Here is a 113,750-nt window from a genome sequence, read left to right on the forward strand (position 1 = left end):
GCGACGCGCGGCACACGCAAAGCGTAATCCACGGAGTAACCGGCCGATCAACACCGAACAGCGGCCGTTCGATCAGCCGCGTCAGCAGCAGCAGGATCAGCCCACCGAAGACGACCACGATCATCAGCGGTGCCCGCAGGATCACCAGAAGCCATCCCAACAGGCCGACTTTGGGAGCGGAAGGCTCCGGTGGTGGCACCCAATCCCCCGTCATCCACGCCGTCCTTTCGTGTAAATGTCTCGCTGGCGCGTGTTCATCCGTTCGGTGTCCATCACCAGACAAACGTCAATCGTGTTGAACCCATGATCCACAAAGGCGCCCTCACCCACAAAACCGCCAAGGCGCAGGTAGGCCTTGATCAGTGCCGGAATGGCCAGCATGGCGGCCTTGCGATCGAGGCTGTCTTCACCGATCAGATCCATGGTCTGCATCTTGCGCGCCTTCACGCGCAATTCCGGTGGCGCGAGATGCCGATGATGCAGCAGTGAAAGCGGCTGGGCCAATGCCCCGGCATCGGTGCCGTGAAAACTGGCCACGCCAAACAGAACCTCGATCTTGTGCTCGGCCACGTAGTCCGCCAATCCCTGCCAGAGATGAAACATCGCCGGTCCGCCGCGATAGTCGGGATGCAAACAGGATCGTCCCAGTTCCAGCAAACGACGACCAGACTTTCGCAGCACGGACAGATCATATTCATCTTCGGAATAGAACTGCCCAGCAGCGCGGGCTTGATCATCGCGCAGCAGGCGGTAAACGCCGACAACCTCGTTTGGATCGTCCCGCGCCGGATCTGTGACGATCAAATGATCAAAGAAGGGATCAAATCGGTCGCGTTCCAGCCTGCGTTCATGATCGACCAGCGTACCGTCACCGCCCAACTCTTCGACAAAAACGCTGTATCGCAAGCGCTGCGCGGCTTCGACTTCAGCCTGAGAAGTGGCCAAACGGACGCAAAAGCCTGTTGTTTCGACGCTCATGCTGGTCCTGTGTCTCACCCCGTTTCTTGGCTCATCTTCTATGCAGTGGACGGCCAAAAGACAACTCGTCCGGCAAAAGCCGGGACAAAAAGCATATCGCAAACTAACAAATTAAGACTTCGTCAACCAAAGCTGCTCTATTGGTCAAATATCGGCATCAGGGCGATCCGTGTTCCGTCCAGCACGACCTTGCCTTCCTCGCGGAAATTGACGGTCACCTTGCCCCCGATGTTTGATTGCACTTGCCCGATACCCCATTCAGGTTTGTCGGGGTGCTGAACCAGCATTCCTGGCTCCAGTATTGCGTTCAGATCGTTCACTTTGACCTCCGAGGAGTGTTTCATGCCCGACCCCAACGCAAAGCTGGCTGCGCTTGTCGGCTCTCGCTTGTGCCATGATCTGATCAGCCCGGTGGGTGCCATTCAGAATGGCCTTGAACTGCTCAGCCTGTCTGGTGGCGCCAGTGGTGATATGGCGCCGGAAATGTCCCTTATTCAAGACAGTTGTGCCAGTGCGGCCGCCCGTATTCGGTTTTTCCGCATTGCCTTTGGTACAGCAGATAGCGATCAAATGCTGGGGGCCAAGGATATTGCCGCCAATCTTTCCGGTATTGCCAAGGGCGAACGCCTGCGGGCGGAATGGCTTGCCCCGGGGGATCACGCGCGCAGCGACGTGCAAATGGGCTTTTTGGGGTATCTTTGCTGCGAAACCGCCCTGCCGCAGGGTGGCAGGGTGGCTATTGATCGAAGCGCCAAGGGCTGGTTGATCCGGGCTGAGGGGCCCAAACTGGCCGTTGATCCTGACCTTTGGGGCGTATTGGCCGGACACGGCAGAACCGATCAGATCACCCCCGACAGAGTGCAGTTTGCATTGCTCTCAGTTCTGGCCGAAACGCGCGGTGTGCGTTTGCTGGTCAACTCGGATGAAACCGAATTGACCATCACCATCTGCTAGCCACGGACCGTGCCGTCGCCGGTGACCAGATATTTGAAGCTGGTCAGTTGTTCGGCCCCAACCGGGCCCCGCGCGTGCATTTTTCCCGTCGCAATCCCGATCTCGGCGCCCATTCCAAATTCGCCACCATCCGCAAACTGCGTGGAGGCATTGTGCATCAGGATGGCACTGTCGAGCCGCTGGAAGAACCGGGCAACGGCGTCCCCGTCTTCGGTCACGATGCAATCGGTATGGTTCGACCCATAAGTCCGGATGTGGTCGATGGCAGCATCCACATCGTCGACAACGCGCGCTGCGATGATCATATCAAGGTATTCGCGGCCCCAGTCTTCGGCGCTCGCTTCGGTGGTGCCTTCGATCGCCTTAAGCGTTTCATCCCCGCGCACCTCGACACCGGCTTCAAGCAGGGCGCGTACAAGGCCCTGACCAATGGTGTCGACCGCGTCGCGATGGATCAAAAGGCATTCGGCCGCACCGCAAATACCGGTCCGGCGGGTCTTGGCATTCATGACCACCTTGAGCGCTTTGACGGGATCGGCGGCGGCGTCGATATAAATATGAACAATGCCTTCGAGATGCGCAAAAACAGGCACGCGGGCTTCGCGCTGGACCAGTCCCACCAGACCTTTGCCGCCCCTTGGTACGATCACGTCGATGAAGTCGGTCATGGTCAGCATTTCGCTGACTGCCGCCCGGTCCCGTGTTGGAACCAATTGAATTGCATCCTCGGGCAATCCGGCCGCCTTCAGACCCTCAACAAGACAGGCGTGAATCGCGCCGGACGAATGGAAGCTTTCGGACCCACCACGCAAAATCACCGCATTGCCAGCCTTGAGACACAGTGCGCCCGCATCAGCCGTCACATTGGGACGAGATTCGTAGATGACGCCAATCACGCCAAGCGGCGTACGCACACGCTGAATGTGCAGACCGCTGGGGCGATCCCATTCGGTCATTACCGCTCCAACCGGATCGTCCTGCGCAGCAACGCTCCGCAGACCATCAACGATGCCCTGAATTCTGGCCTCATCCAGCATCAACCGATCCATCATCGCATCAGACAGGCCCTTGTTGCGACCAAACTCCAGATCCTTGGCATTGGCTTCCACAATCTCGGCGCGGCGCGCCCAAACGGCGTCAGCAGCAGCTTCAAGAGCCGTCTGCTTGGCCTCGGACGGAGCGAAAGCCAGCTCAGCCGCAGCGGCCTTGGCGCGGGTTCCGATTTGCTGCATCACAGCGGGAATATCTGTCAGATCTTTCATGGTCTGCCCCTTGTCCTGAGAGGTTGAACGCAAAGTGTAGTGATTGGATGAAGTCCGGTCCAGCAAGCGCGGTCGCTAGAGCGCCATGTCATCCCTATGGATCAGGACCGCGCGGCCCGGATAGCCCAAAAGCGCTTCGATTTCCGAGCTTTGATGACCCGCAATCAGCTTGGCTTCTTCGGCTGTATATCGCGCAAGCCCCTGCCCCAGCACCGCGCCTTCGGCGGATCGGATACTGACAGGATCACCGCGCCCAAAGGCACCCTCAACCGCAGCAAGGCCCGCGGGCAAAAGCGATTTCCCCTGCGCCAGAGCCCGTGCGGCCCCCGCATCAACAACCAAAGCGCCACGTGGTTTCATGGCCGCGATCCAGCGTTTGCGGGCCGCATGCGGGTCGATTTGCGGCGTAAAGACCGTAGCGCGCGCGCCATCTCCGATCGCCTGAAGCGGATGCAGAACCGAGCCTTCAGCAATGATCATAGCGCAACCGGATGCCGTGGCGGTTTTGGCCGCCATGACCTTGGTTTTCATCCCGCCCTTGCTTAGCCCGGAGCCGGCATCGCCGGCCATGGCTTCGATTGCAGGGGTAATCTCTTCAATCCTTGGCAAATGTTCGGCCGTCGGGTCATCTTGCGGATTGCCCGTATAAAGACCATCCACATCGGACAGCAAAACCAGAAGATCAGCGCCGATTGTCACCGCGACCTGCGCGGCCAGACGGTCGTTGTCGCCATAACGGATTTCATCCGTGGCAACCGTGTCGTTTTCATTCACGATGGGAACGACCCCAAGGCCAAGCAATGTTTCCAGCGTCGCTCGAGAATTGAGATACCGCCGACGATCCGCGCTGTCTTCGAGCGTGACCAAAACCTGCCCTGTGGTGATCCCATGCGGCGCAAGGGCCTCTTCATAGGCGCGCGCCAGTCGGATTTGCCCCACCGAGGCGGCCGCCTGCGATTGCTCGAGCGCTAGCGCGGACAATGGCAGCCCCAAAACCCCGCGCCCCAGCGCAATCGAACCGGACGAGACCAGCACCACATCGGCGCCGCCCTTTTTCAGTCGGGCTACATCCTCAGCCAGCGCATGCAGCCAATCGCGGCGCAGCGCGCCGGTTTCTTTGTCAACCAAAAGCGCTGAACCGATCTTTACGACGATCCGGTTCGCAGAGCTCAGGGCCGCCACGTTCCGTCCTCCTCGTCTTCATCGATGCCGCGCAGTTCGGCACTGTCGGCCTTGCGGCGTTCTTCGACAAAAGGACGCAAAGCCCGCAACACGTCGGTCACCCCTTCGCGCGATGCGCCCGACATCAACATGACGTCCTGAGCGCCCGCCGCGTGCAATTCATCACGCAGGAACGTGCGTTCTTCATCATCAAGCGCGTCAATCTTGTTCAGCACCGTGATGCGCGGTTTTTCCGCGAGACCCGCGCCATATGCTTCCAGTTCATCACAGATGGTCTGGTAGTCTTCGATCAAGCTGCCCGAAGTGCCATCGATCAGGTGCAGCAATACGGCGCAGCGCTCCACATGCCCAAGGAACAAATCACCAAGGCCGCGTCCCTCGTGCGCGCCTTCGATCAAACCGGGGATGTCGGCCACGACAAATTCGGTATTGTCCACGCCCACAACGCCCAGATTTGGATGCAGCGTGGTAAAGGGATAATCCGCAATCTTGGGACGCGCATTGGAAGTTGCAGCCAGAAAGGTGGATTTACCCGCATTCGGAAGCCCAACAAGACCCACGTCAGCAATCAGCTTCAGGCGCAGCCAGAGCGTACGTTCAACACCTTCCTGACCTGGGTTCGCGCGGCGCGGCGCCTGATTGGTCGAGGTTTTGAAGTGCAGGTTGCCCCATCCGCCGTTCCCGCCTTTGGCCAGACGAAAACGCTGCCCCAGCTCGGTCAGGTCAGCGACAACGGTTTCTTCGTCTTCATCCAGCACTTCGGTGCCGACAGGGACCCGCAGAACGATGTGTTCGCCGTCCTTGCCTGTCCGGTTCCGGCCCATGCCGCCCTGCCCGTTCTGGGCAAACCAATGCTGCTGATAACGAAAATCGATCAGCGTATTCAGACCATCCACGGCCTCGACCCAAACGTCGCCACCACGACCGCCATCGCCGCCATCCGGCCCGCCGTATTCAATGTATTTTTCACGTCGGAACGCGATACAGCCATTGCCCCCCGAACCAGAGCGGACATAGACCTTGCAGAGATCGAGGAATTTCATGGTGTTGGCTTTCGGCAGATGCGCTGCCCCGTGTATCGCGGGTGCGCGCTACGCTCAAGCACGAAGGCGTGCCGGGCGCAGCTGCCCCCGACACAAGAGATCAGCTGAGTTTTCTCAGATATGTCCAGGTCGGAACCTTCGCGCCGCGCGCGATGCTAAATGTCTCGGCGTCCCCGATGTAGTCGAAGCCGCAGTTTACCAATACACGCGCCGAGGCCGGGTTGTCCTGAAACACCGAGGCAAACATCGTCGCGTTCTGCATCGGGTTTGCCGAAACCAACGCTTCAACTGCCTGCGAGGCGAGGCCCGTGTTCCAGAATGCCGGGGCCACCCAATAGCTGACCTCGGATTGGTTGCGGTCCATCCGTTGAAGCGTAATCAGCCCCATCACTTCGGCGCCGCCGGATTTCGTGCCATCCATGGCCCAGACGTCTTCTTCGCGGGCATCGGCGGTCACACGTGTTGTAAAGGCTTCGGTCGCGCCGGGTGGCAAAGGATGCGGAATATGCGAACACATCCGCGCCACACGTTCATCACCCGTGTGCATTTCGATCAGGCCCATATCCGACAAACGAACCGGGCGCAGATCAAAGCGCTGCGTTTCAACCAAAGGCTGGTCTATCGTTGCATCAAGGCTCATCTGCACGCTCCTCATTGTGCATCTGACATTTAAGATCCGTCATCGGAACTTTGGCTTTTTGTGCCGCAGTTGTGACAACGGCGTGAAAGTTCTGATCACGAAAATAAAAAAGGGACCGGCTCTCGCCGATCCCTCTTTGTCTTACAAGACCTTAAGGTCGGCTTACTCAGCGGCCTCCGCCACTGGGAGAACCGAAATAAAGGTACGGCCTTTGAGGCCTTTGTGGAATTTCACCGCGCCCTGCTCGGTCGCAAAGATCGTGTGATCTTTGCCCATGCCTACGCCTTCACCCGGCCAAAACTTGGTGCCGCGCTGACGCACGATGATGTTGCCCGGAATAGCGGCCTGACCGCCATACAGCTTTACGCCAAGACGGCGACCAGCTGAGTCGCGACCGTTGCGGGAGGAACCGCCTGCTTTTTTGTGTGCCATGAGGTGTTACTCCTGTTCTGCGGCAAGCTTACCAGCCTGCTCGATCCAGTTGTCGCGTTCGATACGGCCTTTGAACGACAGCTTGTCATCCATGTAAGCAATCTCGTCCGCTTTCCAAGCTGCGATCTGGTCGAAGTGGAAAACGCCGTTTTCGTGCAGCAGACCTTCCAGCTTCGGGCCAACGCCCGAAATCAGCTTCAGATCGTCTGCCTTGCCGCCACGTGCTTCGGTCAGCAGGTTTGCAGGCTTGGTGCCTTCTGCGGCAGGCGCTTCGGCAGCAGCTTCGGCCTTCTTGGGCGCAGCAGCTTTCTTTTCGGCCTTGGGTGCGGCAGCTTTCTTGGCTGGCTTGGTCGCAGCAGCAGCGGCAACCGCCACAGCACCGACAGAGCCTGCACCGATGGCTGCTTTGACACCGGTCTTGTCACCACCCGACGCGAGGATCTCGGTGATCTTCACGAGGGTCAGCTTTTGACGGTGGCCCTTCGTACGCTGGCTGGAGTGCTTCCGGCGGCGCTTGACGAAGTTGATCAGCTTGTCGCCTTTGACCTGGTCAACGACTTCGGCCTGAACCGCAGCACCGTCTACCAGAGGCGCGCCCACGACGACCTTGTCACCGCCGAGCATCAGAATTTCATTGAATTGTACGGTTTCACCCGCATCGGCTGCCAGCTTTTCCACTCGCAGCGTATCGCCGGACTGGACTTTGTATTGCTTGCCGCCGGTTTTCATAACCGCAAACATTTGCGTCTTCCTTGTCTCCCGCGTTCTGTGGCCCCTGCTATGCAGGTATTTCTGGCTTCTGCCGCCTCGAACAGCGCGCCCCGATCAGGGCGAATTTCATACAAAACGAAAAGGCGGAGCCGAAGCCCCGTCCTTGCGTGGCGCGTATATGTCGTGCGGGGCCCAACAAGTCAACCTGTTTCGACCGCGCCCCGGCAATCCCGTTTGCTGGTCATCATAACACCGGGCCTTGGTGCTATGGACTCAGAACCGCATTCAGTGCCTTGGCCAGACCGGCACGATATGGATGTGCGCTGGTCGCGGCCAGATCATAGGGCGTTTGCCCGCCACCATACATATTTGCCGTTGCCCGTTTTCGGGCCCCAAAGCGCAACAGTAGCTTGGCCATGTCCACCGCGTTTTCCGGAACGCATTGGCGATGACTTTCCACGCCATTTGCACCGAGATAATGCAGCAGGGTCGCCCGGTGCCCGAAAACCGAGGTGGCCAAAGCCAGACCCGGTTGATCGGATAGCTGCCTTTCCAGATCTTCAATCCGCCCCGACAGAACGGCATCCAGCGCCTGTTCAAAATCAAGCGGCATTCCGACGTCCCCTAATGCGTCCACAGCGGCCCAATCATCGAATCCGTGTTCGCGCGCAATTGTCAGGCGGGCATCGCGCTGATCGAAAGCCCGCGCCATGAGTTCATCCCATGACTGCCCCGCAGCATCGGGCCACCAACTACCCACCTGCATACGAACCCGCGGATCTTTGGCCGCAAATCCAGCATGTAAGGTCTTAGCCTGCTGAGCCAATTGCGCTTTGATCGGCAAAGCGCGAAAGGTCCTGTCCGTCAGATAAGGATGAAGCGCGGCGCAGTCCTGAACCTCGGGGGCGCTATAGACCGAAACCATAAAACCCACCGACCAGAAAGGCCGCCTCTGTCGTTACAAATCTTGCGTTTTCATCTGCTGTGCTGCCGCCAGACCCAGGGCGTAGGAAAGTTCGTCATACATCCGGTTGTAGCCTGCGAACAGGGCACGGTTCAGAGCCTGCCCTGCGTCTGTGCCGGACAAGGCAACATAGTCCGAAAGCTCACCATCTTCGAGCGGACCGTAGGCCATCAGAAGAAAGGCAAACAGCCACTCGCGCGTGTCGTTGCGTGTGTTGTCTTCCTGATCCCAGACGTCGCGCAGGATATCGCTTTCTGTCATCTCGAAAGCGCCGCCATCCACCAGACCGCGGTAGAAATGGAAGGATGCGTTCAGGGCCCCTTCCACATTGGCTTCGATCAGGTCGTTGGCCTCTATGAACTGGTCGATTTGTTCGAGCCGTTTATCATCACTGCCTGCAAGGTTGCGATAGGCATCCCGCGCCGCCTCTTCTACACCGTCATCGACCATGGCGCGGCGCGCAGAGATTTCCAGATCGACCACACGCCGCCCTGCATCACCATCGAAATAGGACTTGAGTGCACCGACATCGGTGTCTCCCAATGACTCGGTAAAATGGCGGCGTACAACGGTCGCCATTTTGTCCACGTCGTAGATTTCGGAAATCAAAAGGGTCCACGCGGGATTGCTGCCGCCCGGGAACATGTCCTGTGCCATGTCCTCACCATAGGCCAGCCCCTCTTCGCGCATAATGTTCAGCATTTCCTGCATGCGCAAAACCCGCAGCAAATCATCTGCGGGCGCAGCCGAAACCGGCACAGCCATAATCAGCATCAGAGCAATAAGAGACAGCCGGGCCTTGAATGCATAAAGCATCAACATTCCTTTCGTTGTTGTCTCAAGCCTAGGGCGCGCCGGGGTGTTTTCCAAGGCCTGCCGATGCCACATGGCAAGGATCAGCACAAAACGCCTAAATTCTGTGTTGCAAGCCCGCCGCCCAAAGGCTAAACGCCCCACAGCCAGACCCCCGCGGAGAGGTGCCGGAGTGGTCGAACGGGGCGGTCTCGAAAACCGTTGTGGGTGCAAGCCCACCCAGGGTTCGAATCCCTGTCTCTCCGCCACTACGCTTTATCTCGAAATGTGATCTTGCGCGTTTGTACCGGATCCGGGGCGAGTGCTTGATTCAGAATGCCGGCATCAAGTGGTTTTTCGAGGAACGTTACATCGGACGGCAAAGCGGAATCCAAGATGCGCTTTCCGCTCATGAGGAATTTCTGGACGCTCGGCCCGTTCACTTCAGCGCAAGACAGCACGGCGAGCCCGTTGGGGCCGTCACCAAGATCAAAGTCGCTGAAAACCACGTCGAAATGCCGGTCTTTCAGAATGGCAAACGCCTGCTCGGGCCCGTCGCATTGCGCGACGGAAAACCCCTTTCTCTCCAACATGGCCACCGCAGCGCGCCTGTCGGCGGCATTGTCGTCTATCACCAGAACCGATCGCGGATCACTTTCGGGCGCACGAGATTTGCCCGTTGCCACCGGCAGCGCGATCTTGACCGATGTGCCCGCGCCGACCGCACTGTCGATCTCCATGCTGCCGCCGGTTTGATTGATGAAACCATAGACGATCGACAAGCCCAATCCAGTCCCGCCCTCTGCGCTGCGTGTCGTGTAAAACGGCTCGATCGCTTTTTGCTGGTGCTGTTCGGTCATCCCTGCACCGGTGTCCGCCACGCAAATGACCGCAGCCCCTGCCCCGTTGCGCGACAGCGTGATTGAAATCCGGCCTTTGGTGTCGATCGCGTTATTGGAATTCAGGACAAGGTTCAGAATGGCCGACTCCAATTGGCCGGGATCCACCAAGACTGTCAAAGGCTCCGGCGAATAGGCGACTTCCAGCGTGATACCGGGTTTCAGGCCGATCTCGACCAACTCGATCATACCCTCGACAAGACCGTTCAGATCGACAAGTTCTGGCACGAGCGGCTGGCGGCGGGCAAAGGCCAGCAAACGGTCGGTCAAAGACGCTCCAAACTCGACCGCGTTCTCGATTGCGACCACATTGGCCGAAACCGCATCACCCTGCCCCGCACTAAGCAAATGCGCGTGAGTACGGATGGTCGACAGGATGTTGCCGAAATCATGCGCAGTGTCACCCGCCAGCTTGCCCAGGGTTTCGATCCGGTCAATCTGCTCAAGACGGCTGGCGACTTTGCGGCTTTCGGTGACATCCGCAATCAGCCAAACCCGTCCGTCATCGGGCAAACGGCTTGCGCGCAGTTCCAGAATTTGCCCCTGCTCCGACATCATTTCCAGATGCCCCCGAAACATCGCGCTCAGTTTTGCGTCTTTGGATACGGGCGAAAACCGGCTGCTTTCCAACCAATCAGCGAAACTGCCGGTGATGCGTTCGGACGGCCCAAGATCAAGGATATTGGCAAACCCGGGGTTGGACGCCGTCAGGCGCCCGGAGGCATCGGTGATCGCGATCCCGACCGAAATATTGGCAAACACCTTTTCAAATAGCGCATTGCGCTGATCGAGTTGGCGGTTGGAGCGGTCGAGACGCAGAGCATTCGCGCGAAAACTGCGAAATGAGCGGAACAGATCCCCGATCTCATCATCTCCGCCCAATTTGCGTGGCAAGGCGCTGGTTCGATCGCCTTTGGCCAGCCGGACCATCGCTTCGGACACGCGCGCAATGTTGAAGGCAACATAGCGCGATACAAACATTGCGGCAGCCAAGGCGCATAGCAGCGCAAGAAGACCAATCCCGGTGACCGAAATTCTGGTCAGTTGAATGGTATTGGTGGATGCGGTGCGTTCGGCCGTCAGGAACTCTTCGGCATCGCGTGCAAATTCAGAGGCGATTTCGTTGACGCGGTTGGCATCACGGCGAATGCGGAAGAGCGCATTCTGGGCAGACAGGACAAATCCCAGTTCTTCGCGCCTGAGTTCGAATATTCCATCGTCGGCCCCAACCTGTCTTTGCAGCTCTGCCAGATAACTTTGCTGTGCTTCGGTCAATTCCGATGCCGCTGCAAGCACACCCTGACGCTGGAATTGCCGCTGCTCTTCGCCAACGCCGATCAGGTTGTCTGCATAGGCCGCATTCAGTGCGTCTGCATTCATGCTCTGCAGGGTCCACCATACCAGTCGTTCGGCATCACTGACCTCCGGATCGGCGATTTGGCTGGCGACCTGTTCACGAAGCGAGCTGAGCACAGCCACCCGTGCACGGATCTGCGACTGGACCGCATCCAGCGCCTGCGATGCGCCGACCAGATCCTCGATGCCTCTTTCCATTTCCTGCGTCACGGGAAAGATGACCTCATCCTGAGGCCCGGATGTCTCTTGACCCGGCCATTCCTGCCGAACGGTTTGCAAAATGGCGATCAGCTTGTTGCCTTCTTGCTCGATCAGGTAATTGGATCGCTGGTTCAGCAGATACGGCGCCGAGGTCGCAAGATCGGAAACACGTTTGGACAGATCGATTGCCTGAGCGACCTGTGTCAGAGATTGCCGGTGCAAGTCTTCCAGGTTTGACTCGACCCGCTGAAGCGCGACCCAAGTCAGCGCGCCTATGCCGATGATAGCGATCGACAGCACGGCAAGCGCGGCCCACAATCGCCCCCTGATGGAACGTGGCAAAAGCTTCACGGCAACGCGCCCGCTGGCTGCGCGGTAACAAAGATATACCCCTGACCGCGCCGGGTTTGCAGATGCACGGGCTTTGAAGGATTTTTTTCGATCTTGCGACGCAGACGCAAAATCAGAACATCCACGGTTCGATCCACATATCGGGTCAAATCGCTGCCCAGTTCAGACAGCAGATCAACCCGGGTGATGACCTCGTTGGGGCGTGCCAGAAAGTATTCCAGCAGTCGGTATTCCGCATTTGTCAGGGCAATCTCTTCACCCGATTGATCGTAAAGAACGCGATCTTTCTGATCGACGACAAAGCGGCCAAATTCAGCCCTGCCCTCTGCGTCAGGCACTGGAATGGATGCTTTGGCACCAGATCCGTAGCGGCGCAGAACCGCGCGAATACGCGCCAGCAATTCGCGCGGATTGAACGGTTTGAGCAGATAGTCATCCGCTCCGAGCTCCAGGCCAATGATCTTGTCGGTTTCATCACCCCGCCCGGTCAGCATCACAATGGGTGTGTCCTGTGACTGACGAATGCGTCTGGCCAACTCAAGACCGCTCTCATCGTTGAGCTGGAGATCGATCAGCACCAGATCCAACCGGGTTGTCTTTTGAAGCTCGGTGAACTCAGCAATGCTGGCGGCCGGAACACCATCGAACTGGTTCTCCGACAGCAAAGCCATCAGTGACTCGCGAATGCTCGCCTCGTCATCCACAATCCCGATCTTGGGGCGCGACACGATTTTCCTCCCATTTTTCACTGTGTAACATGAGATGTGCGCCAAACCGGCAAGCTTATTTGTTACGAATATTACAGTCAGGACAGCGGTTCGAAACACTGTTAACCCAACGATAGTCGAATTGTAGCTTTGTTCATTGGCCTTCCGTGTCGCCTTTGCGGCAGTCTGACTAGCGTGTTCACACATCGGGCGGAGGAGTCCCCGGTGACGGAATTCCAATGGGAGGAACACATGAAAAGACTAGGTATGATTTCAGTCACGACCTTGGCCCTGTCGGCCTCAGGCGTTTTGGCTGATGAACTGAGCGTTGTATGCAGTGCCGAACAGGATTGGTGCGATCTGATGGTTTCGGCCTTTGAGGCTGAGCATCCCGATACCGATGTTCTGATGGTGCGCAAATCAACTGGCGAAACCCTTGCGCAGGTTCGTGCAGAGGCCGGCAACCCCAAGATTGATGTCTGGTGGGGCGGCACAGGTGATCCGCATCTGATTGCAGCCGAAGAGGGTCTGACTCAGGCCTCTGGCGTCGATACATCCGAGCTTTTGGGCTGGGCCCAGAACATGGCAGACATTTCGAACGGCAAGGCCATCGGCATTTATGCCGGCGCGCTTGGCATCGCCTACAATGCGGACATCCTGTCAGAAAAGAGCATTGAGCCACCGCAATGCTGGGCCGATCTGGAAGACCCCCGGTTCGAAGGTGAAATTCAGGTCGCCAACCCGAACAGCTCGGGCACTGCTTACACGGAACTGGCCACCTTTGTGCAGCTCTTTGGCGAAGACGAAGCGATGGTCAAGCTGGCGGCAGTTGGCAAAAACGTCAATTCCTATACCAAGTCCGGCTCGGCACCGTCCAAGGCCGCCGCACGCGGTGAAACCGGTGTGTCCATTGGCTTTATGCACGACATGGTGAAACTGGCCGCACAGGGCTTCCCGCTCAAGATCGTCGCCCCATGCGAAGGCACAGGATACGAAGTTGGCGCTGTTTCTGTCATCGAAGGCGCGCGCAACCCGGAAGCGGCCAAAGCATGGGTAGCCTTTGCCCTGCGCGCTGACGTTCAATCGCGTGCCCCCGAGGTTGGATCATTTCAGGTTCCGTCCAACTCGAATGCAAAGGTTGCACCAGAATCGCCTGATCTGGCTTCGATCAAGCTGATCGACTATGATTTTGCGACCTATGGCTCGAGCGATACGCGCGGCCGTTTGCTGGCCCGTTGGGACGCAGAAGTGGGCGATCCCAACCCGCAAAAATAAAGCCAGTGTCGGCGGATCGCCATTCCGCGATCCATTCGATCCAGATGCCCCGCCGCCGCGGGGCATCGCCACAATTCTGCGGAAGATACGATGAAAAACACTGTCCTGATCTGGCTGGCCATAGGGCTTGCCGGTTTCGCTTTCCTGCCTTGGCACATGACCGATGACGGCCTTTTTGATCCGGTCTGGATAAACGACGGCAATGCATCCACCGGCCTTTTCTCGGCCCTGTCCGGGCAATGGTGGCTGGCCCCTGCTGGCTTGGCGCCGCTCATGGCCATCGCGGTACAATTGTTCGTTCAGGCCCCAGTTCGCAGGGCCCGGATCACCCTTGCAATCGCCATTGCAGGGCTTTTCCTGATAGCCCTTCAGGGGATGATCATCGTCCGGGCCGGGCCACGAATTCTGGAGTGGCTGTTCACCGGCGAGGCCGCATTGGCCGGGCAACCGGGCATGGGGGCTGGTGCGGGCCTGTGCGCACTCGCGCTGTTGTTCGTCGCCACGGTTTCAATTTCGCAATCCGGCAAGGGACAGGGCGACGCCTTTGTTGTCAGCACGATCGGATTGATCGTGGCGCTTGTGGGGATATTCGTATTCTTTCCGGTCATGCACATTCTGGTGCGCGCCTTCGAAGTCGACGACGGCTATTCCCTGACCGAATTCTTTCCGCGCTTTTTCAGCGCCGACATCTGGGGTCTGGGATGTTTGTTTGGGCCGCGCAGCTGCGGGGTCGCGATCAACTCGCTCTTTCTTGGTGTGATGACGGGCGCTGGAACGACCCTGCTGGGGCTTTCCTTTGCCTTGATCTTCACCCGTACGGATTTTCGCGCAAAAAAGCTGCTGCGCGTCCTGACCGTCTTGCCGATCATCACCCCGCCGTTCGTGATCGGCCTGGCACTGATCTTGCTGTTCGGCCGGGCCGGCACCGTCACAGAATTTGTGGCCGATCTCTTCGGTTGGGAAAAAACCCGTTGGGTCTATGGCTTCTGGGGCGTCTATTTTGCGCAGTTGCTGTCCTTCACACCAATTGCCTTTCTGGTCTTGATTGGCGTCGTGCAGGGCGTCAGCCCGTCAATGGAAGAAGCATCCCAAACGCTGGATGCAGACCGTTGGCAAACCTTTCGCTATGTATCACTGCCACTGATGCGGCCAGGATTGGCGAATGCATTTCTTCTGGGTTTCATCGAAAGCCTCGCAGACTTTGGCAATCCCTTGGTTCTGGGCAGCGGCTATTCGGTGCTGTCGACCGAAATCTTCTTTTCCATCGTCGGTGCGGTTGCCGATCCTGCCAAGGCTGCCATCCTTGCCATCGCCTTGCTGACGCTGACCCTGTCGGCCTTCATGGCGCAGCGGATCTGGCTTGGTAAAAAATCCTATGCCACCATCACCGGCAAGGCGGACAGCGGACAAAACGCCAGCCTGAACCCTGCCCTGCGAACGCTGTGCTATGCCACGGCTTTGCCATGGGCCGCGCTGACGCTGGTGGTCTATTCGATGATCATCTTTGGCAGTTTCGTGAAACTCTGGGGCTATGATCACAGCTTTACGCTGGCGCATTACATCCGCGCCTTTGGCGTTGACCTGTCGTCCGGGCGTCTGACGGGTGTGGCCTGGGACAGCTACTTCACAACGCTGACCATCGCTTCGATCGCGGCTCCGTTGACGGCTCTGGTCGGTCTATCGACCGCATATCTGCTGGTGCGGCAGAAATTCATCGGCAAAGACGCCTTTGAATTCTCGACAATGCTAAGCTTTGCGATCCCCGGCACAGTCATCGGTGTCAGCTACATCATGGCGTTCAACTTTCCGCCTATTGAGCTGACCGGCACATCAATCATCCTGATCATCGTGTTTGTTTTCCGAAACATGCCGGTCGGCGTGCGTGGCGGCATCGCCGCCATGAGCCAGCTGGACAAAAGCCTCGATGAAGCGTCAATCACATTGGGTGCGAACAGCTTTGCAACCGTGCGCCGGGTGATCCTGCCATTGATGGGGCCGGCAATCCTGGCGGCACTAACCTACAGCTTTGTCAGGGCAATCACCTCGGTCAGCGCTGTGATCTTTCTGGTCAGCGCCAAGCACAACATGGCCACCTCCTTTATCGTTGGCCGGGTCGAGAACGGCGAATTCGGTCTGGCCATCGCCTATTCAGCTGTGCTGATCGTCACGATGCTGGCTGCGATCCTTCTTCTTCAACTGATGGTCGGAACCCGCCGTTTGCGCCGCGCCGACCGTGTTCAACAGACGGCTTGAGCCGACTTCAAGCAAGGAAATCCAATGACACAAGTAGCAACAGGCTCGGTCCGCTTTGACGGCGTGGTCAAGAAATACGGCGAAGTGACCGCCCTCAAGAAACTCGATCTGGACATCGAACCGGGCAAGCTGGTTACCCTATTGGGGCCTAGCGGATGCGGAAAAACCACCACTTTGCGGCTGATTGCCGGGTTGGAAATGGCCACCGCTGGACAAATCCACATCGGCGGCGAGGACGTGACACATCTGACGGCCACCTACCGCAAGGTTTCAATGGTCTTTCAATCCTATGCGCTGTTCCCGCATATGACCGTTCAGGAAAACGTGGCCTATGGACTGACCGTCAAATCCACGCCAAAGGCCGAAGCCGCGGACAAGGCCAACGAGGGTCTGGAACTGGTTGGGCTTGCCGGATACGGCGACCGCCTGCCAAGCGAGCTGTCTGGCGGACAGCAGCAGCGGGTCGCCGTGGCCCGGGCCATCGTACTGGAACCCGAGGTGCTGTTGCTGGATGAGCCGCTGTCCAATCTCGATGCGAAGCTGCGCCGCCATGTGCGTGAGGAAATTCGCCAAATTCAGCAGCGATTGGGCCTGACCGCCGTTTACGTGACACATGATCAGGAAGAGGCCATGGCGGTCTCCGACGACATCATCGTCATGAACAATGCCGAAATCGCGCAAAAAGGCACGCCAGCCGATCTGTATGAGGCGCCTTCGTCCGCTTTCATCGCGGACTTCATCGGGGATGCCAATCTGGCCGATTGCGACGTGAAGTCGGTCAGCGACGGGATGGCCTTGGTTGCGATGAACGGTCAAACCTATTCTGTCCCGACCCGAAACAGCCTCAGCGGCGCCGCGCAGTTGGTTTTGCGGCCTCACAGTCTCGGGCTTGCGCCCCCGGATACGCCGGGCGTCAAAGGAACTGTTTCCTACGCCGCCTATTTGGGTAAAGAGATGCAATACACTGTCGATACCGAAATCGGGCCGCTGTTTGTTATCTCGCCCGTGCAGGCCAAGCCGTTCAGACAGGGCGACGCGGTCTGTGTCAAAATCGATCCCACCCAAGCGAGACTCGTTGCAAGCTGATCCATGAAATCCCTTTTTCATCACAATGGGCAATCCATCGAAGTCTCATCCAGCGGGTGGCGTCGGTTGATACGCGACCATGGCTTTGGGGCTGTGATCTTTGATTGCGACGGCACACTGGTCGAAAGCGCAGCGGCGCATGCTCAATGCATGCTGGCCGCCAGCGCCGAACAGGGGCAACACATGCAGCCGGATTGGTATCGTGCGCGCACGGGACTCGATCGCATCAGCCTGTTTCAGGCCTTCGCACAAAGCCTGACCCAACCCTTTGATGTGAATCGGGCCTGTGCGACCAGCATTGATGCCTATGCCGAATTCGTACATCTGGCCGAACCAATCGCCGAAACGATATCATTGCTGCTGGAACTCGGCGCCACCCTGCCAGTCGCTGTAGCCACGAACGCCGAGCAGGCCATAGCCGAGCGTTCGTTGGAAAAAATCGCGATCAAAGACAAGGTCAGCACCTTGGTCACCATTTCAGACGGGGTTGCACCGAAACCATCGCCCGAAATGTTCCTGCTGGCAGCACGGCGATTGGGAACCGCGCCACAAACCACGCTGGTGTTTGAGGACTCGCCCCAGGGGGTCAACGCGGCAAAGGCGGCTGGCATGTCGGTGTTCGAGGTTTTCTGAGACCCGCGCGGATCACCAAGCCAAATAAAAAACGGCGCGACCGGGTTGGACGCGCCGCTTTTCGCAGTGAATACAGAACTGAGCTTATTCAGCAGGCCAGCCGCCAATGGCGCGCACTTCGAGGAATTCTTCGAGACCCCAAGTGCCGCCTTCGCGGCCGTTGCCGGACTGCTTCATGCCGCCAAACGGCGCCCCTGCCCCACGCGCTTTGCCGTTGATGTCCACCATCCCGGTGCGCACCAAGCGAGCCACCCGCCGGGCCTTTTCGCCATCCGTGGTCTGAATGTAGTTGGTCAACCCGTAGTCAGTGTCATTGGCGATGGCCACGGCCTCTTCCTCGGTATCAAACGGCATCATCGACAGAACCGGCCCAAAGATCTCTTCGCGCATGATGGTCATATCGTTGTTGCAATCGGCAAATACCGTTGGCCGAACGAAAAAGCCGCGGTTCAGACCTTCGGGGCGTCCAACGCCGCCAGCGACCAGACGGGCACCTTCGTCGATGCCCTTTTGGATCAGGTCCTGAACTTTGTTGAATTGCATCTCGGACACCAGAGGCCCGATGTGACGGCCTTCTTCCGAAGCCGCGTTCACGGTGATGGAGTCGGCCGCATTCTTTGCCTGCTCCACGGCTTCGTCATAGCGTGAGCGCTCCACCAGCATCCGGGTCGGTGCGTTGCAGGACTGACCGGTGTTGTTGAAACAGCGGATGATCCCGGCCTTGACCGCGCTTGGATCCGCATCCGCAAAGATGATGTTTGCGCCTTTGCCGCCCAGCTCGAGGCTGACGCGTTTGATCGTATCGGCCGCAGCAATGGTGATTGCCTTGCCCGCGCGGGTCGAGCCGGTGAAGCTAACCATATCCACATCGCGATGCGACGACAGTTGACTGCCAACACCGGGGCCATCGCCGTTCAGCATGTTGTAGACGCCCGCAGGAACGCCTGCTTCGTGCATGATCTCCGAGAACAGAATGCCCGACAAAGGCGACTGTTCCGACGGCTTGAGCACCATGGTGCAACCGGTGGCCAGAGCAGGAATTACCTTGAGCGTGATCTGGTTCATCGGCCAGTTCCACGGCGTGATCAACGCACAAACACCGATGGGTTCATGAATGATCTGGGTGTCCTCTCCGGCCCGCAACGGTCCTTCGAACTCAAACTCTTCCAGTGCTTTTATGAACGCGCCCAGATGAAACGAGCCGGTGCCGGATTGCTGAACCTTGGCCATATCGATCGGTGCGCCCATTTCGGCGCTGATCGCTGCGGCCATTTCGTCCGAACGCCGCTGATACACATCGAGGATGGTCTTCATCAAATCCAGACGCTCGGCCTTGGACGACAGGCGCCATTTCGGAAAAGCTGCCTTGGCGGCTGCAACGGCGGCATCGGTATCCGCCTTGCCACCCAGCGAAATGGTTGCGCAAGCCTCCTCCGTTGACGGATCAATCACCGCAAAATCACGACCGTCCTTGGGGGCGACCCAAGCACCATCGATATAGAAATTCTGTGCGTTATCCATTTTCTGATCTCCTTCCCTGAGATACTGGGCCAGCGTCATGAGACGCCTGTGAACGACCCGGGATCACTCTCTGCGCCAAGGCTTGACAGCAAGCACAGTGCAGCCGCAACCCCCTGAAACAGGTTTTTTGTATCGATACAGAACGCCGTATTTGAGCAGCCCTGCAGACCCGTTCAAAAATCGCCGTGCGGAGGATCAAAAACGACACGGCGTCGTTTTCGGCCAAGAATTGCGGAAAAAACGGGCAAAACTTGAATACATGAATCAAGAACGTAGTCGCATATCGCTTGTTTCGCGCGCCATTGGCGCACGGCGCGGACGTGCGGCACGGGGCCGGCCGAACAGGGTTTGAAACACCACACCCTGTTCCAAACAACCAGCTCAACGAGATTCGAAATGAATGCATCGACACCTTCCCGCCGCAGCGGTGGCCGCGCAGCCCGTGTTGCCGCCCGCTCTGCCCCTCTGACTGAAGAAACCCGCGCCGTTCGCCCCGGTATGACCGGTGGACAGCTCAAACCCCTGACCGAAGCCGATGTGCTGCGCATCCACCGCGCCGCGTTGAAGGCATTGGAGGAAATCGGCATCAGCGAAGCGCCGCCGTCCGGGATCAAAATCCTAACAGATGCCGGCGCAATTTTGGGGGACGACGGGCGCATTCGCTTTCCGCCTGCTCTGGTCGAGGACATGCTGGCCAAGGCCAACCGTTCTGTGACCCTTTGCGGCCGTGAGGCCCGCCATGACCTCGATCTAAGCGGTCAGCGCGTTCACTATGGTACAGCGGGCGCAGCGGTTCATCTGGTGGATGTACAAGGCGATGAATATCGCGAATGCACCTTGCAGGATCTGCATGACGCCGCCCGCATAACCGACACCTTGGACAACATTCACTTCCTGCAAAGGCCTATGGTGGCCCGCGATATTACCGACAATCGCGAAATGGATCTGAATACCATCTATGCCTGCAGCGCCGGCACGACGAAACACATCGGCACATCTTTTACCGAACCGGCATTCGTCGCCGACGCGCTGGAAATGCTCTACATGATCGCCGGTGGCGAAGATGCCTTCCGCGCGCGGCCCTTCATGTCGAATTCCAACTGCTTTGTCGTGCCGCCCATGAAGTTCGCGACAGAAAGCTGCGAGGTCATGGAGGCCTGCATTCGTGGCGGCATGCCGGTATTGCTGCTTTCGGCCGGTCAAGCCGGCGCCACGGCCCCAGCGGCGCTGGCAGGTGCCATCGTGCAGGCCGTCGCAGAATGTCTGGCCGGGCTGGTTTACGTCAACGCGATCGCGCCCGGTCATCCGGCCATTTTCGGCACTTGGCCGTTTGTTTCAGACCTTCGGACCGGCGCAATGTCCGGCGGCTCGGGCGAACAGGCCCTTCTGACCGCCGGATGCGCACAAATGCACGCCTTCTACGGCCTGCCCGGTGGCGCTGCCGCTGGTATTGCCGACAGCAAGCGCCCCGACATGCAAGCCGGATGGGAACAGATGTGTTCCAACGTCATGGGCGGGCTGTCCGGATTGAACATGGTGTACGAAGCTGCAGGGATGCATGCATCGCTCCTAGGTTTTTGCCATGAATCGCTCATTCTGGGCGATGATCTGGTTGGTCAGGCCTTGCGCTGCGTCCGCGGCATCGAAGTGACGGACGAAACGCTGTCTTTCGATGTCATGGCTCAGACCTGTGTCGGAGGCCCTGGGCACTATCTCGGGTCAGATCAAACTCTGTCCCGCATGCAAAGTGACTATATTTATCCGACACTTGCGGACCGCTCTTCACCAAAAGAATGGGCCGAAAACGACAAACCCGATCTGATCAAGGCAGCGACAGCTCGCAAAGAGGAAATTCTGGCCAAGCGCAGTGCTGCACGGTTTGATCCGGCGCTGGACGCCGCATTGCGTGAACGCTTCAACATCCACCTACCACAATAGTTACAAAGCGTTTAATAACAGTGGCCTGCGGGCCACTGTTTACTTAACACTATTGAACAGGTTAAACGCGTTTAGCCTTGCGCGAATGGGCGATAAACCCGCGCGAACTGGCAGCCTTGTCGGCGGCCAATGTTTCTTCCACCACCAGCCACAGTCCAGAAGCAATTACCAGCATCACGCCCAGAACCGTTCCGACGCCCGGCACTTCGCCAAAGGCAAAGAAGCCGATGGCGACCATCCAAATGAACTGAAGGTTCATCAAGGGCGTCGCCACATATGCTGGCAGCAAGCGCAGTGCCTCGACCGAGACGTAACGCGCGCCAAACAGGAACACAGCGTAGCCTGCGATCCAGACCACATCCCCAAGTTCCATCGGGCGCCAGACAAAGGGCAGCGCCACAGCCATCGTTAGCACCAGTGCCAGATTGGGCCAGAAGACCTGTGCCAGCGCGACTTTTTCTATTTTTCCGATGTAGCGTGCCATCAGCATCGAAATGCTGCCGGTCACAGACGCCACCAAAGCCCAAATATGACCGGTCTGCGCCGCACTGACACCGCCCGGCATCAGGAACAGCATGCCGCCCACGCCAACCGCCAAAGCGACCCAAGCCAGTGGCCGCGGGCTTTCGCCCAAAAGCGGGCCAGAGATCGCAGCCACGATCAATGGCGTCAGGCCGATAAACAGGAAAACATCCGCAAAGGGCAGCAACCTGAAGGCCTGAAAGAAAGCCACAGAGGCAACCACCGTCAGAAGTGACCGGATCGCCATTGCCTTTTTGCTGCGAACCCGCAGCGTCTCACCCTTTTTCATCCGCACAGCGGACGCGCTGAAGGCAACAACCAGCAATCCTGACAAGACAAACAGTTGCGGCGCTTCATAGCCGCCAGCGATCATTTTTGTGATCCCATCAGCAGACGCGATCATACCCGTGTAGAGTACGATCAAAATTCCGCCTGCCAGAGCCGCGTTCATGAGCGGCCTGCCCGCGCAAAACCTTCGAAAAACGCATCGAAGTGATCGGAGCTTTCAGCGGCCATGTTCAGCACATCGTTGGCCTGCGCAGAAAGCTGCGGCTCCATCCGGCGGCGCATCACATCCCAGTCACCGCTGCGCTGGCTCTCCAAGGCCATCATGGTCTGGCTGATCTCGCGCAATGGCGCGCCCGCCTTAGGGCGGTCAAAACGGGTTCTTGTTGCGGAAACAGGTTTGCGGAAAATCGGCTCACCCGCGACAGCAGCATGCCAGTTACAAACCAGAAACTCATGGTATGCATCATTCAAAGACACTGTCTCACCGGCCTCCAGCTCGAACTTGCGCGTTTCTTGGGCCAACCAAGCCGTCCATACAGCCGGTGGTTGTTCACCTGCATAGACCATACCCGTGCAAATTTCAGAAAGCAAATCCGCATTTTGGTCAAGAAATGCTGTAAGACCAGCAAAATGCAGACTTTTTAGCGCATTTTGTGTCAAATTTGGATCACGCCGACCGTACTCGGACAGGTAGAACACAATATGTGTCAGCTCATAGGCTGCTTTCTTATTTGGCAGCGCAAATGTCTTTGTGCGTGACGCGAATGTGCGCAAGCGATCGTTCAAAAAAGGATCGTTAACCGGATCAATGCCACGTCTTGCCATAAGCCGACGCGCCTCGGCGCGTTGCAGATCCGACAATTCGGCCTCGGCCAAGCCTTCGCCATGTGCGAAATCGACCATTTTGGCTGCTTCTTCGCCCGGCATACCAAGATCTTCGAGATCGAGGGCCAGCGACAAAAGAAAGCGGTAGTACTGCGGAAAGAACTGCAACCGTTCCATGGCCGAAGCATAGAATCCGCCATGCACGGCCAAGGCATCTGGGGCAACAGACTGCCCCGTGCATTCCAGAATATTCAACAGCTCGGCGTTTTCCTTGAGCCAGAAAACATCGTCGCCCGTCCGGCGCTCTCGCGCAAAAAGGGCAACCAGAGAAGATAACCGCGTCTCAAGCGGTTCAATCCGGGACGGGACGGCAAGGGAGATAACGTTGCTCATGGTAATATCCTTGTCGGTATTGGCAGAGCGCCCCTGCGCCCCGCCCGGTTTCATCGATCGTCTCAGGCCTTGGCTGGGCCGGACCAGCTGGTGAAGGCCTCTACCGCGTTGCCGCCGTCGGCTTCGCCAGTTGTAGGGCCGGACCATGAGGTGAAGGCTTCGACTGCATCGCCACTGTCTGCTTCGCCGGTGGTTGGGCCGGACCAGGACGTGAACGCCTCGACATTGTCGCCCGCATCGGTGTTGCCTGCCGCAGGGCCGGACCACGATGTGAACATTTCAACCGCGTCGCCGCTGTCTGCTTCGCCGGTGGTTGGGCCGGACCAGGACGTGAACGCCTCGACATTGTCGCCCGCATCGGTGTTGCCTGCCGCAGGGCCGGACCACGATGTGAAGGCTTCAACCGCATCGCCGCTGTCTGCTTCGCCGGTGGTTGGGCCGGACCAGGACGTGAACGCTTCGACGTTGTCGCCCGCATCGGTGTTGCCTGCCACAGGGCCGGACCACGATGTGAACATCTCAACCGCGTCGCCGGCGTCAGTGTTGCCAGCCGAAGGGCCAGACCACGACGTGAACATTTCGGTCGCTGCGCCGTCGTTCATGTCGCCCATTTCGGGGCCGGACCAGGACGTGAACATTTCCACGCTTTCGCCGGTCAGAGCGCTGGCGCTGGTCGTGGTGTTGAGGGGTTGTTGACGGCTGATGTGCTTGAGTTGTGCAGACATGGTGGTGCTCCGTGTTGGGTTAGTTGATTGACCCCTTCACGCTGCCCGGAAAACTTGTTTGCAAAAAAGTTAATTCTTGTTAAAGTTGATTAATACATGCTTTGTCCACATCAAGGCTGAGTCTCAGGCTTCCGGCCTTCCCCACAAACATGCCTTATCCACAGAGACCTATTTCTTGTGGACTAAAAAAAAGTTTGCAAAAAATCGGCGTTTTGCAAAGTCTTAACGCCCTCGAATCGCCTACCCATTTACGGTGAGACGCCTGCGATTGACTTGCGCCGGGGCCTCTGCTGCGCGATAGCTGAGCAAACGGGAGGCCGCGCATGAAGATCGCAACATTCAACATCAACGGCATCAAAGCCCGCATCGGCGCCCTGACCGACTGGCTCGATGAAGCACAACCGGACGTGGTTCTGTGCCAAGAGATCAAATCGATCGACGAGGCGTTTCCACGCGAGCCTTTCGAAGACCGAGGATACATTGTCGAGACCCACGGTCAGAAAAGCTTCAACGGGGTCGCGATTTTGAGCAAGTTTCCGCTCGAAGATGTCACCCGGGGGCTGCCCGGTGACGATGAAGACGAACAGGCGCGCTGGATCGAGGCCACAGTTGTCGGCGACAAACACGCCTGCCGTCTGTGCGGTTTGTATCTGCCGAACGGCAATCCAACGCCCGGCCCCAAGTATGACTACAAGCTGGCCTGGATGGAGCGTCTCGAAAAACGCGCGCGACAGCTGTTGGCTGACGAGATGCCCGCCATGATGGCCGGTGACTACAATGTCATTCCGCAGGCCGAAGACGCGGCCAAGCCCAACAGCTGGCGCGAGGATGCACTGTTTTTGCCGCAAACCCGCGCCGCCTTTCGGCGGATCATGAACCTAGGCTTCACCGAAGCATTCCGCGCCCGCAATCAGGCACCAGAGCAATATTCCTTCTGGGACTATCAGGCTGGCGCTTGGCAGCGCGGGAACGGTATTCGGATCGATCACCTGCTTTTGACACCGCAGGCCGCCGATCTGATGACCGATTGCCAGATCGATAAAGCGATCCGCGGGCGTGACAAACCCTCGGATCACGTACCGGTCTGGGTCGATCTGGCCCTGTAAGAGACACAGATACACTGTGCACTCTGCTTGCACCGGGCGGGCCCGCGCACTAACTCTGGGTAGACAGTAATCAAACACGAAGGGGGCGGCACTCAACATGCCCATGGGACGCCAAGAAATCGAAAGCCTGCTGCGCGAGACTTTCCCGGATGCCAAGATCGTCGTCGAAGGCGATGACGGTGTTCATATGTCCGCCATGGTGGAGGACGAAAGCTTTCGTGGCAAAAACCGCGTGCAACAACAGCGCGCCGTCTATGCAGCCCTCAAGGGCAAGATGGACGGCCCTGCCGGTGAATTGCACGCTTTGGCCCTGACCACCCGCGTGCCGGGCTGATGGGCACCGCGTGATGGACATCTTTGTTCTGATCGCTCTTGCGCTGGTCATCGCGATGATTGTCGCGCTGGCCATGCTGGAACAGCGGCGCCATCCCGGGCGCCGTGGCAGCGAGCCGGGCAAAGGCTATCATCACCTGAAATCCGACTATCAATCCGGCGTCGGCGGCGGAAACGTCAAAACCTGGAAGGTTCCACGCGATCCTCAGGAATACGCCCGCCAATTCGTACCGCATTCAAAATCAAACGCATCCAAGGACGCAGACCAATGAGCGACGCAAAGAACCAAATCGACGAAACCATCAAGGCAAACGACGTGGTGCTCTACATGAAAGGCACCAAATCCATGCCTCAGTGCGGCTTCTCCAGCCGCGTGGCCGGTGTTCTGAACTACATGGGCATCGACTACGCCGATGTGAACGTGCTCGCTGACGAAACGATCCGTCAGGGCATCAAGGACTACTCCGACTGGCCCACCATTCCGCAGCTCTACGTAAAGGGCGAATTCGTGGGCGGCTGTGACATCATCACGGAAATGACCCTATCGGGCGAGCTGGACCAGCTTTTTGAAGAAAACCAAATCGCCTACGACAAAGACGCGGCAGAAAAGATCCGCGAAGCGAACGGCCTGATACGGCGCCGCGCCGTTCATCCGGCAATAGCGAAACAGAAAAGCGGCCGGGCATTCAAACCCGGCCGCTTTTTCTTTTGTTGCCGCTTAGAGGCTTTTAGCCCGCCGCTTTTTCCTCTGCGGTTTCGGCCAAGGCTTCGGCGCGGGCGGCCAGTTCGGCCAGCGCGTCCGTCACATCCGTAGGAATGACAGGCACTTCGATCCGGTGTGGTTCGGGCGCGGGCGCGTTTTGCAGTTCGGTCAACTGGGTTTGCAAGGCTCCGATGCGGTCTTCGGCTTCGCGCAGGCGCTCTTCCAGTCCGGCTGTCTTGTCTGCCAGCATGAGGCCCGCCATCAGCAACATCCGCGCTTCGGGCATGCGCCCGATCTGACTGACCAGAACGTCGGCTTCGGTGTCGAGCATCTTGGCGGCGGAATAAAGATACTGTTCCTCGCCGCGCTGACAGGCCACTTCGAAGGTGCGACCGCCGATGCTGATTTCCACTTCGATCTGGCTCATGACACCTGCTCCTGTTCGTCTGCTTCGCTGATTGCGGCCTCGACAGCACCGAGCACCAGTTTTGCCTCGGCGGCTTCAGCGCTGCGGGTGGCGCGCAGAGCTTCAAGCTCTGTCAGCATCGCCTTGTTGATCAAATGCGGCTCCCCGACGCCTTTGGCATTCGCTTCGCGCAGATCCGCATTGGTTTGTCTGAGCGATTCATTGGTGGTGCGCAGACGTTGCAGGTCCGAGTCCAGTTGGGCCATGGCCTCACGCTGGGATTCGACCTGCTCTCTCAGACCGGCGGTCTCTTCTTCGATGCGGCCACGCAACGCCTTGAGCCGTTCTTCGAGCTGAGCATTAGCCAGTTTTTCGTCTTCCAGTGCCAGTTGCAGCGCTTCCACGTCTGCACCGCCCGAGGACGGGACGTCAAAGGCGCTGGTTTGCGCAAGGCTCGGGTCGGGCACCGGGGCTGCGTCGCGGGCGGCTTCTGCTTCGGCCATGGCGTCGGCTGCCGCCGCTGCTGCCGCAGTTGCCGCGGCCGCTTCGGCTTCGGCTGCGGCGGCGCGGGATTTCAGCGCCTCCAGCTCCTGCGATGAAACAGACGGTTCCCACTTGTCCACGGCGCGTGTGACGCGATCCAAGGCCTGTGTGATCCGCCCCTGCAAGTCATCCAATTGGCTCATTCCGCCCCCTTTGGCCCTACCTGACACCAGCGATGTATCTTTTCATTCAGGCCACACGCGAATCGATGGCCCATAAGAATAAGCAAGTTTAGCAAGCACCCCGGAAAAATGCGCCCCTTATGTTCCAAGGTGTTACGGGGCGCGCTTCATCCTTGTGGCGAATTGGCTGTCTGGCTGCGCTTGATATTCCACGCCGCGATGATATTGAGCCTGCGCAACCTTACTTCCAAAGGACCAGAGCGCCGTGGATATCCAAGACCTTAAAGCCAAGAACCCTGATCACTGGATGCGCGCCACCGCCATCCGGGCCCTGGCGCTGGACGCCGTAGCCGAAGCCAATTCCGGCCACTCCGGCATGCCCATCGGCATGGCCGATGTCGCCACTGTTTTGTGGTCAAAGCACCTCAAGTTCGACGCCAAGCGCCCGGACTGGCATGACCGCGACCGCTTTATCCTGTCCGCCGGTCACGGCTCCATGTTGCTCTACGCCCTGCTCTATCTGGCCGGCGATGAGGAAATCACACTCGAGCAGGTCAAGAATTTCCGCCAGTGGGGCGCGAAAACCGCTGGCCACCCGGAAAACTTCATGGCCAAGGCCATCGAAACAACCACCGGTCCGCTGGGTCAGGGCATCGCCAACTCAGTCGGCTTTGCTATGGCCGAAGAAATCCTGCGCGCGCGCTTTGGGCGCAAGGTTGTCGACCACCACACCTATGTCATTGCCGGGGACGGCTGCCTGATGGAAGGCGTCAGCCAAGAAGCGATCGGCATCGCAGGCCGTCACAAGCTGGGACGGCTGATTGTGCTTTGGGACAACAATGACATCACCATTGATGGCAAAGTTTCGCTTTCGGATCGCACCGATCAGGTCAAGCGCTTCAAGGCATCCGGCTGGCACGTTCAGGAAATCGATGGTCACGACCCCGAGGCAATCGATGCGGCCATTGAGGCGGCTAAGAAGACCAAATCGCCCAGCATGATCGCCTGCAAAACGCATATCGCACTGGGTCACGCTGCGCAGGACACCTCCAAAGGGCACGGCGCGTTGACCAACGCCGAGCAGAACGACGCCGCCAAGGCAGGCTGGGGCTGGAACGCTGCGCCATTCGATGTGCCCGCAGACGTAAAGAGCTGGTGGGAAGCGGCTGGTAGCCGCGGAGCTGCCGATCGCGAATCCTGGGAAGCCCGCTTTGCCGAGCTGTCCGAAAACCGTCAGGCCATGTTCAACCGCATGATGTCTGGCGAAGCACCCAAGAAGCTGAGCGCAACCATCAAGGCATTGAAAAAGCAGATCAGCGAAACCGCCCCCAAGGTCGCAACGCGCAAAAGCTCGGAAATGGTTCTCGAGGTGGTCAACCCGATCATGCCGGAAACCGTGGGTGGCTCCGCCGATCTGACTGGGTCAAACAACACGCTCACCGCAGATCTGGGCGTCTTTGACGACACCAACCGCAAGGGCCGCTACGTCTATTGGGGCATTCGCGAACATGGCATGGCTTCGGCAATGAATGGCATGGCTCTGCACGGCGGCGTGCGCCCCTACGGCGGCACTTTCATGGCCTTCACAGATTACGCCCGTCCGGCCATGCGTCTGGCAGCCCTGATGAAAGTGCCGACTGTCTTTGTGATGACGCATGACAGCATCGGTCTTGGTGAAGATGGTCCAACCCACCAGCCGGTTGAACATTTGGCTATCAGCCGCGCCACACCCAATACATTGGTGTTCCGCCCTGCGGATACTGTCGAAACGGCCGAAGCATGGGAAATCGCCTTGCGCCAGACCGGCACGCCGTCTGTCCTGTCGTTGACGCGTCAGGGCCTGCCAACCGTGCGGACCGAACACAAGAACACCAACCTTGTCGAGAAAGGCGCCTATGTTCTGGCAGAAGCAGAAGGCAAGCGTCAGGTCATTCTGATGGCCACTGGGTCCGAAGTGTCGCTGGCGCTGGCTGCCCGTGACATGCTTCAGGAACAGGGGATCGGGACACGGGTTGTTTCCATGCCTTGCTGGGAGCTGTTCGAAATGCAGGACGAAGCCTATCGCAAGCGCGTCTTGCCGGCTGGCCCTGTCCGTGTTGCGGTCGAGGCAAGCATCCGCTTTGGTTGGGATCGCTGGCTGTTCGGTGAACGCGGCCGCCGTGAAAAGGCAGGATTTGTCGGCATGCACGGCTTTGGCGCTTCGGCACCGGCAAACGTTCTGTTCGAAAAATTCGGCATCACCGCCGAAGCCGTGGCGCAGAAAGCCAAGGACCTCACCGAAGGCAAATGGCAGCCTGACACAACGGTCTAGGCCCTCTTTTACTACAGATTGCGGCGCGTAGGAAAACCTGCGCGCCGTTTTCTTTTTGAGGCCGCCAAAATCTGCGCGCAGACCAAAGACCCTTTGTCAGGTACGGAATTAGTGACTCACGCAGCGCGTTCAAAACACGCTAGGCTGTCTTCAGATTGTTTTGAGGCAACCATGATTAAATCCATCGTCACTTCCGCTCTGATCGGTCTTTCGCTTTGTTCGAACGCTGCCATCGCTGAGCAACCCGTCGAAATTGCAATCCTTCGCGGCAGTCATGGGCCGATCCCGGATCAGATGTGGGCAAAGATGCAGGATCTGTCATGGCATTCTGATATGCCCTGCCCCACGCGCGAAGAACTGAGCCTGCTGACCGTTCCATACAATGGGTTCGATGGTGAAACCAAAGAAGGCAAACTGATCGTGGCCGTCTCTGTTGCCGATGACATGCTCGACATCATGGCGGATCTCAAGGCTGCCGGTTTCCAGTTTCGACTGATGCGCCCGGTGCACGAATTTCTGGGCGAAGACCTGCGTTCGATGACCGCCAACAACACCAGCGCTTTTAATTGCCGGTTCATCGGCGGCACCAAGCGGCTGTCGGAACATGCACGCGGATTGGCCATAGACATCAATCCGGTCCAGAATCCCTATGTGCGCGGCGATTACACGTCGCCACCGAACGGGCGGGCCTATGACACCCGCAAGGAACGCGCTAACACGACAGACCCCGGCCTCATTCTGGCCGACGGCGCGGTTGTCGAAGCGTTCAAATCCCGAGGCTGGGGTTGGGGCGGCGACTGGTCTTCTTCCAAGGACTACCAGCACTTTTCTAAAAGCGGCAACTGACGAGGCCCCTGCCCGGCGCAATTCCACTTGAGCCGAGCCCTAATGAACGCCCGAACCGAGCGCCGGCACTGGCCTTCCCTGCGCCCATGTGAAATACCTTTTTCCGGAAGGCGAAAGGACGGCATGCATGAGCAAGTTTGACTATGATCTCTTTGTGATCGGAGGCGGCTCTGGCGGCGTCCGTGCTGCGCGGGTAGCAGCCGGGGAAACCGGCGCCAAGGTGGCCTTGGCCGAAGAAGATCGTTACGGCGGAACCTGTGTGATCCGGGGCTGCGTTCCGAAGAAGTTGATGGTCTTTGCGTCCGAATACAGCCACATGCCTGCCCACGCCCGCGCCTATGGCTGGGATATTCAGGACGGGCAGTTCGACTGGAACGCCTTTGGCGGTCAACTCAATCAGGAGCTCGACCGGCTTGAAAGCGTATATCGCAAACTCCTGTCTGGATCGGGCGTCGAAACCTTTGATGCGCGCGCAACATTGAAAGACCCGCACACGGTCCAGCTGTCCACTGGCGAAACCAAGACGGCCAAACACATTCTGATCGCAACAGGCGGACGGCCTGTCAGACCAGATCTGCCGGGTGCAGAACTGGGCATGGTTTCGGATGATATCTTTCACCTGCCAGAATTGCCCAAATCTGTTCTGATCATCGGTGGCGGATATATTGCCTGTGAATTTGCCTGCATTTTGCATGGGCTGGGCGTTAAGGTGACGCAGTACTATCGCGGTGCGCAAATCCTGCGCGGCTTCGACGACGAAGCGCGCGGTCTGATCGCAGACTCGATGCGTGAGCGCGGCATAGATCTGCACACGGGTACCAACATCGTTGAGGCCCGCCCTGCAGCAGAGGCTGATGCCGACGACATGGCAGCCCCGGTCGAAGCCGAACAATTCAGCCCGCGGACAACCCACGAAGGCCATAAGGGACCGGTCTGGGTCAAGGCCACCAACGGCTCGACTGCCGTCTTCGACAAGGTTCTGTTCGCCACCGGGCGCAAGCCAAACTCCGATGACCTTGGCCTTGAAGAGCTTGGGATTGCTCTGGGCCGCGGCGGGAAAATCGAAGTGGACGGCTATAGCCAGACATCGGTTCCGTCGATCTATGCAATTGGTGACGTTACCGATCGCGTAAACCTGACGCCCGTGGCAATTCGCGAAGGCATGGCCTTTGTCGAGACGGTTTTCAAAGGCAACCCGACCGAAGTCGATCATGACCTGATCCCTTCGGCAGTCTTTACTCAGCCAGAGATGGGCACTGTTGGCCTGTCCGAAGAAGCGGCGCGTGAACAAGAAGAAATCGAAGTTTACAGCACGTCCTTCCGGCCCATGCAGACCGCCTTTGCCCAACAACCGGATCGGGTCATGATGAAACTCATCGTGTCCAAAGAAACCCGCAAGGTACTGGGATGCCACATCGTCGCACCCGGCGCGGGCGAGATGATCCAGATGGCGGGCATTGCAGTGAAAATGGGCGCGACAAAAGAAGATTTCGACCGGACTGTGGCGGTTCATCCCACCATGTCCGAAGAACTGGTAACCATGCGCAATCCGGTGCGGACGGGTTGATTTCCTGATTAAAGCGCACAGGTTCTAGACTAGCAGACGAGACAGACGACCAAGAGGGAAAGACTCAATGGCAGGAAACAGCGGCGGCCCCTGGGGGGGCGGCGGTTCAGGCGGCGGCAACAATGGTCGCGGACCGAGCGGTGGTGGCGGCGGCGGAGGCCGCGGCCCCGATGATAACAATCAGATCCCCGAGATCGATGAGCTGATGAAAAAAGGCCAGGAACGCCTGCGCGTTCTGATGGGCGGCAAAGGCGGCGGCAACGGTGGCGGCGCCAACGGGTCTGGCGGCAACGATGGCGGACCGGGTCTGACACGCGGCACCGTGGTGCTTGGCCTGCTCGGCTTGATCGGCCTGTGGCTTTTCTCGAGCTTCTACACCGTGCGGCCAGAAGAACAGTCGGTCGAATTGTTCCTTGGCGAATACTCCAGCACTGGCAATCCCGGTCTGAACTTTGCCCCCTGGCCCGTGGTTACCTACGAGGTCGTCAACGTGACCTCTGAACGGACCGAAAACATCGGTGGCGGCCGCAATGGCAACGATGGCCTGATGCTGACCACAGACGCCAACATCGTGGACATCGAGTTCCAGGTGGTCTGGAACATCACGGATCCGGCGAAACTTCTGTTCAATATCCGCGACCCGCAACTGACGGTTCAGGCTGTTTCTGAATCCGTCATGCGCGAAATTATCGCGGCATCGAACCTCGCTCCGATCCTGAACAGGGATCGTGGATTGATCGCCGACAGCGCAATGCAAAGCATCCAAGCGACCTTGGATGAATATGACAGCGGTATCTCGATCGTTCGTGTGAACCTTGACGCAGCTGATCCACCACGCGAAGTCATCGACGCATTCCGCGAAGTTCAGGCTGCCGAACAGGAACGCGACCGTCTGGAACGTCAGGCTGACGCCTACGCGAACCGCGTTGTTGCCGAAGCCCGTGGTCAGGCAGCACAAACACTCGAAGAGGCCGAAGGTTATCGTAGCCAAGTGGTCAACAACGCTTTGGGTGAAGCCTCACGCTTTACCTCGGTTCTCGAAGAATACGCCAAGGCGCCAGAAGTAACGCGCCGCCGGCTTTACCTCGAAACCATGGAAAGCGTTCTGGGTGACGTGGACAAGATGATCCTCGACAACTCAATCACCGAAGGCGGTGCGGGCGGCGGCGGCGTTGTCCCCTATCTGCCACTCAATGAACTGCGCCGTCCGGCAGGAGGAAACTAAGATGCGTAAGACAAGTTATCTTTTGCCCGCCTTCGTCGTTGGGATCGTTGTACTGTTGTCGTCGGTTTTTGTCGTCGACGAACGCGAAAAAGCACTGGTCCTGCAGTTTGGTCAGATCAAGGCCGTCAAGGAAGACCCCGGTCTGGCCTTTAAAATCCCGTTCATTCAGGAAGTCGTACGCTATGACGACCGGATCCTGTCGCTGGACACGCAAACCATCGAAGTCACGCCCTCTGACGACCGCCGTTTGGTCGTAGACGCCTTTGCGCGTTACCGGATTGCTGACGTGGTTCAGTTCCGTCAGGCCGTTGGTGTCGGCGGTATCCGCGCCGCCGAAGATCGCTTGTCTTCGGTTCTGAATGCGCAGATCCGTGAGGTTCTGGGTGCCGATCAGGTCACATCTGATACGATCCTCTCCGAAGATCGCCGTGAGCTTATGACCCGTATTCGCGATCAGGCGCGCACCTCTGCGCGCGGTCTTGGTCTCGATGTTGTGGACGTGCGCCTTAAGCAGACCAACCTGCCCGAGCAAAACCTGAACGCCACGTTCGAACGGATGCGCGCCGAACGTGCCCGCGAAGCGGCTGATGAGATTGCCCGTGGTAACGAGGCGGCCCAGCGTGTTCGCGCCCTGGCAGACCGTACCGTGACTGAGACCCTGTCGGAAGCGGATCGCGAAGCCAACGTCATTCGCGGTGAGGCAGATGCGGAACGCAACGGCATCTTTGCCAACGCATTTGGTGCTGATCCCGAGTTCTTTGCCTTCTACCGTTCGCTGCAGGCCTATGAAAAAGCCCTGCGCGGTGGCAACTCGACCATGGTCATGACGCCCGACAGCCAGTTCTTTGACTACTTCAAGAGCGAGAACGCAGGCGCTCCGGCATCCCAATGACCGGGACGGACATACTAACGGGGATCGCTCTGGTCCTCGTGATCGAGGGGCTGGTGTACGCACTGGCCCCTTCGCTTGTGGAACGCATGCTCGAAGCTTTACGCGCCATGCCAATCGATAGCCGGCGCACACTCGGCATATTGACGGCGGCGACCGGTGTTCTGCTGCTCTGGATGGTGCAATAGCGCGACAAACCCGGTGAACGCCTGCCTTGGGCCTGCCATGACTGGCCACCCCTGCGGGATCCGTCTTGGCGGCGATATGCACAGTTCACGACTTGCTTTAGTGCCTGACAGGCCCGACCCTCTGCGGAAGCCTGTGCACTGCAACACCAAACAGCCCCTCTTAGAGCGCAAGACAGCGCCGCCGCCCTAGTGTGCGGCGCTCTTGCTACCCGTCACGGCGCTCCAGAGCGGGATCAGGATCTTGATGGCAATCGGGATCAGGATCAGCCCAACGATGAACCCAAGGATCCCGTCAATGACCGCCTTGGCGATCCAGTCACCGGCCGGATCGCCGCCGCCCATAGCATGCGCATAGTGGTGGATTGTGTCTTCCGGCCAATGCCAGCCCATCTGATGGAGGGAATGCACAATGATAGAGCCCCCTACCCACAGCATTGCCGCCGTCCCGACAATGGACAAGAGCTTAAGAAACCACGGCATCATCTTTACGATTAGGCGGCCCAGTCCGCGTGTCAGACCAAGCTTGCCAACCCGGCTCATCCACATGCCGACATCGTCCATTTTCACGATGATTGCGACCGCGCCGTAAACGGCAATGGTGATGGCAATGCCGACGACGGCCAAGGTGACGCCCTGAATCCAGTAGCTGTCGCTCTCGATTACGGAGAGCGAAAGGGTCATGATCTCGGCAGACAGGATGAAGTCCGTTTTGATCGCGCCCTTCACTTTTTCTTCTTCGAGCTTCTTGGGATCGCCGATATCGTGGCTGCCATCCGGGCCGCCTGAATGATCGTCATGCGGCATCAGGACGTGCACGATCTTTTCAGCGCCTTCGAAGCACAGGTAGCACCCGCCAAGGATCAAAAGGGGCGGAACAAGCCATGGCGCAAAGACCGACATCAGCATCGCCGCAGGCAGCAGGAAAACCAGCTTGTTGATGAAGCTGCCCCGCGCAATCCGCCAGATCATCGGCAATTCCCGCGCCGGCTCAAAGCCAGTGACGTATTTCGGGGTTACCGCCGCGTCATCAATCACGACGCCTGCCGCCTTGGCTCCGGCCTTGGCCGCGTTGGCCGCAACGTCGTCCACCGAGGCCGCCGCGATCTTGGCAATACCGGCCACATCATCCAGAAGCGCTAGAAGTCCGCTCATAACTCATACCCCGTTCTCATTTCAGCGCAGCCTAGCCGCCTTGTCGCCAAGCGCAACCACCGCACAACTCAGAATCACCACTGACCCTTTGCAAAGACCGTTAACGCAAACGACTTTTTTTTACCAAATTTCGTTAGCGCAATCAGCAGTCAATCGGTCACGTTTACCGCTAACAGTCTGTGGTAAATAGACTTTTTCCTTTGCTGCACCTGCACGCCACCGTATACCGCGCGCAACGCTTCAAAGGAGTGAACCTCATGACTGTCACCGTCGGGATCAATGGTTTTGGCCGCATTGGCCGTTGCACACTGTCTCATATCGCCGAGTCGGCGCGCAACGATGTGCAGGTCGTCAAGATCAACGCGACCGGCCCCATCGAGACAGCAGCGCATCTGCTGCGCTATGACAGTGTTCACGGTCGCTTTCCCGGCGAAGTCAAAGTTTCCGGAAATGCCATGGACCTCGGCCGCGGCCCAATCGATGTGATGTCCACCTACGATATGGAAGAGCTGGACTGGGGCGGCTGCGACGTTGTTCTGGAGTGCACAGGCAATTTCAACGACGGCACCAAGGCCAGCAAACACATCGAGCGCGGCGCCAAGTCCGTGTTGATCTCTGCTCCGGCCAAGAACGTTCAAAAGACAATCGTCTACGGTGTAAACCATCGCGACTTGCAGGCTGGCGATACAATGATCTCGAACGGATCGTGCACAACCAACTGCCTCGCTCCTCTTGCCAAGGTACTGGATGAAGGCATCGGCATTGAATCCGGCATCATGACCACGATCCACAGCTATACTGGCGACCAGCCAACACTGGATCGCCGCCACAACGATCTGTATCGCGCCCGCGCCGCGGCCATGGCAATGATCCCTACATCAACCGGTGCGGCCAAAGCACTGGGCGAAGTGCTGCCAAACCTCAAAGGCAAGCTCGATGGCTCTGCCGTGCGTGTACCGACACCTAACGTATCGGCCGTAGACCTGACCTTCTACGCCAAGAAGGACGTATCCGTTGCGGATGTGAACGAAGTGGTTGCCGAAGCAGCAGCGGGCCGGATGGGTATGGTTCTGTCCTACGATCCAGAGCAGAAGGTTTCTGTGGATTTCAACCACACCACCCATTCCTCAATCTTTGCACCGGACCAGACCAAGGTGGTCGGCAAGCGCATGGTCCGCGTTCTGGCATGGTACGACAATGAATGGGGCTTCTCGGCGCGTATGGCCGACGTCGCCGCAGCCATGGGCCGCGTTCTGCACTAATCGCGCTCACGCGATCTCATAACAAAAGCCCGGTCACGAATGACCGGGCTTTTTTGTCTTTACGGCTCTGGCGACAGCGCGCCGTATTCTACAGATAATCAGACCGTTGCAGGCCATACTTGGCCATCTTTTCATTCAGGGTTCTGCGCGGCAGGCAAAGCTCTTCCATGACCGATGCGATCGACCCTTTGTGACGGCGCATGGTGTTGTCGATCAGCATACGCTCAAAGGCTTCTACATATTCCTTCAGCGGTTTGCCCTCGGTCGTCATGACCGGCTGCATCTGATCGTGATCCGACATCAGCAACGAGGCGATGGTGCCCTGCCCGCGACGGGATTGCAGAACCGCCCGTTCGGCTAGGTTAATAAGCTGACGAATGTTGCCTGGCCATGGCGCCTGCAACAACTGCGCCGCTTCCTGAGCGGAAACTTTTGGCGCGTCACAGCCGTATTCTTCGGCAAACTGCTCCGACAGGCGCGTGAACAGGGTCAGGATATCTTCGCCGCGCGCCCGCAGTGGCGGGACAACGATTTTGAGCGCAGCCAAACGGTAATACAGATCCGACCGCAGCGCCTGTTCGCAGGTGCGGCCTTCTTCTTGCAGGTTCGAAATGGCAACGATGCGTGTTTCAGGCGGATTGCCCTGCTCGTTGATAACCGACAGCAACCGCGCCTGAGCCGCGTCGGACAGCGCTTCGATGTCTTCGAGCACCAATGTGCCACCGCGCGCTTCTTCCAGCGCCGGAAGCCGGGTTTCTTCGGGCTGCGCAGGCCCGAAAAGGCGTTGCATCAGCGCATCTTCGTCCAGAGCCCCGCAGGAAATCAGAACAAACTTCTTGCCCGCTCTCGCGCCTACCGCATGCAGCGCGTGGGCCACGAGCGTCTTGCCTGTCCCGGTTTCACCTTCGATCAGAACGTGGCCATCGGCCTGCCCCAGATCGAGAATGTCTTCTCTGAGGCGTTCCATCGCCGGGCTGGCCCCGATCAGCTTTTTCATGATCTGACCACCTTCGGCCAGTTCCCGGCGCAGCGCGCGCGTATCCAGCGTCAAACGGCGCGCATTGGTCGCCTTTTTCGCCAACTCAGACATGCGGTCGGGGTTAAAGGGCTTTTCCAGAAAATCATAAGCGCCGATGCGCATGGCCTCGACCGCAATAGGCACGTCGCCGTGGCCGGTAATCATGATCACCGGCAGCGCGCTGTCAGAGCCCATCAGTTTCTTGAGCAACTGAATCCCGTCCATGCCCGGCATCTTGATGTCTGAAATCACAATGCCCGGATAGTCTGCGCCAAGGGTGCCAAGCGCCTCTTCGGCACTGGCAAAGGTCTCAGTGTCATAACCGGACAAGGCCAGCCACTGACTGATCGACTGCCGCATATCCTTTTCGTCATCAACGATTGCGATCTTCATTGCGTTTGCCATGGGCTGTTACTCCGCCGCTTGTGTGGGCTCTGGAATGTCTTCCAAAAGAATGGGTAGCTGCATTTCGAAAACGGCGCCGCCGCGTTCGCCATTGCGGGCTGTCAGGCGACCGCCAAGGTCACTGACAATGCCGGACGAAATCGCCAGGCCCAGCCCGACGCCGTCACCCGGCTGCTTGGTTGTGTAAAACGGCTCAAAGAGCGACTCGAGGTCTTCGATCCCGTGGCCGTTGTCGCGCACCGAAAGCGTCGCCGTTTCACCGGCCGCCAGAATGATTTCCACCTGCGGGTCATCCACGGACTTGGTCGCATCGAGCGCATTCCTGAGCAGGTTCACGAGGACCTGTTCAATACGCATGCGATCCCCCATGACATTGACCGGCTCATCCGGAAGGATGCGGCTGATCTTGACCCTGCGGGACTTCAACTGAGGCTCCATCATCGACAGGGCCGAAGCCAAAGCATCTGCCATATCCACCGGGCTCAGCATTTCCTGCCCCTTGCGGGCGTAGGATTTCAATTGCTGGGTGATTGCACCCATGCGGCCGATCAGGTCGTCGATCCGGTGAAAGGCGGTCATGGCCTCATCAGGCCGGTTGCGGCGCAGCAAGAGCCTCGCACCCGCCAGATAGGTTTTCATAGCCGCAAGCGGCTGGTTCAATTCGTGGCTGACCGCCGCAGACATTTCACCCAACGCCGCAAGCTTTGAGCTTTGCGCCAATGATTGTTCGGCAACGGCAAGGTTCTTCTGCACGCGTTCACGCTCGGAGATTTCGGCCTGTAGACGTGCGTTCAACGCGCGCAATTCGGCCGATTCCCTTTGGAAGAAAACCAGCCGGCCAGCGGTACGCCGTGACAGCGCATAAAATGCCAGAGCCGCCAAGAGCGCAAATCCCATGATCTCCAAAGCGAGGACGGCGTTCACCTTTGCCCGAACCGAGGCGTAGGTGGTAAAGGTTGTCAGCGTCCAGCCGCGGAACGGGATACGCCCGTCGATGCGCATAACGGCCTCACCGCGCAGGTAGGCGTCGGCATCCTGCACAGTCCAGTCTGCGGTCGCCTGTATGGCCCGTTCAATTGCGCTGCCAGCCGGTTGCCGTTCAAGCGCGGCCTCGGGGGCCAATCCACGCCACCGTGGTTCGGTGGCCAGAATGATGACACCTTCGCTGTTGGTAACCATAACGGCGTCGGAAATCCCGGCCCATGCGCGCTCAAACTTCGCCAGATCCACCTCAACCACAATCACACCAATGGTGCTGCCCTGGCTTTCCATCCGCCGCGAATAACTAAAGCTGTAGCCACCGGATTCGCGCGGGATCGCGGAAAAGACCGTCGAATTGGAACGCACCGCGTCGATGTAATACTGCGCCGACCGGTGCGCTTCGCCCAGCCGGTTGCGATCCGTGGCGGCCACCGTGCGGCCCCCTTCATCCAGCAACATCAAGGATGCAGCGCCGATTTCGTCCACATACGAAATCAGCCGCTGCGAGCTTTGGGCAAAGTCAGCGGAATTCAAAGCCCCGATCAGCGCGGGATCGCGGGCCAGAAGCTGCGGGACAATCGCGTTCCTGCGCAATTCCGAAACGAGGTTACCCGAATAAAGCGCCAGCCGCAGTTCGGCGCGGTTCTTGGTCGTTTCGGTAAACCGGTCGGTCAGCAACGTGTTCGTAACCAGAACCGTAATGACCGAAACCACAAACAGAATTCCCAGCGCAACGCGCACGCGCCACGACAGGGATACAGCGCGCCGGGCGCGTCCAGTGGGTTTCGGCAACTGAGCCATAGCGTAGAGGATAGGCACCCATCCCCGATTGCTCAAGTCACGCCTCGGTCAACGCCTTGGTCATATGAGCAAAAAGGCGCGCACCGTCTTCGTTGCCATGAGCGGAATCCGACGCACGTTCGGGATGGGGCATCATACCCAGCACTCTGCGGTTTTCCGACAGAATGCCCGCGATATCACGCGCCGAGCCATTGGGATTGTCAGTGTAGCGGAACGCCACCCTGCCCTCGCCCTCAAGCCGATCAAGGCTGGCATCATCAGCAAAGTAGTTGCCATCGTGATGTGCAATCGGCAGCGCGATCTGCTCACCTGCTTCATATCCACCGGTAAAAAGGCTCTGGTTTTCCGAAACGCTCAGCCCCACGGTGCGGCAGATGTATTTCAACCCGGCATTGCGCAGCAACGCGCCGGGCAGCAGCCCGGTTTCTGTCAGAACCTGAAAACCGTTGCAGACGCCCAACACGAAACCGCCGCGCTCTGCATGTGCCTTGAGTGCGCCGACAATGGGCGCGTTCGCCGCAATAGCCCCGCAACGCAGATAGTCGCCAAAGGAAAATCCGCCCGGCACAGCCACGAGATCAGTGCCTTCGGGCAGAGCGTCATCCTTGTGCCAGACCATCGTGACATCAAAGCCCACCGCTTCGAGCGCAACCTTCATGTCGCGGTCGCAGTTTGAGCCGGGGTAAACAGTGACGGCAGCTTTCATAGCTATGCTCCTGTTGAAACTGTTAACCGAAGGCTCAGAGCACTTCGATGCGGTAACTTTCGATAACCGTATTGGCCAACAGCTTCTCGCACATCTCGCCAATCTGGGCCTCAGACGTGCCATCGGCCAGATCAAGTTCGATCACCTTGCCCTGACGGACGCCGTTGACCCCTTCAAACCCAAGCGATCCAAGTGCGTGTCGCACAGCCTCGCCCTGTGGGTCCAGAACACCCTGTTTCAGCATTACATGCACGCGGGCTTTCATGGCGGTTCTCCTTGTCTGCGAGGCCAGAAGTGTTGAGGCAGGAGGAACCGCATTCGGCCCCGAATTGCAAGACACAATCCGGGGCCGAAGGGGTTGGTTATTGCAGATTTCCGCTGCGGGTGATCGTTCCGGCGTCGTCATCCATGTCGAACGCGCCTTTTGCCGACCCACGCAGATCATTGTCGGTGTAGGTGCCCTGCCCGTTCTCGTAGATCCGGAAGGCATGCCAGACATTGCCGCCGATCTTGTTGTTGCGCACCGTCGGCTTGCCCGCGGTCTTGATCTCAAACCCGTAGTAGGCATTGCCCGTCACTTCATTGTCTTCAAAGACCCCAAGACCGTCATCGTAAATGAACACGCCGCTCTGCTTGCCGTCTTTGACAAGGTTACGCGTCACGAGCGGGTTAGCGCCGCCTTTAACTGCGATGCCAGCAAATCCACTGGTCAGGATATCGTTGTCCTCAATCCGGCCTTTGCCGCCGTCATAGACATAGATGCCGCTTTCCTTGGCGTCGCGAATGGTGTTGTTGCGCACCACCGGATCCGAAGCTTCGGTGATCGACACACCGGACAGCGCATTGTTGTGGATCGTGTTTTCCTGAATGAGGCCAAGACCCGCTTCCTGAACGTAGACGCCTGAGGCTTCGCCGTCATAAATCTCGTTCCGAATGATAACCGGGTCAGCCTTATCCTTGATCTCGATGCCCGCATACTTGTTGCGTACGATCTCGTTGTTCTCGATCCGTCCGCGACCCTCGGTGTGAATATAAACACCGCTGGCCTTCCCGTCGCGCATCACGTTGTTGCGCACAACAGGGTTCGCCCCGGTCTTGATCTCGACACCGGCATAGGTGTTTTCAAAAAACTCGTTGTTTTCCACCAGACCCCGGGCGTTGTCATAGATGAACAATCCGCCCTGCGCGGAATGGTGGATCTTTGAGTTGCGTATGATCGGATTGCTGTCTTCCTTCACACCAACCGCCGCCAGACCGGTCGAGGTGGCATCGACCCCGTCCATTGTGGCAGTGCCGCTGTCAAAGAACACGCCAAAGTACTTCCCGCCGTCCTGAATGACCGACAGATTGGCAAGCTTGCCGGAATTTGCCGTCCAGTGAACAACGTGATCCTCTGCGACACGCAGGATGATCTCGGATGCGTCACCCACGCCCACGATGTCCAGTGGCTTGTCCACGTTGATCGCCTCAACATAGGTGCCCGGGTAAATCTGAATTTGAGTGCCCGCCGCCGATTTGGCAACCGCGTCAGCAATCGAGCGGAAATCACCGCCACCGCCAGCGCGCACCGACACGGTTGGCCCGTCGTGGTCTTTCACACGCGGCGCGTTATCGACAGGCGCCGCAACCGGCACGGTACATTCGCGCGCAATCATAGCCTTGGCCATGCCAGCAAAGGTGTGGCTGCCGCATTCGGCCGCATAGGCCTCATACCCGCCGCACCCCAGTGCCTTGGCCTCTTTCCACATTGCGTCACAGGCCGAAACCTGAACCACAGGCTTTGGCTGCGGGGTCGGGCCATTGTCCACGTCCGAGACCACCGCTTTCAGCACCCGGCTCTGGGCCAGAATACGGGTCATCGGGATCGCCATGTTGAACCCGCTGCGGCTGTCGCCGGCGTGGTGCAACCCGATCACACGCTTGTCCGAAATCCGAATAACCGGCGAGCCGGAGTTCCCGCCGAGCGTATCGCAGGTGTGCACCAGCTTGCCTTCATCCGAAATCGAAGGAGAGGCCGCCGCGCAACCCTCACGGCTGATGTGCTGGGACTGTCCCTGAGGATGGCCAATGATCCAAAGGAACTCAGCGTCCTCGGGATCAGCCGCTGCCAGTTCAAGAAAACCGTATTTGCCCGATGGATTGCCGAAAACCCGCAGCACCGAATAATCCAGCTCACGGTTGGTTTCGACAATCTGCGGGCTGACCGTGAAGCGATCGACCCCGGCGGCACGGCCGGGTTTGATATAGCCCGCAACGAATTGCGCCGCCTGAATACCGCTATCGGCTCCCGAAGGATCGCCATCCATACCCGGCACGCAGTGGTGATTGGTCAGGATATGCTGTTCATCAACGATGAACGCCGTGCAGAACCCGGTCTTTCCGTTCTCAAACAGCATGTCCAGACGGCCAATCGGACGCCCCAACCGAACAGCCGGGCTGTTTTCGCCATACTCGACTATCGGCTCGTTCTGATAGTCGCCGATGGCCTGTTCAAAAGTCAGTCCGCCCGCCAGTTGGCGCGGCTGCACTACAATCTTGCCGAAATCACTGGGATCAAACTCGGCTGGCTGAGCCATGGCCGAAACACCTGTGATGGCTGCCAGCGCGGCGCTCAGGAAAAAATTGCGCATAACACGTCCCCCATATTGAAATTTACCCAAGGGTAACCCCGAGGGTCCATTTCTGCCAAGTAAAGGATTCCATGCCCCAACGTTTTTTTGGGCCGCGACGCGCAACCGTCCGGCATGGGGCTGCCAGAGCAGTTTCTTCTCTGGCTCAATACTCTGGGGGGTTTGGGGGGCAAGGCCCCCCATCACATTAGTTGATCAGCGTCGGCTTCGTCGGGTGCGTCGCCTGTTTGGGCATGACACCAAGGCGTCGTGCGACCTCGGTATAGGCATCAGTCAGCGAGCCGAGATCACGGCGGAAGACATCCTTGTCCAGCTTCTGGCCCGTTTCGATGTCCCACAGACGGCAGCTGTCCGGGCTGATTTCGTCGGCGATGATCAGGCGCTGGAAATCGCCTTCGTAAACGCGGCCAATCTCGATCTTGAAATCGACCAGACGAATGCCAACGCCATACAGCAGACCTGACAGGTAGTCGTTTACGCGCAGCGCCAGGGCAATAATGTCGTCCATGTCATGCTGGCTGGCCCAGCCGAAGGCCGCGATGTGCTCTTCGGACACCAGCGGATCACCCAGCTTGTCGTCCTTGTAGCAATATTCAACGATCGGACGCGGCAGCTGTGTGCCTTCTTCCAGACCCAAACGCTTTGACAATGTGCCGGCGGCATAGTTGCGCACAATCACTTCGAGCGGAACAATCTCGCAGGACCGCACCAGTTGCTCGCGCATATTCAGGCGTTTGATAAAATGCGTCGGAACACCGATGTTGCCCAGACCGGTCATGAAGAACTCGGACAAGCGGTTGTTCAGCACGCCCTTGCCTTCGATCACGTCCTTTTTCTCGGCGTTGAAGGCAGTGGCATCATCCTTGAAATACTGCACGATGGTGCCCGGCTCCGGGCCTTCATACAGGATCTTGGCTTTGCCTTCGTAAATCTTTTTGCGCCGTGCCATACGGGGCCCCTTTCAAACGCGAAAGCCGCGCGAAGGGCCGCGCGGGTGTCTGGGCATCCCATAGAGCAAGGCTCGGCGCGCCGCAAGCAGGCCGCGCCGAGACAAATGGTGTCACTTGCGTCGTCTTTTGCCCATCAGACGCTGAAAGACACCGGGGCGTCCACGATCCTGAACGACAGGGCCTTTGTTTTGCGGCAAGGGGCCTGCCAGATCTTCGTGATCCAGCGGGCTGCTGGGATGAACCAGCATCATGACGTCAAAGGGCACGCCCTCTTCAGTGCCGGCGGGCACATAGCGGATCCGGTAGGATTGCTCCGGGCTCTGGCCTTCGTGGCCCAGCGTGTGACCATCTTGGAATACATGCCCGTATTCCAGAACCATCGCGGTGCTCATGTGAACCATCCCAGCCGCGTCTTCGATGGAAACCGGTGCTTCGGCATGGCTGGTCTCATAGGATTTGAACGGCAACAGCCCGCGCGTGCCTGCCACGGACATGACCCCATGTGGTGTCTGTTTCTGCCCGATCGCATAGCTGATCCAGTCGGTAATCGGCCATTTGTCCTGCATGGCGGTGTCCGCCATCTGCACGATCCGCTCTGTCGGCAGGAAATGATCCGCGCTTTCCCAGTAAACGGCCAGCGCAACCGGAAGTTTGGCAAAGATCGCGGCAAGACAGCTACAAAGACGTGCAGCACGGAAGCAATCCATCATGTCGGTGCTGGCCGCACCAACAGACACGCAGATATATGAAGCATTCTGCGCCAGGGCCGCTTCCATGTCCGGAACGATCCGGGTCTGGCGATGGCTCAGTTGATCCATGGACCATGTGCCATAGCCGGGAAGCCGAATGGCGGTGGCGATCAAGGCGTCCTTGCCTTCGCCGCCCAGCAAAATTGGGGCGGTGATAAAGGCGTTCGTATCACAATCCTGATCAAGCGCTTCGGCCCCTGCCCGAGGCCGGATATCCAGATCAGGAAAATCCTCGAGCAAGGCGTTCCGGATTTCTGCCGTATTGAACTGCAAAGCCTCGGACAGCAGCACATAGGCGCTGAAAGTCGGGGTGTCTGGGCGGTCTGTCATATCACATGTCTCAGGCCGCGGACCGGCCTTTGACCATCAACTGCGTCAGCTCGCGGAACTTTTCGACTGAAATCCCCATTCGCTGGGCAATGCCGGACAGTGTGTTCACTTCGTTTTCGTCAATATGACCATCCGAAGCCGCAACCTGCATGCTGATCGCCAGAGACATTTCGCGCAGAACCATCGGCAGAACGCTGACCGCTTCTGCCAAAACGGTTGCGCCACCGCGTTGATGCAGATCCAGTGTGACTTGCTTGACCAGCTCCAACGCCGCGTCAAAGCCGATTGCCTGCACCTCTGGAACCAGCAAACTGCGCTCCACAAGGGTTTGGGTCTCTTCCCATGCCACTTCGCCGTCGGCGTAGCAGGTCAGAATGGGCGCAGCCAGAACAGCGCGCGCGATCTGAATGTTGTGGGCATTTGCATCGGGTTGTGCAGGTGCAGCTGGTGCGTTGCTTTGGCCCGACCGCAGTTTTGAAAACAATCCCATAAATTGGTCCTCGCTCAATTACTCGTTTGACGCCAGTCAGCATCACCCAGCATCGTGACCGATTTGTGACTGCCTCAAGACCGCCTCCTGACAACTCTCAGGATATTTCGTGGCGTTGCCAGAGTGCCGCATTTTGCCCGCCGCCCCTTGCACAGCCCGCAGCAGAGCGGCATATCGAACAAGACACTTTTGCCCAAGGGAGCGAGTCCATGACCACATTCGACGATCGCGAAAACGCGTTTGAGAACAAATATGCCCATGATGCCGAGATGAAATTCAAGGCCGAAGCCCGCCGCAACAAGCTGCTGGGCATGTGGGCCGCAGAACTGCTGGGCAAGTCCGGTGACGATGCAGCCGCCTACGCCATGGAAGTGGTCAAAGCCGACTTTGAAGAAGCCGGCCACGAGGACGTTGTGCGCAAGGTTGCAGGCGATCTGGGTGACAAATCCACACCCGAAGCGATCCGTGCCAAGATGGACGAACTTCTGGTCGTTGCCAAAGGCCAGCTGATGGACGAAGCCTGACGGCCCCGCCACAGACACAAGACAACGAAAGACCCGCCAATCGGCGGGTCTTTTTGTTAGCAGTTACCGCGCTCTGCTCTGGCAGCCCGCCCAAGAACCGCAACGCTTGTCAAAGCCGTCCGGCTCTGCCACTTGCAAAGCTATGACAGCCAAAACGCCGACAAACCCTGTATTGCGCGCCTGCCTTTGGATGAGCGGCGCAATCGTGTCGTTTACCATCATGGCGATCGCCGGACGGGCAGTCAGTCTGGACCTCGATACCTTCGAAATCATGATGTACCGGTCTATTATCGGCTTTGTCCTCGTTGTCAGCCTCGCGACAGCCTTTGGCACACGCGGTCAGATCACTAGGCGGTCCATGGGCTGGCATGGCCTGCGCAATGTGTTTCATTTCGCCGGCCAAAACCTCTGGTTCTACGCAATCACCGTCATTCCGCTGGCTCAGGTCTTTGCGCTTGAGTTCACTTCGCCGCTTTGGGTGATGATCCTTTCGCCTCTGATACTGGGTGAAAAGCTGACGTTTAACCGCGCGCTTGCAGCGGTGGTTGGCTTTGCCGGGATCCTGATTGTCACACGGCCGGATGCCAATGCGATATCGCCCGGACTTGTCGCTGCCGCGCTTGCGGCCATAGGATTTGCCGGATCTGCCGTTTTCACACGCCGCCTGACCCGCACTGAAACGATCACCTGCATCCTGTTCTGGTTGACCGTCATGCAGGCCGTTTTGGGCTTTTGCTTTGCGGGATATGATGGCGACATCGCCCTGCCCGCCGCCTCAAGCTGGCCTTGGGTCGTCATGATTGCCTGTGCAGGTTTGGTTGCGCATTTCTGTCTGACCACCGCACTGTCCCTTGCACCCGCAACGGTTGTGATGCCCATCGACTTCACCCGGTTGCCCGTCATCGCCGTGGTTGGCATGCTGCTTTATGCGGAACCGCTGGATCCCTTCGTCATTCTCGGGGCACTTCTGATCTTTGGCGCAAACTACGGAAATGTCTGGTTCGAGACGCGAAAACAGCAGTAGCTGCCCGCTTTTTACGCCAAATGCCCAAAAAAGGGCTGTTACATAAACGTGACGCAGCGTTCCACAACCGGTAAGTTACGTACGGTCAAAGATTGACCGAAACACACCGCCCCTCGTACTTTCGCATGAGAAGCACGGCATACGTGTTAGGGATGAGGGTCTACTATGAAGAAACTAGCAACGAGCGTTGCGGCACTCGCTTTGGGTGCAGGAGCAGCATCAGCCGGCGGTATCGAGCGCGGCAATATCAACTACAGCCTGCTGTTCCAGTCGGGCAATCACATCGAATTCGGTGCCAGCCTGGTCAATCCGAATGTATCCGGTGAATACCCGGCAGCCTTGGGCGGCGGCAGCACTGGCAATATGGCCAAGTCTTACGCCTCGCTGAGCGCGTCCTACAAAAATCAGCTGTCCGACAATCTCGACTTTGGTCTGTTCCTGAACACCCCCTACGGTGCAAACGCGCTGTACACTCAGGGCGTGTACACTGGTCTGGCCGCGGATTGGGAAAGTAAGGGAACAGCCGCGATCCTGAAATACCGGATCGGTGATCGTTTCTCGATCTTCGGCGGATTGCGTTATGTCGAATCCACCGCGGACATCGCAATTCCTGAACTGCTGGTTCGCAACTCTGTCGGCAACTACGCGACGGATCTTGGTGCACAGGCCGCACAGCTCGCCGCTGATGCTGGCGCGGCAGCCGTGGCGGGCGATCTCGCCACTGCCGCAGCTCTAGGCGCAGAAGCGGCGGCATTGGGCGCCGAAGCAACACGCCTTGGCACCGCGGCAAACCCGCTGTCCAACCCGCTTGGCGATCCCGGCATGACCTACACGGCAACTGGTGAAAAGCGTGGCGATGTGGGCTATGTCCTTGGTGCAGCTTACGAAATTCCAGACATCGCTCTGCGCGTTGCCCTGACTTGGGAAAGCGGCATCACGCACAAGTTCGACACAGCCGAAGCTCTGACGTCGCTGGGCATCAACGGCAATGGCACCACCGAGGTGGAGCTGCCGCAGTCGATCGCCCTGGATTTCCAGACCGGTATTGCACAAGGCACCCTGCTCTTTGGTGGCATCAAATGGACCGAATGGTCCAAATGGGAAGTCCGCACGCCGGCCTATGAATCGGTTACAGGTGGCCGCGTGACAGGTCTCGACAATGACACCGTCACATACCGCCTCGGCCTTGGCCGCCAGTTCAACGAAACCACCAGCGGTTTTGCCCAGATCAGCTACGAAGCGTCGACCGGCGATGTTGCTTCCCGTCTCGCGCCAACAGATGGCCGTATCTCGCTGGGCATCGGCGGTCAGTGGCAGGATGAGAATGCAAAGCTGCGCGCTGGTATGGAATACGTATCGCTTGGCGACGCGACAGACGGTTCCGGCGTTGAATTCTCCGGAAACAGCGCCATCGGCGTCGGCATGTCTTTCACCCTGTCCTTCTAAACAGTCAGACAGGTCTAGCATCGAAACCGGCAACCGTTTGGTTGCCGGTTTTTTTTGTGCCCAAAGGTGCCTATAGGTGAAATGACCCGATCTGGGGCATAGTGCACCGCATGCGGGACATTGCGATTCTCATTCCGGCGGCTGGCCGGTCCTCACGGATGCGAGGCCAGGACAAGCTGCTGAAAGACATTGACGGGGTTTCTCTGCTTAGGCGCAGCGCCGAACGGGCCCTGTCCACGCAGTGCCATGTGGTCGTTACAATACCCGGTTGGGAACATCCCCGCGCCGAGATCTTGGCAGGTCTGCCAGTGCAGATCGTCGAAGTTCCTGATGCCAGCGATGGAATGTCAGCCTCAATTAGACGCGCGGTGGCCGCCTTGCCAAAGATCACCCGTGGTCTGATCATCCTGCCAGCCGATATGCCAGACATCACAGCAAGCGATATTGAAAGCCTTATCAAGGGCTTCGATGCCGAACTTACACCAACTGTGCAACAGGCGACGAGCTTTGATGGGACACCGGGCCACCCGGTTTTATTTCCATCGGATTGCTTTGTTTCCCTGCGGCAACTGACCGGTGACGAAGGCGCGCGGTCTGTTCTGAAGGCCAACCGTCACCGGCTGCGCTATGTGCCCTTGCCCGGTCTGAATGCCCTGACGGATCTGGATACACCCGAGGCCTGGACCCGCTGGCAATCCGAAAACGCCTAAGCCCGCATCATCACCCACCAACCGAAACGCAAAAGACGAGGCAGGTTTCCCTGCCCCGTCTTATGTTTTTGCTCAGCCACCCGAAAGCAGCTGAACGTGCTGCATAATCTGTGGAAGCGACCTTACTTGGTCAGAAGCTGCGCTTCGTGCTTCTTGAGCGAGCGGCGCGCGGAACCGTAGGCGTTCAGACCTTCGGCATGCTCCAGTTCGGGGAACAGCTCCAGGATTTCCTGACGCTGCGCGTTGCCGATGCCCTTGAGGCTGTAGTCGCCAGGCTGGAAGCTTTCCGTCCAAGCGCCGTTCGACAGGATCACTTCGTGCTGTTCGAACATCACGTGGATGTAGGCAACACCCAGGCTCTCGACCACATCGACGCCTTCCAGACCAGTCAGGTGCTTGGCAGCGACCAGAACTTCACGCTCTTCGAAGTAAAGCGCAGTCTTGTCATTTGCCACCAGAACCCGGTGGTTTGGCGATACCAGCATGTCATGCTCAGGCAGGTTGTTGCCCAGTGCACCCTTCTGGATCAGGATCGGGTTGAAGTGAGGCTGACGGGCCAGTTCGTGACCGGTGAGGTCCTTGCGACCAACCCACTTGATCTCCTGGATGCCGTTGTCACGTGTGATGACACGATCACCAACCTGAAGATCTTCAACCAGACGTTCACCCTGCGGTGTCGCGATCAGCGTACCCGGCGTGAAGCAAGGCACAACCTGTTCGATTTCGAAGAAGTCGAAACCACCAGTTACGTTGCCGTCGCCGTCCAGATACTCAACGGTGCCGTCAATGCCGTTGCCGTTGCTGTCAGGTGACGTGTCGACAATGCGCCAGTCTTCGCCGCGTGTGCCCAGACCGGTCAGGTCCAGAACGTCGAAGTCGTCGCCTTCGAACCCACCGTCGATGGTGTCGTCCTGACCTTCAGGACGGCTGCCAACAATGATTACGTCGCGATCTGCACCGCCATCGATGTCATCGGCACCTGCGCCGCCGTCCAGGGTGTCTGCACCCTGACCGCCGATCAGCGTGTCGTCGTCGTTTCCACCAAGCAGGCTGTCTTCATCGATGCCGCCGTCAAGAACGTCATTACCAGAACCGCCGAGCAGAGTGTCATCATCGTCGCCACCAATCAGTGTATCATTGCCAAGTGCACCAAGGATGCTGTCACGGTCGTTTTCAGGGACTGTGTCGATCGCGTCGATCAGTTCCAGAGCACCAAGGTTCGAACCGTCGATGTAGTCGTTGCCCTGACCACCATCCAGCGTATCGGAGCCGTGGCTGCCGATGATGCTGTCGTCGCCCTGACCACCCATGACCAAGTCATCGTCGATGCCCGCATCGATGGTGTCGTTGTCTCCGCCACCGTCAATCGTGTCACGGTCATCACCTGTCGAGATAGAGTCGTTGCCCAGGTTGCCCTGCACGCTGTCACGCCCATCTTCTTGGTTCGGATCGTTAACAAAACCCAGATCATTCAACGGTGAACCGGGCGCAAAGCTCGGATCATCGCCAATGTAATCGGAGAAGGTGTTGACCCCGACGTTGATCGTATCATCACCCTGACCGCCCGAGACTGTGTCCGCACCCTGAGGGTCGTTCAGCAGGTCATTACCGCCGCCCAAATCAACAAGGTCGTCATCGATGCCCGGGTCAACGGTGTCATCACCGCCGCCAGCCGAAATGGTGTCTGCGTCATCGCCGGTGCTGATGCTGTCAGCGCCACTTGTTCCGACAACACTGTCCAGATCATCGCTTGGATCGTCGTCTTCATCCAGACCGTTCAGCGGATCATCGTCCTGATCTTCCGGAGCAACCGGGAACACATCGGTGTCGATGCGGCCGTCGTCTTCGGGCTCAACCGTTACGACGATTTCGCCGGTGTCGGTGCTTGTGCCATCCGTAACGGTGTACGGAATGGTGTCGTCACCGGTAAAGTCAGGGTCCGGCGTGTATGTCACGGTGCCATCAGGGTTCAGCGTGGCAGTACCGTTTGCGGGATCGCCCACTTCGGTCACTGTCAGCGGATCGCCTTCTGGATCTGTGTCATTGCCCGCAGGATCCGCGATGATGACAGGCGTGCCCTCTTCGGTGGTGGCCGTATCGTCAACTGCAACGGGTGGGCCATTGTCAGTCACGGTTACGGTAACCGTCGCGGTGTCGCCTTCACCATCGGTGTCGAGGATTTCGTAGGTAAAGCTGTCTGTACCTGTGAAACCAGCATCCGGTGTGTAGGTAACGGTGCCATCGGGGTTGATCGCCGCTGTACCATTGAGCGGATCGCCCAGATTGGTCACGATGAGGTCTTCAACCGGATCTTCGGCATCGAAGTCATTCAGCGCTGGATCGATGATAACCGGTGTGTCCACAGCCGTGGTCGAGGTATCGTCGAACGCAACGGGCTGCGTGTTTGTGTCCGGAACGACGGTCACGGTTACAGTTGCCGTGTCGGTCGCGCCATCAGGCTCTGTGATCGTGTACTCAAAGGTATCCGTGCCACTAAAGCCAGGATCCGGTGTGTAAGTGATCGTTCCATCCGGGTTCACAGCTGACGTGCCGTTCAGCGGATCGGTTGCGGAAACCGTGGTGATCGGATCGTCCTCTGGATCGGTGTCGTTTTCCTGAACGTCAATCACGATCGCAGTGTCTTCGTCCGTGGTTGCACTGTCGTCGACAGCATCAACAACCGCCGGATCGTCGGTCACAGTGACGATGATTTCGCCCGGTGTGTCATCGGTGCCATCGGTTGCAACGTAAGGAATGGTGTCCTCACCCACAAAACCAGGGTCCGGCGTGTAGGTCACGGTGCCATCGGGATTCAGAACCGCGGTTCCGTTGGCAGGATCGCCAACAGATGCCGTGGTTACCGGATCACCATCTGGGTCTGTGTCGTTGCCCGCTGGATCGTCGATGACAACTGCTGTGTCCTCAGGCGTGGTCGCTGTGTCGTCCACGGTTGTCGGAGGCGTGTTGTCGTCTGTGACAGTCACGGTCACGATTGCCGTGTCGCTGTCACCGCTGGTGTCAGAGATGTCGTATTCAAAGGTGTCGGTCCCAACAAAACCGGTGTCCGGCGTGTAGGTGAAGGTACCGTCACCGTTGTCGACAACAGAGCCGTTCAGCGGATCGGTGTTGAACGTAACGGTCAGCGCGTCGCCATCAGGATCGCTGTCGTTGTCGATCGCATCGATCAGCACAGCGGTATCAACAGGCGTTGTTTCCGAGTCGTCCTCGGCAATTGGAGGACGGTTGCCATCAGTCACGGTGACGATGATTTCGCCTGGTGTTTCTGCGATGCCATCGGTCGCAACGTAAGGAATGGTGTCCTCACCCACAAAACCAGGGTCCGGCGTGTACGTAACTGTGCCATCGGGATTCAGAACCGCGGTGCCGTTGGCAGGATCGCCAACAGATGCCGTGGTTACCGGATCACCATCTGGGTCTGTGTCGTTGCCCGCTGGATCGTCAATGACGACATCGGTGTCCTCAGGTGTTGTCGCCTCATCAGGTTCTGTGATGGGGGCGTCGTTGACCGGATCAACTGTAACGGCCACTTCGCCTTCGTCGCTGTTCCCGTCTGGATCAACGATTGTATAGGTGATGGTGTCCGGACCGTTGTAGTCAGGGTTTGGCGTGTACTCCAACGTGTTGTCGGGGTTGATCGACACGGTGCCGTTCAGCGCTGATGCCGAAGTAACGGTCAGCGGCTGGCCCTGTGGCTCGATATCGTTGGCCAGAACGTCGATCGTGATGGCCACATCTTCGTCGGTGGACGCCGTGTCATCAACCGCGATTGGCGGCTCATCAACAACAACATCAACCGTCGAGAAGTTGATGTCGGAAACGGTCACACCCTGCTGGGCGTCGCCACCGTTGCCGTAAGAAATAACGATCTGAGCAACCGGTTCGTCGATCGACACCAGAACTGAACCGGTCGAGTCTGTGTAACCGGTTAGGCTGGTGCCTGTCGCGGTCTGACCCGAGACAGCAGGACCGCCGGCTTCGGGTGTCAGCGTAACTGGAACTTCGTTGCCTTCGGCGTCGTAGGCACGGACCGTCACGATGTCTTCGAAACCGCCAGCGCCAAAGTTCTCAAGGTCACCATCCAGGGCCGAGAAATCGATGTCGTTGATGCGGAAGGAAACAGTCTGCACTTCATCAGTGAAGTTTTCGGTGTCGAGCGCACGGAAATCCAGTGTCGCAGTCGACGTGCCAGCCGCGCCATCGTCATTGGCTTCGTCATAAAGCTTTAGGAACGAGTTGGGGTTCAAGTCGTCTTCGGCTTCAACATACCCGTCAGCGTTAAAAGTAAAGGCAGACGCATATTCATCATCGGCCGAGAAAGTCACATCAACAGCAACACCACCGGTGTCCACCGTTGTTGTAACGCCATCGGCGAGCGTCGTGCCAAAGGGCCCAAGATCGCCCCAGTTCAAAAACAGATCAGCCATTCTACGACCCTCTATCAAGTCAGACGAGGCAGGTGCCCCACGCCGCATGAGCGGCAACAATGCTCACGCACTGCCCTATCCACAGTTACTCGCCATGCCTGCAAAAATGCGAAGTGTATCGCGCGCCTCGTACCCACGTCTTTACGTGGACGAAGATCGCCATTGCGGCACGAGCGGATTCTCCGCTCTCGCGTCACCTCGCATCAGCACAGATGCATAACAGTTCAGCGGCCGCCCCCGTGGCCAGCAGTCTTCACCCCCCAGTTGGGCTTGAGGGAATTAATACTTTGAAGCGGGGTGGCCTCAAAGGGAAAAAAGGCGGAAACGAGGCAAATATGGCGAGAATGGTGCTGCGAAAGAATAGGTTTTGGTCCAAATTGAAAGGTGTATTTTAGGCTATTGTTTCCAACCTCCACGACAGCCACCGCACAGCAAAGCTATAAAATTAAGGCCGATGAGGCTTGTCTGATCGAAACCGTTGTCACGTGTCTTCCGTCAATTGTCCGGATAGGCGAAACAATGCCTATCTGGATCAAGGCTCAAGGCCACACCCTGCCACATTTGAAAATGTGGCATTTTTTGTGCGCCATGTGGAACCAATGCTGCGAGAAAATTAACATTGGTCAACAGCTTAAGGGGTAGCAACAGGCCAAGGTGCCCGGAATCTACGAATCATCTATGGCAAATTTGACGAAAATGGCGGCGTTGCCACATTTCTGAATCCCCTAGCCGCCCGAAGATCACCCGGACCGGGGTTTTGCTGTCTGTTTTCAGCGGTTGGTGCCCAAGGTGAGACTCGAACTCACACGATGTTGCCATCGGGGGATTTTGAATCCCCTGCGTCTACCATTCCGCCACTTGGGCACGTCGCCTGATTTAACCCCAGCCAGCACCATCGTAAAGGCCCAGACGACGCAAATTCGCAGATCATCCTGCAAAATCATTGCATCACTTGCTTGGCCATGGTTTTTGCGGGGAAACCCGCAGTGCGCAGAGGAAACCGGATCATGCTTCGACGTCTGTACGATTGGACAATGGCGCAGGCTGACCATCCCCGCGCTCTTTATATATTGGCGCTGGTTGCTTTCATCGAGTCATCTGTCTTTCCGATTCCGCCTGACGTTCTCATGATCCCAATGATCCTCGCTGCACCGCATCGTGCCTGGCTGATTGCGCTGGTGGCGACAGTATCTTCGGTCGCCGGTGGTATGCTGGGTTACACAATTGGTGCGTTTTTCTACGACAGCCTTGGCGCGCCGATCCTAGAAGCGCTCGGAAAGACCGAGTCGATGGAGGCATTCAACGAACGCTTTAACGGTGTCGGGTTCTGGGCCGTGCTGACAGCAGGTGTAACCCCCTTCCCTTACAAGGTGATTACCATCATGTCCGGATGGACCGGCATGCCGCTGATGACCTTTATCGTGACATCCATCTGCGCGCGTGCCCTGCGCTTCTTTATAGTGGCGGCGCTTCTGCGCCAATTCGGGTCACCCATTCGTGACTTTATCGAACGCCGGTTGGGACTTGTCTTTATTGCCTTTGTGATCATCTTGCTGGCAGGCTTTTATGCGGTGAAGTACCTATGACCCAACAAAGATGGATTATGCTCGCCGCGACAGGTTCGGCTGCATTGATGATCGGCGCTCTGGCCTTTCAATACATCGGTGAAATGCCGCCGTGCAAACTGTGCTATTGGCAGCGCTATGGTCATATCGGTGCAATCGTCGCCGGGGTAATCGCCGTCTTTGTGCCCGCCACACTTGTAATTCTGCTCGGCGCAGCGGCTGTGTTCAGCTCGGCGGCTGTCGGTCTCTATCATGTTGGCGTTGAGCTTGGCCAATGGGAAGGCCCGGCCAGTTGCACGTCGCAAAGCATCTCCGGCCTCACCACCGAAGAGCTGATCAAACAAATCGAAGCGGCCCCCTTGGTGCGCTGTGACGAAATCCCGTGGGAAATGTTTGGCCTGTCCATGGCGGGCTGGAACATGGTCATTGCCTTTGCTTTGACCCTTGTTTGGCTCATCGCCTTGCGCAAAACGGCCGTCTGATACGATTTTGCGGGGTGATGCCCCGTGACAGCGGGCCTATCATCTGGCATCACAAGAATGAGAGCATGGAGCACAGGCGATGACCAACCGTTTGGCTATTATTCTGGGATTGCTGATCCTTGGCGCTGTCGCACTGGACTATGCCATGTACGGCTCTGAGCACTTTATTTTCCTCGGAAGAAAGATGTTCGTTCTGATGGACTGGCTGGCTTTCTGGCGATAGCGACAGGCTGCCCGAAGCGGCTTGACTTATTCGTCTGCATTTGATTGTTAGCGTTAACAGCTTCAACCAGGACGCGCGACAGACCCCTTTGGGTTTCATTTTTTACGCGCACCACCCCGCGATCAGAGGGAACACACCATGACAATCAAGGTAGCCATCAACGGATTTGGCCGCATCGGGCGCAATGTTCTGCGTGCCATTATCGAGTCCGGTCGGACCGATCTGGAAGTTGTCGCGATCAACGATCTTGGCCCCGTCGAAACAAATGCGCACCTGCTGCAGTTCGACTCGGTCCATGGGCGCTTTCCGGTCGAGGTCAGCCATACGGATGACAGCATTGACGTTGGCCGCGGCCCGATCCGCGTCACCGCCATCCGCAACCCAGCCGACCTGCCTTGGTCGGATGTGGATGTTGTCATGGAATGCACCGGTATCTTTACGTCCAAGGAAGCCTGCCAGGCGCATTTGGACAATGGCTCCAAGCGCGTTTTGATCTCGGCCCCTGGAAAGGACGCTGACGCAACGATCGTATTTGGCGTCAACGATGGCGTGCTGACCTCTGACCACACAGTCGTGTCCAACGCATCGTGCACCACCAACTGCCTGTCGCCCGTCGCAAAAGTTCTGAACGACGCCGTGGGTATCAAACGTGGCTTCATGACCACCGTGCACAGCTATACCGGTGACCAGCCGACGCTCGACACCATGCACAAGGACCTGTACCGCGCTCGTGCCGCCGCGATGTCGATGATCCCCACGTCAACGGGTGCGGCCAAGGCTGTTGGTCTGGTGCTGCCAGAACTCAATGGCAAGCTGGACGGTGTTGCGATCCGGGTTCCGACACCGAATGTATCGGTTGTCGACCTGACGTTCGAAGCCAACCGCGACACCACCGTCGAAGAAATCAACGCAGCCATCCACGCGGCCGCAGCCTCTGGCCCTCTCAAGGGCATTCTGGGCGTGACGGACCGCAAGCTGGTCTCAATGGATTTCAACCACGATCCGCACAGCTCGATCTTTGCGACCGACCAGACCAAGGTCATGGACGGCAACATGGTTCGTATCCTGACGTGGTATGACAACGAATGGGGCTTCTCCAACCGGATGTCGGATACGGCGGTCGCGATGGGCAAACTGATCTGAACCTCAGATCAGCCTGACAATGGGGCGCGAGCGACTTGATTGTCGCCGCGCCTTTTTTCTTGCCCGCAACCCTTCGGGCCGAGCCATGCATTTTTCGCAAAGCGGATCGATCCACACAGCAGTGGTGCTGCGGTGCAGCATGACTATGTTTGCGGTAACGGAAACAACAAGCGATGAAAGGAGATTACCATGTCGCTGACCATCTCCGGAATGCTGGACGCAATCGAAAAACGCGCCAAGTACCGCCGCACCGTTCAGGAAATCAAGGCGCTCCCTCTGGATGTGGCGCTGGATCTGGACATCTATCCGGGTGATGCAGAACGCATCGCAGCCCGCGCTGTCTATGGCAAAGGGTAACAGCAACCTTTGGCTGTAAACTCACGGACGAAAATTCGCCCGGGCAGGTTTTGCCCGGGCTTTGTATTTGTGATCCCTTTTGGATGGCTGATCAGCCGAAACGCTCAGTCAGGGCAGCTTGAACCGGGGGTGTCACGAACTTGCTGACATCGCCGCCCAGACGCGCGATTTCCTTGACCAGTTTCGACGCAATCGCCTGATGGCGCGCTTCGGCCATCAAGAACACCGTTTCGACACTGTCATCCAGTGCCCGGTTCATACCAACCATCTGGAATTCATACTCAAAATCGGCCACCGCCCGCAAACCGCGCACAATGATCTGTGCCCCTACATCTTTGGCGCAATCGATCAGCAGGTTTTCAAACGGATGGGCGACGATCTCGGTCCCGGTCTGTTCGGACAGTGAGACGCATTCCGCCTCGATCATGGCCACGCGTTCTTCGAGGGAAAACAACGGCCCCTTGTCGCGATTGATGGCAACACCGATCACCAATCGGTCCACCAACATGGCCGCCCTGCGGATAATGTCGATATGCCCGTGGGTAATCGGGTCAAAGGTGCCGGGATACAGGCCGATACGCATGAGGGTGTCCCCCTGTCTTCACTTGCCGCGCACGCAACAATATTGCGCAAGGGTTTGCAACCCCTGACATCTATTCTTTCTGCGACGCGGCGCCGCAATCGCACATTACCACTGGTTGGAAATCATGCCCTCAAGCGCGTCTTTTTCCATGGCCAGCTCGGACAGACGCGCCTTGACCACGTCGCCCAGAGTGATCAATCCCACCATCTTGCCGTCTTCGACAACCGGCATGTGGCGAAAACGGCCTTCGGTCATCCGCTGCAAAACAGTTTCGGCCTGATCGCCGCGCGTACAGGTCACCAGATCCGATGTCATAAGATCATCTACCGCCGCCGAAAGGCAGCTTGCGCCCTGCGTGGCAAGGGTTTTGACGATGTCACGCTCGGACAGAATACCAAGAGCGGTCTCACCATCCGGAGACACGATCACCGTACCGATCCGCTTGTCCGCAAGGATCTTGGCAGCGTCCGAAACGAGCGTGCCGGGTTTGACACTGACAACCGCATCGGCACCTTTGGAGTTGAGGATTTGCAGCACTTGCATTGGTTTAGGCCCTCCGTGGTAACGCGTGCGTGATGCTGCCTAGCGTCCACCCGTCAGTGGCCTTCTGTCAAGGGCGGCGTCTCAATCTTTGCCAATCAGGCCCCGGCCTGCCCTTCGAGCCGTTGCAGTTCTTCACGCAGTCCCTTGACCAAAGCGGCGGCAAAACGGTTCTGGCGTTCAAGGCGTTTATCGTCGGCATGACGCACCAGATAGAAGCTTCGGGTCAGGCTTACCTCGTCCACCAGAACGCGGCGCAAACGCGGCGCCAGAGGCAGTGCAAAATCATGTACAATTCCAAGCCCAGCACCATGACGCAGCCAGTGAAACTGAACGGAAACCGAATTCGAAGCCAGCCGCACATCACGCAGACCCAGTTCATCGAGATAGTCGAGCTCTTTGTCGAAAATCATGTCAGGGATATAGCCTACGAAGGGGTGCTGTGGCAGGTCTTCCACCCCAAGGATCGGCGGCGCCCGGTGGATGTAGTCGCGTGAGGCCGCGAGGTGCAGTTTGTAATCCGAAATTTTTTGCACCAACAGCCGCCCCGAAGTGGGCGGAGACACCGAGATGGCCATATCAGCCTCGCGGCGGGACAGGTTCACAACGCGTGGCAGGGCAACGATCTGGACGTCCAGATCAGGATTTTCTTCAACGATCGAAGCGCAAACCTGCGGCAAAAGGAAATTGGCGCAGCCGTCCGGCGCGCCGATCCGGATTTGTCCGGACAGCCCTTCGGCATGGCCCTGCACCGCTTCGCTGGCAAGGGAAAACGCCTGTTCGGCTTCTTCGGCGTGGCGCAGCATGCGGGTGCCCGCTTCGGTCAGGGCATAGCCCTGTGGGGACTTGGCGAACAAAGCTGTGCCCATGGTCTCTTCGAGGCGCGCAATCCGGCGGCCAACCGTGGCGGCATCCATGCGCAAAGCCCGACCGGCCGCAGACAGGCTGTCACCTCGGGCGACCGCCAAAAAAATGCGCATATCGTCCCAATGCAATCCCATGTTCGCTCCTTGTTGGCAGATCGACTAGATACCGCTAGGTAACCCAACCAGCCTTCCTTCAATTTGCCAAAGATTGCACGCTTTGCCCACAAAAACACCCCATATTGCGATCATTGGAGCTGGCCTTCAGGGCAGCCTTTGCGCATTGGCTCTGGCCGAACGCGGCGCACGCATTGCGCTGTTCGATGCGGCCGACGCACCGATGTCGCGGGCGAGCCTGTGGAACGAGGGGAAAATCCATCTCGGCTATATTTTTGCCAATGATGCGCCGGATCGCACCGCGCGTTTGATGGCGCGGGGCAGCGGTGCATTCAGTCAAGTCATCGCTCGCTATGCCAAAGTCAAAGATCTGCATCAAAACCTGTCGGCCCCTTTCGTCTATCGGGTGATGCCCGACAGCCTGCTGACGCCGGCGCAATTGAAAATGCGCTACGCCGCAATCGACAACGAAGTGTCTGCCCATTGCCAAGACTACCTCGGCCTTGGCCCCATTGCCCCTGCCCGCATTGTGGCGGAAGGCGAAGGTCAATCGTTGCATGGCGCTGTGGCGTTGTTCCAAACGCAAGAGCGCAGCATTGATCCGAACTATCTGGCAAGGATCATTCGCGCGGCCTTGAGGGACCATCCGGGCATTTCTTTGCACTGTTCAACCACGATCGAGGCGTTGCTGCCAAAAGCGGGCGCAGCGCCGGAACTGCGTCTGACAGACCAACGCATCGAAGGCCCATTCGATCACGTGATCAACGCAAGCTGGACGGACCTGCTCCGTCTGGATGCAGACATTATCCCAAGCCCGCAGCGTCCTTGGCTGTTTCGGCGCAAGGTCGCGCATTTCGTTGAAACCGATGAACCGCTGCCTGAGATTCAATCCACTACCATGGTTTTGGGCCCCTATGGCGATGTGGTCAGCTTTGATGGCGGGCGGCGGTTCTATCTGAGCTGGTATCCGGTCGGCTGTTTCGCACAGACCAATGCTTTGCGTCCGCCGGATGACTGGAACACACCGCTTGCACCGCCCAAGGCCGAAATGCACTTCGAAAACGCTTTGCATGAGCTGAGCCAAAGAGTGCCAGGAATGACCAAGCTGAAGCACGCGAACCGTCAGCACCGCAGCGAGGCTGGTGCAATCTTTTCCTGGGGTAGCGGCACAGTCGACCAGGCGGACAGCGAATTACATCAGCGTTTTGATGTGGGGCCCATGTCGCCGACGCCCTATTATCACAGAGTAGACACCGGCAAGCTGACCCTTGCGCCACTGTTCGCTGAGATTCTTGCCGATAGGCTGATACCACGATGACCACACCTCAAACGACGATTTGCATCCCCGCCTACAAGGCAGAAGGCTTTGTGCAGCAGGCGATCGAAAGTGCCTTGGCGCAAACAGACCCGGACATCAAAGTGATCATTTCCGTGGATCCGGCGGGCGATGGAACCGAAGCAATCTGCATGGGGTATGCAAATGACCCGCGTGTGACAGTTCGCATCAATGAAAAACGTTTGGGCTGGGTCGGGAACGCCAATGCCTGCCTTGATCTGATCGATACACCATTCTTTGCGTTTTGCTTTCATGACGACCGGCTTGATCCGGAGTTTGTTTCAAAACTGCGCGCGGTTCTGGAAGCCAACCCAACGGCGACGGCCGCCTTTGGTACAATCCAGTATTTTGGAAACCGCGATCATGTGGTCACCCAATCAGACCTAACCGGACCCGCAGCGCAACGCGCCGCAACGCGAATGACAGGCCAGGCAGGCAATGCCTATTCTCTCAAGAACCTGATGCGCAGCGGTCCGGTCAAAGCCGGTCTAAGAATGGCCGAGCTGCCTGAAGGCTACTTTGCCGATTGGCCATTCGCCATAGCCTACGCTCTGGCCGGGGAGTATCTGAGCGTCGAGGATCCGATCTACCGCAAACGCCTTTGGGATGCTTCGGTCACGGCGGGATGGCAACGTGTACCATTGAACGAGCGCATCAAGATGGAGATCGCGATGCGCCAAGAATTGATATCCGTGATCCAGACCAGCGATGCGCTGACATGGTCAGACAAGGCCGCGCTGACCGAGCTTGCCCTGACGCATATCTTTGGCCAACCTGCCAAAGATGAAAGCAGCGCCGCGCTACGGGATGCGATTGCCGGGCAGATCCCGGCGAAAATCCTCACTGGCCTGATGTCTGGACCCGCGACAGGGAATGAAACAAGCACTCTTGGACAAAAGCAAATTGCAGGTGAGATACTGCGGAACGCCCAGTTTGCAGCCCGGGACAAGGATCGCGTCGGCGCTGTTGCCGGTGCGCAAAAAGCCCTGAGGCGTAGCCCCGATTTGCCCGATGCGCATCTTATGGCGGGTCGATTGCTGCTAGCCCTGTCAGAACCCGGCACTGAGTCCGCCCAAGAGCATTTGCGGCAGGCGCTCGGCGCAAACCCCGACAACTGGCAGGCGCGGCTTGCCTTGACCCGTGCCTTGCTCCGCGCTGGTGCGCTGGACGAAGCCCGCACAACCGCCGAACCGCTCTCACGATTGGCGCCCTCCGATACACCGGGGCTGAAGCAAGTGATGAAACGGCTGGGGCTGGCCTAGTCGGAGCATCCGGAAGGCACCCGCAAATCTGCAAAGCTGATTTTTGAAACTGCGCCTTTCACTCGTATTTGCGCAAGGCTACTTTGCCCCAAACGCAAAAGGAGCGACCATGGAAGAGCTATATCACTTTATCGACGGCAAACGCGTCAAAGGCACGTCCGGCCGGTTTGCGGATGTCATGAACCCTGCAACAGGCGAAGTGCGGGCCCGCGTGCCACTCGCCAGCGTCGAGGAAATGGCCGCTGCGGTCGCTTCGGCCGCCGAAGCGCAGGTCGCATGGGGCGCCACGAACCCGCAGCGCCGCGCCCGCGTGATGATGAAATTCGGTGCGCTTATCAATGAATACATGGACGAACTGGCCGAACTGGTTAGCCGCGAACACGGCAAGACCCTGCCCGACGGCCGTGGCGACGTACAACGCGGACTGGAAGTGGTTGAAGTCTGCATGGGTGGCCCGTCGCTGCTCAAGGGTGAATTCACCGACGACGGCGGCCCGGGCATTGATCTTTACTCCATGCGTCAGCCGCTGGGTGTTGTGGCCGGCATCACACCGTTCAACTTCCCGGCCATGATCCCGCTTTGGAAGATGGCCCCTGCCCTGACCTGCGGCAATGCGATGATCCTGAAGCCGTCCGAGCGTTGCCCTTCAACCGCGCTTCGTCTTGCCGAATTGCTCCAGGAAGCGGGTCTGCCGGACGGAGTTCTGCAGATTGTGAACGGTGACAAAGAAGCTGTAGACGCGATCCTTGATGACGAAACCATTCAGGCCGTGGGCTTTGTCGGCTCAACGCCGATTGCGCAGTACATCTATGGCCGTGCGGCAAACAACGGCAAGCGGGCCCAGTGTTTTGGCGGTGCCAAGAACCACATGATCATCATGCCTGACGCCGATCTGGACAAGGCAGCCGATGCGCTGGTCGGCGCCGGTTTCGGCGCGGCTGGCGAACGCTGCATGGCGATTTCCGTGGCTGTTCCGGTTGGCAAGGAAACCGCCGATGGTCTGCGTGACCGTCTGGTTCCACGCATCGAAAAACTGAAAGTCGGCCCATACACCGCGAACGAAGACGTGGATTACGGTCCGGTTATCACGGCAGCCTCAAAGGCCCGCATCGAGGGTCTGATCGACAGCGGTGTGGATCAGGGCGCAGAGCTGGTTGTGGATGGTCGCGGCTTTAGCCTGCAGGGCTACGAAAACGGCTTTTTCGTTGGCCCAAGCTATTTTGACAACGTCACGCCCGACATGGAGATCTACAAAGAAGAGATCTTTGGCCCGGTTCTGAGCCAGGTCCGCACCGAGACCTACGAAGAAGCGCTTAAGCTGACCATGGACAACCCCTATGGCAACGGCACCGCGATCTTTACTGCCGATGGCGACACGGCGCGTGACTTTGCGCACCGCGTGAACGTCGGCATGGTTGGGATCAACTTCCCGATCCCGGTCCCGCTCAGCTATCATACCTTTGGCGGCTGGAAAAAATCCGCCTTTGGCGATCTGAATCAATACGGCCCCGACGCGTTCCGGTTCTACACAAAGACCAAAACCGTCACCGCGCGCTGGTTCTCGGGCATCAAGGAAGGCGGCGAATTCAACTTCAAAGCCATGGACTAATCACTGTTGCGGCGGCCTTTGGAAAAGGGCCGCCGCATATTTTGGCAAAGCCTGTGCAATCGGCTTTGACCGGCAATAAGCCAGCAGTCAGGCCAATTGATCCCGGCCTCACAGCACGCGGCAAGCGAAATTTGTTTTCAAAAAACACGTTTTAGGTGTAGCCCATGAGCGTCTTTTCGCCTATAGTGCGAGTGCGCCCATAGGAGAACACAATGCCAGCGCGATACTCCGTGCACCCAGAGATCAATGTCGTCTTTATCCGTTACGAAGGAACTGTCGAAACGGAAGAGGTCGTGGACGCTTACAAAGCCTATTGCGAAAGCGCGCAATACGATGCGGCGTACAATCACCTGATCGATATGTCTGGCGCCACAACGCTGAACATCGATTTCGCGCGCATGATATTTCTCGTGTCGCGGATCAGTGCACTTTCGACATTGCGCGCGACGGGATGCAAGACGGCACTCTTTGCCCCGGGCGATGTACAATTCGGGGTTGGCCGCATGTATCAGAGCATTGCCGAGGTCAAAGTCGACTTCGAGATCGGTGTGTTTCGCGCAAGCGATGAAAGCGTGACGTTTCTGGGTTTGAACCCGGACGACGTTTTGCCGGTTTGGCAAAACGCCTTTGAGGTCGCGCGCAACGCCTCTTGAAAACCGGCGCACATTGGCGCCCAATAGAGCCCTGACTTTCAGTTCGAGGGGACAATCCGTGACGGAACCTGCCTTTTCCATCGGAATCGAAGAAGAATACCTTCTGGTCGATCTCGACAGTCTTGCCCTCGCCGAAGCGCCAGAGAGCCTGATGCAGGCCTGCGCTGCTGAACTGGAAGGTCAGGTCAGCCCGGAGTTCCTGCAGTGTCAGATCGAGATCGGAACCAAGCCGTGTTCCGGCGTAACCGACGCCAGAGAAGAGCTGAAACGCCTGCGCAGCACCGTGGCGCGTTGCGCCAAGGCCCATAATCTGGCGCCAATCGCCGCATCCTGTCATCCCTTTGGCGACTGGAAGCAGCAGTCCCATACCGACAAAGACCGCTATAACGCGCTCAGCCGCGATCTTGGCGGGGTAGTGCGCCGTATGTTGATCTGTGGGATGCACGTGCATGTGGGGTTGGATGATGATCCACTACGGGTCGATCTGATGCGGCAGATGACCTATTTCCTGCCTCATCTATTGGCCCTGTCCACGTCATCGCCCTACTGGCAGGGGGACGACACCGGTTTGGCCAGCTACCGGCTGTCTGTCTTCGACAACCTGCCACGCACCGGCCTGCCGCCCCAGTTCGAAAGCTGGTCCGACTATGAGCGGTCAGTCCAAATTCTGGTCAATCTTGGCGTCATCGAAGACAGTTCCAAGATCTGGTGGGATTTGCGACCTTCTGCACGCTTCCCGACGCTGGAAACGCGGATCATGGATGTGCAGCCCCGCATCGAGGACACATTGACACTGGCAGCGTTAAACCAGTGCCTGTTGCGCATGCTCTGGCGTCTGCGTGTCAGCAATCAACGCTGGCGCATTTACGAGCCCTTCCTGATCGGTGAAAACCGGTGGCGCGCTCAGCGGTACGGCGTGGCCGAAGGCTTGATCGACTATGGTGCCGGCAAGATCGTTCCGATGCCCGACTTGATGAACGAACTTGTTGAGCTCTTGGAACAGGATGCTGGGATCCTGCGATGCCTGCCCGAGCTGGAAAACGCCCGCGCCATTGCGGTCCGGGGCAACGCAAGCAGCCGGCAACGCGCGGTGGCAGCGCAATCGGCCAAGGCAGGTGGCGATCAGGAAACCCAGATGCGGGCAGTTGTCAGCCACCTGATCGACGCGTTTCACGACGGTCTTTGAGCAATCCGCGCGCTAAAGGATGCGGCAATGCGGACTAGGGGAAACACGGCGCCAGCATCAGCCCGGCCGTTTCTGGCTGACCCAACATCAGGTTCGCGTTCTGAATAGCCTGCCCGGAACTTCCCTTGGTCAGGTTATCGAGGGCTGCGACAACGATCGTACGGCCAGAAATCCGATCACCCGTTACGCCGATATGGCAGAAGTTTGAGCCCCGCACGTGATGCGTGCTGGGCGTCTCACCCATCGGCAACACTTCGACAAACGGCTCTGATCCGTAGGCTTTGGCCAGAGTTTCATGCACGGTCGCGGCATCACCTTTGACATAGCAGGTGGCCAGAATACCCCGATTGAACGGGCCCAGATGAGGCGTGAACTGGATTTGCACCGGGCGCCCAGCGATAGCACTGAATTCCTGATCGAATTCGCCCAGATGCCTGTGGGTGCCGCCGACGGCATAGGCATTGGTGCCTTCAGACAGCTCCGCGTGCAGCAGGTTTTCCTTGAGCGAGCGACCCGCGCCGGAGACGCCGCATTGCAGGTCCAGTATGATCTCATCCAGATCAATCACCCCTGCCCCAATCAATGGCCGCAAGATGTACTGTCCCGTTGCCGCGTTGCATCCCGTTCCGGCAACCAGCCGCGCGCCGGAAATCTCATCACGGTAGAACTCGGTCAGGCCATAGACGGCCTCTTTTTGCATTTCGGGCGCGCTGTGCGGGTTGCCATACCATTTCGCATAGGCTTCTGGATCCCGCAGCCGGAAGTCCGCAGACAGATCAACGATCTTCACCGAGGCCGGCAATTGCGCGATGACTTCCTGACTGGTCTTGTGCGGCAAGGCACAAAAGCACAGGTCGATCTGATCAAAGTCGATCTGTTCCCATGTTACCAGATCAGGCAAGGTCAGATGGCGCAGATGCGGAAAGACAGCGGCCAGTGGCTGCCCCGCTTTGGAGTTTGCGGCCAGAGCCTTGATCTCAAACCCGGGATGGGTGGCGATCAGCCGGATGAGTTCAGCCCCGGTGTACCCCGAGGCGCCGATGATGGCGATGGAATGCGTCATGGTAAGATCCTGAAGTCTTTGGGCACTGTCGTGTCGATTTGTGCCAATTGGAGAACGTAAAAGAAGCCGCAGCACATTCGTGGCGGCAGGCGCATCATCGTCGCAGGGTTGTTGCGTATGGGGCGGTCATCATCGATCTCCTGATGGGCGCTCTATACGCCGCGGCGGCGCTTGGATCAATGGCGTTCTAGACGGGTGCCGCATCCTGAAAGGCAAAGGCGGCATTAGCCGCGCTCAACCTTTGGAATTTCTTGGCGCCAAAGCGGCGGTTTACGATTCCGGCGAAACGCTAAGCGCTTACAAATTCAATCTGACGTTTCAGGAATTGGGTCGCATGCCCAGAAACCTTTTTGGGATTTCCCGTGGTCAGGAATTGGCTTTGCTGACCTGATCCCAGCATATCAGGATGGCGCTCCAAATAGTCAGCCAGCGATTCAGCCACGAGGTTTGCCTGACTGTAAACTTTGACGTTTTCGCCCAATGCATCCTGAAAGATGTCCTGCATCAGTGGGTAATGGGTGCAGCCCAGAATGGCGGCCTCCGGTTCAGGCATTTTGCGTTTGAGCGCATCGACGTGGCTGCGGACAAGCGCCTCGGCAAGGATCATGTCACCTTCTTCGATGGCATCGACCAAGCCGCCACAGGCCTGTGCTTCGACATCGACGCCGATCGCGCGAAAGGCCAGCTCGCGCTGAAACGCCCGGCTGCGCACGGTTGCAGGCGTCGCAAAGAGCCCCACATGTTCAACCGCCACTTCGCGCGGCGGGGAATTATCGCCCCACTGCCGTTCGGTCAGTGCTTCGATCAGAGGCACAAAGACACCCAAGACCCGTTTGTCGCGCGGCACCCATCCTTCCTGCATGCGGCGCAGGGCCGCCGCCGAGGCGGTATTGCAGGCAAGAATGACCAGATCGCACCCCGCTTCGAACAGACGCTCGGTCGCCGAAACAGTCAGATCATAAACATCATCGGCATCGCGCACCCCATAGGGCGCATGGGCGCTGTCGGCGAAATAGACAAAGGGAACATCCGGCAGCCGCTTCGACACGGCATCCAGAACTGTCAGCCCGCCAAGTCCTGAATCAAATACACCTACTGCCATCTCAATTGCTCCTGCCCGGTCTCAATAAAGCCGTTTGCCTGTATCATCGCCGCTTTTGTGGCGGTCTTCAAACTCAAATCCGTAGTCCAGTGACTGCAAAGGCACCGGTGACAGCTCATAGGTCGAGTTGCGCAGGAAATCCATCATACCGCGTGGATCCTTGGCGAATTTTGCCATCACATCCGCCTCGATCGGGTCACCAATGACAACGCGTACCGGCGTGTCCACCCGTTTGCGGAATTCCTTGATGAGCAGCCCCATACGCAGCGTTGAATGCATGTGGCTGGCCAGTTGGAACAGACGCGACGTGTGGCCGTCAAAATAGATTGGCACCACCCGTGCACCGGATTTCGCGATCATCTTGGCCGTGAAGGTGCGCCAGCCGGGATCCATGGGACGGGCAAAAGGTTTGGCTGCCGTCGCAACAGTACCACCGGGAAACACACCGATGCAGCCGCCATCCGACAGGTAACGCAATGCCGCTTTGCGTGTCTGGATGTTCTGCTGCATGGCCTCTTTGGTTTCATCAAAACTGATAGGCAAAACGATGCGGTTCAGCTCTTCTGCCTTGCGAAAGACCGAATTGGCCAAAATCCGAAAGTCACCGCGGCGGACCGATAGGATGTGACCCAAAATCAATCCATCCAGAATGCCGTAAGGGTGGTTCGCGATAACGATCAAAGGACCTTCGGCAGGAATATTATCCAGACTGCCGGCCATCACCTCGAGTCCGAGGCCATAACGCTCGACCATCACTTCCCAAAAGTCGCGCCCCTGCGCCACTTCGTCGGCATAGCCGTCCGCCCGCTTGATCAGCCCCAAACGGCCTGTCGCATTTTCCATCAGACGGATCATGGCGCGGCCGCTGCGGGTCGACGCAGACCAGGAATAAGAAATATCGCGCGCAATTTCGCGGCGGTTTGGCATGGTTCGTCCTTTTGCGACTGCCCGTCTTCTAACCCAGCCGGGTAAATCAGACGAGAGGTTCCCGCAAGAAGGTAAAGCCATTGTGACCATCGTGGTTTTGAAAGGCTCTCAGATTGATCAATCCAAAGGCAACGCATAGGGTGCCGCTGGATCAGTCGGGGGTCGATTTGGACAAGGTATTCTATCTGGGGCTGGGCGGACAGAAATGCGGCTCAAGCTGGATGCAAGCCTATCTGGCGCGCCAATCCGGGTCTGATTTCGGCCGTCTGGGCGAATATCAGGTCTGGGAAGCCGACCTCGGCTCGGTATTTTCCCGCTACCGCGTTCCAAAGCCCGGTTTTGCTGGTGCTGTCAAAGGCGCACTGAAACGGCGATTGGGGCTGGCCATGCCGCGCGACTATCTGCGCTGGCGCATGCAGACCGACCGCGACGAATACTTTGACTATTTTGCGGGACTGCTCGGAAAACCCGGCATCACCCGGACGGGGGATATCACACCCTCTTACGCGGCTTTGCCTGCGACCATGCTGGCCGGCATCCGCGATGGGTTCGAAGCACGCGGCATACCGACACGGGCCTTTTTCGCCATGCGCGATCCTGTTGCCCGGCTGCGATCGCATATGCGTATGGACCAGCAAAAAGGGTATATCGACAGCTCCGAAAACGAGGCCGAGGACATGCGCAGCTTTTTCGCGGGCCCCGAGGCGGCCGCGCGCATGCGCTATGATCTCACTCTGGCGGCGATGGAACAGAGCTTTGCCCCGGAGGCGCGATACATTTGCCTGTTTGAGGAAATGTTCACCCCTGCCGGGGTTGCGGCGTTTTCAGACTTTGCCGAGGTGCCTGCCGACCCGCAGGCAGGCAGCCAGCAGGTCAATGCACGCGGCTCAGGCAGTGCACCCCTGCCCGAGGAGCTGGAACAACAGATCGCCCTGCACTACCGCCCTGTGTACGAAGCGGTGGCCCGGCGTCTACCGCAGATTACGACGCTCTGGCCCTCGGCGCGCTGGGTGCTTACCAGCGCATAAGCCCTGCCGTTACGAGCTGCTCTGCGCTCTCAAAACGCTGCGAATTCGGCCCCAGAAATCCGCCATCACCTGACTGCATCGCATCGAGCAAGGCCCGGTAGTACCGATACTTCGAAGCGCCATTGGCATGGGCGCCCCAGCGTGTGGCGCGGTCGATCTTGTCCGCGAATTGCGCCGTGAATACGAAATGCGCAACACAGAGCAAAACATCCGGTGACGGCGGAAGATTTCCATAGTGCGAGCCGGTCAGACGGCTCTGTGCGTCCCGGCGTACCAGCGGCGTCTTGTGACGTGGGGACTTTTGAAAACTCTGCGCCTTCTTGGCACGTTTCGGCATCCAGATACGGTGCCATCCCTTGCGTTCCAGCTTTGGCTTGATCTCGTAGTGGTCAAACAGACGCGCAGTCTTTGATTGCCCCATCAACATGGGTTGTTCACCGGGAACGAGCTGAACAAGCTGTTCAGCTTCGAAATAGGGATATGCGGCGATCAAATCGTCAAAATCCACAGGCATTTCGCCCTGCAAACCACTGGCATCCTTCGGAAAAAACTCGACCACCGAGGCGACCGCCGATGGCGATTGCGCCGCCGTCAAACGATCAATCACCTGCGCCATAGAGGACACCCCCGGCGGCAGGATCAGGAATTCGTCGGCATCCACATAGCCGACAAACTGCCCGTCAAAAAACAGATGTGGCAAGGCGATCTTAAAGTAGGTCCCCACCCGTTCCAACCGCGACTGACCTTCGGGATCGCAATAGTGAATTTCCTGTCCAAAGCTAAGGTCAGAGTGCATCACGACGCAGTCCTGCTGGTCGCGCAGGTATTCAAACGAGCCATCGTCAGAGGCGTCATCCCAGATCAGGAATTGTTCAAATCCAATTTCGCGATGATGGGCAAGCCACGCCGGAAGAAAGGCCATCTCGTTCTTCATGGTTGAGAACAAGGTCAGGCGCTGCGGATCGGGTGTGCCATGCACAACCTGCGCCAACTGCCCTGCGTCTTCCATGGTGTAGCTTGGGTGTCCCACCGTTCCGAACCTTGTCTCGCCGGGCATCGTGCCCTGTATGTCTTTGCCAAACTTAAGTGAATTTGCCCAGCCCAGTTCAGCGTGCGGTACGCGCATAACCGGCAATGACAAAACCAAAAGATGTGTTACCCTTCATTAACTAATTTCAAACGTGTATTTCCAGAAAGGTGTGCCAATGATCAAAACCATGGTTACCAGCGCTTTTGCCGCGCTTTGCACAATGGCAGGTGCCGCCCATGCCGAATCCGTTCACGCGGCTTGGGCACAGGTTATGGGGTCAGATGGCCCGATCACCAAAGCGCATGGCGAGATGCCCCTGAACCTGTCGCTGAGGTTTATTACCGATCAGCAAAGCTGCCCCAGCTATAAAATCCGCGCACAAAAGGCAGATGGATCGCAACAGACCCTGAGCCCAGCCTGGATCATGCGCAGCAATCGACCCGCGTCGCAGTTCGATGAGGTGACCGTATGCCAAACGAACATGGACGAAGATTGGGTGGCTGCGGCGCTTCTGGACAACGCCGGCCAGCCCGTCACCTCGCCTGATGGCACTGCTGTAACACTGGCCGGCGCCAGCCGCGCAACTGGGGCTGCACCGCGCGTGGTGGTTTTCGGTGATACCGGATGCCGGGGGTTGATCCTCAATTCCGGTTCCGGATCCCGGTTCAAACAGGACTGTGCAAAGATCGGCACAATCAAACAGTTAAAACCCGAAACCCGTTTTTTCTTTGCCGAAATCGCCGCGCTGGCGATGCAGAAAAACCCCGATATCGCGATCCATCTGGGCGACTACCGCTATGATCAGGAAAGCATCCGGGATTGGGACAACTGGAACAGTGATTTCTTTTCCCGTACGGCCAACGGCCCCTTGTTGCAGGTGCCTTGGGCCTTTGTGCGCGGCAATCACGAAACCTGCGACCGGGCGGGCCACGGTTGGTACTTTTTCTTTGGGCCAAACGACTCGTCCATCACCTGCAGCGGAATGGATCGACGGCTGGTGACATCGTGGTATTTCGAAATGCGCGATACCAGCCTTGCCCCCACTGCGCCGCACCGTTTTGTCATTGTCGGCACGGGACCGAGCGTCTCGAGGAAAACACTACCAGATACGCTCGACTGCACCGCAATCACAAAGAAGACAGGATTTCTGTCCGATCAGGAATTGTGGGAACAGGCGATTTGCGAGTTCAAAACCGCGCTTGGCTGGACGCAGGACAAAACCACGAAAGGCCTGCCAATCCACACAACTTTTGTGATGCATCGTCCAATCTGGGGGCTTGATACATCCGGGTTCCATCCCAAACAGGTCGACAGACACGTGGGCGAAGCGCTCGCGGCTGCGCTGGCGCAGGGGGCCGCGCCGGAATGTCAGGGTTACAACGACACCGGCAAAGTCGGGGCTTGCGGGCTGCGATCCGTGCTGGCGGCGCATGAACACATGTTCACCAATGTCGTCTTCCGTGACAACGCGCTGCCGCAGCAGATCGTGGTGGGCAACAGCGGTGTGAAACTCGACGGGCCACCGGGACAATATTTCAACCCGTCAACCGGCCTGTCATTTCGTCCTTGCAAGGTGCCAGATATGGACAGCCGCGGTTTGCACCATCGACGCCACGATGGCTATGCGATGGAATATCGTGGCCGGATGCCCAAAACGCTGGGCGAAGACGCCTTTGGCTTTTTGCTGCTGACGCGCAATCACTTGGCGACTTCCGGCTGGGATGGCACGGCCTTTTATCAGGACGGTCAGTCCCAGAGCCTGAGCACCGCCAAAGATATCGCGAGCTTTGGCAAGCTGGACGATTGTCACCGACCTTGACCAAAACAAAAAAGGCCGCCCTGCTGGACGGCCTTTTCGTTTGTCGCGGGTCGTACCCGCAAAAGCTTAACGCTTGGAGAACTGGAAGCTCCGGCGCGCCTTGCGCTTACCGTACTTCTTACGTTCAACAACACGGCTGTCGCGTGTCAGGAAGCCAGCAGCTTTCAGAGCACCGCGCAGCGATGGATCGTACAGCTGCAGCGCTTTGGAGATGCCGTGCTTGACTGCACCGGCCTGACCGGAAAGACCGCCGCCTTTAACGGTGGCGTAGACGTCGAACTGGTCCTCGACACCGGCAACCGAAAACGGCTGGCGCAGGATCATCTGCAAAACCGGACGTGCGAAGTAGACGTTCATTTCCTTGCCATTCACGCTGACCTTGCCGGAGCCCGGCTTGATCCAGACGCGGGCGACCGCATCTTTACGCTTGCCCGTTGCATAGGAACGGCCCAGTTCATCGCGAACCGGCTCGCGCGGGGCGGCCATTTCAACAGGTGCATCGACGGTTTCAACACCGGCTGCGGCACCCAGCTCTTCCAGAGAATTGATCTGATCGGCCATGATTAAACCCGCGTGTTTTTCTTGTTCATCGATTTCACATCCAGCACTTCAGGCGCCTGCGCCTCATGTGGATGCTCGGCACCGGCGTAAACGCGCAGGTTGGTCATAACCTTGCGCGACAAACGGTTGCCCGGCAGCATGCGCTTGACCGCCTGGGTCACAACGCGCTCGGGGTGCTTGCCCTCGAGGATCTGCTCTTTGGTGCGGGACTTGATGCCGCCCGGGTGGCCGGTGTGCCAGTAGAAGTGTTCCTGACGCTTGTTGCCTGTCAGCTGCACTTTGTCCGCGTTCACAACGATAACGTTGTCGCCGCAGTCCATGTGTGGCGTGAAGGACGGCTTGTGCTTGCCGCGCAGGCGCATCGCAACGATCGAGGCCAGACGACCAAGAACAACGCCCTCGGCGTCGATCACGATCCACTTTTTCTCGATGTCTGCGGGTGTCGCAGAATAGGTTTTCATGGGTCTGTTTCCGTTTTCGTAAATCAGGCCGCGCATTTCTGCCCGGCCGTGGTAACTGATGGCGCGGTTATATACGCGGTGCTTTTCCAGTCAAGCGCGACAATCCCAAAATAATTAAGCAAAATCATATACTTAAAATTACGGTATTATTTTACCCCAGTAAATTCGGAGGTCATGGGATCAGTTTCTGCACGTAACCGGGCAAAGCAAAGGCCGCCTGATGCACATCGGGCGTATAGTAATCCGGCTCCAGCCCGGATTTGGCAAAGCGTTCTTGCAGTTCGCAGAGCGATACAGATCGGGCTGTGCTGTCCGTCCCCCAGCCAAATGCCATTGGCCCACCAGCATAGGTCGGAATGGTGGCCAGATAGCAGGTCGCGTCGTCAAACAGCGCCTGAAACGCCCGCATTGTCCCAGTCAGCTCATCACCCTGCATAAAGGGAACACCGTTTTGTGTGACCATGATCCCGCCCGCGGCCATGGCTCGCTTGGCGTGCCCATAGAAGGTATCGGTGAATAGAACCTCCCCCGGCCCGATCGGGTCGGTTGAGTCGATAATGATCACGTCAAACTCTTCGCCTTCGGCATTGCGCATGAAATCTGCGCCGTCAGCAATCACCAGATCCAGACGGGGATCTTCAAACGCGCCTTGCGACAGCATCGGCAGATACCGCTTGGAGAATTCGACGACACCGGCATCGATTTCCACCATCGTCACCTGCTCGACCGATGAATGGCGCAGAACTTCGCGCGCCATCCCGCCATCACCACCGCCGACGATACAGACCCGCTTGGCCGCGCCATGCGCAAGGATCGGAACATGGGTCATCATCTCATGGTAGATAAAATTGTCGCCTTCGGTGGTCTGAACCACATCGTCCAGCGTCAGGATTCGACCGAAACGCGCGTTTTCGAAAACCCGCAGGCGCTGATGTTCCGTGGCACTGTCAAACAGCGTTTCATCTGCGCGCAGTGTTTGCGCCCAGCCATCGTGAAGCGGCTCACGGATCCATTCGGACATGCGTGTCTCCTCTACGGCATAAGGCCCGGTCAAAACGGGCCGTTCATTCAGGATAGGTTTTTCGGGAATTGCGGGGATTATCCGGGGATAAGCCCTTCACCGCGTTTGAGTTCACGGACGCGAATGTCAGCCGTCTCAAACGCCTTGGCCAATACATCGACAGCCTTCCAGGGCTGCGCATCACCACACATGAACACGTCGAACGCGCCATAGCCGATTTCGGGCCAAGTGTGCACCGAGATGTGCGACTCGGCCAGAACGGCCACGCCGCTCACGCCTTGAGGGCTGAACTTGTGCGTGTGAATGTGCAAAAGCGTGGCGCCACAGGCATCCACGCAGTCACGAAAGGCCTGTTGAATACGCGCTTCGTCATCCAGCCCCGCGCCCTCGACCACTTCGATAATCAGATGCGTTCCGGCAAAGACAGCGCCATCGCGCCGCACGAAATGATCGTCGCGATCCGTGTTTTCAACAGAGTTTGGGGCAATTACGGGATCGCAGCTCTGTGCGAGACCCCGTTTGGTGTCTTCCTCTTGGGCGCCTGTTGCCAGACCGTACCCCAGTTGGAAGAGGTCGATGTCTTTCATGACATTCCTCCTTCAATCCAGCAGTAGCGTTCCAGTCGGCCCTTAGCGCCCCCCGAAGAAGAACTGCGGGTTAGGATCGGGTCCGAAAGTGCGGCCCAATTAGGGGGCAATGCTGACTCGTTCAAGGATTATTTTCAACGACGTTGCCAGGACAGGTGGTCCGTCGCTGTCGGCAGGCCCGGTACAATGTACCAAGTTCGCGGCGGACATTGTACCAAGTACATTCAAAAAGCGGGAAAAACCCAAAAATCGGAGGCGGGAGAGTGGGCCGCCCCCGAAGTTATCTGACAAACGCAGGGATTTACGACTGCCAGAATGGTTTCGATGCTTCACGCCGTGCCTGAGCAGGGGAAACACCAATATCGTCCAACAAATATTGGTCCAGATGCGAGAGACTTTGGCGGGTGCGCGCGCGTTCATGGCACTTGACCGCAAACGCAACCACACGCAGCGCCGCCGTTGCCAGGATCGGCAGGCGTGGGGCATCAGCCAGATAGGCCAGAGCGGGGTTCATTGCGGTCTGTGTCATGACGGTCTCCTTCAATTGTATTGACACAATATCAATTCATTCGGTACAAAATTAAGTACAATCAAAAATCGTACCGGTCTATGGAAACATTGTTATGGATACAATTTCAGAGCGTTATGAATCGCAGCCTTCGGGCCCAAAGTACCGGGCGCTTGCGATCGCGATCCGTGAAGCCGTTTCCGAAAAAGAATTGCCGGTCGGTCAGAAGCTGCCGCCGGTGCGCGATCTTGCCTGGCGATTGCAGATAACGCCCGGAACAGTGGCCCGCGCCTATACGATCCTTACGGATGAAGGCACGCTCATGGCCGAGGTCGGACGCGGAACCTATGTGGCTGATCCGGTCAAGCGCCCCCGCCCCCTTCTGCCCGAAGCTCCGTGGCCCACGGTTCAAACCAGCGATCCCGATGCGCCTATCAGCTTTGTCTCGCCAAAACTGCCGGATCATGGCCAATGCGATATGGTGCGGCAGGCTTTTGCGCAGGTCGCCATGCATCCGGCGGACCGCCTGATGAACTATCCCAGCCGGAGCGGTTTCAAACCCGCGCGCGAAGCCGCGTTGAATTGGCTGGCTGACACGCCGCTGGGTGCGGTCAGTCAAGACGATCTGGTACTGTCACATGGCGGGCAAAACGGCATTGGACTGGTGATGCAGGCCTGTTTGCGGGGCACAAAACCGGTGGTTCTGGTCGAAGAGCTGTCCTACCCGGGATTTCGACGCGCCGCTGAATTGATCCGCGCCGAAGTCATCGATGTGCCCATGGATGACAAGGGAATCATTCCAGACGCTCTGGACGAATTGGCGCGCCGCTATGATGCGCAACTGCTTTGCACTTCGCCCGAAGTGCACAACCCTACCGTTCTGGTCACACCGCAGTCACGACGCGAAGAAATCGCACGCGTCGCCCGGCGGCGCGGCTTTCATGTCGCCGAAGACGATTGCTATCGGATCGGCGCACGCACGGGCCAAAGCTATCGAGCCCTGCTGCCACAGCAAGGTTGGCATGTGGCTTCCATTTCGAAGTCCATCACCCCTGCCCTGCGGATCGGCTTTGTCGTCGCGCCGGACGGTTGGCAATCTGAATTGCGCCGCGTTGCCGAACACGGTTTTTTCGGATTGGCCCAACCCTTGGCCGATGTCGCAACACAAGTGCTGACCAGCCCGGATCTGGATCGGGTGCTGGATGCCGTGCGGGCCGACTATGCCCGCTACATCCGAAGTGCCGTAAACGTGCTGGGCAGTTACGATCTGACATGGAGACAGGATGTGCCGTTCCTTTGGTTGTCATTGCCACAGGGTTGGCGGGCCGTGTCCTTTGTGCGCGCTGCCGAACGTGTCGGCGTGCAATTACGGGCGGCCGATGAATTCGCCCTGCGCGACAAACGCACCCCCCATGCCGTACGCATTGCGATCAATGCGCAGGTGTCGCTGGAACAGTTCGATCAGGCCATGCACCGCCTGCGGGATCTGTTGGACAATCCACCTGAATCCATCGCGATCTGACAACACCCTTGGCCGGATCAGACCGCGCCAAAGAGGTGGTCAGTCAGAGCGGTCAGCGGCGCGTCCTCCAGTCGCTCAATTGTCGCGGCAATGGCCCTGGCCCGTTCCGGACCCAACACAGGGTCCGCCAATTCATGATATTTTTCAGACAGTTCCGCTTCGCTTGGCGGAACATCCGGATCCCATCGCGGTTGATGCCAATCGCTAACCAGATTGCGCCCGTCGCGCAGCGCCAGGGTCACGCGGGCCAGCCGCGTTTCGGGGAAAACTGCATTGGCCTGCTCGGACTCCGTCATGCGCAATCCACGCGACAGCCGCAGGATTTCCGGATCATGCAGGGCAGCACCATCCAGATCGGCAGGCGCGACCCTGCCCCGCACCATGGCCACGGCACAGGGAAAGGATGTTGAATACTGCGCCTCTTCAGTGGTTTTCGGCTCTGCGGTAGCCAGCCTGATTGCCTCGTGAAAGCTTTCGACCGTGATTTCGGCAATGTCGGCGGACTGCAATCCATGCGCCGACCGCAGTGCCAGAATGGCTTCCACCGGAGCCTGCGCCCAACGGCAAACCGGATAGGGTTTGAAATACTGCTGCAAGATCAACCAACTGTCGCCCAAATCTCCCCAGTACTCCGGAGCTTGCTCAGCGATCAGTGACGGCGCTCCGGTAAAGCCGCGCGCGGCCAACTGTACCGCAGACACAGCCGCCATCGCCCCATAGCCTGACCCGTCTTTGAGCATGGTTGGATGATCAATGCAGCGCATCATCTGGCTGCGCGGGCCATGGTATTCCGCGATCCCGAGCGCGTGCCGCGCAGGTTCGGTTGACAGGCCCATCAGCCGAGCACCCGCCGCAGCGCCCGCAACCGCCCCCCATGAGCCTGATGTATGATAGTCAGGCGCGGTTGCGTGCTGCGCCGCCGCAGCGCGCGCCCCAAACTCATAGCCCGCCACCAGAGCAGTCATGAATTCCCGGCCGGATACCTGTTTGAGATGCCCAAGGACCAGCAAGACCGGTAGCAAAGGGCAACCAACGTGACCCTTGGACGGATTGTATCCGTCATGGCCGTCCAAACTGTCGATTGTCATGCCCATCGCCATGGCTGCAGCTGCGGGCGCGGCGCTGCGGTGATCAAACATCATCGGCATTTCGCCGGGCAAATCGAACGCGGCATGGTCACGGATGATCGCGCTTAGATTGGTGTTCAAACCGCCTGCCGCAACGCCGATCAGATCCCTCAGGCACTGGCGCGCCCTGATCCGGACCGGCTCCGGCAGAGTGTCCCAGTCGAGCTGGGCTATGAAATCCAGACTGTGCATACCTTAGCCTAACGCCTGCACCCGTCCTGCCTAGACGACCACCGACCACAAATGTCGCGGATAGACACAGAATGGCGTTCTGCACGGATTGACCCACGCGGGCTTGCAGGCCATGACTTTTGTCATGACACAGACACCTGCCCCCCGTTTCGACGGCTCTTTCACCCAGCAAGAACCCATCCCGCAGGTTGGCATCGAAGCTGCATTGCGGGTTTTGCAATCGGGCCGCATTCACCGCTACAACACCGCGCCTGACGAGTTGTCGGAAACAGCGTTGCTGGAACAGGAATTTGCCGCCCAGACCGGCGCGCGATTTTGTCTGGCCGCAGCCTCTGGTGGTTATGCGCTGGGATGCGCGCTGCGGGCCTGCGGGCTAGAGCCGGGCGAAGCGGTTCTGACAAACGCCTTTACACTGGCCCCGGTTCCGGGCGCGATTGCAGGCGCCGGTGGCAAACCGGTCTTTGTCGGCGTGACCGAAAACCTGACGATTGATCTCGATGATCTGGAGGCCAAGGCCGATCAGGCCCGTTTTCTGATGCTGTCGCATATGCGCGGCCATCTGTGCGACATGGATCGCCTGATGCAGATCTGTGATGCTGCCGGGATCACAGTCATCGAAGACTGCGCCCACACCATGGGCGCGGCTTGGCGCGGCAAGGCCTCCGGCCGCTTTGGGGCTGTAGGCTGCTTTTCGACCCAGACTTACAAACACGTCAATTCCGGCGAAGGTGGTTTCCTGATCACCGACGACGAAGAGATCGCTGCCCGGGCAATCATGCTATCGGGCAGCTACATGCTCTATGAACGGCACCTTGCTGCGCCTGATCCACAGGTCTTTGAACAGGTCAAATACGTTACGCCCAATATGTCCGGACGCATGGACAACCTCAGGGCTGCCATTCTGCGTCCGCAGATCGCGGATTTGCCCGCACAGGTCACGCGGTGGAATGAACGCTATGACACGGTTGAGGCCGGCCTGCGCGGAACGCCCGGCCTGACGCTGGCAGAACGCCCCGACGAAGAAACCTATGTCGGATCATCCATCCAGTTTCTGTTGCTCGATTGGGACAAAGCTGCGGTAGACGATGTGATCCGGCGCTGCGCGGCGCGCGGCGTTGAACTCAAATGGTTTGGCGGCGCGGAACCCGTCGGATTCACGTCACGCTATGACAGCTGGCGTTATGCGCAATCGTCCCCCATGCCCGCCAGTGATCGCATACTGGCCTCGATCGTGGACATGCGTCTGCCTTTGACCTTCAGTCTGGACGATTGCAGGCTGATCGCCGACATCATCCGCTCCGAGGTATCGGCGGTTTTTCAGGCCGCAGCCTGACACCGGACAGAAAAAGGCCCCTTCCGTCTGAGGAAGAGGCCTTGCGGGATCGGGCCGGACATTGGGACAGAGAGCGGGCCTTGATCCCGGGGGCAGCCTGCGCGTGAGGGACCAGTACGCGTCTGGCTGCAGGGAGGATCAGATCAGCCCTGGATCGCGGCGAGCGGGATGCCCTTTACCGTGCAGGACCATGCGGCTGTGACGTCACCGCCGATGACAATCGAATTTGTGGTGTACTGCGAGCTGCCTTGCTTGAAGCAATCCATTTCGGTGCGGAACGCGGTGTTCCAGTCGCCGTTGCCGTACATCTGGGTGGCTTCGATCACCCAAGCCCGAACGGCTTCGACCGTCGCGTATGTCTGGGTTTCGCCAAAGCCGATGGCTGTGATGATTTCGACAGTTTCTGCCTGTGCAGCGGATGTAACGCCAAGAGCGCCAGCAGCAACGGTCAGAGCAATCAGTGCGGTTTTTGCAAAAGTGGTCATTGGTTTATTCCTTTAAAAAGTGTTCAGTTTTGTAACTTGCAGTGTTGGGGAAGTTCCCCGGCGATCAGCTTTGCCGCTTCAGGTGTGCGCCCCTGTTTGGCTTGGCTTCGTAAAGTAAGACGTTTGTCGCTTTTAATTCCTTGGCTCTCAATCCAAGGATTCCTTACCTTTTTTGCAAGTCTCTGTTTTATATTGGTAAATTAGGTGTATTTTTGTGAATGGTGTTCATGAACGATGCTCATTTTTTGTTTTTTTGCTCAGAATCACCTGCGAATCTCATCAAAAAACCGCTGAATTCCGACAGTCCAAGCCCACCTGAGCCCACAAGGACGGGCTAGCCCCCTATTCCAAAGATAGCCGCGTCACACCTTTGACGCGGATGTGCTCACTCGATGGGTTGCGTAGTTCAGAGTATGAACAGTTCAAACCCCCAGCACTCTAGCGGTCGCAACACAAAGCGATACAGCCAGCTCGATGTCCTGCGTGGCATTACAGTGCTTCTGGCGATGCTGGACCACGTTAAGATCCAGTTCGTTTCAGACTTTCACCTGTTCGTACCGGCCACGCGACTGGCGACTCCGTGTTTCATCATCCTGTTCGGCGCGATGATTGAGATTGCCTATCTCGCAAAGTTTCGCGCTGGCGCCGATCTGCCAAAGATCAAGCATCGGATCGTCACGCGATTTGTGACCTGCTGGGGATTGGCAATCCTTCTTTCCTTTGTCGCTGTCCTTTCGGGGAACCTGGGTTTTCAGGCAGGGTGGCAAAGCGTTTTTGGATTGGCGTTTGGACGGTTCAACGAAATATTCCTGATCTATGCAGCGCTGTTTGTGATCTTGCTGGCGATCTGGCCGGTTCTGTCGCGATATGGGTCTGTGCCTGTTCTGATCATTGCCGCAGCCGGCTGGCTGGCTCAGCCCTGGTGGGGGATCATCTTGGGCGAGCCTACCTATGCCTCCAGCTTCTTTCTGGGTTATGGGCCCGGCTATGGGCCGGGACTGCTGCCTGCCATGACCTTCCTCGGCTTCGGGATCGCGGTGGGCGAGTTTCTGACCGGACGGCGCGGCCCTGCCATTGCCGTTGCAATTTTAGTTGTGGCCTGCGCGGTGATCCTGTCGGAGTTGTCTTTTGGCCTTATGGAGGCCGGCCGGCGATTTCTGGCAAACCGCTGGATCAACCATCCCGGTTACTTTGCTGTCGGCATTGTTGCCTTTGCCGGAATGGCACTAACAATCACCGCAGCCACCAAAATGCGCATTCTCGCGCCAACGCTGGATATATTGGCCCGGATCGGAGGTCAGACCCTATTCGTCTATGCAATGGGTAATCTGGTCCTGAACGCCCTGCCCCAATTCGACCTGCCACGTGTCATAGGAATGCCTGTCGCCCTTGCGTTTCTTATAGGGCTGTCACTGCTGGCGCTGATGGGACATGCCCGGCGCAACACCGCTGCGCTCGGGATTCCACTTTGGTGGAGCCGCACCTATGCGCGACTGCTCGACAGCGCAACGCAGCGGCTGTTCCAGCGCCGCGCCTAACCGCGTGCCTTAGTTGTCGCGCTCTGCTTCCAGTTTGCGATAGGCCGCGACGTTGCGATTATGCTCATCCAGCGTTTCCGCAAAATTATGCCCGTCGCGCGGATCAAGCGTCTTGGCCACAAAGAAGATGTAGTCAGTCTGCGCCGGGTTAAGTGCGGCTTCGATACTGGCACGGCCCGGGTTCGCAATCGGTGTAGGCGGCAGCGCAGGGATCACATAGGTGTTCCACGGCGTCTCGCGGCGCAGTTCCGATTGGCGCAGACCGCGCCCCAGAATGCCTTCGCCCTTGGTTATCCCGTAGATCACCGTAGGGTCAGTTTGCAGACGCATACCGCGGCGCAGGCGGTTCACAAAGACCGAGGCCACATCAAAACGTTCATCCGGCCCGCCGGTTTCCTTTTCGATGATTGAGGCAAGGATCAACGCCTCTTCAGGGCTATCCAGCGGCAAGCCATCAGCGCGGTTGGCCCAGGCGTTGGCAAGGATCACCTCTTGGGCGCGCTGCATCCGGGTCAGAACAGATTGAAGCGTATCGCCGGGGCTGACCTCGTAGCTGTCCGGTGCAAGGCTGCCCTCATCGGGAACTTCGGCGCTGCCTTCGAGAATATCAACCTGCCCCAGTTCCTGAACCACCTGCCAGCTGGTTACGCCTTCGGCCAAGGCGATGCGATACCGCGTGTCTGCCTGCTGTTTGACACTGGCATAGACTTCTGGCGCGGCGCCTTCACCCGGATCAAAGCTGGCCTTTTCTTCAAAACGGCCTGTTTCGGGGTTCAGTTCGCGCACCTGAACAGTCGCGCGTGTAATGCCGATACGATAGACCACCTCGGTTCCGCAGGTCGAAGCGCCACCACGTGTAACGATGTCCACGATCTGGGCCATGGATGCGCCCTCGGGCACCAGATAGCTGCCCGCCTTCAGTTGGCCTGTCTTTTCGGTGTAGTCGGCACCCAGCCGGAACATCGCACCGCTGCTGACCGCGCCCTTGTCTTCGAGATTTTTGGACACCCGCGACATGGTCGAACCGCGCGGAACCTCAAGGCAGATCGGCGCGTCCAGCGGACCTTCTGCCTGATATTCGTTCTGCGCCCACAGCAAGACGCCACCAAGCAGGAAAACCGCGACAACCAGAAAGGTCAGCGCGTTCGAAGCAATATGGCGCCACATTCAGTTAGCTCACTTTTCCAAAGATAACGCTGGCATTGGTGCCCCCGAAACCAAAGCTGTTGGACAGGGCATAGTTGATCTCACGCTCGCGCTTGGCATTCGGTGCCAGATCCAGCGGGCTTTCCACCGCCGGGTTGTCGAGGTTGATCGTCGGCGGTGCGACCTGATCGCGGATCGCGAGGATGGAAAAGATCGCTTCGATCGCGCCCGCAGCGCCCAGCAGGTGGCCTGTCGCGGATTTGGTCGAAGACATGGTGGCGGTCTTGGCCGCGTCGCCCAGCAAGCGTTCAACCGCACCCAGCTCGATCGTGTCCGCCATGGTCGAGGTGCCATGCGCATTGATATAGTCAATCGCTGCAGGCTCGATCCCGGCATCTTTCAGGGCCGCCCGCATGGACCGTTCCCCGCCTTCGCCGTCTTCGGATGGAGCCGTGATGTGATAGGCATCGCCGGACAGGCCGTAACCGCATACTTCGGCGTAGATCTTGGCGCCGCGTGCTTTGGCGTGTTCGTATTCTTCCAGAACGACAACGCCCGCACCCTCACCCATGACGAAACCATCCCGGTCACCATCATAGGGGCGCGATGCCTTGGCCGGATCGTCTGCCCGCTTGGTCGACAGCGCCTTGCAGGCGTTGAAACCCGCAATGCCGATTTCGCAAATCGCGGTTTCCGCGCCGCCAGCAACCATCACATCGGCATCGCCGTATTTGATCAGGCGCGTTGCGTCACCAATGGCATGCGCCCCGGTGCTGCACGCGGTCACAACCGCATGGTTTGGGCCTTTGAAGCCGAACTTGATGCTGACATTGCCGGAAATCAGATTGATCAGCGCGCCGGGAATAAAGAATGGCGAAACACGCCGTGGGCCCTTGTCGCGGATCAGCAAAGCGGTCTGTGCAATGGCGTTCAGACCACCGATGCCCGAACCGATCATCACGCCCGTTCTTTCACGGCCTTCATCGTCTTCGGGCTTCCAGCCGCTGTCCTCCACGGCTTGCGCCGCGGCGGCAAAGCCGAACTGGATGAATTCATCCACCTTGCGTTGCTCTTTCTTGTCCATCCAATCATCCGGATTGAATGTCCCGTCCGTGCCATCTCCGTAGGGCACTTCGCAGGCATAGGTGGTGGCCAGCGCACTGGCATCGAATTTGGTAATTGGACCGGCACCGGATTGTCCGTCCAGCAGACGTTCCCATACGGTTTCGACACCGCTGCCCAGCGGTGTAACAAGACCCAACCCGGTGACCACAACGCGACGTGCCATGGCTCTGCCCTTCCCTCAAAATGCTCGTTGCCTGCTCTTACCCCAGCAGCCTATCCGGGGGCAAGAGCGGGGCGTAGTGCTGCGCAGCAAGTCGCGGGCTTATTGGAGCGCTTTGGATCAAGCGAGCGATTTGCGAAAAAACAGCAACGGCGAAGTCGCCACGTAGTTTTCCAGCTCACCCAGACAGGTGTAGCCATGTTTCCGGTAAAAGTCGGGGGCTTGATGCCCCAACGTGTCCACATGCGCGCTGTGACATCCCCGCTTGCGGGCTTCGGCCTCTGCAGTCTGCAATATCTGCGTACCCAGACCGCCGCCCCGATGGTCCCGATCCACCCAAAACTGCCAGATGTGAAACCAGCCGTTGCCCGTGTTGCCGCGCAGCCCCCCGAGGAAGGTCGCGCCATCGTCGCTATAGCAATAAACATAGAGATCACGGCACGTCGCTGCAGCAATGCCAAGGTCTTCAACGTGATCGTCGAGCCCCTTGTCGATGCGCTTGTCTGCGTCTTCGCTGGATTTATCGGTGATTTCGACCCGCATTCGGTCTGTATGCACGAAACCCTGTGCTATGCCCAGTCTCTGCCAAGGTCTTGTTTAGATCGGGTAACCCAATGCTCCTCGAGCCAAGCACATGGCTTGGACCGGCGAATGAAGGACCCCGTATAGCCGGTGATCGCCTGATCCATCTTGGGGCGGCCATGAAAACACACGACCCGCGCATCCTGCGGCAAGGTTGGCGCACGCAGGTAATTGACCGGGAACGGGTTGCAATCATACTTGAATGAAACGACCCAAGGCTCTGGAATATAGGTGAAAACGCCGCGGTCCATCGCCTTGTGAGAGGTATAGCGCTGCTCAGACCCGCGCGCCTCTTCGACCACATTGTAGGGATCAGCCGCCAGATCATCGTACAAAAACCCATGCAGCGCCGGGTCAAACCGAAAAACAGAGCCATGGCCCGTCGGGCGGCCCTTTCTTTTTTCGGTCCAGTCATGCCGCATGGCCACCGTGCCCGGAGCCAGATCGTGAATGTCATCGAGGGTCCCGGTGATCACAACATCCAGATCAAAGCCCAGAACCGGCCCTTTCAGGTCAGGAACCAGCCCTTTTCGGAACAACGACGTCTTGCGCATGGCCCCCTGACGATTGGCCACTTCAAGCGCGGCATTCATCGGATCGGCAAAAGGCTCAACCGGCAAATCGAGCACTTCGACGTCCGGATGCAGACCTTCGGCATTTTCCGTCATGCAGAAAAACCGCACTGGGCGCGACAGGTTGCGACGCACCCCGGAATAAAGCCGGTTTACGTATTCAGGGCCGAAAAGCGTGCCCCATTTGATGCACATGATGTTTACGGGATCAGTCATGCCCGCGCTTTAGCAGGGCACATCATCGCTTACCAGTGGCTTGCAATGCAGGATCACCGAACAGTACCATGCCGCGACAAATCACGGGCCGGGCCCACCCTTGGGTCTTTATGGTGGTGTTCACGACGCCTTCAACTTTCTGCGCTGCACCCGGAACGCTGCGCCAACACATGGACTGCAGGACATGACGCCTTGACCATTTCCCTGAGCGCGCTGGGTTGGAGCGAGACCTTCGCCGAACAAGTGCAGCCCGACGAGGCTGAGCTGGCCCCAGCCCGCGTGGCCGAAGTCCACCGCGATCGGCTGAGTGTTTTGACCCCGGACGGAACCCTGCGCCTGATTCCGACAGAACCGGCTGGTGACTACGCGGTCGGGGATTGGGTGCTGCACGATGGCGTACATGCGCAACGGCGTCTGGAGGCGCAGGGCAACCTGTCACGCAAAGCAGCCGGACACGTGGCCTATTCCCAAAGAATTGCGGCCAATGTCGACACGCTCGGGATCGTTTCAAGCTGCAATGCCGATTTCAACATCCCACGTCTGGAACGCTACCTCGCGCTTGCGGCCTCGGCCGGATGCCTGCCCTTGGTGATCCTGACCAAGCCCGATCTTGCTGAAGATCCGCAAACCTATCTGCAACAGGCGCAGGCGCTGTCCCCTGATCTGACAGCGCTGGCGATCAATGCAAAAGACACCGAAGACGTCGCGCGCCTGCATCCTTGGTGCAACGGCGGTCAAACACTGGCTTTGCTTGGGTCATCGGGGGTTGGCAAAACGACGCTGCGAAACAAGCTGACCGGCGAAAGCGCGGCAACGCAGAGCGTGCGCAGCGACGACGCCAAGGGGCGGCACACCACGACATCACGGTCGCTGGTGCCAACCCTGACCGGTGGTTGGCTGATCGACACGCCGGGTATGCGCGAATTACAGCTGGCCGACACTTCGGATGGCATTGACGAGGTTTTTGATGATCTGGTTTCGCTCGCTTCAACCTGCAAGTTCAGGGATTGCGCCCACGAAAGCGAGCCGGGCTGCGCCATCCAAAAAGCCATCAAGGGCGGTTCATTAGAGCCTGACAGGCTGGAACGCTGGCGCAAACTGCAGCGCGAAGATGCGCAGAATTCGGCCTCGATCGCGCGGCAGCGCGCCCGGGACAAACAATTCACCAAAATGGTTAAGGGCACCATGAAGGCCAAAAAACACAGATCGGGGCGCTAGAAACGCCCCGATCCAACATCAGTTCAATCCAATCTAGCCAGAAATTCCAGCTTAGCTGGCTGGCATACGCTGCTCGACAATTTCCGCCCACCAGCTGCAACCCGCGGGAATCGCGTCATCGTTAAAATTGTATTCGGGATGATGCACCATCGCCGTATCGCCATTGCCGACCAGAATGTAGGCGCCGGGCCGTTCTTCGAGCATAAAGGCGAAATCCTCGCCGCCCATGACGATTGGCGCTTCGTCGCACTGCCCTGAAATGGATTTGGCCACTTCGGCTGCAAACTCTGTTTGTTCGGGGCTGTTAACCATGACCGGATAGTTGCGGTTGTAGTTGATCTCGGCCTGCCCGCCAAAGGTGGCTGCTATGCCTGCGCAAATACCCTTGATCCGCTCTTCTGCAAGATCGCGCATCTCTTCGCTTTGCGTGCGCACTGTGCCTTTGATGTGCACGCGCTGCGGAATGACGTTGTAGGCTTTGGACGAAGTCTCGAAAGACGTGACCGACACCACAACCTTGTCAATTGGATCGGCGTTTCTGCTGGCGATGCTTTGCAGCGCGGTGACCAACTGCGCGCCCATGACGGTGGTGTCCACGGTTTCGTGGGGCTTAGCCGCATGGCCGCCGAGACCTTCGAGATGAATGTCAAACAGATCGGTCGCCGCAAAGAACGCTCCTTCACGAATGGCAAATGTGCCAACCGGCTTACCCGGCCAGTTGTGCATTCCGTACACCTCCTGAATGCCCCAACGCTCCATCATGCCGTCATCGCACATTTCCTTGCCGCCGCCGCCGCCTTCTTCGGCGGGCTGGAAAATCACCACCACGGTGCCATCGAAATTGCGTGTCTCGGACAGATACTTGGCCGCCCCCAAGAGCATCGCTGTATGCCCATCGTGGCCGCAGGCATGCATCGCGCCATCGATTTTCGACGCGTAGTCGAGACCGGTCTGTTCGTGGATCGGCAGCGCGTCCATATCGGCGCGCAGGCCAATCACCTTGCCCGAGCTGGTGTTCCGCCCCTTGATGACGCCAACTACGCCGGTGCGGCCGATGCCTTCGACAACCTCTTCGCAGCCAAAAGCGCGCAGCTTTTCTGCCACGAGCGCACTGGTGCGATGGGTTTCAAACAGGATTTCAGGGTTTTCGTGGATGTCCCGGCGCCACTCGGTAATTTCTGATTGTAGCTCAGCAAAGCGGTTCTTGACTGGCATGGGTATTCTCCGTTTCTGGTCGCCTGCACTGCGGCGATAGGGTCTATTACAAATAGAATAGGGCCAACGCACCGTCGGCCCAGACGCACCCTCGTTTTCATTCTCTGCAAAGCTTGGCATTTTCCGGCCACTTCTTACAAGCCGCGAATATACCGCCGAAAATTACAGATTCGGTCCGCGCTGAAGCTTCGAGCCATCCGAAAAGCGCGATATCCGAAACCGGCTCAGATCGAAACCGGGGTCTTCCCCCACCGCGAGGCGCGCCGCAATCTGACCAAAGCCCGGACCCGCCCCAAAGCCATGACCACACATGCCGGTCACGACTGTCAGACCAGGAATGCTGTCAACACGGTCCACCACGGGAACAACGTCAGGCAAGACGTCGATCATGCCGCCCCATGATGCCTTGCTGTCTACGGAACCCAGCTGCGGATAGAGCTGTGCAAACCGGCGCTTCAGCTCTGGCACCTTTGCCGGACTGGCTCCGGGATCAAGGATGCGCATGGTCTCGAAGGGGCTGGTTTCATCGGCGTTCCAACGGCGCGGCGTTGTAAAGGCGTCAGGGTAGCCGCGCGGCGCGGGTCCCCGGACGACGACGTCGAAATCACCGGACAACGCAAGAGGCAGATACCGCCGGGCATGGCGAATGGCATCCGGCCCGACGTACAGCTCAGCATAGGCCGCAGGCGCCAGCGTGTAACCGCCATCTGACCGGGGCCGCATCGCCATCCGGTCATCAACAGCGGCCGTATTCAGAACCTGAGGCAGTGGCGCGGTGGCCAGCGCCGTTGAGCGGACAGAGAGTTGCGGGATATCAACCCCGTGACGCCGCAGGAACAACGACGACCAGGCCCCACCCGCCATGACCACGGCATCACAGGCAATCCGACCCGCCTCGGTGATGACACCTGTGATGCGCCCCGCCTCGCGATCAAGCATGCGGACAGCGCAACGCTCAATGATCCGGGCGCCAGAGTTACGGGCCAGCCGAGCCAGTTCCGGCACAGCCACCCATGGTTCGGCCTTCATGTCCGTTGGCGTATGCATGGCCCCGACCCAAGGCCCCTGCCCGCAGCCCAGAAGCGTATCGGTTTCTGCGCGGCCCATCATGCGCGATGACACGCCATGCGGTTTGGCTTCGGCCAGCCATTCTTCGAAACCCGACAGATCCTTTTCGCTGCGGGCCAGATAGGAAATGCCGAGCGGCTTCAGGCCCAGACGGCCATTGCATTCCTGTTCGAGCGTTTCCCAAAGCTGTTGACTGTGCTGGGCAATCGGAATTTCCGCAAAGTCGCGCCCCTGAACACGAATCCAGCCCCAGTTCCGGCTGGACTGCTCTGCCGCCACACGCCCTTTTTCCAGCACAACAACCGAGTGCCCCTCGCGCGCAGCATAGAGCGCTGTGCAAATGCCGATAACGCCGCCACCGATCACCACAATGTCGGCGCGCTCGGGCAGTGGCCCAGCGAATTCGACCGGGCCTTCGTCGCGAAACGGAAAAGTCATTCCAAACGCTGCAGCAGCTTTTCCATAAAGCGCTGCCCTTCGTTGAATTGCGCGACCGTGATGTATTCGTCCGGTTGGTGGGCGACCTCGATGCTGCCTGGACCGCACACAACGGCATTGTAGCCGACAGTCTGAAAATGGCTGGCTTCGGTGCCGTAGCTGACGTGGTTTTCCGAATTGTCCCCCGTGATCTGCCGGACCAGCTGTTCGGCGTGGTTGTCTTGGGTCGGAGCAAAAGGTGGAAGCGCGAATTTTTCTTCCATTTCGATATGCGCTTCGGGGCGCACGGCCTGCATCGCAGCGGTCAATTCTGCGGCCTTGGCCTCGGCCAGAGCGCGCCATTGATCCAGTGTTTCACCCGGAACAACCCGAAACCCAAGACCGAACTCACAGTCCTTGGCGGTGATATTGTGGGCCGTGCCGCCGCTGATCTGCCCAACGTGGACATTGGTGTAGGGCGGATCAAACAGCGCAGCCATGCCCTGCGGCTCCGCTGCAGCCTGTTCAGCATTCAGCTGATTGGCCCAGTCAATCAGCTTGGCCCCCTCCATAACTGCGGAAACGCCGCGATACATGAGCGAGCTGTGAACCTCAAAACCATGCACATGCACCCAATAGGTGACACCTCCCTTATGCCCGGTCACCGCTTTGAGCATGGTCGGCTCTCCCACGATCACATCGCTGGCGCGCGGCAGGGCCTGCATCGCCTCGATCAGGGGCGGCGCACCGGTGCAGCCCACCTCCTCGTCATAGCTCAGGGCGATTTGCAGGGGGCGGCTGATGTCGCGTGACGTCGCTTCGACCATGGCCCAGATCGCCAGCGCATCGAACCCCTTCATATCCGTGGTGCCACGGCCATAGAGCTTTCCGTCCCGCTCGGTGACGGTAAAGGGATCGGACGTCCAGGGCTGTCCATCTACAGGCACCACGTCGGTATGCCCGGACAGAACCACGCCGCCTTCGATTTCGGGGCCGACATGCGCAAAAAGAGCGGCTTTCTGGCGGTCATCATCGTAGTGACGATGGCACGTAATCCCCTGCCCGCTCATGTAGTCTTCGACCCAGTCGATCAGCGGCAGGTTCGTATCGCGGCTGACCGTCGGGAAAGACACCAGTTTTTCAAGGATTTCACGAGGCGTAAGGCGGGTTGGCATGAAAGCTCCTGTGCACGAGTCGGGACGAGTGTAGCGGTCTTGGCCAGAGGCTCACAGCCCCGGCTTAGTCAAAGGACAAATCAGCCACCACCGGATAGTGATCCGATGGCCAATCGCCCGAAAATTTACCACGCAAAACATAGGGGCCGCCGATGGATTTCAACTGTTGGGACAGTCCGATATGGTCGATCGCACCCAGCAGGTTGATACCCGCGTTCAGGTGGTACGTGGTGCCCGGCGGGTTGAGAAACGACAGGCCTGCCTCGGCCAGCCGGTCCATGGCAGCCCAGCCCTGCAGGACATTAAGATCCCCCAAGACCACCACAGGCATTCCTGATTGAACAACCGGAGTCAGACGTTTCGCCACCAGCTCGGCCGAAAGCCGGCGGTTGGATGCGCTTCGGTATTCGAAATGTACATTGTAGGCCCGAAAGACACGGCCCTTCCTGTCTTCGAATTCCGCCCAGCTGCTAAACGCGGGCCAAGAGCCGTTGAAAGTACGCGAATAGATGACATCCGGCGTGTCAGAGAAAAAGAACCACCCCTGATCTCTGAGCGTCAGCTTGTCTTTGCGGTAAAAAATCGGCTGGGTCACAGGGAAGCTCTGCCAGTCGCCATGCGCGGCAAGGGCGTAATCGGGATTTCGATCCAGCAACCAGTCCCGCGCGAGGTTCACAGACCCATCGCTGCCACGGGCAAAGCTTTCCATCTCCTGAAAGGCGACCAGATCGGCGTCCAACGCCTTGAAGGCCGTATCCAACGCGGGTTTGCGCGTTTCCCAATCCTGCAAAGACCAAGCGCCGGTTTCTCGCGACAGAATGATGTAGTGCACGTTATGCGTGGCCACCCGCAGCCCGGTGCCAGAATGCGGCGGGACCGCTCCGCCCGCACTGTTCCAAAGATGCGTCCCGCAGGCACCCAGCACCAGTGCCGCAATCACCCAGATCGCGTGCCGGACCCAGCGCATGAACAACTGCAGCCTCAGTACCCGCTGTCCGTCGTCAGAACAAAATGGCCGGGGCTGACTTCGTCGTACTGCGATGGCTCGACCTTGTAATCCAGCGGGTGGATCGGAGACGGAATGGGTTTGAAGTTCAGGTCCTTCTCGGACTTGCGGCGCCGCGGATCGGCGATCGGAACCGCCTTCATGAGCGCCCGCGTATAAGGATGGCGCGGATCTTCAAAGACCGCGCGGCGCGGACCCAATTCAACGATCCGTCCCAGATACATCACACCGACGTTGTGGCTGACCCGTTCGACAACCGCCATGTCGTGACTGATGAACAGATACGACAGCCCCAGTTCCGCCTGCAGTTCCATCATCAGATTGATCACCTGCGCCTGCACGGACACGTCCAGCGCCGACACGGCCTCATCCGCCACGATAAGCTTGGGGTTCAGTGCCAGAGCACGGGCAATAGCGATCCGCTGCCTCTGGCCGCCGGACAGCTCGTGCGGGAAACGGCGCATGAAACTGCGTGGCAGCTCGACCCGGTCAAACAGATTGCCCACTACGTCCATGACATCGCTGCCGGAATGGGTTCCGTAGTTGTGGATTGGCTCGGCCACCTGATCGGCCAATTGGATTTGCGGGTTCAGCGAGGCAAAGGGATCTTGAAAGATCATCTGCATCTCACGCCGGGCTTCTCGCAATTTTGCCGGGCTCAGGGCCATCACATCGGTTCCGTCCAGATCGATCTTGCCCTTCAGCGGCTCAACCAATCGCAAAATGGAACGGCCCGCCGAGGATTTCCCGCAGCCCGACTCGCCGACAAGGCTGAGTGTCTGGCCCTTGTTGATCTTGAACGAGACGTCCTCGACCGCGTGCACATTCGCAACCGTTCGGCGGAAAAAGCCACCCTTGACCGGAAAGCGTGTGGTCAGCCCCTCAACCGTCAACAGCACCTCATCGCTGCCCGTAATCGGCACGATCGGCTGATCTTCGTGGCCAAGCAGTTTCATTGGCTCCGGCAAATCCTTGCCCGTCATTTCACCCAGCTTTGGAACCGCAGCGAGCAGCGCCTGCGTGTAGGGATGCTTGGGGTTTTCAAAAATTTCCTCGACCGAGCCCTCTTCGACCTTGTTCCCACGGAACATGACCACAACGCGATCAGCCATCTGTGCGACGACTGCCATGTCATGCGTGATGAACATGACCGCCGTGCCGGTTTCGCGCTTGAGCCGGTCCATGAGAGCCAGAATTTCGGCCTGAATGGTCACATCCAGCGCTGTTGTCGGCTCGTCCGCAATCAAAAGACGCGGTTTGCAGGCCATGGCCATGGCAATAACCACCCGCTGACGCATACCGCCCGAAAGCTCGTGCGGATACTGAGCCAGACGCCGCTCCGGTTCAGGAATGCGTACTTCGCGCAGCAATTCCAGCGCGCGCTCTTCGGCCTGCGCCTTGGTCATGCCCCGGTGGACCCGCAGGCCTTCGGTCAGTTGGCGACCAACCGTAAAGACCGGGTTCAGCGCGGTCATCGGCTCTTGGAAGATCATTCCGATCTCATTGCCGCGAATCGTCCGCATCAGGCTTTGATCCGTCTTAGCCAGATCGACCTCGCCGCCGTCTTTGCGGTCAAACAAAAGTCGACCATTGGCAATATCACCGCCGCCATAATCAATGAGTCGCATCAGCGACAGGGATGACACCGATTTGCCCGAACCCGATTCGCCCACGACGCAGACCGTTTCCCCCGGCGCGATGTCAAAGGACACATCTTCGACGCCGACAACGGTTCCGTCCTTTGTTTCGAATTCAACCCGAAGTTTTTCGATACGCGCAATGGGTGTAGTGGTATCGGTAGTGTCCAGCATGGCCGTCATCCCTGTGATATGTGCTGACGCTATCGGCAGGATCGAAGCAGAGTCAAACCCTTGGAGCGATTTGTTGAAGGCAAAGCTTGCAATTTGCACAAACTGCGGTTTCGATAACCGTAGTGTGGGGATTGTCTGAGTTTTGGGATACCGCGTGTTGCGCAGCGCGCAAGCGTCAGGCCCGGACATACCCGCCACAACCACAAGAACCGCGGCTTGATCCCCGGTTCAGCAACATGGAGAGTGACATGAAACTCAAGACCCTGATGCTTGGGGCAGCGGCAGCCTTTGCGCTGGCACCTGCTTCCGCCATGGCCGAGCGCGGCTCGGACGGTGAGGTCAAAATCATCTATTGGCAGGCCCCTTCCATTCTGAACCCGTTCCTTTCGGGCGGCACCAAAGACGTGGAAAGTGCCTCGATGATCATCGAGCCGCTGGCCCGCTACAATGAAAAAGGCGAGCTGGTTCCGTGGCTTGTCGACGAAGTACCGACTGTTGGCAACGGCGGCGTATCGGCCGACCTGACCACCATCACATGGAAAATTTCCTCGGGCATCAAATGGTCTGACGGCAGCGACTTCACCAGCGCAGACGTGAAGTTCACCTACGACTACTGCACACACCCCGAAGGCGGCTGCGCGCAGCTGACCAAGTTCGAAAACGTCGAGTCGGTCGACACGCCTGATGCGAACACCGTCGTGGTGAAATTCGCCGGCCCAACACCGAACCCCTACGGTCCGTTCGTTGGTGGCGAAAGCCCCATCCTGCAGGCAGCACAGTTTGCCAACTGCCTTGGCGCAGCGGCATCGACCTGCACCGAGCAGAACTTCAACCCGATCGGCACCGGTCCTTTCGTGGTCGACGAGTTCAAGCCGAACGACGTGATCACCATGTCCGCCAACCCGAACTATCGTGACCCTGCAAAGCCTGCCTTTGCCAAGGTGACATTCAAGGGCGGTGGCTCTGCGGCGGCCTCTGGTACAGCGGTTATGGAAACCGGCGAATTCGACTACGCGTGGAACCTGCAGCTGGCACCCGACGTGATCGCAAAGATGCAAGAAGGCGGCAAAGGCACGCCGGTCGCAGGCTTTGGCCCGCTGGTCGAGCGCATCATGCTGAACCAGACCAACCCTGATCCGAACCTGCCAGAAGGCGAGCGTTCGACAGCAATGCATCCGCATCCATTCCTGCAGGAACCTGCGGTCTACAAAGCCATGTCCATGGCCATCGACCGTCCTTTGCTGGTTGAAATCGGCTATGGTCAGGCCGGTAAAGTTTCGTGCAACTGGGTTCCGGCTCCTGCCGCCTTTGCGTCGGAAAAGCTGTCCTGTGACACGCAGGACATCGAAGGCGCCAAGGCCATGCTGGACGCTGCTGGTATCGTAGACTCTGATGGCGACGGCGTGCGCGAGCACAACGGTGTGCCACTCAGCATTCTGTACCAGACATCGACCAACGCCGTTCGTCAGGACTTCCAGGCCCTGATCAAGGACTGGTGGAGCCAGATCGGCATCGAAACCGAACTGCGCAACATCGAAGCGTCGGTCTTCTTTGGCGGTGATGCAGGTTCGCCTGACACTTTCCAGAAGTTCTATGCTGACGTCGAAATGTACGCCAACACCTTCAACGGCACCGATCCTCAGGCTTACCTGGGCAACGGTCTGTGCGACAAGGCACCCCGCCCCGATACACAGTGGCAGGGCGAAAACATTTCGCGCTTCTGCATGCCAGAGTTTGACGCTCTGCACGCAGAGCTGACGAAAACAGCCGATATGGCCGAGCGTGCCCGCATCGGTCGTGAGCTGAACGACATGATGGTTGAAAACGGCGGTATGATCCCGCTGGTTCACCGTGGTCGTCTGTCGGCCCACGCAAACAGCCTCGGTGGTGTTGTCCTGAACGTTTGGGACAGCGAACTGTGGAACGTTGCCGACTGGCACCGTATCGACGGCTAATGATTGTGTGGCGCGCAGCCAGTCTGCGCGCCGCTCTTTCATACCGAATGCAGCGTCCGGCCGCCCGCCGACCGGACGTTCGCACAAACCACCCGAACACCAAAACCAACAAGACAGAACACCGGATTTGATATCCACCCATGTCCATCACTTGCAGGATGGATTTCAAACCCGCTGCTGTTTGGCTTATCAGAGGTGCCGATGCTTTCTTATGCTCTACGCCGGTTGTTGACCGCGATTCCGATCGTCATCGCAATCAGCTTTGTGATCTTCTGGATCATGTGGCTGTCCCCGACAAACTTCAGTATCAATGACAGCCTTGGATCCTTGCAGGATGCCGCGCAGGTTCGTCTGGCCGATGCCGCGATTGTCCTGCCCGTTGGAGACGCCTGATGCTGTCGTTCGCCACTCGCCGGCTGGTTCTGTCGGTCCCGACGCTGCTGTTCATCAGTTTCGTCATCTTCATGTTGCTGCAGCTTGCGCCGGGCGATCCCATGGCACAGGTCCCGCTGACGGTACCCGCCGAAGTCAAACAAAAGATGCGCGAAGCACTGGGCGTTGGGGAACCCGCGCTTGTGCAATACTGGAAATGGCTGGTCCAGATGGCCTGGATCGAACCCAAGGTCTTTATCGACTGGCTGACACGCGACAGCTGGCTATTGGGATGGCTGCCTGACACGGCTCTCTATCAGGGTGAACTGCGCGTGATTTCCTGGCAGACCCGCAGCCCGGTCATGGACATTGTCATTCAGCGTATCCCGCAGACCCTTTGGGTCGTTGGAGTGGCCTATGTTGTGGCCATTCTGATCGCGCTGCCGATTGGGATCTATTCGGCCTACAAGCAATATTCGGTCTTTGATCAGGCCGGCACATTCGTGACCATGATCGGCTTTTCGGTGCCGCCATTCTTCACCGGCCCCCTGTTGATCGTGATCTTTGCCGTTATCGCGCAGGACACGTGGTGGCTGCCGGTTCTGCCTTCGATCTATGACACCACCCACGAGGTGACCAACTGGTCCAGCTTCAAGTACCAACTTCAGCAGATGGTGCTGCCGGTGATGGTGCTGGCGCTCCAGATCACAGCGCAGCTTTCGCGCTACATGCGCGCCTCGACACTGGACAACCTCAATCAGGACTATGTGCGCACTGCCCGCGCCAAGGGTCTGAGTGAAAAGATCGTGGTTCTGAGCCACGTTGTGCGCAACTCGATGATCCCCGTTGTCACGGTCATTGCCTTGGGCATTCCGTCGATCTTTGGCGGCGCGATCATCACCGAGAACGTGTTCAAGGTGAATGGCATCGGACAGTTGCTGATCACTGCACTCTTTGCAAACGATCTGCCCATGGTCATGACACTGACCTTCATCTTTGCGGTTCTGATCGTCCTGTTTAACCTGATTGCCGACATTCTCTACGGCGTGCTTGACCCGAGGATCCGCTATGACTGAGCCTGTCGCATCAAGCCCCGCGCCAATCGAAGCGCTCAAGGATATCGAGCCGTCCAAGCCGCCGCGTTCGCAGTGGAAGGACGTCTGGGATCAGCTGCGCAAGCACAAGGGTGCCGTGTTCGGCATGGGCTTCCTTGTTTTCATTACACTGGCTGTTTTGATCGGCCCCTATATCTACACCGTCGATCCGCAAAAGCTGGATATCCGCAACAAGGATTTCCGCCCGATCTATACTGCGATCTGGGATGGCGATTCCAAGGTCGGTTGGAACAAACCTTTGGGTTCAGACCAGCTGGGCCGGGACAACCTTGCTCAGCTCATCGCGGGTGGCCGCGCCTCGATGGCCGTTGGCTGGGCGGCAATGCTGCTTAGTCTCGTGATCGGAACCTTCATCGGTGTTGTCGCCGGATATTTCAAACGCCTGGACGGCCCACTTATGCGCCTGACAGATCTGTTCTTGTCGCTGCCAATCCTGCCGCTTCTTCTGGTGGCCGTGACGCTCTTTCGACAACCGCTCAGGGCGAATTTCGGCCCCGAAGGCGGTATGTTCATTCTGATTGTCACGATCATCGCGATCACGTCTTGGATGCCAACGGCGCGGATCGTGCGCGGTGATGTTCTGGCCATCAAAGAACGGGAGTTCGTACTTGCGGCCCGATCCATCGGCACGACCCCCGGTCGCATCATCGGGCGGCACCTGCTTCCTAACGTGCTTTCGCCCATCATGGTCTCGGCGGCGCTAGGCCTTGCCACAGCGATCATCACCGAGTCGGCCCTGTCCTTCCTCGGGGTCGGATTCCCGTCTGACTTCCCGACATGGGGCAAGATGCTCGCCGACGCCGTTGTGCGCATGGAAGAGTTCCCGGAACGGGTGTTGCTGCCGGGAATCGCGATCTCGCTGACTGTTTTGTCCGTCAATTATCTGGGCGATGGTTTGCGCGATGCGCTGGATCCACGGATCCGTGGCCGCTAACACCGACTATACAAAATAAAATTCTGCGTTCCGCCTTGGGCAACCTTGGCGGAATGCGCATTGCGCCCGCGGACCGCAATCGAAACGATTACCCGCCAAATTCCCGAAAGGCAGAACGTATTCCCACGGACAGCGCACCCCATGCATTGAGCCTGTCTTGATATCGCGCCTTACCGCCTGCATTTGGAACAAACGTTCCGTTTTGCAGGAGAACAGCGATGTTCGAGACACTGGGATTTGAATCACTGACCGCCCCTCAGGTTGCGGTTTTCTTTGCGCTCATTCTGGGGGCCGCTTTTGGCGTTCTGGCCGAGCAGACCAAATTCTGTTTCCGTCGCGGTCTGGTGGGCGACGATCGCCGTGCCGCCATGGGCGTCTGGCTGACCGCGCTCGCGGTCGCCGTGATTGGCACCCAGACTTTGGCAAGCCTTGGTTTCATCGACTTTGCGGACCACCGTTTCTTTGTGTCTGATCTGCCTCTTGCTGCCATTGTTGTCGGCGGCCTGTTGTTTGGCGCCGGTATGGTTCTGACCCGTGGGTGCGTCTCGCGGCTGACCGTTCTGACTGCATCCGGGAACCTGCGTGCGGTTTTTGTCCTCGCGGTTTTCGCCATCACCGCTCATGCCACGCTCAAGGGTGTTCTGGCCCCGGTCCGCACCGGGTTGGGGGCGCTGACCGTTGATCTTGGTTCAGCAACATCACTGGCCGCCCTGCCCGGCGGTGGCTTGTTCTGGTCCGGCGTTCTGGCGCTTGGCGCTTTGACATTCGCCCTGCGCAGCGGAAATCGCGTCACGACGCTGATCCTCGCGGCAGCACTTGGTGCGCTTGTCCCTCTCGGCTGGGTTGGCACAGGTTTTGTGCTCTATGACGACTTTGATCCGATCGCGATGGAAAGCCTGAGCTTTACCGCCCCCTATGCCGATGCGCTGTTCTGGGTGATCGCCTCTTCTTCGATCCCCGCCGGTTTCGGTGTCGGCCTGATCGGAGGCGTCTTGCTGGGCGCTCTGCTGTCGGCCGTGGCATCGCGCCGGTTCGAATGGGTCAGCTTCAACAGCCCGCGTGAAACCGGACGCTATGCAACCGGCGCTATCATGATGGGCGTTGGTGGTGTGCTCGCCGGGGGCTGCACTGTAGGCGCGGGTCTGTCCGGCGTTCCAACACTGTCGGTCGCGGCCATCCTTGCAATCCTCTCCATCGCGGTCGGCGCGTTGGTGATGCAAGCAGGTCTCGCGCGTAGAGGATCGGCTTCGCCAATCCTTCAGCCTGCCGAGTAATCACGAGCCAGCTCCGAAAACACGCCCTGCCCACTCCGGTTGGCAGGGCTTTTTCATGTGCACGCCGCGGCTGGCAAAGGCCTCAGACTTCGGGATCGGCCTTTTCGACCGCGTGTCGGATACGGCGGATCATGAACCAAACCAGCAAGACGACGGGCACCGTGACCAGCGCTGTCAGCATCCCTTTGGAAATGCCCAGAATGCCCGTAGCCGGATACAAAAGATACCCGGCGAGCGATACGGCGTAGTAGCTGATCGCCACAACCGAAAGCCCTTCGACGGTGCGTTGCAACCGCAGCTGTGTGTCCGCCCTTTGGTTCATACTTTCCAGCAATTGCTGGTTCTGGGCCGATCGCTGCACCTCAACTCGGGTCCGAAGCAAATCCCCGGCGCGCATGGCCCTGTCAGCCATTGCCCCCAGACGCCGCTCAGCTGATTTGACTGTCCGCATGGCCGGATCAAAGCGGCGCATCATGAATTCAGCAAAGCTTTGCCGGCCCTTAAAGCGTTCTTCGCGCAGAACTGTTGTGCGTTGTTCCACGATGGCCTCATAGGCTCCGGTCGCCCCAAAGCGAAAAGACATTTGCGCGGACAGGTTCTCAAGCTCGGCCGATACGGCCAAAAGACTGCGTAACGTGTCCTCTTCGGGGCCCTGCCTTTGGGTCATGGCTTCCATCAGGCGGGTCAGTTCGGCGTCGATCTCACCCATGCGCGGGCCGATCTCCTTGACCTTGGAGAACCCAAGCATCGACATGGCCTTGTATGTCTCGATCTCGCACAGGCGCTGGACAATACGGCCCACACGGCGCTGTTTTACGCCAGGCGCGGTGAAAACAGCAAAGCGCAAATGTCCTGACGGATCGATCCGAAAATCCCCGGCCACAACGGCATCACTATCCAGAACGCGGCTGACCGCCACGCTTTCGGACACGAGCCAGTCGTCAACGAGTTCCGACATCCTGTCATCATCAGACTGTTCACTGATGCGCAGCATTGCCGAAGTGATCCGCACGCCCGGCGCTTCATTGAGCCAGTCCTCGGGAAACACTTCAAAGTCAGCAGGATCAAAGGCCCTTTCACCAAGGCCGCCCAGAAAGACCGTGTAAGTCACAAATTCCGTGTGCTGTTCCCATTTCAGAACGTTTTGCCCGATCTGACCCGAATAATGGGTTGCCCCCGGCTGCGGATGCGGCGTGCCGTAGCGGTCGAGCAGATCGGTCAAATGTTTGAGATCCAGCGAACGGTCGCGGCCCGCCGCATTGGTTTCTTTCTTAATCGCAAGATAGATCGCCCGACACGGCGCCGTCAGCGAAGGGAACGGCCGCGCGTGCAGTTCATTTGCCAGCTTATAACGTAGGGGGTGATCCTGAATGGGCGGCATTTCTGCATCCTTTGCGCCAACTCCGTCGCGGACAGGATCGCCGGGACGTGTTATCCGCCAAATTACTCATGCCCCACTCGAAGTAAAGAATAAAATTCATTATTTTCAATGATTTACATGGATGCAATGGTATACGGCGGGAAAAAGCCTGAAAAACGGGCAGAAATTCAAACCCTTATGAGCTGGTTGGACTGTAGCGGCTGATCATCGTGTAGTCTTTGCGCGGACCCTGAACGCGCCACGTGCAGGACCAATTGGGCCAACTGTCGAAATCATAACTGGCATCATATTGGTCGGGATCGCACCAATGCGCGGCCTCTCCGCCTTTTGGTGGCACCTGATGAAAGAACCGCCCATCATCAAAACACACCCGCAGATCATGATCCCAAACATAGCTGCGCTCGGCTTGAAAGCGGCCCTGCCCCGGCAGGCTCAGAAACCCGGTTTCCGTATAAACCGCGCCGCCGGCCTCGGGCGTCCAGACAGCCGTTCCTTCGAACCGGCCCGCGCCGCCGGAATGCTGCCGGATGTCGCGATCGATCCGCCATTCGCCAAAAAAATCGCTCAGTTCTACCGGCATTCCAGACTTGCCTCATGGGGGTGCCTTGCCAACATAGACAGAGGCCAAACCAGACGAAAGCCAGCTATGCACAATCAAGGCATCATTCTTTTCACGCTCACCTTCGTGGCGCTGCCAATTGTGCTGCTGGTTTTGTCGCGTCGCGCTACAAACCGTCTGTTCCGCCGATTGAGCCTGATCAGTTTTGCACTCTGGATGCTCGGCCTGATTGCCTTTCTGCTCATCAGCTTCGATTGCACCGGCAACTTTCTCTATGGCTACGATGGGTGCCAAGGCCTGAGCAACACGGCTGCGAATTTTTTGGTGCCCCGCGCGCTGCTGGCCATGGCTGCAGCCATTTTACTTTATACAATGGCGCTGCTCTGGCTTGGCTGGCAAAGACTGCGGGACCGGAAACGCCAAGCGGACTCGCCTTATTCAGGACCAAAGTAAGGGGCGGGTTTGGTCAGTGCGATGATCGGCTGGCTACGGTCCGCAACGGCGACTTCGACGCAGTTTCCCGGCCCGTCCGTGAATTCCCAGACATGTCCTTCACGGGTGTCCAGCGTCATACTCTGCCCGGCGTCCAGCGCGCCAAAACTCTGTCCCATGCCATTGTGGTCAATCCAGTACAGGCCGCGATATTCGCCTGAATCGTTGCGGATTGTCAGCGACAGCGCGATCTCTCCATCGATTGATCTGAGATTGCGGGCGACGAGGCAGACAGGATCCATTTCCGGCTCATCCGGGTCAGAGCCTGTTTGCTCTCCGGCCTCCCAAAGGCTGTCGATCCGGGCGCAATCGTCAATCATGCGAACCGCCTGATCTGCAATTCCGTCCATCGGCAAGACGAGCGCGTTTTGCCCCGGCAGATCGTAATAGACCGGACCTCCTTCCGAGAAGATTGACCAAATGGGATCATTGGTGAACAGCGCCACGTCCACGCCCGAGATCCCGACTTCGGCCAGAGCACCGACAACGGAGCCGTCGCGCTGAAACCGCTCGCCGTTGTTCGAGGTAAATGTCACGCCTGCCGGTGCACCATCCGTTTGTCCGGACACATCCGAGAACAGGGTCATCATGACGTAGGGCCCGGAATTTCCAATCAGGCATTCCGCCCGGAACTGCACAGCATCGGTTTCCGGGATGCCGTAGGAAAGCATCAAGAAGGTATCGAACACGTCCTGCTGTACTGAGCGGGTATAGGTCCAGCTCATGTCGGACTGCCCCGTATTCTGCGCGAACATCGGAGAGGCCATGATCAGGCCGGCGGTCACAAGGGACGGAAATCGCATGGTCTATTCCTTTGAAACGTAAATCACTGAACAATGCACGCAGCCTAGGCCAAGGTCAGGCAACCCGCAATCGTTGCTGCGACAGCGGCATCGCTTGCCCTTCCCGGCCACCCTCCGTATGAGAGGCGCGCGCATTCCTGCTGCCACTGCCGAAGAAAAGGACAGCCCGATGATCCCCCGTTATTCCCGCCCCGACATGGTCGCCATTTGGTCACCTGAGACCAAGTTCCGCATCTGGTATGAGATCGAAGCTCATGCCTGTGACGCGCAGGCCAATCTGGGAGTCATCCCGCAGGAAAACGCCGACGCCGTCTGGAAAGCCAAGGACGTGGAATTCGATGTGGCCCGGATCGACGAAATCGAGGCTGTGACCAAGCATGACGTCATCGCCTTTCTGACGCATCTCGCCGAACATGTCGGCAGCGAAGAGGCGCGCTTTGTTCATCAGGGCATGACATCGTCTGATGTTCTGGACACCTGTTTCAACGTGCAGTTGGTGCGCGCCTCGGACATCCTGATCAAGGGCATCGAAGGCCTGCTGGCAGCGCTCAAAAAGCGGGCTTTGGAACACAAAGACACCGTGCGTATCGGGCGCAGCCACGGCATCCATGCCGAACCCACAACCATGGGTCTGACTTTTGCCCGGTTCTACGCCGAAATGGATCGCAACCTGTCTCGGATGCGCGATGCGCGCGCCGAAGTGGCCACCGGCGCAATTTCCGGCGCTGTCGGTACCTTTGCCAACATTGATCCGGCTGTCGAAGAGCATGTCTGCGAAAAGATGGGTCTGGTGCCAGAACCGATCAGCACACAGGTCATCCCACGCGACCGCCACGCAGCGTTTTTCGCCACCTTGGGTGTGATCGCCAGCAGCATCGAGAACATCGCCATCGAAATCCGTCACATGCAGCGCACCGAGGTTCTGGAAGCCGCAGAATTTTTCTCGATGGGTCAAAAAGGTTCATCGGCGATGCCGCACAAGAAGAACCCGGTGTTGACCGAGAACCTCACCGGTCTGGCCCGCCTTGTGCGCATGGCCGTGATCCCGGCGATGGAGAATGTCGCGCTGTGGCACGAGCGGGACATCTCGCACAGCTCCGTTGAACGGATGATTGGCCCCGATGCCACCGTGACGCTAGATTTTGCCCTGCACCGTCTGACCGGTGTGATCGACAAGCTGCTGGTCTATCCGCAGAACATGCTGGACAACATGAACAAGTTCCCAGGTCTGGTGATGTCACAGCGTGTGCTGCTGGCTCTGACTCAGGCCGGCGTCAGCCGCGAAGACGCCTACCGTCTGGTTCAGCGCAACGCCATGAAGGTCTGGGATCATCGCACCGATTTCCGCGAGGAGCTGCTGGCCGATGACGAAGTCCGCGCGGCCCTGTCCGAAGAGGAAATCAACGAAAAGTTCGATCTGGGCTACCACACCAAGCACGTGGACACGATCTTTGCCCGTGTGTTCGGCGAAGACTAACTGCCCAGCAAGGTAAGCGCACCCACAAGGATCGTGGCCAGCACAAAGCCGGCCACCTTTTGTGCGTGAAAGACCCATTCCGCAAGGCCATCGTTATGTTCGATGGCCTTGTGCGCTTCTTTCAGCTCGACCAAGGGAAGCGCGTTTTCAAGCGAATACCAGAACTTCTGCCAGAACCCCTTGAGTTCCTGCGACGCGCTGCGATGGGCCACCACGACCCCGAGGAATACCAAAGCACCGAACCAGGCGAGCAGATAAAACGGATAAACGCCATGTCCGATCACCCAAGCTGACAGCCCCAGTTTGAACCTGTCCCATGGCGGAGTGCCCTCAACGGTGCGGCGATGCTCGTAGCGGGCAAAGCGAACGGCTTTGGCCGCGTTCTCGGCACCAGCCGCCGTCAAGGCTGCGGCCAGTTGTTCATAGGGTTGTGGATCATAGCGCTTGCCGTGGTCCGGCTGCGCTTCTTCGATCCATGCGATCAGAGTTTCGGCATCCGCATCGCCCATATTGGCGCTCTGCACCCAAGAGTCCGCGTTGAGCCCACCGAAACGGTCGTAACGCAAACCCGTCAGATCGGTTTTCAACCAACTGCCATCCTTGCGTTTCCACCCATGCATTTCCGCCTGAAGCACCGGCGTAGATACATTGCGCAGGATCAGTTCCGCGTCGTTGCCCCAAGTCGGCGCGCCATGGCTGTCGCCGGGCGAAGAGAGCAGCAATTCCACACCAACCTTGGCGCCAGTCATGTTGATCTTGCCATCAAACCGACTGGCCCCGAATTGCAGGTGGCTGCCGATGTCAGAAGCGGTGAGCGTGATGCCCTTCTGAAAAACAGAACCTCCCCGCAAGAAAAGAGACCCGCCTAGCTTCATCGCGTCTCCATTGAACGTGTCTTCGAAACGCGATCCAATTGCCGAAATTTGATTCTGAATAGAAGCGTTCCTCAATACGACCTTGCCACTAAAAACCGCTCCATTTCGCAGCATCAAAGAGCCTCCAATTCGTGCGCTGTCCGCATTTAGTCTCGCGTGAAAAGTGGAGCCGCTTGCATCGACATCTGAGCCAATTCTAGCATTCAGCAATGACACCTCGCCTGTAAATTGCGCACCGTCTCTCAGGAACAAGGTTTCATTCACTTCCAGCCGATTGCCGTCAAAAACGCCTTCAAAAGTTGATGTTGTCGCTGACAGTACCGAGCCAACGGATGCGCTGCGCAACACCACATCGCCTTGGAACATTGCCGATCTTCCCAAAAGCATTGAACCACGAACGTGCGTTCTTTCCAGATTCAGCACTTTTTCGAAAGTCGCGCCGAGAGCATCAAAGTTCACGGCAACGCTGGCTCCTCTGAAATCTGCGGCGCCCTTGAAATGCCCACTCCAGAGAAAAAGTGACCCGCCAATCTTCAACCGATCTGCTTCTATTCCGCCTTCAACGAAAGATTTAACCAAACTAAAAGAGCGAGCAAATCGAGTTTCCCAGAGATGGATGCTTTTCTGAAAGTGACTATCGAGGATGAACAACGCCGGTTTGATGTCGAGATAGCTCAGGTTCAGTGTATCGGTTATTTGCGCGCATCTGATTGTGAAACGGTCCCTCGGGCTACGTGCCAGCAAGGCCGGTGTTGTCAGGATGGCCCGGATAAACTCACCACTGATCTGGCGGTTCTCCGGTACCGGGCCGTCGATCTTGTCGGGTCGGCATTCCAACGGCTCATCTGCAGTGTCGTACCACTGCAAATTCACCTCGCCCGAATTCAACTCGCAAAGATCATTCCAGATCCATCTCTCCAGATCGGTCCATTGCCAATCGTCTGGCATGGGGATAGCGCAGGCGACCGGTTCTTCGACGATAACGACAGGGGGATCTTGCTGGGCGTCCGCGCCAAACCGCGAAAATGCGGCCAAGGCAAGAAAGGCCAAAACAAAAAAGCAAAACTGACGCATGAAGATTCTCGATTGAAATGATTTCACCCATACAATCTTAACGAGCACCCCTCTGTCCAGCTTTTGTGCGTCGGCGCATTGCCGCTTGGAACACGACATCAAAAATTTTGACCGAATTGCAACCTGTGCTAGTATTCAAGTTGTTCAACAGGAGGACTGAAATGAAATTCAAGATGCTTCTGACGACCGCGGCGCTGGTACTGGCGCCCGCATTCGCGGCAAACGCGGCCTGTTCTGGCCATGAGAAACAAGTCATGAGCTGCGCAGAAGGCTCAGTCTATGATGCCGAAACTGGCAGCTGCAAGGTCATGTCCAGCTAAGATCTCTACGCACGTACCCAAGACACTGGCGGCCCGCAGTGGCCGCCTTTTTCGTTTGTCCTATCTATGCAAAACACAACTCGTCAGGAGAGATCATGCGATTTTCACCCGTTTCAGCCGTTTGTCTCAGCCTCATGCTGCCCCTGCCCGCCCTGGCCGCAGGCACCGAGACCGAAGCGCCGCCCAAGCCATCCCCAACCACGCAAGAGTGCGAAGAAGGTTTGATCTGGGATGCTGATCTGGGTGAATGCACAGCGCCCAAGGATACGAGGCTGAACGACAAGACCCGGATGCTGGCCGTTCGGGAACTGGCCTACGCCGGCCGGGCCGCCGAAGCGCGGTCCGTTCTGGACAGCCTGCAAGACCAAGGATCCGATCTGGCGCTCACATACCGCGGGTTCGTTGCCCGCACACTTGGCCAAACCGCCGAAGCCGAGCTTTGGTATCAAAGGGCGCTGGCGGCCAATCCCAACAACCTTCTGGCACGCAGTTATATGGGTCAGGGTTATGTGGAACAGGGCGAAATCCAGCTCGCACGGCTGCAACTGACGCAGATCCGCACCCGAGGCGGCCGGGGTAGCTGGGCCGAAATTTCGCTGCGTATGGCCATCGAGCGCGGACGCGGTTTTTCTTACTGACGGCGGTGCGCCCTTAACTGGTGGGTAACCTTGAACCGATAGGTCTGACGGTATGCCACCGGGAACACCCTTGAATGTCTAATCTGATTGCTGCCCCGGCCGCTGTCGCGGCCCTGCCCGACCATCGACCGACTGGCAGGCCTGATGCGCTTTCGCGCAAATCCAAGGCTGCGATTATCGTGCAGTTCTTGCTTAACGAAGGCGCGGATATTCCTTTGTCTGCTTTGCCCGAGGACCAGCAGGCGGAGCTGACACTGCTGCTGGGCAACATGCGCTATGTGGACCGCGAAACACTGAACACCGTGGTGGCCGAATTTGCCGATGAACTCGACAGTGTTGCCATGGCCTTTCCCGGTGACATAGCCGGTGCGCTCAGCGCACTTGATGGCAAGATCAATCCCCACACCGCAGCCCGCCTGCGAAAAGAGGCCGGTGTACGCCAGACCGGCGATCCGTGGGTCCGCATAAGCGCGTTGCCGCCCGAGCGGCTGATCACATTGGTGCAAAGCGAAAGCACCGAAGTGGCCGCCGTCATGATGTCCAAAATCCACGTGGCCAAGGCGGCGGAGGTTTTGGGAAAACTGCCCGGAGACAGGGCGCGCAGAATATCCTATGCGGTGTCGTTGACCACCGGCGTTACCCCGGATGCCGTCGAACGCATTGGCCTAAGCCTAGCCGCGCAGCTGGACGCCGAACCAATCAAGGCCTTTGCGGCCAAACCCGATGAACGTCTCGGCGCCATCCTCAACTATTCGCCCTCCAACACCCGCGACGAACTGCTGTCGGGACTGGAAGAACAGGACCGCGATTTCGCCGAAGCGGTTCGCAAGGCTATCTTTACGTTTGCCAACATTCCCGATCGCCTCAACCCGATCGATGTGCCCAAAATCCTGCGTGACGTTCCACAGGATGTTCTGGCCACCGCCCTTGCAGCGGCAACCAGCGAAGATGATCAGCGCGCGGCAGGCTTTATCACGGAAAACATCTCCAAACGAATGGCCGCCAGCCTGCAAGAAGAGGTGGAAAACCGCGGCACCGTCAAGGCCAAGGCTGGCGAAGCGGCCATGACCGAGGTCATTGATGCCATTCGTACATTGGTCACCTCGGGCGAGATTACGCTGCGCTCGGAGGACGAAGACGACGGCTGACGCCCTCTGCATGCTTGCGCATTCAGCCGGGCTTTCATAAATCTGACGGACCGAACCCAGCCCGTGAAAGCGTCCAATCCGTGTCAGCCTCCAAACCACAGCAGGAAAAACCGACCGGGGACCGCAGCAGCACTGTGCGGGATTGGCTGACCGACCGGGCTTTCCGCACCTTTATCGGCGCAGCACGACTGCTGCCCTACCGCTGGCGCGTCCCGCTCATGGGCTGGATCATGCGAACGATCGTGGCACCCTTGGCCGGTCACAAGGCCCGCATCCGGGACAACCTTGCGCATGCCTGCCCCGAGCTGAGCGAGGCCGAGGTGCGCCGCCTGTGCAAATCCGTACCGGACAACGTGGGCCGCACGTTGATCGAGATTTATTCCGGTCAGGATTTCGTGGCGCGCGCCCAAAAGGCCAAGATCACCGGCCCCGGACTGGAGGCCCTGGAACAGGCGCGTGCAGATGGCAGGCCCGTTATTCTTGTGACCGGGCATTTCGGCAATTACGACGCGGCTCGAGCGGCGCTGATTGGCCGGGGGCACAATATGGGCGCGCTCTATCGCGCCATGTCGAACCCGTGGTTCAACGATCACTACGTCAAAGCCATCACGGCCATCGGAACGCCCATGTTCGAACAGGGCAAACGGGGCATGATTGAAATGGTGCGGCACATCAAGGCTGGCGGCGTGCTCGGCATTCTGACGGATCTGCATGCTGCAGGCGGCGCGCGTACCAGCTATTTTGACAAACCGGTCAAGACCTCAACTGTAACGGCTGAGCTGGCGCTCAAATTCGACGCCCCACTGATCCCGGTCTACGCGATCCGGCAACCAGACGGGCTGAGCTTTGAGATTGTTCTGCTCGATGAGATCAAACGCGGCGACGCGGTAGAGATGACGCAGGCTGTCAACGACGGTCTGGAGGCGTTGGTGCGCCAGCACATGAACCAGTGGTTCTGGATACACCGCCGCTGGAAGATCAAGAACCCGGTTTGGCGTCAGCGCAAGCGAGCAGCCGCAACGATGGGTCCGTAGCCTGGTTCCTGAACCAGAACCACAACAGGGCCGCTTCCGCCCAGACGCACGGTGCCTTCGTAGGTGCCGCGCCCGTTCCATTTCGCCGCAACATCCCAGTCTTCGACGATATGGGTATAGGTCAACCGGTGACCGGCGTTCTCACCGCGCGTGATTTCCACATCCTTGCTGGGCGCATAGCGGATCACATGGATCTCGCAGGGGCGCCCATCGTGCAGGGCGGTCGCCTTGATCGACAGTTGATTTCCGCTGCGGCGGATATCAAGCGCGACCTTGGGCTTTTGGGCCTGATGCTTGCGGATCAGATCCACCACTTTCATCGGGCGTGATCCAACAACGGCGTGCGAGCCGTTGATCACCATCTGGGGCGTGTAGATCTTGCGCCAGCCGCCGGCCATGGCATAGCCCTTTTGCCGCGTGGTAAAGCCCGGCATGGCAAAACGGTCTTTCCAGCCAATGTAATCCCAGTAGTCCACGTGCAGGGCCAGCGGAATAACATCATCGCGCCCGCCCAGTTCTGCCAACAGCGCATCAGCAGGCGGACAGGACGAACAGCCCTGAGAGGTGAACAGTTCAACCACAACCGGATTGTCCTGCGCGGCAACAGAAGTCGCCGCCCCTCCGGTCAGGGCTGCAAAGATCAGGGCAAGAGAAGCCAGGTGCCTGCGCATGAAAAGCTCGTGTGTGTGATGTGTCGTTTGAAAATATGAACTACCGAACTGGCGGTGAAAAGACCAATCAAGGTTTTGCGAGAGACTGTGACAGTCCCGTGTGGCGGGCGGGATACCCTGCCATCCCACGGCGGTAAAACCGCTGTTCTTCAGCGTTATCGGCGGGAATGTGTACAATGGCATACAAAAAACGTCGCACCCCCCTTGATCGACCTGTGCGCATGGTGCAGATACGGGCCAGAATTCCCATCTTCACCTTTGAAAGGTAGGCCATCCATGCCCATTACAGTTGGCACTGACAGCGCAAAGACCCGCAAAACCCTGACCGTCGGCGACCAGAGCGTCGCGTATTACTCGATCCCAGCCGCCGAAGCGGCCGGACTGGGCGAGTTTTCGAACCTGCCTGCGGCACTCAAGGTCGTTCTGGAAAACATGCTGCGCTTCGAAGATGGCAAGACCGTCACCGTTGACGACATCAAAGCCTTTTCCGACTGGGGCAAAAATGGCGGCAAAGGCGACCGCGAACTGGCCTACCGCCCTGCCCGCGTTCTCATGCAGGATTTCACCGGTGTTCCGGCGGTTGTTGACCTTGCCGCGATGCGCGACGGCATCAAGGCGCTGGGTGGTGATCCACAGAAAATCAATCCGCTGAACCCTGTTGATCTGGTCATCGACCACTCGGTCATGATTGACGAGTTTGGCAACCCACGCGCGTTCCAGATGAACGTGGACCGCGAATACGAACGCAACATGGAGCGCTACACCTTCCTCAAATGGGGTCAGAGCGCATTCAACAACTTCCGCGTTGTCCCCCCCGGCACCGGCATCTGCCACCAGGTGAACCTTGAGTATCTGGCTCAGACCGTCTGGACCGACACAGACCAGACAGGCACCGAAGTGGCCTATCCTGACACGTTGGTTGGCACGGACAGCCACACCACCATGGTCAACGGCGCAGCCGTTCTGGGCTGGGGTGTTGGCGGCATCGAGGCCGAAGCAGCGATGCTGGGTCAGCCGATCTCCATGCTGATCCCCGAAGTCATCGGATTTGAGCTGACAGGCTCTATGGTCGAAGGCACCACCGGCACCGATCTGGTTCTCAAGGTCGTCGAAATGCTGCGCGCCAAGGGTGTTGTGGGCAAGTTCGTCGAATTCTACGGCGAAGGTCTGGACCGTCTGCCTCTGGCCGACCGTGCGACCATTGCCAACATGGCACCGGAATATGGCGCCACCTGCGGCTTTTTCCCGATCGACAATGAAACGCTGCGCTACCTGCGCAACACCGGCCGTGACGAAGCGCGCATCGCGCTGGTCGAAGCCTATGCCAAGGAAAACGGTTTCTGGCGCGGTGCAGACTATGCACCGGTCTACACCGACACGCTCAGCCTCGATATGGGTACCATCGTGCCTGCCATCTCGGGCCCCAAGCGCCCGCAGGACTACGTGGCACTGACCGGCGCCAAGGATGCCTTCCGCAAGGAAATGGAAGAAACCTTCAAGCGTCCGATGAACAAGGAAGTCGCCGTTGCAGGCGAAGACTACACCATGGAATCGGGCAAGGTCGTGATCGCGTCGATCACATCGTGCACCAACACATCCAACCCCTACGTTATGATCGGTGCAGGTCTTGTGGCGCGCAAAGCCGCTGAACTGGGTCTGGATCGCAAGCCATGGGTCAAGACCTCTCTGGCCCCCGGATCGCAGGTTGTTTCCGCCTATCTTGAAGCTGCGGGCCTGCAGGACGATCTGGACAAGATCGGCTTCAACCTCGTGGGCTACGGCTGCACCACCTGCATCGGTAACTCTGGTCCGATCCAGAAGGAACTGTCCGACGCCATCGCCGAGGGTGATCTGGTTGCGACTTCGGTTCTGTCCGGCAACCGCAACTTCGAAGGCCGGATTTCGCCTGACGTGCGCGCCAACTATCTGGCCTCGCCGCCGCTGGTTGTTGCCTATGCCATCGCTGGCACCATGGACATCAATCTGGCCACCGATCCGATCGCACAGACACCAGATGGCAAGGATGTCTATCTCAAGGATATCTGGCCGACCTCGCAGGAAGTGGCAGAGCTGGTCGAACAGACCGTGACACGCGAAGCCTTCCAGTCGAAATACGCCGATGTGTTCAAGGGCGACGACAAGTGGCAGGGCGTCGATGTGACCGAGGCCGAAACGTACGATTGGCCTGCGACCTCGACCTACGTTCAGAACCCACCCTACTTCCAGGGCATGAGCGCAGAGCCGGGCACCATCAGCAACATCGAAGGTGCGCGCGTTCTGGCACTGCTGGGCGACATGATCACCACCGACCACATCTCGCCTGCGGGTTCGTTCAAGGAAACCACACCTGCTGGCCAGTATCTGACAGATCGTCAGGTGGCCCCGCGTGAGTTCAACTCTTACGGTTCGCGCCGTGGCAACCACGAGATCATGATGCGCGGCACCTTTGCCAACATCCGCATCAAGAACGAAATGCTCGATGGGGTCGAAGGCGGCTACACCAAGGGCCCGGATGGCGCGCAGACATCGATTTACGACGCAGCCATGGCCTATCAGGAACAGGGCACCCCACTGGTCATCTTTGGTGGTGAACAGTATGGCGCCGGCTCCAGCCGTGACTGGGCAGCCAAGGGCACAGCCCTGCTGGGCGTCAAGGCCGTGGTCGCCGAGAGCTTTGAGCGTATTCACCGCTCCAACCTCGTTGGTATGGGCGTGATCCCGTTCGAATTCACCGGCGGTGACACCCGCAAGAGCCTTGGCCTGACCGGCGAGGAAAGCGTTTCGATCTCGGGTCTGGACACGATCCAGCCGCTGCAGGAAGTGCCTTGCACCATTACGTTTTCTGATGGATCCGAAAAGACCATCACGCTCAAGTGCCGGATCGATACAGCGATCGAAATCGAATACATCGAACACGGTGGCGTGCTGCACTACGTTCTGCGCAACCTCGCGCAGGCACCTGTCGCAGCCGAATAAACCAAAACAGATTGCGGCGCGGGCAATGCTCCGCGCCGTTTCAAGGCCCCGCTTCGGCGGGGCTTTTTGTTTTCCGAGCTTGCGCAAAAATGCGCCATCCAGACCACCCAACGCGCAAAACACCGCCGATACAGGGCTTTAGGGGGAAATTGTCAGGTTTTCCCCACTCCACAAACCCGCACAAAACCCCAAGATAGAGACAACGCCGCACAAACCGAGGCACGTCCGATGAAAAACCGAACCATCAAGCCATGGCTGATTGCCCAGCTCGCCGTTTTGACGTTGCTGGCGGTCTACGGTGTTTCGGCTGGCGCAGACGCGGTTCAGGCTTGCGATCTGAGCACCCTCACCGACGACAGTCTGTTGTGTGATCTGTAAAAGCGCTTAGCGCTCCAAGGCGTCCTGAAGCGCAGGAACAAAGCGCTGTTCATAGTCAGAACCGACCAAGGGCCCCGCAAAGCGGAACAACACGGTTCCATCCCCATCGACAATAAAGGTTTCGGGCGGCGCGGTGACACCCCATTCGATCGCCGTGCGGCCCAGCGGATCAAAGGGCACCGCGAGGAACGGATTGCCGTCGTCTTCCAGATACCCGCGGGCCTGCGATTCCTTGTCTTTGAAATTCACCCCGATGATGCGCAGCCCGTCCTGTTGCATCTCCAGCAGCTGCGGATGCTCTGCGCGGCAAGGCGGGCACCAGCTCGCCCAGAAATTCACCAATGTGATTTCACCCGAGCTGAGCGCATCAGGCGCCGCCGCGTCAAACCCTGCCAGCGTTTCGACAGGCAAGGCCGGGGCCGGTTGCCCCACCCGCGTGGATGGAAGGCCCTGCGGGTCCTCGCGGAACATGCCGACATAGGCCATGATGGCGAACCCGGCGAATATCGCCGGCGGTACAAACATCAGCGGCGAAAGTTTAGCCATC

The 113,750-nt window shown here is 58.4% G+C and carries 108 protein-coding genes, 2 tRNA genes and 1 pseudogene (2 of these 111 running past the window's edge); 51 read left to right on the forward strand and 60 right to left on the reverse strand.

Going from position 1 to position 113,750, the window contains the following annotated elements:
* From PFY00_RS06760 to PFY00_RS06770, 3 genes are all read right to left on the reverse strand, one after another.
* Positions 1-214: the beginning of a lysophospholipid acyltransferase family protein gene (locus tag PFY00_RS06760; RefSeq protein WP_271431774.1), read on the reverse strand. It extends 629 nt beyond the left edge of the window; the window shows 214 of its 843 coding nt (coding positions 1-214); it begins with the start codon at positions 212-214; its stop codon lies off the left edge, out of view.
* Complete coding sequence (locus PFY00_RS06765; RefSeq protein ID WP_271431775.1) at positions 211-978, reverse strand: GNAT family N-acetyltransferase; 768 nt, start codon at positions 976-978, stop codon at positions 211-213. Before PFY00_RS06765 ends, PFY00_RS06760 begins: the two co-directional genes overlap by 4 nt.
* Positions 979-1,115: 137 nt before the next feature.
* Entirely contained in the window at positions 1,116-1,298 is a 183-nt protein-coding gene (locus PFY00_RS06770; RefSeq protein ID WP_271432214.1) for a DUF3553 domain-containing protein, read from the reverse strand.
* A gap of 22 nt (positions 1,299-1,320) precedes the next feature.
* Here PFY00_RS06770 and PFY00_RS06775 point away from each other — a divergent pair, with 22 nt between their 5' ends.
* Positions 1,321-1,932 carry a histidine phosphotransferase family protein gene (locus tag PFY00_RS06775; protein WP_271431776.1) on the forward strand — a complete coding sequence of 204 codons (612 nt, stop codon included), beginning with the start codon at positions 1,321-1,323 and terminating at the stop codon, positions 1,930-1,932.
* Here the strand turns inward: PFY00_RS06775 and PFY00_RS06780 are convergent.
* From PFY00_RS06780 to PFY00_RS06815, 8 genes are all read right to left on the reverse strand, one after another.
* A complete protein-coding gene (locus tag PFY00_RS06780) occupies positions 1,929-3,194 on the reverse strand; it encodes a glutamate-5-semialdehyde dehydrogenase (protein ID WP_271431777.1) in 1,266 nt (421 codons plus the stop codon). The two genes, PFY00_RS06775 and PFY00_RS06780, sit on opposite strands and share 4 nt — an antisense overlap.
* Positions 3,195-3,269: 75 nt before the next feature.
* Positions 3,270-4,376 (reverse strand): glutamate 5-kinase, encoded by a 1,107-nt coding sequence (gene proB / locus PFY00_RS06785; RefSeq protein ID WP_271431778.1) that lies wholly within the window; start codon positions 4,374-4,376, stop codon positions 3,270-3,272.
* Positions 4,364-5,419 (reverse strand): GTPase ObgE, encoded by a 1,056-nt coding sequence (gene obgE / locus PFY00_RS06790; RefSeq protein ID WP_271431779.1) that lies wholly within the window; start codon positions 5,417-5,419, stop codon positions 4,364-4,366. Before obgE ends, proB begins: the two co-directional genes overlap by 13 nt.
* Positions 5,420-5,519: 100 nt before the next feature.
* Positions 5,520-6,059, reverse strand: a complete 540-nt coding sequence (locus PFY00_RS06795) for a GNAT family N-acetyltransferase (RefSeq protein WP_271431780.1) — start codon at positions 6,057-6,059, stop codon at positions 5,520-5,522.
* A 162-nt stretch (positions 6,060-6,221) separates the two neighbouring features.
* Positions 6,222-6,491, reverse strand: coding sequence for a 50S ribosomal protein L27 (rpmA, locus tag PFY00_RS06800; protein WP_271431781.1), 270 nt, complete (start codon positions 6,489-6,491; stop codon positions 6,222-6,224).
* Positions 6,492-6,497: 6 nt separating this feature from the next.
* Complete coding sequence (locus tag PFY00_RS06805) at positions 6,498-7,232, reverse strand: 50S ribosomal protein L21 (protein WP_271431782.1); 735 nt, start codon at positions 7,230-7,232, stop codon at positions 6,498-6,500.
* 235 nt (positions 7,233-7,467) lie between these two features.
* Positions 7,468-8,136 carry a hypothetical protein gene (locus PFY00_RS06810; protein WP_271431783.1) on the reverse strand — a complete coding sequence of 223 codons (669 nt, stop codon included), beginning with the start codon at positions 8,134-8,136 and terminating at the stop codon, positions 7,468-7,470.
* A gap of 24 nt (positions 8,137-8,160) precedes the next feature.
* Complete coding sequence (locus PFY00_RS06815; protein ID WP_271431784.1) at positions 8,161-8,982, reverse strand: hypothetical protein; 822 nt, start codon at positions 8,980-8,982, stop codon at positions 8,161-8,163.
* A 155-nt stretch (positions 8,983-9,137) separates the two neighbouring features.
* Between PFY00_RS06815 and PFY00_RS06820 the strand changes: the two genes are divergently transcribed.
* Positions 9,138-9,227, forward strand: a tRNA-Ser gene (locus PFY00_RS06820).
* On the opposite strand, the gene PFY00_RS06825 is transcribed toward PFY00_RS06820, so the two are convergent.
* Positions 9,228-11,765 carry an ATP-binding protein gene (locus tag PFY00_RS06825; protein ID WP_271431785.1) on the reverse strand — a complete coding sequence of 846 codons (2,538 nt, stop codon included), beginning with the start codon at positions 11,763-11,765 and terminating at the stop codon, positions 9,228-9,230. It abuts the tRNA gene before it with no gap.
* Positions 11,762-12,493, reverse strand: coding sequence for a response regulator (locus PFY00_RS06830; protein ID WP_271431786.1), 732 nt, complete (start codon positions 12,491-12,493; stop codon positions 11,762-11,764). The genes PFY00_RS06825 and PFY00_RS06830 overlap by 4 nt, the downstream gene beginning before the upstream one ends.
* A gap of 231 nt (positions 12,494-12,724) precedes the next feature.
* On the opposite strand from PFY00_RS06830, the gene PFY00_RS06835 reads away from it, so the two are divergent.
* The 4 genes from PFY00_RS06835 (at position 12,725) to PFY00_RS06850 (ending at position 17,719) form a co-directional block, all read left to right on the forward strand.
* Positions 12,725-13,747, forward strand: coding sequence for an ABC transporter substrate-binding protein (locus PFY00_RS06835; RefSeq protein WP_271431787.1), 1,023 nt, complete (start codon positions 12,725-12,727; stop codon positions 13,745-13,747).
* Between the two features lie 90 nt (positions 13,748-13,837).
* Positions 13,838-16,000, forward strand: a complete 2,163-nt coding sequence (locus PFY00_RS06840) for an ABC transporter permease (RefSeq protein WP_271431788.1) — start codon at positions 13,838-13,840, stop codon at positions 15,998-16,000.
* A gap of 24 nt (positions 16,001-16,024) precedes the next feature.
* Entirely contained in the window at positions 16,025-17,086 is a 1,062-nt protein-coding gene (locus PFY00_RS06845) for an ABC transporter ATP-binding protein (RefSeq protein WP_271431789.1), read from the forward strand.
* 3 nt (positions 17,087-17,089) lie between these two features.
* Positions 17,090-17,719, forward strand: a complete 630-nt coding sequence (locus PFY00_RS06850) for an HAD family hydrolase (protein ID WP_271431790.1) — start codon at positions 17,090-17,092, stop codon at positions 17,717-17,719.
* 84 nt (positions 17,720-17,803) lie between these two features.
* Here the strand turns inward: PFY00_RS06850 and PFY00_RS06855 are convergent, their stop codons facing one another.
* Complete coding sequence (locus tag PFY00_RS06855) at positions 17,804-19,240, reverse strand: aldehyde dehydrogenase family protein (protein ID WP_271431791.1); 1,437 nt, start codon at positions 19,238-19,240, stop codon at positions 17,804-17,806.
* Positions 19,241-19,636: 396 nt separating this feature from the next.
* Here PFY00_RS06855 and PFY00_RS06860 point away from each other — a divergent pair, with 396 nt between their 5' ends.
* On the forward strand, positions 19,637-21,178 hold the full coding sequence (locus PFY00_RS06860) for a trimethylamine methyltransferase family protein (protein WP_271431792.1): 1,542 nt from the start codon (positions 19,637-19,639) through the stop codon (positions 21,176-21,178).
* 61 nt (positions 21,179-21,239) lie between these two features.
* Here PFY00_RS06860 and PFY00_RS06865 read toward each other — a convergent pair whose 3' ends face one another.
* From PFY00_RS06865 to PFY00_RS06875, 3 genes are all read right to left on the reverse strand, one after another.
* Positions 21,240-22,151, reverse strand: a complete 912-nt coding sequence (locus PFY00_RS06865; protein WP_271431793.1) for a DMT family transporter — start codon at positions 22,149-22,151, stop codon at positions 21,240-21,242.
* Complete coding sequence (locus PFY00_RS06870) at positions 22,148-23,206, reverse strand: DUF6902 family protein (RefSeq protein ID WP_271431794.1); 1,059 nt, start codon at positions 23,204-23,206, stop codon at positions 22,148-22,150. The genes PFY00_RS06865 and PFY00_RS06870 overlap by 4 nt, the downstream gene beginning before the upstream one ends.
* 62 nt (positions 23,207-23,268) lie before the next feature.
* Entirely contained in the window at positions 23,269-23,931 is a 663-nt protein-coding gene (locus tag PFY00_RS06875) for a DUF6749 family protein (protein WP_271431795.1), read from the reverse strand.
* A 323-nt stretch (positions 23,932-24,254) separates the two neighbouring features.
* On the opposite strand from PFY00_RS06875, the gene xth reads away from it, so the two are divergent.
* From xth to grxD, 4 genes and pseudogenes are all read left to right on the forward strand, one after another.
* The gene (gene xth, locus PFY00_RS06880) at positions 24,255-25,037 is read left to right on the forward strand and encodes an exodeoxyribonuclease III (RefSeq protein ID WP_271431796.1); all 783 of its coding nucleotides are present in this window, start codon (positions 24,255-24,257) and stop codon (positions 25,035-25,037) included.
* A 97-nt stretch (positions 25,038-25,134) separates the two neighbouring features.
* Entirely contained in the window at positions 25,135-25,371 is a 237-nt protein-coding gene (locus PFY00_RS06885; protein WP_271431797.1) for a BolA/IbaG family iron-sulfur metabolism protein, read from the forward strand.
* 13 nt (positions 25,372-25,384) lie between these two features.
* The gene (locus PFY00_RS06890) at positions 25,385-25,642 is read left to right on the forward strand and encodes a hypothetical protein (RefSeq protein WP_271431798.1); all 258 of its coding nucleotides are present in this window, start codon (positions 25,385-25,387) and stop codon (positions 25,640-25,642) included.
* A pseudogene (grxD, locus tag PFY00_RS06895) lies at positions 25,639-25,998 on the forward strand (Grx4 family monothiol glutaredoxin); the annotation flags it as partial. The gene PFY00_RS06890 and the pseudogene grxD, both read left to right, overlap by 4 nt.
* A gap of 100 nt (positions 25,999-26,098) precedes the next feature.
* On the opposite strand, the gene PFY00_RS06900 reads toward grxD, so the two are convergent.
* Positions 26,099-26,500 carry a cell division protein ZapA gene (locus PFY00_RS06900; RefSeq protein WP_271431799.1) on the reverse strand — a complete coding sequence of 134 codons (402 nt, stop codon included), beginning with the start codon at positions 26,498-26,500 and terminating at the stop codon, positions 26,099-26,101.
* A complete protein-coding gene (locus tag PFY00_RS06905; RefSeq protein ID WP_271431800.1) occupies positions 26,497-27,165 on the reverse strand; it encodes a hypothetical protein in 669 nt (222 codons plus the stop codon). Before PFY00_RS06905 ends, PFY00_RS06900 begins: the two co-directional genes overlap by 4 nt.
* Before the next feature lie 244 nt (positions 27,166-27,409).
* Here PFY00_RS06905 and tkt point away from each other — a divergent pair, with 244 nt between their 5' ends.
* From tkt to PFY00_RS06935, 6 genes are all read left to right on the forward strand, one after another.
* Entirely contained in the window at positions 27,410-29,455 is a 2,046-nt protein-coding gene (gene tkt, locus PFY00_RS06910; RefSeq protein WP_271431801.1) for a transketolase, read from the forward strand.
* 171 nt (positions 29,456-29,626) lie between these two features.
* The gene (locus PFY00_RS06915; protein ID WP_271431802.1) at positions 29,627-30,301 is read left to right on the forward strand and encodes a M15 family metallopeptidase; all 675 of its coding nucleotides are present in this window, start codon (positions 29,627-29,629) and stop codon (positions 30,299-30,301) included.
* Between the two features lie 127 nt (positions 30,302-30,428).
* Entirely contained in the window at positions 30,429-31,868 is a 1,440-nt protein-coding gene (locus PFY00_RS06920; protein ID WP_271431803.1) for an FAD-dependent oxidoreductase, read from the forward strand.
* A 67-nt stretch (positions 31,869-31,935) separates the two neighbouring features.
* Positions 31,936-33,093: an FtsH protease activity modulator HflK gene (gene hflK, locus PFY00_RS06925; RefSeq protein WP_271431804.1), complete on the forward strand. Its 1,158-nt coding sequence runs from the start codon at positions 31,936-31,938 to the stop codon at positions 33,091-33,093.
* A gap of 1 nt (position 33,094) precedes the next feature.
* Positions 33,095-33,985 carry a protease modulator HflC gene (hflC, locus tag PFY00_RS06930; protein ID WP_271431805.1) on the forward strand — a complete coding sequence of 297 codons (891 nt, stop codon included), beginning with the start codon at positions 33,095-33,097 and terminating at the stop codon, positions 33,983-33,985.
* Positions 33,982-34,170, forward strand: a complete 189-nt coding sequence (locus PFY00_RS06935; protein ID WP_271431806.1) for a DUF2065 domain-containing protein — start codon at positions 33,982-33,984, stop codon at positions 34,168-34,170. The genes hflC and PFY00_RS06935 overlap by 4 nt, the downstream gene beginning before the upstream one ends.
* A gap of 186 nt (positions 34,171-34,356) precedes the next feature.
* Here the strand turns inward: PFY00_RS06935 and PFY00_RS06940 are convergent, their stop codons facing one another.
* Positions 34,357-35,322 (reverse strand): DUF808 domain-containing protein, encoded by a 966-nt coding sequence (locus PFY00_RS06940; protein ID WP_271431807.1) that lies wholly within the window; start codon positions 35,320-35,322, stop codon positions 34,357-34,359.
* 257 nt (positions 35,323-35,579) lie between these two features.
* Between PFY00_RS06940 and gap (PFY00_RS06945) the strand changes: the two genes are divergently transcribed.
* Positions 35,580-36,584, forward strand: a complete 1,005-nt coding sequence (gene gap, locus PFY00_RS06945) for a type I glyceraldehyde-3-phosphate dehydrogenase (RefSeq protein WP_271431808.1) — start codon at positions 35,580-35,582, stop codon at positions 36,582-36,584.
* Between the two features lie 88 nt (positions 36,585-36,672).
* Here the strand turns inward: gap (PFY00_RS06945) and PFY00_RS06950 are convergent, their stop codons facing one another.
* The 8 genes from PFY00_RS06950 to PFY00_RS06985 form a co-directional block, all read right to left on the reverse strand.
* Positions 36,673-38,007 (reverse strand): sigma-54-dependent transcriptional regulator, encoded by a 1,335-nt coding sequence (locus PFY00_RS06950; protein ID WP_271431809.1) that lies wholly within the window; start codon positions 38,005-38,007, stop codon positions 36,673-36,675.
* Between the two features lie 6 nt (positions 38,008-38,013).
* Positions 38,014-39,789: an ATP-binding protein gene (locus PFY00_RS06955; RefSeq protein WP_271431810.1), complete on the reverse strand. Its 1,776-nt coding sequence runs from the start codon at positions 39,787-39,789 to the stop codon at positions 38,014-38,016.
* A 37-nt stretch (positions 39,790-39,826) separates the two neighbouring features.
* Entirely contained in the window at positions 39,827-40,495 is a 669-nt protein-coding gene (purQ, locus tag PFY00_RS06960; protein ID WP_271431811.1) for a phosphoribosylformylglycinamidine synthase subunit PurQ, read from the reverse strand.
* A gap of 34 nt (positions 40,496-40,529) precedes the next feature.
* Entirely contained in the window at positions 40,530-40,760 is a 231-nt protein-coding gene (gene purS / locus PFY00_RS06965) for a phosphoribosylformylglycinamidine synthase subunit PurS (RefSeq protein ID WP_271431812.1), read from the reverse strand.
* A 97-nt stretch (positions 40,761-40,857) separates the two neighbouring features.
* Positions 40,858-43,125, reverse strand: a complete 2,268-nt coding sequence (locus tag PFY00_RS06970; RefSeq protein ID WP_271431813.1) for a right-handed parallel beta-helix repeat-containing protein — start codon at positions 43,123-43,125, stop codon at positions 40,858-40,860.
* Positions 43,126-43,312: 187 nt separating this feature from the next.
* Complete coding sequence (purC, locus tag PFY00_RS06975) at positions 43,313-44,074, reverse strand: phosphoribosylaminoimidazolesuccinocarboxamide synthase (RefSeq protein ID WP_271431814.1); 762 nt, start codon at positions 44,072-44,074, stop codon at positions 43,313-43,315.
* 111 nt (positions 44,075-44,185) lie between these two features.
* A complete protein-coding gene (locus PFY00_RS06980; RefSeq protein ID WP_271431815.1) occupies positions 44,186-45,154 on the reverse strand; it encodes a hypothetical protein in 969 nt (322 codons plus the stop codon).
* Between the two features lie 10 nt (positions 45,155-45,164).
* Positions 45,165-45,644, reverse strand: coding sequence for a TerB family tellurite resistance protein (locus PFY00_RS06985; protein WP_271431816.1), 480 nt, complete (start codon positions 45,642-45,644; stop codon positions 45,165-45,167).
* A gap of 209 nt (positions 45,645-45,853) precedes the next feature.
* On the opposite strand from PFY00_RS06985, the gene PFY00_RS06990 reads away from it, so the two are divergent.
* The 4 genes from PFY00_RS06990 to PFY00_RS07005 all read left to right on the forward strand — a co-directional run bounded on the left by PFY00_RS06990 (position 45,854) and on the right by PFY00_RS07005 (position 49,348).
* Positions 45,854-46,168, forward strand: coding sequence for a DUF1476 domain-containing protein (locus tag PFY00_RS06990; protein WP_271431817.1), 315 nt, complete (start codon positions 45,854-45,856; stop codon positions 46,166-46,168).
* A gap of 142 nt (positions 46,169-46,310) precedes the next feature.
* The gene (locus PFY00_RS06995) at positions 46,311-47,192 is read left to right on the forward strand and encodes a DMT family transporter (RefSeq protein ID WP_271431818.1); all 882 of its coding nucleotides are present in this window, start codon (positions 46,311-46,313) and stop codon (positions 47,190-47,192) included.
* 165 nt (positions 47,193-47,357) lie between these two features.
* Positions 47,358-48,638, forward strand: a complete 1,281-nt coding sequence (locus PFY00_RS07000; RefSeq protein ID WP_271431819.1) for an OmpP1/FadL family transporter — start codon at positions 47,358-47,360, stop codon at positions 48,636-48,638.
* A 110-nt stretch (positions 48,639-48,748) separates the two neighbouring features.
* The gene (locus PFY00_RS07005) at positions 48,749-49,348 is read left to right on the forward strand and encodes a nucleotidyltransferase family protein (protein WP_271431820.1); all 600 of its coding nucleotides are present in this window, start codon (positions 48,749-48,751) and stop codon (positions 49,346-49,348) included.
* Positions 49,349-49,470: 122 nt separating this feature from the next.
* Here the strand turns inward: PFY00_RS07005 and PFY00_RS07010 are convergent, their stop codons facing one another.
* Both PFY00_RS07010 and PFY00_RS07015 read right to left on the reverse strand, forming a co-directional pair.
* Positions 49,471-53,793, reverse strand: coding sequence for an Ig-like domain-containing protein (locus PFY00_RS07010; RefSeq protein WP_271431821.1), 4,323 nt, complete (start codon positions 53,791-53,793; stop codon positions 49,471-49,473).
* A 778-nt stretch (positions 53,794-54,571) separates the two neighbouring features.
* Positions 54,572-54,657 (reverse strand) — tRNA-Leu (locus PFY00_RS07015).
* Between the two features lie 143 nt (positions 54,658-54,800).
* On the opposite strand from PFY00_RS07015, the gene PFY00_RS07020 reads away from it, so the two are divergent.
* From PFY00_RS07020 to PFY00_RS07040, 5 genes are all read left to right on the forward strand, one after another.
* On the forward strand, positions 54,801-55,379 hold the full coding sequence (locus tag PFY00_RS07020) for a YqaA family protein (protein WP_271431822.1): 579 nt from the start codon (positions 54,801-54,803) through the stop codon (positions 55,377-55,379).
* A complete protein-coding gene (locus PFY00_RS07025; protein ID WP_271431823.1) occupies positions 55,376-55,840 on the forward strand; it encodes a disulfide bond formation protein B in 465 nt (154 codons plus the stop codon). Before PFY00_RS07020 ends, PFY00_RS07025 begins: the two co-directional genes overlap by 4 nt.
* A gap of 79 nt (positions 55,841-55,919) precedes the next feature.
* Positions 55,920-56,063 carry a hypothetical protein gene (locus PFY00_RS07030; protein WP_271431824.1) on the forward strand — a complete coding sequence of 48 codons (144 nt, stop codon included), beginning with the start codon at positions 55,920-55,922 and terminating at the stop codon, positions 56,061-56,063.
* Positions 56,064-56,201: 138 nt separating this feature from the next.
* Positions 56,202-57,206 carry a type I glyceraldehyde-3-phosphate dehydrogenase gene (gene gap, locus PFY00_RS07035; protein ID WP_271431825.1) on the forward strand — a complete coding sequence of 335 codons (1,005 nt, stop codon included), beginning with the start codon at positions 56,202-56,204 and terminating at the stop codon, positions 57,204-57,206.
* 189 nt (positions 57,207-57,395) lie between these two features.
* Positions 57,396-57,563 (forward strand): hypothetical protein, encoded by a 168-nt coding sequence (locus tag PFY00_RS07040; protein WP_271431826.1) that lies wholly within the window; start codon positions 57,396-57,398, stop codon positions 57,561-57,563.
* A gap of 91 nt (positions 57,564-57,654) precedes the next feature.
* Here the strand turns inward: PFY00_RS07040 and coaD are convergent, their stop codons facing one another.
* The 3 genes from coaD to PFY00_RS07055 all read right to left on the reverse strand — a co-directional run bounded on the left by coaD (position 57,655) and on the right by PFY00_RS07055 (position 59,687).
* Positions 57,655-58,146, reverse strand: coding sequence for a pantetheine-phosphate adenylyltransferase (coaD, locus tag PFY00_RS07045; protein WP_271431827.1), 492 nt, complete (start codon positions 58,144-58,146; stop codon positions 57,655-57,657).
* Between the two features lie 105 nt (positions 58,147-58,251).
* Positions 58,252-58,689: a CBS domain-containing protein gene (locus PFY00_RS07050; RefSeq protein ID WP_271431828.1), complete on the reverse strand. Its 438-nt coding sequence runs from the start codon at positions 58,687-58,689 to the stop codon at positions 58,252-58,254.
* Between the two features lie 95 nt (positions 58,690-58,784).
* Positions 58,785-59,687 carry a LysR family transcriptional regulator gene (locus tag PFY00_RS07055; protein WP_271431829.1) on the reverse strand — a complete coding sequence of 301 codons (903 nt, stop codon included), beginning with the start codon at positions 59,685-59,687 and terminating at the stop codon, positions 58,785-58,787.
* An 82-nt stretch (positions 59,688-59,769) separates the two neighbouring features.
* On the opposite strand from PFY00_RS07055, the gene PFY00_RS07060 reads away from it, so the two are divergent.
* The 5 genes from PFY00_RS07060 to PFY00_RS07080 all read left to right on the forward strand — a co-directional run bounded on the left by PFY00_RS07060 (position 59,770) and on the right by PFY00_RS07080 (position 65,712).
* Positions 59,770-60,984 carry an FAD-dependent oxidoreductase gene (locus PFY00_RS07060; RefSeq protein WP_271431830.1) on the forward strand — a complete coding sequence of 405 codons (1,215 nt, stop codon included), beginning with the start codon at positions 59,770-59,772 and terminating at the stop codon, positions 60,982-60,984.
* On the forward strand, positions 60,981-62,264 hold the full coding sequence (locus tag PFY00_RS07065) for a glycosyltransferase (RefSeq protein WP_271431831.1): 1,284 nt from the start codon (positions 60,981-60,983) through the stop codon (positions 62,262-62,264). Before PFY00_RS07060 ends, PFY00_RS07065 begins: the two co-directional genes overlap by 4 nt.
* Positions 62,265-62,373: 109 nt before the next feature.
* Positions 62,374-63,873, forward strand: a complete 1,500-nt coding sequence (locus PFY00_RS07070; RefSeq protein WP_271431832.1) for a CoA-acylating methylmalonate-semialdehyde dehydrogenase — start codon at positions 62,374-62,376, stop codon at positions 63,871-63,873.
* 212 nt (positions 63,874-64,085) lie between these two features.
* The gene (locus PFY00_RS07075) at positions 64,086-64,526 is read left to right on the forward strand and encodes a hypothetical protein (RefSeq protein ID WP_271431833.1); all 441 of its coding nucleotides are present in this window, start codon (positions 64,086-64,088) and stop codon (positions 64,524-64,526) included.
* 58 nt (positions 64,527-64,584) lie between these two features.
* On the forward strand, positions 64,585-65,712 hold the full coding sequence (locus PFY00_RS07080; protein ID WP_271431834.1) for a carboxylate-amine ligase: 1,128 nt from the start codon (positions 64,585-64,587) through the stop codon (positions 65,710-65,712).
* 34 nt (positions 65,713-65,746) lie between these two features.
* Here the strand turns inward: PFY00_RS07080 and argC are convergent, their stop codons facing one another.
* The 3 genes from argC to PFY00_RS07095 form a co-directional block, all read right to left on the reverse strand.
* Positions 65,747-66,775: an N-acetyl-gamma-glutamyl-phosphate reductase gene (argC, locus tag PFY00_RS07085; RefSeq protein WP_271431835.1), complete on the reverse strand. Its 1,029-nt coding sequence runs from the start codon at positions 66,773-66,775 to the stop codon at positions 65,747-65,749.
* 289 nt (positions 66,776-67,064) lie between these two features.
* On the reverse strand, positions 67,065-67,877 hold the full coding sequence (gene murI, locus PFY00_RS07090; RefSeq protein WP_271431836.1) for a glutamate racemase: 813 nt from the start codon (positions 67,875-67,877) through the stop codon (positions 67,065-67,067).
* 21 nt (positions 67,878-67,898) lie between these two features.
* Positions 67,899-68,804 (reverse strand): lysophospholipid acyltransferase family protein, encoded by a 906-nt coding sequence (locus tag PFY00_RS07095; RefSeq protein WP_271431837.1) that lies wholly within the window; start codon positions 68,802-68,804, stop codon positions 67,899-67,901.
* Between the two features lie 113 nt (positions 68,805-68,917).
* On the opposite strand from PFY00_RS07095, the gene PFY00_RS07100 reads away from it, so the two are divergent.
* Positions 68,918-69,832: a sulfotransferase family protein gene (locus PFY00_RS07100; protein WP_271431838.1), complete on the forward strand. Its 915-nt coding sequence runs from the start codon at positions 68,918-68,920 to the stop codon at positions 69,830-69,832.
* Here the strand turns inward: PFY00_RS07100 and PFY00_RS07105 are convergent.
* Positions 69,819-70,958: a glycosyltransferase family 2 protein gene (locus PFY00_RS07105; RefSeq protein ID WP_271431839.1), complete on the reverse strand. Its 1,140-nt coding sequence runs from the start codon at positions 70,956-70,958 to the stop codon at positions 69,819-69,821. The genes PFY00_RS07100 and PFY00_RS07105 overlap by 14 nt on opposite strands.
* Positions 70,959-71,037: 79 nt before the next feature.
* Between PFY00_RS07105 and PFY00_RS07110 the strand changes: the two genes are divergently transcribed.
* On the forward strand, positions 71,038-72,681 hold the full coding sequence (locus PFY00_RS07110; protein WP_271431840.1) for a metallophosphoesterase: 1,644 nt from the start codon (positions 71,038-71,040) through the stop codon (positions 72,679-72,681).
* A 66-nt stretch (positions 72,682-72,747) separates the two neighbouring features.
* Here PFY00_RS07110 and rpsI read toward each other — a convergent pair whose 3' ends face one another.
* The 5 genes from rpsI to PFY00_RS07135 form a co-directional block, all read right to left on the reverse strand.
* Positions 72,748-73,242, reverse strand: a complete 495-nt coding sequence (gene rpsI / locus PFY00_RS07115; RefSeq protein WP_271431841.1) for a 30S ribosomal protein S9 — start codon at positions 73,240-73,242, stop codon at positions 72,748-72,750.
* 2 nt (positions 73,243-73,244) lie between these two features.
* On the reverse strand, positions 73,245-73,703 hold the full coding sequence (rplM, locus tag PFY00_RS07120; protein WP_271431842.1) for a 50S ribosomal protein L13: 459 nt from the start codon (positions 73,701-73,703) through the stop codon (positions 73,245-73,247).
* 172 nt (positions 73,704-73,875) lie between these two features.
* Entirely contained in the window at positions 73,876-74,724 is an 849-nt protein-coding gene (gene speE, locus PFY00_RS07125) for a polyamine aminopropyltransferase (RefSeq protein ID WP_271431843.1), read from the reverse strand.
* A 77-nt stretch (positions 74,725-74,801) separates the two neighbouring features.
* Complete coding sequence (gene speD, locus PFY00_RS07130) at positions 74,802-75,311, reverse strand: adenosylmethionine decarboxylase (RefSeq protein ID WP_271431844.1); 510 nt, start codon at positions 75,309-75,311, stop codon at positions 74,802-74,804.
* 301 nt (positions 75,312-75,612) lie between these two features.
* Complete coding sequence (locus tag PFY00_RS07135) at positions 75,613-75,840, reverse strand: DUF1127 domain-containing protein (RefSeq protein ID WP_271431845.1); 228 nt, start codon at positions 75,838-75,840, stop codon at positions 75,613-75,615.
* Positions 75,841-75,934: 94 nt separating this feature from the next.
* Between PFY00_RS07135 and PFY00_RS07140 the strand changes: the two genes are divergently transcribed.
* On the forward strand, positions 75,935-77,341 hold the full coding sequence (locus PFY00_RS07140) for an aminotransferase-like domain-containing protein (protein ID WP_271431846.1): 1,407 nt from the start codon (positions 75,935-75,937) through the stop codon (positions 77,339-77,341).
* Positions 77,342-77,358: 17 nt separating this feature from the next.
* On the opposite strand, the gene PFY00_RS07145 is transcribed toward PFY00_RS07140, so the two are convergent.
* Positions 77,359-78,660 (reverse strand): MmgE/PrpD family protein, encoded by a 1,302-nt coding sequence (locus PFY00_RS07145; protein WP_271431847.1) that lies wholly within the window; start codon positions 78,658-78,660, stop codon positions 77,359-77,361.
* 124 nt (positions 78,661-78,784) lie between these two features.
* On the opposite strand from PFY00_RS07145, the gene PFY00_RS07150 reads away from it, so the two are divergent.
* Positions 78,785-79,993: a DegT/DnrJ/EryC1/StrS family aminotransferase gene (locus PFY00_RS07150; RefSeq protein WP_271431848.1), complete on the forward strand. Its 1,209-nt coding sequence runs from the start codon at positions 78,785-78,787 to the stop codon at positions 79,991-79,993.
* A 143-nt stretch (positions 79,994-80,136) separates the two neighbouring features.
* Here the strand turns inward: PFY00_RS07150 and PFY00_RS07155 are convergent, their stop codons facing one another.
* The gene (locus PFY00_RS07155) at positions 80,137-80,478 is read right to left on the reverse strand and encodes a hypothetical protein (RefSeq protein ID WP_271431849.1); all 342 of its coding nucleotides are present in this window, start codon (positions 80,476-80,478) and stop codon (positions 80,137-80,139) included.
* 413 nt (positions 80,479-80,891) lie between these two features.
* Between PFY00_RS07155 and opgC the strand changes: the two genes are divergently transcribed.
* A complete protein-coding gene (gene opgC / locus PFY00_RS07160; RefSeq protein WP_271431850.1) occupies positions 80,892-82,016 on the forward strand; it encodes an OpgC domain-containing protein in 1,125 nt (374 codons plus the stop codon).
* A 9-nt stretch (positions 82,017-82,025) separates the two neighbouring features.
* On the opposite strand, the gene mltG is transcribed toward opgC, so the two are convergent.
* The 4 genes from mltG to PFY00_RS07180 form a co-directional block, all read right to left on the reverse strand.
* On the reverse strand, positions 82,026-83,183 hold the full coding sequence (gene mltG / locus PFY00_RS07165; protein WP_271431851.1) for an endolytic transglycosylase MltG: 1,158 nt from the start codon (positions 83,181-83,183) through the stop codon (positions 82,026-82,028).
* 4 nt (positions 83,184-83,187) lie between these two features.
* Positions 83,188-84,450 carry a beta-ketoacyl-ACP synthase II gene (fabF, locus tag PFY00_RS07170; RefSeq protein WP_271431852.1) on the reverse strand — a complete coding sequence of 421 codons (1,263 nt, stop codon included), beginning with the start codon at positions 84,448-84,450 and terminating at the stop codon, positions 83,188-83,190.
* Positions 84,451-84,567: 117 nt separating this feature from the next.
* On the reverse strand, positions 84,568-85,005 hold the full coding sequence (locus tag PFY00_RS07175; protein ID WP_271431853.1) for a GNAT family N-acetyltransferase: 438 nt from the start codon (positions 85,003-85,005) through the stop codon (positions 84,568-84,570).
* A gap of 11 nt (positions 85,006-85,016) precedes the next feature.
* On the reverse strand, positions 85,017-85,817 hold the full coding sequence (locus PFY00_RS07180) for a glycosyl transferase (protein WP_271431854.1): 801 nt from the start codon (positions 85,815-85,817) through the stop codon (positions 85,017-85,019).
* A gap of 192 nt (positions 85,818-86,009) precedes the next feature.
* Between PFY00_RS07180 and rsgA the strand changes: the two genes are divergently transcribed.
* The gene (rsgA, locus tag PFY00_RS07185; protein WP_271431855.1) at positions 86,010-87,035 is read left to right on the forward strand and encodes a ribosome small subunit-dependent GTPase A; all 1,026 of its coding nucleotides are present in this window, start codon (positions 86,010-86,012) and stop codon (positions 87,033-87,035) included.
* A 51-nt stretch (positions 87,036-87,086) separates the two neighbouring features.
* Here rsgA and PFY00_RS07190 read toward each other — a convergent pair whose 3' ends face one another.
* From PFY00_RS07190 to PFY00_RS07210, 5 genes are all read right to left on the reverse strand, one after another.
* Positions 87,087-88,250 (reverse strand): M20 aminoacylase family protein, encoded by a 1,164-nt coding sequence (locus PFY00_RS07190; RefSeq protein WP_271431856.1) that lies wholly within the window; start codon positions 88,248-88,250, stop codon positions 87,087-87,089.
* A 162-nt stretch (positions 88,251-88,412) separates the two neighbouring features.
* Positions 88,413-89,756: an NAD(P)/FAD-dependent oxidoreductase gene (locus PFY00_RS07195; RefSeq protein ID WP_271431857.1), complete on the reverse strand. Its 1,344-nt coding sequence runs from the start codon at positions 89,754-89,756 to the stop codon at positions 88,413-88,415.
* The gene (argE, locus tag PFY00_RS07200; RefSeq protein ID WP_271431858.1) at positions 89,753-90,910 is read right to left on the reverse strand and encodes an acetylornithine deacetylase; all 1,158 of its coding nucleotides are present in this window, start codon (positions 90,908-90,910) and stop codon (positions 89,753-89,755) included. Before argE ends, PFY00_RS07195 begins: the two co-directional genes overlap by 4 nt.
* Before the next feature lie 64 nt (positions 90,911-90,974).
* A complete protein-coding gene (locus PFY00_RS07205) occupies positions 90,975-91,877 on the reverse strand; it encodes an endonuclease/exonuclease/phosphatase family protein (RefSeq protein ID WP_271431859.1) in 903 nt (300 codons plus the stop codon).
* A gap of 14 nt (positions 91,878-91,891) precedes the next feature.
* Positions 91,892-93,727 (reverse strand): ABC transporter ATP-binding protein, encoded by a 1,836-nt coding sequence (locus tag PFY00_RS07210; RefSeq protein WP_271431860.1) that lies wholly within the window; start codon positions 93,725-93,727, stop codon positions 91,892-91,894.
* Positions 93,728-93,975: 248 nt separating this feature from the next.
* Here PFY00_RS07210 and PFY00_RS07215 point away from each other — a divergent pair, with 248 nt between their 5' ends.
* The 5 genes from PFY00_RS07215 (at position 93,976) to PFY00_RS07235 (ending at position 99,377) form a co-directional block, all read left to right on the forward strand.
* Positions 93,976-95,682 carry a peptide ABC transporter substrate-binding protein gene (locus PFY00_RS07215; protein ID WP_271431861.1) on the forward strand — a complete coding sequence of 569 codons (1,707 nt, stop codon included), beginning with the start codon at positions 93,976-93,978 and terminating at the stop codon, positions 95,680-95,682.
* A 201-nt stretch (positions 95,683-95,883) separates the two neighbouring features.
* Positions 95,884-96,075, forward strand: a complete 192-nt coding sequence (locus PFY00_RS07220) for a hypothetical protein (RefSeq protein ID WP_271431862.1) — start codon at positions 95,884-95,886, stop codon at positions 96,073-96,075.
* Positions 96,075-97,130 (forward strand): ABC transporter permease, encoded by a 1,056-nt coding sequence (locus PFY00_RS07225; protein WP_271431863.1) that lies wholly within the window; start codon positions 96,075-96,077, stop codon positions 97,128-97,130. The genes PFY00_RS07220 and PFY00_RS07225 overlap by 1 nt, the downstream gene beginning before the upstream one ends.
* Positions 97,123-98,103 (forward strand): ABC transporter permease, encoded by a 981-nt coding sequence (locus tag PFY00_RS07230; RefSeq protein ID WP_271431864.1) that lies wholly within the window; start codon positions 97,123-97,125, stop codon positions 98,101-98,103. The genes PFY00_RS07225 and PFY00_RS07230 overlap by 8 nt, the downstream gene beginning before the upstream one ends.
* 218 nt (positions 98,104-98,321) lie before the next feature.
* Positions 98,322-99,377 carry a YeeE/YedE family protein gene (locus PFY00_RS07235; RefSeq protein ID WP_271431865.1) on the forward strand — a complete coding sequence of 352 codons (1,056 nt, stop codon included), beginning with the start codon at positions 98,322-98,324 and terminating at the stop codon, positions 99,375-99,377.
* An 82-nt stretch (positions 99,378-99,459) separates the two neighbouring features.
* Here PFY00_RS07235 and PFY00_RS07240 read toward each other — a convergent pair whose 3' ends face one another.
* Positions 99,460-100,758, reverse strand: coding sequence for a DUF3422 family protein (locus PFY00_RS07240; RefSeq protein ID WP_271431866.1), 1,299 nt, complete (start codon positions 100,756-100,758; stop codon positions 99,460-99,462).
* 175 nt (positions 100,759-100,933) lie between these two features.
* Positions 100,934-101,338 (reverse strand): DUF6314 family protein, encoded by a 405-nt coding sequence (locus PFY00_RS07245; RefSeq protein ID WP_271431867.1) that lies wholly within the window; start codon positions 101,336-101,338, stop codon positions 100,934-100,936.
* A 66-nt stretch (positions 101,339-101,404) separates the two neighbouring features.
* Between PFY00_RS07245 and PFY00_RS07250 the strand changes: the two genes are divergently transcribed.
* Entirely contained in the window at positions 101,405-101,770 is a 366-nt protein-coding gene (locus tag PFY00_RS07250; protein ID WP_271431868.1) for a hypothetical protein, read from the forward strand.
* Here PFY00_RS07250 and PFY00_RS07255 read toward each other — a convergent pair.
* Complete coding sequence (locus PFY00_RS07255) at positions 101,752-102,612, reverse strand: hypothetical protein (RefSeq protein WP_271431869.1); 861 nt, start codon at positions 102,610-102,612, stop codon at positions 101,752-101,754. The genes PFY00_RS07250 and PFY00_RS07255 overlap by 19 nt on opposite strands.
* A gap of 169 nt (positions 102,613-102,781) precedes the next feature.
* Between PFY00_RS07255 and purB the strand changes: the two genes are divergently transcribed.
* Positions 102,782-104,089 carry an adenylosuccinate lyase gene (gene purB, locus PFY00_RS07260; RefSeq protein WP_271431870.1) on the forward strand — a complete coding sequence of 436 codons (1,308 nt, stop codon included), beginning with the start codon at positions 102,782-102,784 and terminating at the stop codon, positions 104,087-104,089.
* Here purB and PFY00_RS07265 read toward each other — a convergent pair.
* Positions 104,086-106,038, reverse strand: a complete 1,953-nt coding sequence (locus PFY00_RS07265; protein ID WP_271431871.1) for a translocation/assembly module TamB domain-containing protein — start codon at positions 106,036-106,038, stop codon at positions 104,086-104,088. The genes purB and PFY00_RS07265 overlap by 4 nt on opposite strands.
* A 161-nt stretch (positions 106,039-106,199) precedes the next feature.
* Between PFY00_RS07265 and PFY00_RS07270 the strand changes: the two genes are divergently transcribed.
* From PFY00_RS07270 to PFY00_RS07285, 4 genes are all read left to right on the forward strand, one after another.
* Positions 106,200-106,358, forward strand: a complete 159-nt coding sequence (locus tag PFY00_RS07270) for a chitin-binding domain-containing protein (RefSeq protein ID WP_271431872.1) — start codon at positions 106,200-106,202, stop codon at positions 106,356-106,358.
* Positions 106,359-106,453: 95 nt separating this feature from the next.
* On the forward strand, positions 106,454-106,996 hold the full coding sequence (locus PFY00_RS07275; protein WP_271431873.1) for a tetratricopeptide repeat protein: 543 nt from the start codon (positions 106,454-106,456) through the stop codon (positions 106,994-106,996).
* Positions 106,997-107,070: 74 nt separating this feature from the next.
* Positions 107,071-108,144 (forward strand): flagellar motor switch protein FliG, encoded by a 1,074-nt coding sequence (locus PFY00_RS07280; protein ID WP_271431874.1) that lies wholly within the window; start codon positions 107,071-107,073, stop codon positions 108,142-108,144.
* Between the two features lie 134 nt (positions 108,145-108,278).
* On the forward strand, positions 108,279-109,178 hold the full coding sequence (locus PFY00_RS07285; RefSeq protein WP_271432215.1) for a lysophospholipid acyltransferase family protein: 900 nt from the start codon (positions 108,279-108,281) through the stop codon (positions 109,176-109,178).
* On the opposite strand, the gene PFY00_RS07290 is transcribed toward PFY00_RS07285, so the two are convergent.
* Positions 109,142-109,849, reverse strand: coding sequence for a DUF1223 domain-containing protein (locus tag PFY00_RS07290; protein WP_271431875.1), 708 nt, complete (start codon positions 109,847-109,849; stop codon positions 109,142-109,144). The two genes, PFY00_RS07285 and PFY00_RS07290, sit on opposite strands and share 37 nt — an antisense overlap.
* Positions 109,850-110,125: 276 nt before the next feature.
* On the opposite strand from PFY00_RS07290, the gene acnA reads away from it, so the two are divergent.
* Together acnA and PFY00_RS07300 are read left to right on the forward strand one after the other, a co-directional pair.
* Positions 110,126-112,825 carry an aconitate hydratase AcnA gene (acnA, locus tag PFY00_RS07295; RefSeq protein ID WP_271431876.1) on the forward strand — a complete coding sequence of 900 codons (2,700 nt, stop codon included), beginning with the start codon at positions 110,126-110,128 and terminating at the stop codon, positions 112,823-112,825.
* 228 nt (positions 112,826-113,053) lie between these two features.
* Positions 113,054-113,203: a hypothetical protein gene (locus tag PFY00_RS07300; RefSeq protein WP_271431877.1), complete on the forward strand. Its 150-nt coding sequence runs from the start codon at positions 113,054-113,056 to the stop codon at positions 113,201-113,203.
* Between the two features lie 6 nt (positions 113,204-113,209).
* On the opposite strand, the gene PFY00_RS07305 is transcribed toward PFY00_RS07300, so the two are convergent.
* The gene (locus PFY00_RS07305) at positions 113,210-113,749 is read right to left on the reverse strand and encodes a DsbE family thiol:disulfide interchange protein (RefSeq protein ID WP_271431878.1); all 540 of its coding nucleotides are present in this window, start codon (positions 113,747-113,749) and stop codon (positions 113,210-113,212) included.
* Positions 113,742-113,750, reverse strand: partial view of a heme exporter protein CcmD gene (ccmD, locus tag PFY00_RS07310; RefSeq protein WP_271431879.1) — the 3' portion only. The gene runs 168 nt beyond the window's last position; 9 of the gene's 177 nt are visible here — the last part of the coding sequence; the start codon falls outside the window, past its right edge; the stop codon is at positions 113,742-113,744. Before ccmD ends, PFY00_RS07305 begins: the two co-directional genes overlap by 8 nt.

Source organism: Thalassococcus lentus, assembly GCF_028023555.1.
Classification (GTDB): domain Bacteria; phylum Pseudomonadota; class Alphaproteobacteria; order Rhodobacterales; family Rhodobacteraceae; genus Thalassococcus_A; species Thalassococcus_A lentus.

Bases quoted from the DNA above. Each gene is read 5' to 3' on its own strand.
- PFY00_RS06765 (WP_271431775.1), bottom strand. From the start codon at position 978: ATGAGCGTCGAAACAACAGGCTTTTGCGTCCGTTTGGCCACTTCTCAG.
- PFY00_RS06775 (WP_271431776.1), top strand. From the start codon at position 1,321: ATGCCCGACCCCAACGCAAAGCTGGCTGCGCTTGTCGGCTCTCGCTTG.
- PFY00_RS06780 (WP_271431777.1), bottom strand. From the start codon at position 3,194: ATGAAAGATCTGACAGATATTCCCGCTGTGATGCAGCAAATCGGAACC.
- obgE (WP_271431779.1), bottom strand. From the start codon at position 5,419: ATGAAATTCCTCGATCTCTGCAAGGTCTATGTCCGCTCTGGTTCGGGG.
- PFY00_RS06795 (WP_271431780.1), bottom strand. From the start codon at position 6,059: ATGAGCCTTGATGCAACGATAGACCAGCCTTTGGTTGAAACGCAGCGC.
- rpmA (WP_271431781.1), bottom strand. From the start codon at position 6,491: ATGGCACACAAAAAAGCAGGCGGTTCCTCCCGCAACGGTCGCGACTCA.
- PFY00_RS06805 (WP_271431782.1), bottom strand. From the start codon at position 7,232: ATGTTTGCGGTTATGAAAACCGGCGGCAAGCAATACAAAGTCCAGTCC.
- PFY00_RS06815 (WP_271431784.1), bottom strand. From the start codon at position 8,982: ATGCTTTATGCATTCAAGGCCCGGCTGTCTCTTATTGCTCTGATGCTG.
- PFY00_RS06835 (WP_271431787.1), top strand. From the start codon at position 12,725: ATGAAAAGACTAGGTATGATTTCAGTCACGACCTTGGCCCTGTCGGCC.
- PFY00_RS06840 (WP_271431788.1), top strand. From the start codon at position 13,838: ATGAAAAACACTGTCCTGATCTGGCTGGCCATAGGGCTTGCCGGTTTC.
- PFY00_RS06845 (WP_271431789.1), top strand. From the start codon at position 16,025: ATGACACAAGTAGCAACAGGCTCGGTCCGCTTTGACGGCGTGGTCAAG.
- PFY00_RS06850 (WP_271431790.1), top strand. From the start codon at position 17,090: ATGAAATCCCTTTTTCATCACAATGGGCAATCCATCGAAGTCTCATCC.
- PFY00_RS06855 (WP_271431791.1), bottom strand. From the start codon at position 19,240: ATGGATAACGCACAGAATTTCTATATCGATGGTGCTTGGGTCGCCCCC.
- PFY00_RS06860 (WP_271431792.1), top strand. From the start codon at position 19,637: ATGAATGCATCGACACCTTCCCGCCGCAGCGGTGGCCGCGCAGCCCGT.
- PFY00_RS06865 (WP_271431793.1), bottom strand. From the start codon at position 22,151: ATGAACGCGGCTCTGGCAGGCGGAATTTTGATCGTACTCTACACGGGT.
- PFY00_RS06870 (WP_271431794.1), bottom strand. From the start codon at position 23,206: ATGAGCAACGTTATCTCCCTTGCCGTCCCGTCCCGGATTGAACCGCTT.
- PFY00_RS06875 (WP_271431795.1), bottom strand. From the start codon at position 23,931: ATGTCTGCACAACTCAAGCACATCAGCCGTCAACAACCCCTCAACACC.
- xth (WP_271431796.1), top strand. From the start codon at position 24,255: ATGAAGATCGCAACATTCAACATCAACGGCATCAAAGCCCGCATCGGC.
- PFY00_RS06885 (WP_271431797.1), top strand. From the start codon at position 25,135: ATGCCCATGGGACGCCAAGAAATCGAAAGCCTGCTGCGCGAGACTTTC.
- PFY00_RS06890 (WP_271431798.1), top strand. From the start codon at position 25,385: ATGGACATCTTTGTTCTGATCGCTCTTGCGCTGGTCATCGCGATGATT.
- PFY00_RS06900 (WP_271431799.1), bottom strand. From the start codon at position 26,500: ATGAGCCAGATCGAAGTGGAAATCAGCATCGGCGGTCGCACCTTCGAA.
- PFY00_RS06905 (WP_271431800.1), bottom strand. From the start codon at position 27,165: ATGAGCCAATTGGATGACTTGCAGGGGCGGATCACACAGGCCTTGGAT.
- PFY00_RS06915 (WP_271431802.1), top strand. From the start codon at position 29,627: ATGATTAAATCCATCGTCACTTCCGCTCTGATCGGTCTTTCGCTTTGT.
- PFY00_RS06920 (WP_271431803.1), top strand. From the start codon at position 30,429: ATGAGCAAGTTTGACTATGATCTCTTTGTGATCGGAGGCGGCTCTGGC.
- hflK (WP_271431804.1), top strand. From the start codon at position 31,936: ATGGCAGGAAACAGCGGCGGCCCCTGGGGGGGCGGCGGTTCAGGCGGC.
- hflC (WP_271431805.1), top strand. From the start codon at position 33,095: ATGCGTAAGACAAGTTATCTTTTGCCCGCCTTCGTCGTTGGGATCGTT.
- PFY00_RS06935 (WP_271431806.1), top strand. From the start codon at position 33,982: ATGACCGGGACGGACATACTAACGGGGATCGCTCTGGTCCTCGTGATC.
- PFY00_RS06940 (WP_271431807.1), bottom strand. From the start codon at position 35,322: ATGAGCGGACTTCTAGCGCTTCTGGATGATGTGGCCGGTATTGCCAAG.
- gap (WP_271431808.1), top strand. From the start codon at position 35,580: ATGACTGTCACCGTCGGGATCAATGGTTTTGGCCGCATTGGCCGTTGC.
- PFY00_RS06950 (WP_271431809.1), bottom strand. From the start codon at position 38,007: ATGGCAAACGCAATGAAGATCGCAATCGTTGATGACGAAAAGGATATG.
- PFY00_RS06955 (WP_271431810.1), bottom strand. From the start codon at position 39,789: ATGGCTCAGTTGCCGAAACCCACTGGACGCGCCCGGCGCGCTGTATCC.
- purQ (WP_271431811.1), bottom strand. From the start codon at position 40,495: ATGAAAGCTGCCGTCACTGTTTACCCCGGCTCAAACTGCGACCGCGAC.
- purS (WP_271431812.1), bottom strand. From the start codon at position 40,760: ATGAAAGCCCGCGTGCATGTAATGCTGAAACAGGGTGTTCTGGACCCA.
- PFY00_RS06970 (WP_271431813.1), bottom strand. From the start codon at position 43,125: ATGCGCAATTTTTTCCTGAGCGCCGCGCTGGCAGCCATCACAGGTGTT.
- purC (WP_271431814.1), bottom strand. From the start codon at position 44,074: ATGGCACGGCGCAAAAAGATTTACGAAGGCAAAGCCAAGATCCTGTAT.
- PFY00_RS06980 (WP_271431815.1), bottom strand. From the start codon at position 45,154: ATGACAGACCGCCCAGACACCCCGACTTTCAGCGCCTATGTGCTGCTG.
- PFY00_RS06985 (WP_271431816.1), bottom strand. From the start codon at position 45,644: ATGGGATTGTTTTCAAAACTGCGGTCGGGCCAAAGCAACGCACCAGCT.
- PFY00_RS06990 (WP_271431817.1), top strand. From the start codon at position 45,854: ATGACCACATTCGACGATCGCGAAAACGCGTTTGAGAACAAATATGCC.
- PFY00_RS06995 (WP_271431818.1), top strand. From the start codon at position 46,311: ATGACAGCCAAAACGCCGACAAACCCTGTATTGCGCGCCTGCCTTTGG.
- PFY00_RS07000 (WP_271431819.1), top strand. From the start codon at position 47,358: ATGAAGAAACTAGCAACGAGCGTTGCGGCACTCGCTTTGGGTGCAGGA.
- PFY00_RS07005 (WP_271431820.1), top strand. From the start codon at position 48,749: ATGCGGGACATTGCGATTCTCATTCCGGCGGCTGGCCGGTCCTCACGG.
- PFY00_RS07010 (WP_271431821.1), bottom strand. From the start codon at position 53,793: ATGGCTGATCTGTTTTTGAACTGGGGCGATCTTGGGCCCTTTGGCACG.
- PFY00_RS07020 (WP_271431822.1), top strand. From the start codon at position 54,801: ATGCTTCGACGTCTGTACGATTGGACAATGGCGCAGGCTGACCATCCC.
- PFY00_RS07025 (WP_271431823.1), top strand. From the start codon at position 55,376: ATGACCCAACAAAGATGGATTATGCTCGCCGCGACAGGTTCGGCTGCA.
- PFY00_RS07030 (WP_271431824.1), top strand. From the start codon at position 55,920: ATGACCAACCGTTTGGCTATTATTCTGGGATTGCTGATCCTTGGCGCT.
- gap (WP_271431825.1), top strand. From the start codon at position 56,202: ATGACAATCAAGGTAGCCATCAACGGATTTGGCCGCATCGGGCGCAAT.
- PFY00_RS07040 (WP_271431826.1), top strand. From the start codon at position 57,396: ATGTCGCTGACCATCTCCGGAATGCTGGACGCAATCGAAAAACGCGCC.
- coaD (WP_271431827.1), bottom strand. From the start codon at position 58,146: ATGCGTATCGGCCTGTATCCCGGCACCTTTGACCCGATTACCCACGGG.
- PFY00_RS07050 (WP_271431828.1), bottom strand. From the start codon at position 58,689: ATGCAAGTGCTGCAAATCCTCAACTCCAAAGGTGCCGATGCGGTTGTC.
- PFY00_RS07055 (WP_271431829.1), bottom strand. From the start codon at position 59,687: ATGGGATTGCATTGGGACGATATGCGCATTTTTTTGGCGGTCGCCCGA.
- PFY00_RS07065 (WP_271431831.1), top strand. From the start codon at position 60,981: ATGACCACACCTCAAACGACGATTTGCATCCCCGCCTACAAGGCAGAA.
- PFY00_RS07070 (WP_271431832.1), top strand. From the start codon at position 62,374: ATGGAAGAGCTATATCACTTTATCGACGGCAAACGCGTCAAAGGCACG.
- PFY00_RS07075 (WP_271431833.1), top strand. From the start codon at position 64,086: ATGCCAGCGCGATACTCCGTGCACCCAGAGATCAATGTCGTCTTTATC.
- argC (WP_271431835.1), bottom strand. From the start codon at position 66,775: ATGACGCATTCCATCGCCATCATCGGCGCCTCGGGGTACACCGGGGCT.
- murI (WP_271431836.1), bottom strand. From the start codon at position 67,877: ATGGCAGTAGGTGTATTTGATTCAGGACTTGGCGGGCTGACAGTTCTG.
- PFY00_RS07095 (WP_271431837.1), bottom strand. From the start codon at position 68,804: ATGCCAAACCGCCGCGAAATTGCGCGCGATATTTCTTATTCCTGGTCT.
- PFY00_RS07105 (WP_271431839.1), bottom strand. From the start codon at position 70,958: ATGCGCGTACCGCACGCTGAACTGGGCTGGGCAAATTCACTTAAGTTT.
- PFY00_RS07110 (WP_271431840.1), top strand. From the start codon at position 71,038: ATGATCAAAACCATGGTTACCAGCGCTTTTGCCGCGCTTTGCACAATG.
- rpsI (WP_271431841.1), bottom strand. From the start codon at position 73,242: ATGGCCGATCAGATCAATTCTCTGGAAGAGCTGGGTGCCGCAGCCGGT.
- rplM (WP_271431842.1), bottom strand. From the start codon at position 73,703: ATGAAAACCTATTCTGCGACACCCGCAGACATCGAGAAAAAGTGGATC.
- speE (WP_271431843.1), bottom strand. From the start codon at position 74,724: ATGTCCGAATGGATCCGTGAGCCGCTTCACGATGGCTGGGCGCAAACA.
- speD (WP_271431844.1), bottom strand. From the start codon at position 75,311: ATGAAAGACATCGACCTCTTCCAACTGGGGTACGGTCTGGCAACAGGC.
- PFY00_RS07135 (WP_271431845.1), bottom strand. From the start codon at position 75,840: ATGACACAGACCGCAATGAACCCCGCTCTGGCCTATCTGGCTGATGCC.
- PFY00_RS07140 (WP_271431846.1), top strand. From the start codon at position 75,935: ATGGATACAATTTCAGAGCGTTATGAATCGCAGCCTTCGGGCCCAAAG.
- PFY00_RS07145 (WP_271431847.1), bottom strand. From the start codon at position 78,660: ATGCACAGTCTGGATTTCATAGCCCAGCTCGACTGGGACACTCTGCCG.
- PFY00_RS07150 (WP_271431848.1), top strand. From the start codon at position 78,785: ATGACACAGACACCTGCCCCCCGTTTCGACGGCTCTTTCACCCAGCAA.
- PFY00_RS07155 (WP_271431849.1), bottom strand. From the start codon at position 80,478: ATGACCACTTTTGCAAAAACCGCACTGATTGCTCTGACCGTTGCTGCT.
- opgC (WP_271431850.1), top strand. From the start codon at position 80,892: ATGAACAGTTCAAACCCCCAGCACTCTAGCGGTCGCAACACAAAGCGA.
- mltG (WP_271431851.1), bottom strand. From the start codon at position 83,183: ATGTGGCGCCATATTGCTTCGAACGCGCTGACCTTTCTGGTTGTCGCG.
- fabF (WP_271431852.1), bottom strand. From the start codon at position 84,450: ATGGCACGTCGCGTTGTGGTCACCGGGTTGGGTCTTGTTACACCGCTG.
- PFY00_RS07180 (WP_271431854.1), bottom strand. From the start codon at position 85,817: ATGACTGATCCCGTAAACATCATGTGCATCAAATGGGGCACGCTTTTC.
- PFY00_RS07190 (WP_271431856.1), bottom strand. From the start codon at position 88,250: ATGCCAGTCAAGAACCGCTTTGCTGAGCTACAATCAGAAATTACCGAG.
- PFY00_RS07195 (WP_271431857.1), bottom strand. From the start codon at position 89,756: ATGACTTTTCCGTTTCGCGACGAAGGCCCGGTCGAATTCGCTGGGCCA.
- argE (WP_271431858.1), bottom strand. From the start codon at position 90,910: ATGCCAACCCGCCTTACGCCTCGTGAAATCCTTGAAAAACTGGTGTCT.
- PFY00_RS07205 (WP_271431859.1), bottom strand. From the start codon at position 91,877: ATGCGCTGGGTCCGGCACGCGATCTGGGTGATTGCGGCACTGGTGCTG.
- PFY00_RS07210 (WP_271431860.1), bottom strand. From the start codon at position 93,727: ATGCTGGACACTACCGATACCACTACACCCATTGCGCGTATCGAAAAA.
- PFY00_RS07215 (WP_271431861.1), top strand. From the start codon at position 93,976: ATGAAACTCAAGACCCTGATGCTTGGGGCAGCGGCAGCCTTTGCGCTG.
- PFY00_RS07220 (WP_271431862.1), top strand. From the start codon at position 95,884: ATGCTTTCTTATGCTCTACGCCGGTTGTTGACCGCGATTCCGATCGTC.
- PFY00_RS07225 (WP_271431863.1), top strand. From the start codon at position 96,075: ATGCTGTCGTTCGCCACTCGCCGGCTGGTTCTGTCGGTCCCGACGCTG.
- PFY00_RS07230 (WP_271431864.1), top strand. From the start codon at position 97,123: ATGACTGAGCCTGTCGCATCAAGCCCCGCGCCAATCGAAGCGCTCAAG.
- PFY00_RS07235 (WP_271431865.1), top strand. From the start codon at position 98,322: ATGTTCGAGACACTGGGATTTGAATCACTGACCGCCCCTCAGGTTGCG.
- PFY00_RS07240 (WP_271431866.1), bottom strand. From the start codon at position 100,758: ATGCCGCCCATTCAGGATCACCCCCTACGTTATAAGCTGGCAAATGAA.
- PFY00_RS07245 (WP_271431867.1), bottom strand. From the start codon at position 101,338: ATGCCGGTAGAACTGAGCGATTTTTTTGGCGAATGGCGGATCGATCGC.
- PFY00_RS07250 (WP_271431868.1), top strand. From the start codon at position 101,405: ATGCACAATCAAGGCATCATTCTTTTCACGCTCACCTTCGTGGCGCTG.
- PFY00_RS07255 (WP_271431869.1), bottom strand. From the start codon at position 102,612: ATGCGATTTCCGTCCCTTGTGACCGCCGGCCTGATCATGGCCTCTCCG.
- purB (WP_271431870.1), top strand. From the start codon at position 102,782: ATGATCCCCCGTTATTCCCGCCCCGACATGGTCGCCATTTGGTCACCT.
- PFY00_RS07265 (WP_271431871.1), bottom strand. From the start codon at position 106,038: ATGCGTCAGTTTTGCTTTTTTGTTTTGGCCTTTCTTGCCTTGGCCGCA.
- PFY00_RS07270 (WP_271431872.1), top strand. From the start codon at position 106,200: ATGAAATTCAAGATGCTTCTGACGACCGCGGCGCTGGTACTGGCGCCC.
- PFY00_RS07275 (WP_271431873.1), top strand. From the start codon at position 106,454: ATGCGATTTTCACCCGTTTCAGCCGTTTGTCTCAGCCTCATGCTGCCC.
- PFY00_RS07280 (WP_271431874.1), top strand. From the start codon at position 107,071: ATGTCTAATCTGATTGCTGCCCCGGCCGCTGTCGCGGCCCTGCCCGAC.
- PFY00_RS07290 (WP_271431875.1), bottom strand. From the start codon at position 109,849: ATGCGCAGGCACCTGGCTTCTCTTGCCCTGATCTTTGCAGCCCTGACC.
- acnA (WP_271431876.1), top strand. From the start codon at position 110,126: ATGCCCATTACAGTTGGCACTGACAGCGCAAAGACCCGCAAAACCCTG.
- PFY00_RS07300 (WP_271431877.1), top strand. From the start codon at position 113,054: ATGAAAAACCGAACCATCAAGCCATGGCTGATTGCCCAGCTCGCCGTT.
- PFY00_RS07305 (WP_271431878.1), bottom strand. From the start codon at position 113,749: ATGGCTAAACTTTCGCCGCTGATGTTTGTACCGCCGGCGATATTCGCC.